Annotated in this window: 108 protein-coding genes, 1 tRNA gene and 1 pseudogene (1 of these 110 running past the window's edge); 71 read left to right on the plus strand and 39 right to left on the minus strand. The window is 64.0% G+C overall.

Features of this window, described 5'->3' with window-relative positions; all coding sequences use genetic code 11:
• On the minus strand, positions 1-232 hold a 232-nt coding region (locus tag BUA05_RS04760), incomplete at its 3' end, for a helix-turn-helix domain-containing protein (RefSeq protein WP_245790100.1).
• Positions 233-348: 116 nt separating this feature from the next.
• Here BUA05_RS04760 and BUA05_RS04765 point away from each other — a divergent pair.
• Positions 349-657, plus strand: a pseudogene (locus tag BUA05_RS04765) (GNAT family acetyltransferase); the annotation flags it as partial.
• Between the two features lie 90 nt (positions 658-747).
• Here BUA05_RS04765 and moaB read toward each other — a convergent pair.
• The 3 genes from moaB to BUA05_RS04780 are packed head-to-tail and all read right to left on the minus strand — an operon-like array spanning position 748 to position 3861.
• Entirely contained in the window at positions 748-1278 is a 531-nt protein-coding gene (gene moaB, locus BUA05_RS04770) for a molybdenum cofactor biosynthesis protein B (protein ID WP_072673535.1), read from the minus strand.
• Positions 1279-1291: 13 nt separating this feature from the next.
• Positions 1292-3046: a lytic transglycosylase domain-containing protein gene (locus BUA05_RS04775; protein ID WP_072673536.1), complete on the minus strand. Its 1755-nt coding sequence runs from the start codon at positions 3044-3046 to the stop codon at positions 1292-1294.
• Positions 3046-3861: a uracil-DNA glycosylase family protein gene (locus BUA05_RS04780; protein ID WP_072673537.1), complete on the minus strand. Its 816-nt coding sequence runs from the start codon at positions 3859-3861 to the stop codon at positions 3046-3048. Before BUA05_RS04780 ends, BUA05_RS04775 begins: the two co-directional genes overlap by 1 nt.
• A gap of 125 nt (positions 3862-3986) precedes the next feature.
• Here BUA05_RS04780 and BUA05_RS04785 point away from each other — a divergent pair, with 125 nt between their 5' ends.
• The 7 genes from BUA05_RS04785 to BUA05_RS04815 all read left to right on the plus strand — a co-directional run bounded on the left by BUA05_RS04785 (position 3987) and on the right by BUA05_RS04815 (position 12227).
• Entirely contained in the window at positions 3987-5636 is a 1650-nt protein-coding gene (locus BUA05_RS04785) for an electron transfer flavoprotein-ubiquinone oxidoreductase (protein WP_072673705.1), read from the plus strand.
• Between the two features lie 335 nt (positions 5637-5971).
• Positions 5972-6838, plus strand: coding sequence for a 4-(cytidine 5'-diphospho)-2-C-methyl-D-erythritol kinase (locus BUA05_RS04790; RefSeq protein ID WP_072673538.1), 867 nt, complete (start codon positions 5972-5974; stop codon positions 6836-6838).
• The gene (locus tag BUA05_RS04795; RefSeq protein ID WP_084662490.1) at positions 6835-7551 is read left to right on the plus strand and encodes an N-formylglutamate amidohydrolase; all 717 of its coding nucleotides are present in this window, start codon (positions 6835-6837) and stop codon (positions 7549-7551) included. Before BUA05_RS04790 ends, BUA05_RS04795 begins: the two co-directional genes overlap by 4 nt.
• 42 nt (positions 7552-7593) lie before the next feature.
• Positions 7594-9315 carry a dihydroxy-acid dehydratase gene (gene ilvD, locus BUA05_RS04800; protein WP_072673540.1) on the plus strand — a complete coding sequence of 574 codons (1722 nt, stop codon included), beginning with the start codon at positions 7594-7596 and terminating at the stop codon, positions 9313-9315.
• Entirely contained in the window at positions 9296-9646 is a 351-nt protein-coding gene (locus tag BUA05_RS04805) for a hypothetical protein (protein WP_072673541.1), read from the plus strand. Before ilvD ends, BUA05_RS04805 begins: the two co-directional genes overlap by 20 nt.
• Positions 9643-11034, plus strand: coding sequence for a bifunctional ADP-dependent NAD(P)H-hydrate dehydratase/NAD(P)H-hydrate epimerase (locus BUA05_RS04810; RefSeq protein ID WP_072673542.1), 1392 nt, complete (start codon positions 9643-9645; stop codon positions 11032-11034). Before BUA05_RS04805 ends, BUA05_RS04810 begins: the two co-directional genes overlap by 4 nt.
• A gap of 2 nt (positions 11035-11036) precedes the next feature.
• Entirely contained in the window at positions 11037-12227 is a 1191-nt protein-coding gene (locus BUA05_RS04815; RefSeq protein ID WP_072673706.1) for a class I SAM-dependent RNA methyltransferase, read from the plus strand.
• Here the strand turns inward: BUA05_RS04815 and BUA05_RS04820 are convergent.
• From BUA05_RS04820 to BUA05_RS04835, 4 genes are all read right to left on the minus strand, one after another.
• Positions 12224-13015 (minus strand): hydrolase 1, exosortase A system-associated, encoded by a 792-nt coding sequence (locus BUA05_RS04820; protein WP_072673543.1) that lies wholly within the window; start codon positions 13013-13015, stop codon positions 12224-12226. The genes BUA05_RS04815 and BUA05_RS04820 overlap by 4 nt on opposite strands.
• Positions 13012-13698: an alpha/beta hydrolase family protein gene (locus BUA05_RS04825; protein WP_342742087.1), complete on the minus strand. Its 687-nt coding sequence runs from the start codon at positions 13696-13698 to the stop codon at positions 13012-13014. Before BUA05_RS04825 ends, BUA05_RS04820 begins: the two co-directional genes overlap by 4 nt.
• Before the next feature lie 12 nt (positions 13699-13710).
• Positions 13711-14007: an acyl carrier protein gene (locus BUA05_RS04830; RefSeq protein WP_072673545.1), complete on the minus strand. Its 297-nt coding sequence runs from the start codon at positions 14005-14007 to the stop codon at positions 13711-13713.
• An 81-nt stretch (positions 14008-14088) separates the two neighbouring features.
• The gene (locus BUA05_RS04835; protein ID WP_072673546.1) at positions 14089-15027 is read right to left on the minus strand and encodes a GNAT family N-acetyltransferase; all 939 of its coding nucleotides are present in this window, start codon (positions 15025-15027) and stop codon (positions 14089-14091) included.
• 55 nt (positions 15028-15082) lie between these two features.
• On the opposite strand from BUA05_RS04835, the gene BUA05_RS04840 reads away from it, so the two are divergent.
• The 12 genes from BUA05_RS04840 (at position 15083) to BUA05_RS04895 (ending at position 30188) form a co-directional block, all read left to right on the plus strand.
• Complete coding sequence (locus BUA05_RS04840; RefSeq protein WP_084662477.1) at positions 15083-16630, plus strand: acyl-CoA ligase (AMP-forming), exosortase A system-associated; 1548 nt, start codon at positions 15083-15085, stop codon at positions 16628-16630.
• Positions 16627-17853, plus strand: a complete 1227-nt coding sequence (locus BUA05_RS04845) for a pyridoxal-dependent decarboxylase, exosortase A system-associated (protein WP_072673547.1) — start codon at positions 16627-16629, stop codon at positions 17851-17853. Before BUA05_RS04840 ends, BUA05_RS04845 begins: the two co-directional genes overlap by 4 nt.
• Positions 17854-18059: 206 nt before the next feature.
• Complete coding sequence (locus BUA05_RS04850) at positions 18060-18701, plus strand: XrtA/PEP-CTERM system exopolysaccharide export protein (RefSeq protein WP_072673548.1); 642 nt, start codon at positions 18060-18062, stop codon at positions 18699-18701.
• Between the two features lie 16 nt (positions 18702-18717).
• Positions 18718-20238, plus strand: a complete 1521-nt coding sequence (locus BUA05_RS04855; RefSeq protein ID WP_072673549.1) for an XrtA system polysaccharide chain length determinant — start codon at positions 18718-18720, stop codon at positions 20236-20238.
• Between the two features lie 31 nt (positions 20239-20269).
• Positions 20270-21232: an AAA family ATPase gene (locus BUA05_RS04860; protein WP_072673550.1), complete on the plus strand. Its 963-nt coding sequence runs from the start codon at positions 20270-20272 to the stop codon at positions 21230-21232.
• A gap of 2 nt (positions 21233-21234) precedes the next feature.
• The gene (locus BUA05_RS04865) at positions 21235-22878 is read left to right on the plus strand and encodes a preprotein translocase subunit YajC (protein WP_245790084.1); all 1644 of its coding nucleotides are present in this window, start codon (positions 21235-21237) and stop codon (positions 22876-22878) included.
• A 16-nt stretch (positions 22879-22894) separates the two neighbouring features.
• Positions 22895-24061 (plus strand): XrtA/PEP-CTERM system-associated ATPase, encoded by a 1167-nt coding sequence (locus tag BUA05_RS04870; RefSeq protein ID WP_072673552.1) that lies wholly within the window; start codon positions 22895-22897, stop codon positions 24059-24061.
• A 2-nt stretch (positions 24062-24063) separates the two neighbouring features.
• The gene (locus tag BUA05_RS04875) at positions 24064-24993 is read left to right on the plus strand and encodes an XrtA system polysaccharide deacetylase (protein WP_072673553.1); all 930 of its coding nucleotides are present in this window, start codon (positions 24064-24066) and stop codon (positions 24991-24993) included.
• On the plus strand, positions 24990-26051 hold the full coding sequence (locus BUA05_RS04880; protein WP_072673554.1) for a FemAB family XrtA/PEP-CTERM system-associated protein: 1062 nt from the start codon (positions 24990-24992) through the stop codon (positions 26049-26051). Before BUA05_RS04875 ends, BUA05_RS04880 begins: the two co-directional genes overlap by 4 nt.
• The gene (locus BUA05_RS04885; RefSeq protein WP_072673555.1) at positions 26051-27277 is read left to right on the plus strand and encodes a TIGR03087 family PEP-CTERM/XrtA system glycosyltransferase; all 1227 of its coding nucleotides are present in this window, start codon (positions 26051-26053) and stop codon (positions 27275-27277) included. The genes BUA05_RS04880 and BUA05_RS04885 overlap by 1 nt, the downstream gene beginning before the upstream one ends.
• A gap of 61 nt (positions 27278-27338) precedes the next feature.
• The gene (gene xrtA / locus BUA05_RS04890; RefSeq protein WP_245790085.1) at positions 27339-28277 is read left to right on the plus strand and encodes an exosortase A; all 939 of its coding nucleotides are present in this window, start codon (positions 27339-27341) and stop codon (positions 28275-28277) included.
• Positions 28278-28289: 12 nt separating this feature from the next.
• The gene (locus BUA05_RS04895; protein WP_072673557.1) at positions 28290-30188 is read left to right on the plus strand and encodes an XrtA/PEP-CTERM system amidotransferase; all 1899 of its coding nucleotides are present in this window, start codon (positions 28290-28292) and stop codon (positions 30186-30188) included.
• Here the strand turns inward: BUA05_RS04895 and zapE are convergent.
• The 3 genes from zapE to BUA05_RS04910 are packed head-to-tail and all read right to left on the minus strand — an operon-like array spanning position 30185 to position 32563.
• A complete protein-coding gene (gene zapE / locus BUA05_RS04900; RefSeq protein ID WP_072673558.1) occupies positions 30185-31306 on the minus strand; it encodes a cell division protein ZapE in 1122 nt (373 codons plus the stop codon). The genes BUA05_RS04895 and zapE overlap by 4 nt on opposite strands.
• A gap of 11 nt (positions 31307-31317) precedes the next feature.
• Positions 31318-31779: a PaaI family thioesterase gene (locus tag BUA05_RS04905; RefSeq protein WP_084662478.1), complete on the minus strand. Its 462-nt coding sequence runs from the start codon at positions 31777-31779 to the stop codon at positions 31318-31320.
• Positions 31780-31783: 4 nt separating this feature from the next.
• Positions 31784-32563 carry a succinate dehydrogenase iron-sulfur subunit gene (locus BUA05_RS04910; protein WP_072673559.1) on the minus strand — a complete coding sequence of 260 codons (780 nt, stop codon included), beginning with the start codon at positions 32561-32563 and terminating at the stop codon, positions 31784-31786.
• A 236-nt stretch (positions 32564-32799) separates the two neighbouring features.
• Between BUA05_RS04910 and BUA05_RS04915 the strand changes: the two genes are divergently transcribed.
• Entirely contained in the window at positions 32800-33546 is a 747-nt protein-coding gene (locus tag BUA05_RS04915) for an SDR family NAD(P)-dependent oxidoreductase (protein ID WP_072673560.1), read from the plus strand.
• A 12-nt stretch (positions 33547-33558) separates the two neighbouring features.
• Here the strand turns inward: BUA05_RS04915 and BUA05_RS04920 are convergent, their stop codons facing one another.
• Positions 33559-34512 (minus strand): D-alanine--D-alanine ligase family protein, encoded by a 954-nt coding sequence (locus BUA05_RS04920; RefSeq protein ID WP_245790086.1) that lies wholly within the window; start codon positions 34510-34512, stop codon positions 33559-33561.
• A 136-nt stretch (positions 34513-34648) separates the two neighbouring features.
• Between BUA05_RS04920 and BUA05_RS04925 the strand changes: the two genes are divergently transcribed.
• Entirely contained in the window at positions 34649-36112 is a 1464-nt protein-coding gene (locus tag BUA05_RS04925) for a PLP-dependent aminotransferase family protein (RefSeq protein ID WP_072673562.1), read from the plus strand.
• Positions 36113-36121: 9 nt separating this feature from the next.
• On the opposite strand, the gene BUA05_RS04930 is transcribed toward BUA05_RS04925, so the two are convergent.
• Positions 36122-37138, minus strand: coding sequence for a D-alanine--D-alanine ligase family protein (locus BUA05_RS04930; RefSeq protein ID WP_072673563.1), 1017 nt, complete (start codon positions 37136-37138; stop codon positions 36122-36124).
• 149 nt (positions 37139-37287) lie between these two features.
• Here BUA05_RS04930 and BUA05_RS04935 point away from each other — a divergent pair, with 149 nt between their 5' ends.
• Complete coding sequence (locus BUA05_RS04935; protein WP_072673564.1) at positions 37288-37923, plus strand: class I SAM-dependent methyltransferase; 636 nt, start codon at positions 37288-37290, stop codon at positions 37921-37923.
• 138 nt (positions 37924-38061) lie between these two features.
• Here BUA05_RS04935 and BUA05_RS04940 read toward each other — a convergent pair whose 3' ends face one another.
• The gene (locus BUA05_RS04940) at positions 38062-40971 is read right to left on the minus strand and encodes an Rne/Rng family ribonuclease (RefSeq protein WP_072673565.1); all 2910 of its coding nucleotides are present in this window, start codon (positions 40969-40971) and stop codon (positions 38062-38064) included.
• Positions 40972-41397: 426 nt separating this feature from the next.
• Between BUA05_RS04940 and BUA05_RS04945 the strand changes: the two genes are divergently transcribed.
• The 6 genes from BUA05_RS04945 (at position 41398) to BUA05_RS04970 (ending at position 48929) form a co-directional block, all read left to right on the plus strand.
• Positions 41398-42297, plus strand: coding sequence for an N-acetylmuramoyl-L-alanine amidase family protein (locus tag BUA05_RS04945; RefSeq protein ID WP_072673566.1), 900 nt, complete (start codon positions 41398-41400; stop codon positions 42295-42297).
• A 55-nt stretch (positions 42298-42352) separates the two neighbouring features.
• On the plus strand, positions 42353-44887 hold the full coding sequence (locus tag BUA05_RS04950) for a penicillin-binding protein 1A (RefSeq protein WP_084662479.1): 2535 nt from the start codon (positions 42353-42355) through the stop codon (positions 44885-44887).
• 53 nt (positions 44888-44940) lie between these two features.
• Complete coding sequence (locus tag BUA05_RS04955; RefSeq protein ID WP_072673568.1) at positions 44941-45474, plus strand: peroxiredoxin; 534 nt, start codon at positions 44941-44943, stop codon at positions 45472-45474.
• A gap of 89 nt (positions 45475-45563) precedes the next feature.
• Positions 45564-46691, plus strand: coding sequence for a peptide chain release factor 2 (gene prfB, locus BUA05_RS04960; protein ID WP_072673569.1), 1128 nt, complete (start codon positions 45564-45566; stop codon positions 46689-46691).
• Between the two features lie 2 nt (positions 46692-46693).
• Positions 46694-47431: a class I SAM-dependent methyltransferase gene (locus tag BUA05_RS04965; protein ID WP_072673570.1), complete on the plus strand. Its 738-nt coding sequence runs from the start codon at positions 46694-46696 to the stop codon at positions 47429-47431.
• A gap of 94 nt (positions 47432-47525) precedes the next feature.
• Positions 47526-48929 (plus strand): NAD(P)H-dependent flavin oxidoreductase, encoded by a 1404-nt coding sequence (locus BUA05_RS04970; protein ID WP_072673571.1) that lies wholly within the window; start codon positions 47526-47528, stop codon positions 48927-48929.
• 29 nt (positions 48930-48958) lie between these two features.
• On the opposite strand, the gene BUA05_RS04975 is transcribed toward BUA05_RS04970, so the two are convergent.
• Positions 48959-49972 carry a 2-hydroxyacid dehydrogenase gene (locus tag BUA05_RS04975; protein ID WP_072673572.1) on the minus strand — a complete coding sequence of 338 codons (1014 nt, stop codon included), beginning with the start codon at positions 49970-49972 and terminating at the stop codon, positions 48959-48961.
• A gap of 99 nt (positions 49973-50071) precedes the next feature.
• On the opposite strand from BUA05_RS04975, the gene BUA05_RS04980 reads away from it, so the two are divergent.
• Positions 50072-50572 (plus strand): SH3 domain-containing protein, encoded by a 501-nt coding sequence (locus BUA05_RS04980; RefSeq protein ID WP_342742088.1) that lies wholly within the window; start codon positions 50072-50074, stop codon positions 50570-50572.
• Positions 50573-50720: 148 nt separating this feature from the next.
• On the opposite strand, the gene BUA05_RS04985 is transcribed toward BUA05_RS04980, so the two are convergent.
• A complete protein-coding gene (locus BUA05_RS04985; RefSeq protein WP_072673573.1) occupies positions 50721-51917 on the minus strand; it encodes a thiolase family protein in 1197 nt (398 codons plus the stop codon).
• Positions 51918-52094: 177 nt separating this feature from the next.
• Here BUA05_RS04985 and BUA05_RS04990 point away from each other — a divergent pair, with 177 nt between their 5' ends.
• The 22 genes from BUA05_RS04990 to BUA05_RS05085 all read left to right on the plus strand — a co-directional run bounded on the left by BUA05_RS04990 (position 52095) and on the right by BUA05_RS05085 (position 72569).
• Positions 52095-53525, plus strand: a complete 1431-nt coding sequence (locus tag BUA05_RS04990) for a coniferyl aldehyde dehydrogenase (protein WP_072673574.1) — start codon at positions 52095-52097, stop codon at positions 53523-53525.
• A gap of 148 nt (positions 53526-53673) precedes the next feature.
• The gene (locus BUA05_RS04995) at positions 53674-54048 is read left to right on the plus strand and encodes an NADH-quinone oxidoreductase subunit A (RefSeq protein ID WP_036802120.1); all 375 of its coding nucleotides are present in this window, start codon (positions 53674-53676) and stop codon (positions 54046-54048) included.
• A gap of 2 nt (positions 54049-54050) precedes the next feature.
• Positions 54051-54608, plus strand: a complete 558-nt coding sequence (locus BUA05_RS05000) for a NuoB/complex I 20 kDa subunit family protein (protein WP_072673710.1) — start codon at positions 54051-54053, stop codon at positions 54606-54608.
• A gap of 11 nt (positions 54609-54619) precedes the next feature.
• Positions 54620-55315 (plus strand): NADH-quinone oxidoreductase subunit C, encoded by a 696-nt coding sequence (locus BUA05_RS05005; protein ID WP_072673575.1) that lies wholly within the window; start codon positions 54620-54622, stop codon positions 55313-55315.
• Positions 55312-56523, plus strand: coding sequence for an NADH-quinone oxidoreductase subunit D (locus BUA05_RS05010; RefSeq protein ID WP_072673576.1), 1212 nt, complete (start codon positions 55312-55314; stop codon positions 56521-56523). The genes BUA05_RS05005 and BUA05_RS05010 overlap by 4 nt, the downstream gene beginning before the upstream one ends.
• Before the next feature lie 204 nt (positions 56524-56727).
• Positions 56728-57396 carry an NADH-quinone oxidoreductase subunit NuoE gene (gene nuoE, locus BUA05_RS05015; protein WP_072673577.1) on the plus strand — a complete coding sequence of 223 codons (669 nt, stop codon included), beginning with the start codon at positions 56728-56730 and terminating at the stop codon, positions 57394-57396.
• The gene (locus BUA05_RS14700; protein WP_169711468.1) at positions 57393-57536 is read left to right on the plus strand and encodes a hypothetical protein; all 144 of its coding nucleotides are present in this window, start codon (positions 57393-57395) and stop codon (positions 57534-57536) included. Before nuoE ends, BUA05_RS14700 begins: the two co-directional genes overlap by 4 nt.
• Positions 57533-57709, plus strand: coding sequence for a hypothetical protein (locus BUA05_RS14705; RefSeq protein ID WP_169711469.1), 177 nt, complete (start codon positions 57533-57535; stop codon positions 57707-57709). The genes BUA05_RS14700 and BUA05_RS14705 overlap by 4 nt, the downstream gene beginning before the upstream one ends.
• On the plus strand, positions 57709-59001 hold the full coding sequence (gene nuoF / locus BUA05_RS05020) for an NADH-quinone oxidoreductase subunit NuoF (protein WP_072673578.1): 1293 nt from the start codon (positions 57709-57711) through the stop codon (positions 58999-59001). The genes BUA05_RS14705 and nuoF overlap by 1 nt, the downstream gene beginning before the upstream one ends.
• Positions 59001-61016 carry an NADH-quinone oxidoreductase subunit NuoG gene (gene nuoG / locus BUA05_RS05025; protein ID WP_072673579.1) on the plus strand — a complete coding sequence of 672 codons (2016 nt, stop codon included), beginning with the start codon at positions 59001-59003 and terminating at the stop codon, positions 61014-61016. Before nuoF ends, nuoG begins: the two co-directional genes overlap by 1 nt.
• The gene (locus tag BUA05_RS05030) at positions 61013-61201 is read left to right on the plus strand and encodes a hypothetical protein (RefSeq protein ID WP_072673580.1); all 189 of its coding nucleotides are present in this window, start codon (positions 61013-61015) and stop codon (positions 61199-61201) included. The genes nuoG and BUA05_RS05030 overlap by 4 nt, the downstream gene beginning before the upstream one ends.
• Positions 61198-62331, plus strand: coding sequence for an NADH-quinone oxidoreductase subunit NuoH (nuoH, locus tag BUA05_RS05035; protein WP_245790087.1), 1134 nt, complete (start codon positions 61198-61200; stop codon positions 62329-62331). Before BUA05_RS05030 ends, nuoH begins: the two co-directional genes overlap by 4 nt.
• A complete protein-coding gene (gene nuoI, locus BUA05_RS05040) occupies positions 62328-62816 on the plus strand; it encodes an NADH-quinone oxidoreductase subunit NuoI (protein WP_072673581.1) in 489 nt (162 codons plus the stop codon). The genes nuoH and nuoI overlap by 4 nt, the downstream gene beginning before the upstream one ends.
• 144 nt (positions 62817-62960) lie before the next feature.
• Entirely contained in the window at positions 62961-63584 is a 624-nt protein-coding gene (locus tag BUA05_RS05045; RefSeq protein ID WP_072673582.1) for an NADH-quinone oxidoreductase subunit J, read from the plus strand.
• Positions 63585-63693: 109 nt separating this feature from the next.
• On the plus strand, positions 63694-63999 hold the full coding sequence (gene nuoK / locus BUA05_RS05050) for an NADH-quinone oxidoreductase subunit NuoK (protein WP_072673583.1): 306 nt from the start codon (positions 63694-63696) through the stop codon (positions 63997-63999).
• A 7-nt stretch (positions 64000-64006) separates the two neighbouring features.
• Positions 64007-65998 (plus strand): NADH-quinone oxidoreductase subunit L, encoded by a 1992-nt coding sequence (gene nuoL, locus BUA05_RS05055; protein ID WP_072673584.1) that lies wholly within the window; start codon positions 64007-64009, stop codon positions 65996-65998.
• A gap of 15 nt (positions 65999-66013) precedes the next feature.
• Positions 66014-67594, plus strand: coding sequence for an NADH-quinone oxidoreductase subunit M (locus BUA05_RS05060; RefSeq protein ID WP_072673585.1), 1581 nt, complete (start codon positions 66014-66016; stop codon positions 67592-67594).
• Complete coding sequence (gene nuoN, locus BUA05_RS05065; RefSeq protein ID WP_072673586.1) at positions 67594-69072, plus strand: NADH-quinone oxidoreductase subunit NuoN; 1479 nt, start codon at positions 67594-67596, stop codon at positions 69070-69072. Before BUA05_RS05060 ends, nuoN begins: the two co-directional genes overlap by 1 nt.
• A complete protein-coding gene (locus BUA05_RS05070; RefSeq protein ID WP_245790088.1) occupies positions 69069-69794 on the plus strand; it encodes a biotin--[acetyl-CoA-carboxylase] ligase in 726 nt (241 codons plus the stop codon). Before nuoN ends, BUA05_RS05070 begins: the two co-directional genes overlap by 4 nt.
• Before the next feature lie 15 nt (positions 69795-69809).
• On the plus strand, positions 69810-70604 hold the full coding sequence (locus BUA05_RS05075; protein WP_072673712.1) for a type III pantothenate kinase: 795 nt from the start codon (positions 69810-69812) through the stop codon (positions 70602-70604).
• A gap of 25 nt (positions 70605-70629) precedes the next feature.
• Positions 70630-72285 (plus strand): ribonuclease J, encoded by a 1656-nt coding sequence (locus BUA05_RS05080; protein WP_178139141.1) that lies wholly within the window; start codon positions 70630-70632, stop codon positions 72283-72285.
• Positions 72285-72569: a DUF1467 family protein gene (locus BUA05_RS05085; RefSeq protein WP_072673587.1), complete on the plus strand. Its 285-nt coding sequence runs from the start codon at positions 72285-72287 to the stop codon at positions 72567-72569. The genes BUA05_RS05080 and BUA05_RS05085 overlap by 1 nt, the downstream gene beginning before the upstream one ends.
• A gap of 46 nt (positions 72570-72615) precedes the next feature.
• Here BUA05_RS05085 and BUA05_RS05090 read toward each other — a convergent pair whose 3' ends face one another.
• Positions 72616-75084: a coiled-coil domain-containing protein gene (locus BUA05_RS05090; protein WP_245790089.1), complete on the minus strand. Its 2469-nt coding sequence runs from the start codon at positions 75082-75084 to the stop codon at positions 72616-72618.
• A 155-nt stretch (positions 75085-75239) separates the two neighbouring features.
• Between BUA05_RS05090 and BUA05_RS05095 the strand changes: the two genes are divergently transcribed.
• From BUA05_RS05095 to BUA05_RS05110, 4 genes are all read left to right on the plus strand, one after another.
• Entirely contained in the window at positions 75240-75551 is a 312-nt protein-coding gene (locus BUA05_RS05095; protein ID WP_072673589.1) for an Hpt domain-containing protein, read from the plus strand.
• A gap of 108 nt (positions 75552-75659) precedes the next feature.
• Positions 75660-76856, plus strand: coding sequence for a hypothetical protein (locus BUA05_RS05100; RefSeq protein WP_143150260.1), 1197 nt, complete (start codon positions 75660-75662; stop codon positions 76854-76856).
• A gap of 37 nt (positions 76857-76893) precedes the next feature.
• A complete protein-coding gene (locus tag BUA05_RS05105) occupies positions 76894-77835 on the plus strand; it encodes a hypothetical protein (RefSeq protein WP_143150261.1) in 942 nt (313 codons plus the stop codon).
• On the plus strand, positions 77832-79238 hold the full coding sequence (locus BUA05_RS05110; RefSeq protein WP_084662482.1) for an ATP-binding protein: 1407 nt from the start codon (positions 77832-77834) through the stop codon (positions 79236-79238). Before BUA05_RS05105 ends, BUA05_RS05110 begins: the two co-directional genes overlap by 4 nt.
• Before the next feature lie 117 nt (positions 79239-79355).
• Here BUA05_RS05110 and BUA05_RS05115 read toward each other — a convergent pair whose 3' ends face one another.
• Genes BUA05_RS05115 through gltX form a run of 4 tightly spaced genes read right to left on the minus strand, consistent with a single transcriptional unit; the run spans position 79356 to position 82691 of the window.
• Positions 79356-79649: a hypothetical protein gene (locus BUA05_RS05115; RefSeq protein WP_072673591.1), complete on the minus strand. Its 294-nt coding sequence runs from the start codon at positions 79647-79649 to the stop codon at positions 79356-79358.
• Positions 79650-79693: 44 nt separating this feature from the next.
• On the minus strand, positions 79694-79891 hold the full coding sequence (locus BUA05_RS05120) for a hypothetical protein (RefSeq protein ID WP_084662491.1): 198 nt from the start codon (positions 79889-79891) through the stop codon (positions 79694-79696).
• Between the two features lie 22 nt (positions 79892-79913).
• The gene (locus BUA05_RS05125; RefSeq protein WP_072673593.1) at positions 79914-81200 is read right to left on the minus strand and encodes a citrate synthase; all 1287 of its coding nucleotides are present in this window, start codon (positions 81198-81200) and stop codon (positions 79914-79916) included.
• Between the two features lie 18 nt (positions 81201-81218).
• Complete coding sequence (gltX, locus tag BUA05_RS05130) at positions 81219-82691, minus strand: glutamate--tRNA ligase (protein ID WP_072673594.1); 1473 nt, start codon at positions 82689-82691, stop codon at positions 81219-81221.
• Between the two features lie 173 nt (positions 82692-82864).
• Here gltX and BUA05_RS05135 point away from each other — a divergent pair, with 173 nt between their 5' ends.
• Positions 82865-85021, plus strand: coding sequence for a ComEC/Rec2 family competence protein (locus tag BUA05_RS05135; RefSeq protein WP_245790090.1), 2157 nt, complete (start codon positions 82865-82867; stop codon positions 85019-85021).
• 30 nt (positions 85022-85051) lie between these two features.
• On the opposite strand, the gene lexA is transcribed toward BUA05_RS05135, so the two are convergent.
• The 9 genes from lexA to BUA05_RS05180 form a co-directional block, all read right to left on the minus strand.
• Positions 85052-85738, minus strand: coding sequence for a transcriptional repressor LexA (gene lexA, locus BUA05_RS05140; protein ID WP_072673596.1), 687 nt, complete (start codon positions 85736-85738; stop codon positions 85052-85054).
• Between the two features lie 203 nt (positions 85739-85941).
• Positions 85942-87123 (minus strand): molybdopterin molybdotransferase MoeA, encoded by a 1182-nt coding sequence (locus BUA05_RS05145; RefSeq protein ID WP_072673597.1) that lies wholly within the window; start codon positions 87121-87123, stop codon positions 85942-85944.
• Positions 87120-87620 carry a cyclic pyranopterin monophosphate synthase MoaC gene (moaC, locus tag BUA05_RS05150; protein WP_072673716.1) on the minus strand — a complete coding sequence of 167 codons (501 nt, stop codon included), beginning with the start codon at positions 87618-87620 and terminating at the stop codon, positions 87120-87122. The genes BUA05_RS05145 and moaC overlap by 4 nt, the downstream gene beginning before the upstream one ends.
• A 177-nt stretch (positions 87621-87797) precedes the next feature.
• A complete protein-coding gene (gene trpC, locus BUA05_RS05155) occupies positions 87798-88592 on the minus strand; it encodes an indole-3-glycerol phosphate synthase TrpC (protein WP_072673598.1) in 795 nt (264 codons plus the stop codon).
• A gap of 36 nt (positions 88593-88628) precedes the next feature.
• Positions 88629-89621 carry an anthranilate phosphoribosyltransferase gene (gene trpD / locus BUA05_RS05160; RefSeq protein WP_072673599.1) on the minus strand — a complete coding sequence of 331 codons (993 nt, stop codon included), beginning with the start codon at positions 89619-89621 and terminating at the stop codon, positions 88629-88631.
• Positions 89618-90244 carry an anthranilate synthase component II gene (locus tag BUA05_RS05165; protein ID WP_072673600.1) on the minus strand — a complete coding sequence of 209 codons (627 nt, stop codon included), beginning with the start codon at positions 90242-90244 and terminating at the stop codon, positions 89618-89620. The genes trpD and BUA05_RS05165 overlap by 4 nt, the downstream gene beginning before the upstream one ends.
• Positions 90241-91107 (minus strand): phosphodiester glycosidase family protein, encoded by an 867-nt coding sequence (locus tag BUA05_RS05170; RefSeq protein ID WP_072673601.1) that lies wholly within the window; start codon positions 91105-91107, stop codon positions 90241-90243. Before BUA05_RS05170 ends, BUA05_RS05165 begins: the two co-directional genes overlap by 4 nt.
• The gene (locus BUA05_RS05175) at positions 91104-92609 is read right to left on the minus strand and encodes an anthranilate synthase component I family protein (protein ID WP_072673717.1); all 1506 of its coding nucleotides are present in this window, start codon (positions 92607-92609) and stop codon (positions 91104-91106) included. Before BUA05_RS05175 ends, BUA05_RS05170 begins: the two co-directional genes overlap by 4 nt.
• Before the next feature lie 52 nt (positions 92610-92661).
• Positions 92662-94596 carry a peptidylprolyl isomerase gene (locus BUA05_RS05180; RefSeq protein ID WP_072673602.1) on the minus strand — a complete coding sequence of 645 codons (1935 nt, stop codon included), beginning with the start codon at positions 94594-94596 and terminating at the stop codon, positions 92662-92664.
• Positions 94597-94889: 293 nt separating this feature from the next.
• On the opposite strand from BUA05_RS05180, the gene tpiA reads away from it, so the two are divergent.
• Both tpiA and secG read left to right on the plus strand, forming a co-directional pair.
• Positions 94890-95663: a triose-phosphate isomerase gene (tpiA, locus tag BUA05_RS05185; protein ID WP_072673603.1), complete on the plus strand. Its 774-nt coding sequence runs from the start codon at positions 94890-94892 to the stop codon at positions 95661-95663.
• Between the two features lie 107 nt (positions 95664-95770).
• Positions 95771-96145 (plus strand): preprotein translocase subunit SecG, encoded by a 375-nt coding sequence (secG, locus tag BUA05_RS05190; protein WP_178139142.1) that lies wholly within the window; start codon positions 95771-95773, stop codon positions 96143-96145.
• A 72-nt stretch (positions 96146-96217) separates the two neighbouring features.
• Here the strand turns inward: secG and BUA05_RS14710 are convergent, their stop codons facing one another.
• Positions 96218-96361 (minus strand): hypothetical protein, encoded by a 144-nt coding sequence (locus BUA05_RS14710; RefSeq protein WP_158093689.1) that lies wholly within the window; start codon positions 96359-96361, stop codon positions 96218-96220.
• Positions 96362-96491: 130 nt separating this feature from the next.
• Between BUA05_RS14710 and BUA05_RS05195 the strand changes: the two genes are divergently transcribed.
• Positions 96492-98129 (plus strand): CTP synthase, encoded by a 1638-nt coding sequence (locus BUA05_RS05195; RefSeq protein WP_072673604.1) that lies wholly within the window; start codon positions 96492-96494, stop codon positions 98127-98129.
• A gap of 425 nt (positions 98130-98554) precedes the next feature.
• Here BUA05_RS05195 and BUA05_RS05200 read toward each other — a convergent pair whose 3' ends face one another.
• A complete protein-coding gene (locus tag BUA05_RS05200) occupies positions 98555-99037 on the minus strand; it encodes an Hsp20 family protein (RefSeq protein ID WP_072673605.1) in 483 nt (160 codons plus the stop codon).
• Between the two features lie 153 nt (positions 99038-99190).
• Between BUA05_RS05200 and grxC the strand changes: the two genes are divergently transcribed.
• The 4 genes from grxC (at position 99191) to BUA05_RS05220 (ending at position 100935) form a co-directional block, all read left to right on the plus strand.
• Complete coding sequence (gene grxC / locus BUA05_RS05205; protein ID WP_072673606.1) at positions 99191-99454, plus strand: glutaredoxin 3; 264 nt, start codon at positions 99191-99193, stop codon at positions 99452-99454.
• Positions 99454-100290, plus strand: a complete 837-nt coding sequence (locus BUA05_RS05210) for a carbon-nitrogen hydrolase family protein (RefSeq protein ID WP_072673607.1) — start codon at positions 99454-99456, stop codon at positions 100288-100290. Before grxC ends, BUA05_RS05210 begins: the two co-directional genes overlap by 1 nt.
• Positions 100290-100763, plus strand: a complete 474-nt coding sequence (locus BUA05_RS05215) for a DUF1178 family protein (protein WP_072673608.1) — start codon at positions 100290-100292, stop codon at positions 100761-100763. Before BUA05_RS05210 ends, BUA05_RS05215 begins: the two co-directional genes overlap by 1 nt.
• A 95-nt stretch (positions 100764-100858) precedes the next feature.
• Positions 100859-100935 (plus strand) — tRNA-Arg (locus BUA05_RS05220).
• A 16-nt stretch (positions 100936-100951) separates the two neighbouring features.
• Here the strand turns inward: BUA05_RS05220 and BUA05_RS05225 are convergent.
• Positions 100952-102169, minus strand: coding sequence for an MFS transporter (locus BUA05_RS05225; protein WP_245790091.1), 1218 nt, complete (start codon positions 102167-102169; stop codon positions 100952-100954).
• On the minus strand, positions 102166-103080 hold the full coding sequence (locus BUA05_RS05230) for a haloalkane dehalogenase (RefSeq protein WP_072673609.1): 915 nt from the start codon (positions 103078-103080) through the stop codon (positions 102166-102168). Before BUA05_RS05230 ends, BUA05_RS05225 begins: the two co-directional genes overlap by 4 nt.
• Before the next feature lie 175 nt (positions 103081-103255).
• On the opposite strand from BUA05_RS05230, the gene BUA05_RS05235 reads away from it, so the two are divergent.
• The 4 genes from BUA05_RS05235 to BUA05_RS05250 all read left to right on the plus strand — a co-directional run bounded on the left by BUA05_RS05235 (position 103256) and on the right by BUA05_RS05250 (position 107537).
• The gene (locus BUA05_RS05235) at positions 103256-104416 is read left to right on the plus strand and encodes an acyl-CoA dehydrogenase family protein (protein ID WP_072673610.1); all 1161 of its coding nucleotides are present in this window, start codon (positions 103256-103258) and stop codon (positions 104414-104416) included.
• Positions 104417-104546: 130 nt separating this feature from the next.
• A complete protein-coding gene (locus tag BUA05_RS05240) occupies positions 104547-104822 on the plus strand; it encodes an FtsB family cell division protein (protein ID WP_342742089.1) in 276 nt (91 codons plus the stop codon).
• Between the two features lie 252 nt (positions 104823-105074).
• Entirely contained in the window at positions 105075-106181 is a 1107-nt protein-coding gene (gene pdhA, locus BUA05_RS05245; RefSeq protein ID WP_072673612.1) for a pyruvate dehydrogenase (acetyl-transferring) E1 component subunit alpha, read from the plus strand.
• Positions 106182-106184: 3 nt separating this feature from the next.
• Positions 106185-107537 carry a pyruvate dehydrogenase complex E1 component subunit beta gene (locus BUA05_RS05250; protein WP_072673613.1) on the plus strand — a complete coding sequence of 451 codons (1353 nt, stop codon included), beginning with the start codon at positions 106185-106187 and terminating at the stop codon, positions 107535-107537.
• Positions 107538-107561: 24 nt separating this feature from the next.
• Here BUA05_RS05250 and BUA05_RS05255 read toward each other — a convergent pair whose 3' ends face one another.
• Genes BUA05_RS05255 through BUA05_RS05265 form a run of 3 tightly spaced genes read right to left on the minus strand, consistent with a single transcriptional unit; the run spans position 107562 to position 110838 of the window.
• Entirely contained in the window at positions 107562-108290 is a 729-nt protein-coding gene (locus tag BUA05_RS05255; protein WP_245790092.1) for a TadE/TadG family type IV pilus assembly protein, read from the minus strand.
• The gene (locus BUA05_RS05260) at positions 108287-108868 is read right to left on the minus strand and encodes a TadE/TadG family type IV pilus assembly protein (RefSeq protein ID WP_245790093.1); all 582 of its coding nucleotides are present in this window, start codon (positions 108866-108868) and stop codon (positions 108287-108289) included. The genes BUA05_RS05255 and BUA05_RS05260 overlap by 4 nt, the downstream gene beginning before the upstream one ends.
• 32 nt (positions 108869-108900) lie before the next feature.
• On the minus strand, positions 108901-110838 hold the full coding sequence (locus tag BUA05_RS05265) for a pilus assembly protein TadG-related protein (protein WP_178139143.1): 1938 nt from the start codon (positions 110836-110838) through the stop codon (positions 108901-108903).
• A 258-nt stretch (positions 110839-111096) separates the two neighbouring features.
• Here BUA05_RS05265 and BUA05_RS05270 point away from each other — a divergent pair, with 258 nt between their 5' ends.
• On the plus strand, positions 111097-111753 hold the full coding sequence (locus BUA05_RS05270) for a squalene/phytoene synthase family protein (protein ID WP_072673616.1): 657 nt from the start codon (positions 111097-111099) through the stop codon (positions 111751-111753).
• Positions 111754-111806: 53 nt separating this feature from the next.
• Positions 111807-112262, plus strand: coding sequence for an EF-hand domain-containing protein (locus BUA05_RS05275; protein WP_086616517.1), 456 nt, complete (start codon positions 111807-111809; stop codon positions 112260-112262).
• Here the strand turns inward: BUA05_RS05275 and trmFO are convergent, their stop codons facing one another.
• Positions 112263-113648: a methylenetetrahydrofolate--tRNA-(uracil(54)-C(5))-methyltransferase (FADH(2)-oxidizing) TrmFO gene (trmFO, locus tag BUA05_RS05280; protein ID WP_072673618.1), complete on the minus strand. Its 1386-nt coding sequence runs from the start codon at positions 113646-113648 to the stop codon at positions 112263-112265.
• A 68-nt stretch (positions 113649-113716) separates the two neighbouring features.
• On the opposite strand from trmFO, the gene BUA05_RS05285 reads away from it, so the two are divergent.
• A complete protein-coding gene (locus BUA05_RS05285) occupies positions 113717-114382 on the plus strand; it encodes a lysoplasmalogenase family protein (protein WP_072673619.1) in 666 nt (221 codons plus the stop codon).
• A gap of 87 nt (positions 114383-114469) precedes the next feature.
• Here the strand turns inward: BUA05_RS05285 and gyrA are convergent, their stop codons facing one another.
• Positions 114470-115343: the final stretch of a DNA gyrase subunit A gene (gyrA, locus tag BUA05_RS05290; protein WP_072673620.1), read on the minus strand. 1928 nt of this gene lie beyond the right edge of the window; 874 of the gene's 2802 nt are visible here — the last part of the coding sequence; the start codon falls outside the window, past its right edge — the gene reads right to left on this strand; it ends in the stop codon at positions 114470-114472.

The following is a 115343-nucleotide window of genomic DNA, read 5'->3' on the forward strand; positions in this document are numbered from 1 at the left end:
CCTTGCCGTCCAGAAGTCCGTCGGGCCCGCGGGCATTGAACCGCAGCACCCAGTCGCGCACGATCTGCAGCCCCACACCGCCGATCCGCGCCGCCGCACTCCGACTGCCGCCGTCATAAATCTCGGCCAGGGCCAACAGCCTCCGCGCCTGGTTCGCGCTCCTCGTCATCCGCGACAATCGTCGCAGCGCAGCGCCGTCAAAATCTTCCCGCAAGCCAATCGCTTTTCCCATGGCGCCGATCTCCAATGTCACAGCGCCATTGAGTCAGATTTCCGCAGCCTTGGGAATCCCCGTGAGTCAGAAATTATGCAGGTTGGTATTAGAACAAGGCGGCGGTTGCGGTTCCAGCGAAGCTCAAGGTGCAGCCCGAACTGTTCATCGTGGCAGAAGAAGCTGGTGACGTCGTCGGGACGGTAATGGCAGGATATGACGGGCACAGAGGCTGGCTCTACACCGTGGCAGTAAAGCCCGAGCATCAACGAAAAGGCGTTGGCTCTGCATTGCTTCAGGAGGCGGAAGCTCGCCTTTCAAAAGCAGGCTGCACCAAGGCCAACTTACAGATCAGGGCTGGCAACGAGGCAGTCGCGGCGTTTTATCGGACGCACGGTTATGAGGTTGAAGATCGCATAAGCATGGGCAAGCGCTTCGACAGCTGACCACCCGATTCAGAACGTGACGGAAAATCTGCGGGCATTTTGCAAGCTGACGGCAAATCCCGACTGCTGCTTACTCATAACGAAGTGCAATCAGTGCTCCCTGAGCCGCGGCATCAGTTCCACAAAATTGCAGGGCCGGTTGCGGCTATCCAGCTGTTCGGCGAGGATACCGTCCCACCCGTCCTTCACCGCGCCGTTCGATCCGGGCAAGGCGAAGATATAGGTGCCGCGTGCCACCACCGCGCAGGCGCGTGATTGTACGGTGCTGGTGCCGATGCTCTGGAAGCTGAGCCAGCGGAACAGTTCGCCGAAACCGGGGATGTCGCGCGCGTCCGCGATCATTGTCAGCGCCTCGGGCGTGACATCGCGGCCCGTCAGGCCGGTTCCGCCGGTGCTGACCACCGCGTCGATCTGCGGGTCATCGATCCATGCTTCGAATTGCGCCGCGAGGAGTCTTGCATCGTCCTTGACGATGGTTCGCGCGGCGAGGTTGTGGCCCGCGCCCGTCACTCGTTGGCTGAGAATATCGCCCGAGGTATCATTCTGCGCTGTGCGCGTGTCCGAAACGGTCAGCACAGCGATATTGATCGGCTTGAATGCGCGGGTTTCGTCGATTGCCATTATGGCTCCAGCCCTAGGGTTCGAGCCGGGCCGAACGCATCGCCGCAGGGCGCGGAAATTCCGGCCAGCGGCCCTGCGCCAGCGCACGTCGGCTGGGTGATTCCGCCCCGGCTGTGCGTTCATACATCCAGTAATTGCGCATCACGATCGCAACATAGCCGCGCGTTTCCCAATAGGGGATCGATTCCATCCACAGCAGCGGATCGTTCTGATCGTTGATCTCGCTGTTCCAGCGCCCGACCGGAGTGATGCCGGCATTATAGGCGGCCATGATTTTGGGCAAGGCACCGCCGGTTGCCGGATGGTCGCGCAGCATCTCAAGATGGCGCTGGCCATAGGCGAGGTTGACCTGCGGATCATTGAGATCAGCATAACTCGCCCCGAGGCTCAGCCGACCGGAATGGTCGCGCGCGGTGTCGGGCATGATCTGCATCAGCCCCCGGGCATTGGCCGGACTGACAGCATTGGCGCGAAAGTTCGATTCCTGCAACGCGTGGGCAAAGGCCAGCGATGGGTCGACCTGCCACCCGCCGACCGGCTGCCAGCGCGCCACCGGAAAGCGCAAGGAAGGATCGCTGCGGGTGCCATAGGGCGCGTTGTGCGCCATCCACAACTGGGTTGCGGGCAGGCCGAGCTCGCGCGCGAGCCGGGCAAGCGCATCATACTGGCTCGCCGCGCCGATCCGCGCCTCGTGCCGCAGCACTTCATCGGCCAGCGCCGGACGGTTGATTTCCGTGAGTGCGACAGCCACGCGGATATTGCCGCGCTGCGAAAGCTGTTCCCAGTCCGCGTTTCCGAAGGCTGGGGGCGGGGCATGGCCGGGAAGTTCGATCCCCAGTTGATCGGCTGCAAGCATGCCATAGAGCGTCTCAGCCATCTTCGCTGCGGCAGAAAGGTGTGCCTGCGCTTGCCCCGGTTCGCGGCAGCGCACCAGCGAACGGTGCGCCCAGTAATGCCCGGCAGCGGCCAGTTCGACATTCGAAGCACGCGCAGCAGTGCGGGCAAAGGCTTCTCCGGCCAGCGAACAATAGCCCTGCCGCCACGCGGCCAACCCTTCGACCCAAGCGCCCTCTGCCACCCATTCGCCGGTGCCCTCGGCAACGGTGCGCGCCAGTTCCAGCGCGGCGTTGTCATTGTTCTCGATATAGTGGCTCCATGCCACCCGCTGGCGCCATTCGGCGCGGGCATCGCTGGAGAGGAACATGTCGGCTTCGGCCAGCAGACGCTGGGCTTCGACCGGATTGTCACCCTTGATCGCCGCGAGGATCGCCGAAGCGGTGGCGGCGGGCATGGTGCCGTCATTGACCGTGCGTGGCAGGATGCGCTTGGGCGCGGAAGGCTGGCGGGCAAAGCCCTGACCGGATGGCAGGGCGGGCAGATATTCGACCCCGCGCTTGGCCCCCATGCGCGCCAGCTGCTCGGTCTGCGGCAGATCGGCCCCGGTATTGAACCAGGCGGCGATCTGCTCGGCGGAAACCTTGGGGCTGTTGGCATGGGTGTAGTATTCCGCGCGCGCCATCTGGGTCAGCACGCCATCGGGCCGCGCGGCGAGCAGGTTTTCGACCACGCTCCACTGTTCGGCGTCGATCGCCGCAAACAATTGGCGGTAATGGTCATGCTCTTCGGCAGACAGCACTGCGGCGATGGTATTCTCGGTGCTGGCCTGCCCGTTCCAACGGGCGACAAGGTCTCCCGATTGCGCGGCGGCGGCAACCGGAAGTGTCAGCGCAACCAGCGCAGCGGTTGCCAGCGCTGTTCGCGCGGACATCAGTGAGAGGCCGACCATTCCATCCATCTCCGCCAGAACCGGGACTTGAGCCGGGGCATGTCCATCATTGCCTCAAGCGTCTCGCTCACCATGACCGGGACTGTACGCCCGTTATTGTTAATCCTGCGTAAACCCTCCTGCGTTGTCTCACCCAGCATTGGGCCAAGCGCGCTTCCCAGCACCAGCACCCTTTGCGGCGCGGCCAGAGTCACATGATGCGCGGTGACAGCATTCATCCCGCTTGCCGCCAGCGCGGCGATGTCGGCCATTGGCGTGTGGCATGGCAGAGCGGCAGCGCAATAGACCGCGTTCTCCTCCAGCCCCGCGGCGGCCAGGATATTGCCGAGCAGTCGCCCCTGCGGCCCGTCGAGCAGGCGTTCCCGGTCGCCTTCCTCGGGCTGGGGCACCAGCACCATCAACGCCGCGCCTGCTGGCCCGCGGGGGGCGATCCGCGGATGGAGCCGTGCCGTGTCCAGTCCCGGTGCGTGCATCCACCACTCACGGAAGGCGGCAAGATCGGTTGGCGGCGATTCGCCCATCAGATCGGGGCGCGGCGTCTGGGCGGGAGCCGGGGCCGGAGGCGGGGCCGGGGCATCGGCGCGCAACCGGGCTGGTTGGCCTGCCTCAGGCGCCTTTCCCGAGGCGGTAGGGCGCATCGGCGCAGGCTTGTCACCGGACAACGGGGCGCATGCCGGCGGCGCGTCGGCCAACCACGACGTAGCGTCATCGTGATAGTCGCAGTCCACCCCGGCCGCCCGCCACCAGGCAAGCGCGGCTTCAAATTCGCGGGCAAGAGAAAGGTCGGGCTGTGTCATCGGGAGGTCATGCTATCTAACGCAGGTCTTGACTGTCCGGGCCTCGCTTAGCAAGTGAGCGCCACAAGCAATTCGCCGGAATGTGCGCCGCACGCGTCCAAAGCAATAATGAACAGGAAAGCCCGATGATCGAACGTGAATCAATGCCCTGCGATGTCGTGGTCGTCGGCGGCGGTCCGGCGGGGCTGGCAGCGGCGATCAAGCTCAAGCAGATCAATGCCGATCTGGAAGTGATCGTATTGGAAAAAGGCTCGGAAATCGGCGCGCATATCCTGTCGGGTGCGGTGGTCGATCCCAAGGCTTTGGACGAGCTGCTGCCCGAGTGGCGCGAACAGGGCTGCCCGATGGCGGAAACCCCGGTGACCGATAACTGGCACTGGGTGCTGTCAAAGACGGGCAAGACCTCGCTGCCCCACGCCATCATGCCGCCGCTGATGGGCAATGACGGCTGCTACACCGGCTCGCTTGGCAACATGACCCGCTGGCTGGCGGAACAGGCCGAAGGGCTGGGCGTGATGGTGTTCCCCGGCTTCCCCGCCGCTGATGTCATCCTCGATGATGAAGGCCGCGTTGCGGGCGTCATCACCCAGGACATGGGCATTGCCGCCGATGGCAGCCACAAGGGCGATTACACCCCCGGCATGGAAATCCACGCCAAGTATACCGTGCTGGCCGAAGGCGCGCGCGGCAACCTGACCAAGCGGATGAAGGCGAAGTTCGACCTTGAGGCGAACTGCCAGCCGCAGGTTTATGGCCTCGGCATCAAGGAATTGTGGGACATTGATCCCAAAAAGCACAAGCCGGGCCGGGTGATCCACACCCAAGGCTGGCCGCTGACCGAAAGCGAAAGCTGGGGCGGGGGTTTCCTCTACCATCAGGCGAACGGTCAGGTGGCCTTGGGCTTTGTGACCGCGCTCGATTACAAGAACCCCTGGGTCTCGCCCTATCAGGAATTCCAGCGCTGGAAAAACCACCCCGCGATCCGCGACTATCTCGAAGGTGGCAAGCGCGTGTCTTATGGTGCGCGGGCGATCAATGAAGGCGGCTGGCAGTCCGTGCCCAAGCTTGCCTTCCCCGGCGGCGCGCTGATCGGCTGCGCGGCGGGCTTTGTGAATGTCCCCCGCATCAAGGGCAGCCACACCGCGATGAAAAGCGGCATGCTGGCGGCGGAAAGCATCGCGGCGGCGATTGCAGCTGGGCATGAAAAGACCGAGCTGATGGATTACGACACGGCGGTGCGTTCCAGCTGGATCGCGGACGAGCTTAAGAAGGTGCAGAACGCCCAGCCTGCGGTGGCCAAGTATGGCGGCGATATCGGCACGGTGCTGGCGGGAATCGACATGTGGATGCGTACATTGAAGATCGGGCTGCCGATTTCGATGAAGCATAAACCGGATTATAGTTACACCGGTCGCGCCGATCTTTACCCGAAGATCGACTATCCCAAGCCCGATGGCGTGATCACCTTCGATAAGCTGACCAACGTCGCCTACAGCTACACCAACCATGCCGAGGATCAGCCCGTGCACCTCCAGGTCGGTGACCGCGAATTGCAGCGGGCAAGCGAGCTTGAGGTCTATGGTGGGCCATCGGCGCGCTATTGCCCGGCGGGGGTCTATGAATGGCTGACCGATGAAAAGACCGGCGAGCCCAAGTTCCAGATCAATTCGCAAAACTGCGTCCACTGCAAGACCTGCGACATCAAGGACCCCAACCAGAACATCAACTGGGTGACGCCGGAAGGTGGCGGCGGGCCGAACTATCCGAATATGTGAGGCGGGGGATGGAGCGCTAAGGCTTGAGAGTTTTCGCCACACTTGTCGCTGCGACATTGATCCTTTCCGGATGCGACACTCCCGACAAGTTCGAAGAGCGCGAAGATCGTGTTCGATCCGCGCTTAAGAATAACGACAGAGGCCTTGGTTCAAAAGCTGTTTGGCTGGTAAAACAGTCTTCGCTTGCTCCTGACGATAGGACGGCAGTGTTTTTCGGGTATGGCGATAATCGCAAAGCTTGCGACGACTTCGTCGTGGCCTACAAACGGGCATACCCAGACGATGAGTATGTCTGTGATACGTTTGATTAGGCAGGGGCAAAGGCGTTAACTCCGTTGGATCTTGAAGAAACCGCCTACGCCAAGATCAACCTCGCGCTGCATGTCCGCAGGCGGCGGGAGGACGGGTATCACGAGCTTGAGACCCTGTTCGCCTTCGTCGATGCGGGCGACCGGCTGTGGGTGGAGCCTGCCGACACGCTGAGCCTCGAACTGACCGGGCCGTTTGGTGGCGATCTTCAGGCTGACGACGATAATCTGGTGCTCCGCGCTGCGCGGGCGCTGCACGATGCCTACGACCGGAGCGGGGCCGAATCCCGTGATTGGCAGGCACGGCTCGGCCTTCCCTATGGCGCCAGGATCACGCTCGAAAAGAACCTGCCGGTTGCCAGCGGGGTCGGTGGCGGATCGGCGGATGCGGCAGCGGCGATCCGGCTGCTGACCGACTTGTGGGACTTGCCTGACGATTACGGACGGCATCTCAGCATTGCGGCGGGTCTGGGAGCGGACGTGCCGGCCTGTATCGCCAGTCAGGTTTTGGTCGGGACCGGCACCGGCATGAATCTTGAGTTCGTCGATAATGACCTCGCCGGAACCCCCGTCCTGCTGGTCAACCCGCAGGTCCCGCTGTCGACCGGTCCGGTGTTCAAGGCATGGGATGGCGTTGATCGCGGCGCTTTGCCAGAAGGGCGTGCCAGCCTGATCGCGCGGGAAGGGCGCAACGACCTCGAAGGCCCTGCGATTTCGCTGTGCCCGGTGATTGCCGAGGTGCTCGCAGCCCTCAGCGGCACCGACCGGTGGCTCGCCCGCATGTCCGGCTCGGGCGCGACCTGCTTTGCGCTCTACGCCACGCCCGAGGCCCGCGACGCGGCGGCAGCGGCCATGCCGCGCGCATGGTGGACAATGGCAGGGCGGCTGCGGTGAACGAAGCTTTCCGCCAGTTTGGAATGCCCGCGCCGGGCGGGATTGTGCTCGTCGCTGACCATGCCTCGAACCACGTGCCGGATGATATCGACTTGAGGATTCGAGGGCGCCTGCTTGGCGTACACATTGCTGTCGATATCGGAACAGCTGAGATCGCTGAAATCCTCGCGCGCGATCATGCCATTCCGGCCCACATCGCCGCGGTCAGCCGGCTCGTGTGCGATTTCAACCGCGAGGAAACCGCCCCCGGCCTCGTCCCCGACATCAGCGACGGCCACCCGATCCCCGGCAATGTCGGCGCGGACCGGGAAGGGCGGCTCGGCCGCTTCCACCGTCCCTATCACGATGCGCTGGCCGAATGGCTGGCAGCCGCCGAACCGGCGTTGATCCTCTCGCTCCACAGCTTCACCGCGCGCCTTGCGACCAGCGATGCCGCGCGCCCGTGGCAGGTTGGGGTCCTCTACAATCAGGACGACCGCGCCGCCCGGATCGCCATTCCCATGCTCGAGGCCGAGGGGCTGAATGTGGGCGATAACCTCCCCTATTCGGGCCGCGATCTCAACTACACCATGAACCGCCATGCCGAAGCCTGCGGGCGCCCCTATTTCGGCATCGAGATCCGGCAGGATCTGGCGCAAACCCCGGAAGATCACACGCACTGGGCGGCATTATTGGCGGATATTGCGCAAAGGGTTGCGTCGGCGCTCGCCTGAAGGCAGGAGACATTTCGCAAAATCCGGTCAGCAGGAAATCTTATGTCGCAGAAGTTTGACAAGTCGAAACTCCCCAGCCGCCACGTCTCGGTCGGGCCGGAGCGCGCGCCGCACCGCTCGTACTACTACGCGATGGGCATGACCGAGGAAGAGATTGCCGCGCCCTTCGTCGGCGTGGTCAGCGCCGGGAACGACTCCGCGCCGTGTAACACGACCTTGAACGCGCAAGCCGATATCTGCCGCGAGGGCGTGATCGCGGGCGGCGGCACCCCGCGCCGGTTCAACACCATCACCGTAACAGATGGCATCGCGATGGGCCATCAGGGCATGAAAAGCTCGCTCATCAGCCGCGAGATCATCGCGGATTCGATCGAGGTTTCGGTCAGAGGCCACTGTTATGATGCGCTGGTCGGCTTTGCCGGCTGCGACAAGAGCCTGCCGGGCATGATGATGGCGATGCTGCGGCTGAACGTGCCGAGCATCTTCGTCTATGGCGGATCGATCCTGCCCGGCACCCACCGCGGCGCGGATGTGACCGTGGTCGATGTGTTCGAAGCGGTCGGGCAATTTGCGGCAGGAAACTGCCCGCTGACCGAGCTGATCGCGCTGGAAAAGGTCGCCTGCCCCGGTCACGGTGCCTGTGGCGGTCAATTCACCGCCAACACCATGGCCTGCGTCGGCGAGGCAATCGGATTGTCCTTGCCCAACAGCAATATGGCGCCCGCTCCTTACAGGTCGCGTGATGATATCGCCGTGGCGGCAGGCAAGCAGGTGATGGAACTGATCGCGCTGAACCTGCGCCCGCGCGATATCTGCACCCGCGAGGCTTTCATGAACGCCGCACGCGTCGTCGCCGCCACCGGCGGCTCGACCAACGCCGCGCTGCACCTGCCCGCCATGGCGAACGAGTGCGGCATCGAATTCGACCTGTTCGATGTTGCCGAGGTCTTCAAGACAACGCCTTATATCGCGGACTTGAAGCCCGGCGGGAAGTATGTCGCCAAGGACATGCACGAAGCAGGCGGGGTCTATATGGCGCTGCGCACGCTGCTGGATGGCGGGTTCATCGATCCCAATCCGATCACCGTCACCGGCAAGACGCTGGGCGAGAATATCGAGCAGATCACCTGGAACCCCGATCAGAAGGTGTTCTACGATGTGAAGACCCCGATCACCCCGACCGGCGGCGTGGTGGGCCTAAAAGGCTCGCTCGCGCCCGACGGAGCGATTGTGAAGGTCGCCGGGATGGCGCGGTTGCAATTTTCAGGCCCGGCGCGGGTGTTCGACTGCGAGGAAGACGCCTTCGCCGCAGTCGAACAGCGCGACATTGCCGAAGGCTGCGTGATCGTGATCCGCTACGAAGGCCCCAAGGGCGGCCCCGGCATGCGCGAGATGCTCTCGACCACCGCCGCGCTCTACGGGCAGGGCATGGGCGAAAAGGTCGCGCTAATCACCGACGGGCGCTTTTCGGGCGCAACCCGCGGCTTCTGCATCGGCCATGTCTGCCCCGAAGCGGCCGAATGCGGCCCGATTGCGCTGGTTGAGGATGGCGATATCATCAGCATCGATGCCGAGACGGGCACGATCGAACTGGACGTGGCCGAAGACGTGCTGGCAACACGGCGCAAGGCGTGGCAGCCGCGCACCAATGATTACCAATCCGGCGCTCTGTGGCGCTATCAACAGGTGGTGGGCCTTGCGCGTTATGGCGCTGTCACCCATCCCGGAGCGAAAGCGGAAACCCATGTCTTTGCGGACATCTAGTGCGTTTGCATCGCTTGCCCTGCTGGTGGCCTGTGGCGAGGAAAGCCCACCGCCGCCCGGAGACGAGGTTGACTGTGGCATCGGCGCCGGGGTGGATCTATCGCCGGTGTGCACGCTTGAACAGGTTGCTGGCTCGGATGAGGTGGTGCTCCATCACCCCGACGGCGGCTTCCGGCGCCTGACCCGCGATCCGGCCACCGGAACGCTTGTGCCGCTCGATGGGGCTGAACCGCTGGTGCCGCAGGCTGGCGAGGGAGAGATGCTGCAATTTGCGATTGGCGACGATCGCTACCGTATCCCGCAAGCTCTGCTGGCGCCGCCGGCGCGGTGAGCGCCGCCCAGGTCCTCACCGCGCAGCAGATGCGCGATGCCGAACAGGCGCTGTTCGATACGGGGGCCAGTGTTTCGGAGCTGATGGAAGTGGCCGCAGGCGGCGCAGCTGAATGGATCCGGCGTGTGACAGCCGGGCGCGACGTCACCGTGCTGTGCGGCCCCGGCAATAATGGCGGGGACGGCTATGTCATCGCCCGACGGTTGCGCGAGGCGGGCAACGCCGTGACGGTGATCGCGCCGGTCGAGCCTGCCACCGGTGCCGCAAAAGAGGCACGCCGCCGGTGGGACGCTCCGGTCGCCAGGGCTGCGGGCGGGGCGCGCGGTGAAGTTTTCGTCGATTGCCTGTTCGGATCGGGCCTCGCGCGTCCGCTGGTGGCCGAACACGCGTTGCTGCTGCGCGATCTGGCGGCGCGGTGCCGTTACAAGGTCGCGGTCGACGTGCCTTCGGGCATTGCCAGCGATAGCGGCGCGGCATTGAACGAACGCCTGCCGGTTTTTGATCTTACGCTGGCCTTGGGCGCATGGAAATTTGCGCATTGGAGCCTGCCGGGCCGTGCGCTGATGGGGCAGATGCGGTTGGTGCCGATCGGGATTGGCGCTGTCGAGGGCGCGGCGCGCTTGGTAACCCGCCCCCGGATTGCGCCGCCCGCTGCCGACAGCCACAAGTATCGCCGCGGGTTGCTGGGCATCATTGCCGGAGCAATGCCGGGAGCAAGTCTGCTCGCCGCCGCCGCCGCCCAGCGTGCAGGGGCGGGCTATGTCAAACTGCTCGCCCGCGAAGCCGATCCGCGCACGCCTGCTGATGTGGTGACCGATACTGCGCCGCTGGGAGAAGCGCTGGCGGATGAGCGCATCGCTGCGGTGCTGGTCGGCCCGGGGCTGGGTCGCGGCGGCGCAGGCAAGGCGATGCTGGGCGAAGCATTGCGGCAGGGACGCGCGCTGGTGCTGGACGCCGATGCGCTGGTGCTGCTCGCGCCCAACATGCTGGGCCGTGATCTGCCGCTGCTAGCGACCCCGCATGATGGCGAGCTTGAGGTCTTGTGCCGCAATTTCGGCGTGATTGCTGAAGGGCGGCGTGCGCGCGCTTTGGCGCTGGCTAAGCTCACGGGGATGGTTGTGCTCGCCAAGGGGCCGGACAGCGTGATCGCCGCGCCCGATGGTCGCCTTGTGCTCGGGCTGCCTGCAACAAGCTGGCTCTCGGTCGCAGGAACGGGCGATGTGCTGGCCGGGATCGCTGCAAGCCGGATGGCCTGCGGCAGCGATCCCTTCAGCGCCGCCTGCGAGGCATTGTGGCTTCATGGCGAGGCGGCACGGCGTGCGGGGCCTGCCTTGACCCCTTCTGCGCTTGCCGAGAAGGTGCCCGAGGCGCTAGCGGCCTGTCTGTGACCATCAGCGAACCCATCATACGCCTCGCCGCCAAGGGTGACGGGGTGAGCGCCTCTGGCCGCCATGTGTCCGGCGCGGTGCCGGGCGATGCGGTGGACGAGAGCGGAACGATCATGCCCGGGCCGCATCATATTGCGCCCGTCTGCCGTCACTTCGCCCGTTGCGGTGGGTGCCAGTTGCAGCATGCCGATGACACGGTGCTGGCCGATTTCGTCCGCGACCGGGTCGTGAACGCCGCGCGCGGGCAAGGGCTGGAGGCGGACGAAGTGCTCCCCGTCCACCTTTCCCCGCCGCATACGCGCCGCCGCGCCGGGCTGCACGGGTTGCGCACCGCCAAGGGCGCGGTGCTGGGTTATCGCGAGGGCGGATCGCACCGGGTGGTCGATCTCGCTGAATGTCCCGTGCTGCATCCGGCGATGGCGGCGTTGCTCGCGCCCTTGCGCCGATTCGTGGCGGCGCATGGCCCCAAGGGCATGGTGGGTGTCGATCTCACACTCGCCGATCAGGGGGTCGAGGCCAATCTCGCCAACTTCCCGCTCGAAGGTCTTGGGCCGACCGAGGCCGCGCTTGATTTCGCGCGCAGCCATGCGCTCGCGCGGCTGACTATCGATCAGGGATATGGCCCGGAAACCCTGTGGGAACCTGAACCGGTGACGGTCACGCTTTCTGGCGTTCCGGTCAGCTTGCCGCCGGGATCATTCCTGCAAGCGACGCGGGATGCCGAGGCGCGCATGGCGGCCGACGCCGCCGCATGGCTCGGCGATGCGCGGATGATGGCCGATCTGTTTGCTGGGCTTGGCACCTTCGCCTTTGCGCTTCGTCAGGGCCGCAAGGTGCTGGCGGTCGAGGCTGAACGGGCCGCGCATCTCGCCTGCAAGGTGGCCGGGGCGCAGTCAGGCGAGAGCGTGCTGTCGCTGCACCGCGACCTGTTCAGAAACCCGCTTCAGCTGGCTGAGCTCAACCGCTTGGATGCCGTCCTGCTCGATCCGCCCCGCGCTGGCGCACGCGCGCAGGTGGCCGAGATTGCGGCGAGCACGCTCACCCGGGTCCTCTATGTCAGCTGCAACCCGTCAAGCTGGGCGCGCGATGCAGCGATGTTGGCGCAAGCGGGGTTTCGCCTGACGAAATTGCGCCCCGTCGGCCAGTTCCGCTGGTCGACCCATGTTGAACTGGTGAGCCTGTTCGAGCGTTAGGCTCTGAGCGCGGAGAGGATCTGCGCTTCGAGCCAGTCACGGTGCTGCGGCTCGACATAGGCATGGCCTGCGCCTTCGCAGCGGCGGATGCGTGGATCGTTCCTGTCCCACGCGGCCTCGAACATCTGGGCGGTGCGATCGGCCGTCGCAAGCAGGATGCGCACCTCGCCGGCAAAGCCTGCGATTCCGTCGCGCATCTCACCTGCAAGGTTGGAGGGTGCAGGCACCGGGCCGACCGAGCGCGCCAGGCCGCGTGCCAGTTTGCGCAGATCGACCCCGCCGCTCAGCAGACGGGCAACATCGCGCGAGTTGGTGAGTTTTTCGAGGTAGCGCGCACGGATCGCGGCCCGGGGCGGGGTTGTATTGGGATCATCGCCGCCCGGTTCGTGTTCGATCGTCCAAGGGTTTGACAACACCAGTCCGGCCATTCCCGCGCCGCCTGCCAGCATCAGCGCCGATGCGGCATCGCAATTGCCGAAGGCAACGACCCGCGAAACTTGCGGGGCGATTGCGCGAAAGGCTTCGAGCGCGGCACCGATATCTCTGGCAGAGTGGCGGAATCCGCGGTTTTCGCCTTCGCTGTCACCCACCCCGCGCCTATCAAAGCGGAACACCGGAAAGCCAGCGCGGGCGATGCGGGCGGCAAGCTGTGCCTGTCCGGCAAAGGGCCCGGCGCGAATTTCGTTGCCGCCGCTGACGATCAGCAGCCCGGTGGTGCCGGGCGCGGTGTCAAGCGTTGCGGCAAGGTGCAAGGTTCCGCAGCCGAAGGAAAGTGGCAGCCGGCTCATGCACTTGTCCCGGAAAGATCATCGCTGATGATAGCGGTGAGCGCATCGACTTGCTTCGCATCCTCGTCCGGCTCGGCGCGCAGCCACATTCCCGGCCCGCCGACCTGGCTTTGTGCGATGTCGCTGTGCCCCTGGGCCCGCACCGGTTCGGCGGTTTCAAGGTCGCGGATCATCGCCGCGCCAAGCTGCCATCCGCCCAGCACCAGTCCTTCGGATCGGCCCAGCGCCATCAGCGTATCGGCCTGTTCTTCCAGCCCTGCCTCGCGCGCGGCGATGGTGCGGGCGCGGATCATGCCGCGCAGCAACTTGGGCCCGGACTGGGCGGCATAGTGCCACCCGGGCAGGTGTGCAGGTACCAGCAGCGCTCCGGCGCGGATCGCCAGCACGTTGGTCGCGCCAAATTTATGCGCGGCGGCCTCCATGCCTGCGCGCCAGCCGGGCAGTGTCTGCAAAGCGGCGGGCGCGAGGCTGTCATTGCAGCCGGGCAGGTCAGGCAGGAAGCTGTCGATCCCGGCATTATCCAGCCGCCGCATCACCTCGACCGTGAAGCGTCGCAGCTTGTTGGCCTCGTCAAACCATGCCGGGCATACCAGCAGGCGTCTTGTCCGCCCGCGATCGAAGGCGACCAGCAGTTCCTCGGTGGTTGTGCCTTCCGGGCCCATGATGTTCCACGTGGAAATCACGCTAAACAGGATCTAGCGGTCGGCAAGCTTGGCCTTGGCGAAGGCAAACAGGCCGCCATAGGTTTCCAGCATCTCGCCCGACACATCGTCATCCTCGATCACGATGCCGAGGCGGTCTTCCATTTCGGTGAGCAGGCCCGCGACTGCCATCGAATCCAGTTCGGGCAGGTGGCCGAACAGGCCCGAATCCGGCCCGAAGGTGGCGGCCTGCGCCGGATCAAGTCCCAGCACATCGGCGATCAAGCCTTTCAGTTCAGAATCGAGCACGGTCGCACCGGCTTCGTTCTGGATGGTCGGAATGGTGTTCATCGGCTCGCCCAAATCCCTGTCATCGGCGCTTGGCCGCGGGGCTTAGCCATGCCCGCCCGCAGGCGCAAGTATTCCGGCCGGTCACGCACTTGACGAAAGCAGCACTCGCTTGGCGAGCGGCGGCCATGCGCGCGGCTGTGCCGGGTCAAGACAATCGATGCAGAAACGCGGGCGCACGTCTTCCATCCAGTCGGCCTTGTAGCTCTGATCGCCAGTGCCGAAGTCGATCAGATCGACCTTGTCGATATCGATCACATGCTGAAACAGCGCCGCGCTCAGCGTGGTCCCCGCGGATAATGCCGTGTGACTTTCGAGATGGGCGAGCTTGTGGATATAGGCGATCGCGTTTTCGACGGTCCAGCACTGCGCTGCGATCGTCGCGCCATCGGCCCGCGCCACGCCGAGCCGCAGCCGCCCCGCTTCGCCTTCGCGACGCGCAAAAGCACGCAGCATGGCGGGCTGGTCTTCCGCCGGTTTCCAGCTGGCGGCGTAGATCGCTTCGTATTCCGCCCAGACCTGCGGGTCGAATCGGGTCAGCACCTGCGTCTCGACCTTTTTCGCCTTGCGTCTGAGGGTGGTGCGCAATTGTCCGGGGCGGTCTTCCCAGTATTCGGCAAAGCTGCGTCCGCGTACGGGCAGGACATGGTTCGTGTCGCACGGCTCGACGAGCACGCGCCAGCCCGCAGCGCGGAACGCCTGAGCGAGGCGCTGGGCCGAGCCATCCTCCCCCGGCACGGGTTCGAGTGTCACGCGATGCCCGCGGGTCTTCAATTGCCGGGCAATTGCCTCAAGCAACCGGTCGCCCGCCGGGCCTTCCGGGGCCAGCTGGCGCCAGGTGAAGCTGTACCAGTTACGCAAGGGCGAAACGTGTCCGCCATCTTCGGTCAGCGCCAGTGCGGCCGCATGATCGGCATCCCTTGCGATCGCGATCAGCGGGGTCAGTCCGGTCTCGGCAAGCAGCGCATACCACTCGGCCCGATCGAACGGCGCGCCTGCCGCATTTGCAGACAGTGCTTGCAAGACGTTAACGCTATCGTGATACCGCGCCTCGATCACTGAAAGACTGCTCCCATTGATGCCGCAACCGTCCGAACCTGCCCCGCGCCCGCTTGATCACCTTGCCGAACTGGCGGGTGCTGCGGGTCATGGGGAAGGGCCTGCATTGGTGCTTCGCGAGGGCACGCTTAACCACAATCAGTTAAGACAGCGTGTTGCTCGCCTTGCCGGATGGCTGGCGCGGATGGTGCCGCAACCCGGCGCGCGGGTGGCAAGCTGGGCGGCCAAGGGCGAAGTGACCTGCCTGCTGCCACTGGCGGCTGCGCGGGCCGGGCTGGTGCACGTGCCGGTCAACCCGCTGCTGAAACGCGCGCAGGTCGCGCATATTCTGGGTGATAGCGGAGCGCGCTTGCTGATCGGCACCGGATCGCGGCTTGCCAGCCTTGAACCGGGCGATCTGCCGCCTGGCTGCGCAGCAATGGGCGAGAACGAGGCGTTGGCTAGCGCGGAGGCCGCAGGCCGCGAGCTTGGCCCGTCGCAAGCCGATCCGGCGGATGTGGCGGCAATCCTCTACACGTCCGGTTCGACCGGGCGGCCCAAGGGGGTGATGCTGAGCCACGCCAACATGTGGCTCGGCGCGGTCAGCGTGGCGCATTATCTGGGGCTGGCACGCGATGATGTGACGCTGGCGGTGTTGCCGCTGTCGTTCGATTACGGACAGAGCCAGCTGTTTTCGACCTGGTATGCGGGGGGCTGCGTGGTGCCGCTCGATTTCCTTTTTCCCAAGGATGTGGCGAAGGCCTGCGCGAAACATCAGGTAACCACGCTCGCCGCGGTGCCGCCCTTGTGGGTGCAGTTGACCGAGATTGACTGGCCAGAGGAGACGCGTGCGCCCTTGCGGCGGCTGACCAACAGCGGCGGTGCGTTGACGCTTGATCTGGTCAAGGCCTTGCGCGGGCTGTTCCCGCAGGCAAACCTGTTCCCGATGTATGGGCTGACTGAAGCGTTCCGTTCCACCTTTCTCGATCCGGCGCTGGTGGATTCGCATCCGACCTCAATGGGTAAGGCGATACCCTTTGCAGAGATTCTGGTTATCAATGATGCTGGTCAGGTGGCCGCTGACAATGAGGAAGGCGAGCTGGTGCATTGCGGGCCGCTGGTGGCGCAGGGGTACTGGCAGGATGCCGCGCGTACCGCGGAACGCTTCAGGCCTGCGCCCGCTGCCTCTGCCTATGGCGGCACGGCGGTGTGGTCGGGCGACCGGGTGCGCCGTGATGCAGACGGCTTGCTTTATTTCGCCGGGCGGCGCGATGCGATGATCAAGAGCGCGGGCAATCGCATCAGCCCGCAGGAGATCGAGGAGGCCGCGCTGGGAACGGGCCTTGTCGCCGAGGCTGTAGCGCTGGGCGTGTCCGACGCCCGGCTCGGGCAGGCGGTGCATCTGGTCGTGCGCGGGAGCGATGATACGACCGCCCAGGCGGAGCTTCCCAAACGGCTCCAGCGCGAATTGCCCAATTTCATGCAGCCGCAGCATATCCATTGGCGCGAGGCCATGCCGCTCAATCCCAATGGCAAGATTGATCGCACCGCCTTACAGAATGAACTTGGACAGGAATTTGCCCCATGAAGCCCGTCGGCCCGATTCCCGCAGGTTATGAGGCGATCGGCGGCGAACTCGCCATCGGCGGAAAGCGTGCAAGCGCGCTGGTGGCCGAGGCCGGGCGCACCCCGCTGTTCGTCTACTCGCGGGCGCACCTTGATGCACGGGTTGCGCAATTGCGCACAGCGCTGCCCAAGCGGGTGGGTATCAATTACGCGGTCAAGGCCAACCCGCATCTGGGCGTGATCGGCCATATGGCGCCGCTGGTGGACGGGTTCGACATCGCCTCATCGGGCGAGCTGGGCCTGTGCGTCGCGGTCGGGATTGATCCGGCGCGCATCAGCTTTGCCGGGCCGGGCAAGCGCGATGATGAACTGGAGGCCGCGATTGCGACCGGGGTGACGCTCAATTGCGAATCCGCAGGCGAGGCGGCCCGCGCGCTTGCCATCGGTCAGCGTATCGGCAAGGCGCCGCGCATCGCCATCCGGGTCAATCCAAGCTTCGAGCTCAAGGGTTCGGGCATGAAGATGGGCGGGGGTGCCAAGCCCTTCGGGGTCGATGCCGACAAGGTGCCCGACCTCGCGCGGCACGTGATCGCCGAAGGGTCCGAATGGCGGGGCCTCCATATCTTCACCGGCAGCCAGGCGTTGAGCGCGGACGCGATCATCGAAGCGCAAGCCAACGTGCTGGAACTGGCCGCGAATATCACCGAGGATATCGGCCATGGCTGCCCCAAGCTCAATATGGGCGGGGGCTTCGGCATTCCCTATTTTCCGGGCGATGCACCGGTCGATCTGGCGCGTGTCGGCGCGGCGCTGGGCAAGCGGGTGGCGAACTTGCCACAGGCGCTGGCGGATAGTGAGCTATGCGTCGAACTCGGACGCTACCTGGTCGGAGAGGCGGGGGTCTATCTCACCCGGGTGATCGACCGCAAGGAAAGCCACGGCACAATCTATCTCGTGACCGACGGGGGCCTGCATCACCAGCTGGCGGCCTCGGGTAATTTCGGCACGGTGGTGCGGCGCAATTATCCATCTGCAATTGCAAGCCATTACGGTGCGGAGCCGACAGAGGAAGTGAACATTGTTGGCTGCCTTTGCACCCCGCTTGACCGGCTCGCCGATGCCGCCGCCATGCCGCGCGCCGAGGTTGGCGATCTGGTCGCGGTGTTCTGCGCCGGAGCTTACGGAGCAAGCGCCAGCCCTTCGGCCTTTCTCGGCCACGGGCCTGCGGCGGAAATCCTCGTCTGACCGGCGCGGCCCAGCGTCGGCGTTAACGCGCGCAAGCCCGCTGTCCCGATCCGGGATGGGGGAGGATTTGCCGCTGTATAACTAACAATATGTTCACCATTTCCGGCGAGAAGAGCCCGACGTTCCAAAGGTAACGGACGGCAGGTCGCTCCTGCTGTGTGTCCTTGCCTTTCTGCAACGCAATATTGGCCAAGGATTCTCGTCAAATGCCTCAATCGCTGTTTCTCGTCCGCATCGCCGCACTGGCTCTCGCGCCGCTGGTGGTCGCCGGTTGTGCAGGTAGTGGCAAGGAGCTCCCCCCGGCGAACTATGGCAACACGCCGATCGCGCCGAGCGAGGAATATACCATCGGCCCGCTTGACGAGATCACGATTCACGTGTGGCGCAATCCTGAACTCAGCGCCGACAAGGTGCGCGTGCGCCCCGATGGGCGGCTGACCATCCCGTTGGTGCAGGACATCCCGGCCGTGGGCAAGAGCGCGACGGAATTGCAGGATTACATCGCTGGCGAACTGGCGAAATATATCGAGCAACCGATCGTCTCGGTCATCGTCAACACGCCCGAGGGCAATTTCACCCAGCAGGTGCGGATCATCGGCGCTACGCCGCAGCCCGCCTCGCTGTCGTTCCGCGCCAACATGACGGTGCTTGACGCGATGATCGCGGTTGGCGGGCTTAACGAATTCGCCGCGGGCAACCGCGCCAAGTTGATCCGGCAGGACCGGGAGAGCGGCAAGCAGATGGAATACCGCGTGCGCCTTTCGGACCTGATCCGGCGCGGCGATGCGAGCGCCAATGTCATGCTGATGCCGGGTGATACGATCATCATCCCGGAAAGCCGGTTCTGACGGGGCGGCTGCGCGGATGAGCGATATTTTTGAAGAACTGCGCGCCGCGCTGTGGTCGGTCTGGCACCGGCGCTGGCTGGCGATTGCGATTGCCTGGGGCGTGTGCCTTGCAGGCTGGCTGGTGATCGCGATGATCCCCAATTCCTATGAATCCAAGGCACGGGTCTATGTCGACGTCGAAGATGTGCTTTCCAAACAGCTCGGCATTGCGGGGGATGGCAAGGAAGAGATCATGCGCGTGCGTCAGACCCTGTCGAGCGCCAAGAATCTCGAAAAGGTGATTACCGCCACCCGCCTCGGTGAAGGGATTACCGGTCGCGGTGCGCTTGACGGGGCGGTTTCCGAACTGGAAAAGAACGTCAAGGTGTCCAGCGAACAGGATAATCTGTTCGAAATCACCGCGGCAATCGGCCGCAGCGAATTGTCCGAGGCCGAAAACGCTGTGCTCGCGCGCGACGTGGTGCAGAAGCTGCTCGATATCCTGCGCGAAGAGCATGTTGCGGGCAACCGCGCCGGGATCAGTCAGGCTATCGCCGATCTCGAACGCCAGCTCGAAGGGCGCAAGCGCGAGCTTGAGCAGGCAGAACAGCGCCGCCTTGCCTTTGAGGCCGAATATCCCGATCTTGCCGTCGGTTCTGCCAGCTTGTCGAGCAAGGTGCAGCAGGCACGCGCCGATTTGCGCGCCGTGGATGCTGATCTTGCCGCGGCCGAAAGCGCGCTGGCGGCGATTTCCGGACAGCTTGCCAACACCCCGCGCACCATTATCGGCGGACGCGAAGCAACCGGCCCGCGTGCCGCGCTGATGCAGGCACAGACCCAGTTGGCCGAGCTGCGCGCCCGCGGGTTGACCGATAGCCACCCCGATGTCGTCTCGACCACGAGGCAGGTGCAGCTTCTTTCCAAGCAGGCGGCCGCCGCAGGAGAGGATGCGGGCGGGACGCCCAATCCGGCTTTTTCTTCATTGCTGGCGATCCGCACCGACCGACAGGCGACGGTCGAGGCGCTGCAGGCCCGCCGCGCCGCGTTGCAGAGCGATTTTGCCGGACTGATGGCGAGCCAGGCTTCCGAACCGCAAGTGGCCGCCGAGGCGAACCGCATCAGCCGCGATTATGACGTGCTGCGGGAAAATTATGAAAAGCTGCTGCAGGATCGCGAAGCGCTGCGCACCCGCGGGCAGGTAGAGGACAAGGCCAGCCAGTTCCGTTTCGACGTGATCCAGGAGCCCACCGTCCCGCAGAATCCTGCCGCACCCAATCGTCCGTTGCTGCTGCTGGGCGTGCTGATCGTCGGCTTTGGCGCAGGCGCCGCGGTGGCCTGGGCGCTGGGCCAGCTCAAATCCAGCTTCGCCACGCCGCAAAAGCTTGAACGCGCTTTTGACCTGCCCGTGATCGGCGCAATCTCGCTCACCATTTCCGATGCCGCGCGGGCGGTTGAGAAGAAGCGGCTCAAGCAGTTTGCCGGAGCCTGCGCCGGATTGGTGGGCATGTTCGTGATCCTTGTCGCCATCGAGATCGTCTCGATCGGGGCGATTGCGTGAGGCCGGGCCAGATGAGGACAGGAAATCCGCGATGACCGATCAAGCCAGGATCAACCGCGAGGGCGCACGGCCCGCATCGCTGTTCGAGCGCGCCGACGCCGCCTTCGGGATCGGCGCGGTGCGTGCGCCCGCGTTGCCGCCGGTTCCCCCTGTGTCCGAGCCGGTGCGCCGCGTGGTTGCGTCTGCGCCGCCGCAATCCGCTGCTCCGAACGGTACGACGCCGCCGCAAGCCGCGCCTCAGCCTGAATTGCCGCGCCCTGTCGCCTTCTGCGGCCCCTTTGCCGCCATTGATCGCGACCATCTGCGTGATAGCGGGTTGACCGTGCCGGAAGACCCGGTCACCGGCCTTCTGGAAGAATTCCGCATCGTCAAGCGCGAACTGCTCGCCGATGCCCGCGCCGAAGATACGCCGCTGGCTCGCCGGATTCTCGTGTGCTCGCCCCACCCGGGCGAGGGCAAGACCTATTGCGCCACCAACCTCGCCATCGCGCTCGCCGCCGAGCGTGGCCTTGAGGTGCTGCTGGTCGATGCCGACGTGGTCAAGCCGACCGTTGCCCGGCGGCTCGGGATTGCAGCCGAACAGGGGTTGATGGATGCGCTCGCGGATCCCGCCCTGAATGTCGAAAGTCTGGTGATCCGGACCGATATCGAGGGCCTGTTCGTGCTTCCTGCCGGCACCGCCAGTACGCTTGATGCCGAATATCTCGCAAGCGCGCGCACCGGCGACGTGCTCGATCGGCTGACCCGCGGGGCACCGAACCGTATTCTCATTTTTGACACCCCGCCCGCGCTTGCCGCTTCGCCTGCCGCCGAACTTGCCGCCCATGTCGGTCAGGCACTGCTGGTGGTTCGCGCCGACGAGACCGCCCGGGCGGCGCTGGAGGACGCACAGCAGCTGCTGTCGGCCTGCCTCGATATCAAGCTGCTTCTCAACGCCTCGCGCTACAGCCCCTCGGGCCGGCGCTTCGGCACTTATGGCGCCAAGGGGATATGACCATGCGCGCATCAATTCTTGCATCGGCGCTGACTTTCACCGGCCTGTTTTGCGCGACCCCGGCGCTTGCCCAGGCGCAGGGCCAGCAGGGCGATCCCGGCGGGCCGGGCGATCAGGGCAGCACCCGCATTATCCAGCCCTATATCGAAGTTTCGCAGATCATCTCGGCCGAGCTTTCGCCGGGCGATGATGTGCTGACCTTCACCCAGGTCGCGGTCGGGGTTGATCTCAACCTCCAAAGCCGCAACAGCGGGGCTGCGGTCTCGCTGCGATATGAACGCAATATCGGCTATGGCGATAACAGCATTGATACCGACACCATCAGCGGGATCGCGCGCGGCACGCTGGCGCTGATCCCCAATGCGCTGAGCTTTGAGGCGGGCGGGCTTGCCGCTCGCACCCGCGTTGATGGCGGAGGTGGGACCACCACCAACCCGCTGGTGCGCGAGGACGCCGAGAGCCGCTTCTACAGCCTTTACGCCGGCCCCACTCTGGCAACCCGTGTCGGCGTGGTCGATCTGACCGGCATCGGGCGCGTGGGCTATAACCGTTTCGAGAACGACGCGGCGCTGGTTGATGCGCAGGGCCAGCCTGTCGACGTGTTCGATGACAGCGTGACCTATCTTGGTCAGGTCAGCGCCGCAACGCGCCCAGGGGATGTGCTGCCCGTTGGACTGGCGGTCACCGCGGGCGGGTTTCAGGAAGATATCGGCAATCTCGACCAGCGCGTGCGCGATCTTTATGTGCGCGGCGATGTGACCGTGCCGCTGAGCCCGACCTTCGCGCTGGTCGGCGGCGTGGGTTACGAGAACGTCGAGGTCTCCAGCCGCGATGCGCTGCGCGATGCCAATGGCGTGCCGATCATCGGCAATGACGGCCGTTTTGTCACCGACCCGACCGCACCGCGCATCCTCGCCTTCGATGTCGATGGGCTGCTGTGGGATGTCGGCGTATTGTGGCGCCCCAGTTCGCGCACCGCGCTTGAGGCGCGGGTGGGCGAGCGTTACGATTCGAGCACCTATTACGGCACCTTTACCTATACCCCCAGTGAACGCAGCGCCTTTGCGCTTGCAGTCTATGACGGGGTGACCGGCTTTGGCGGGCTTCTCAACAATTCGCTCGCCGGCCTGTCGAGCGATTTCGAGGCGATCCGCAATCCGGTGACGGGCGATTTCGGCGGTCTGGTGAACGGCACGGAAGGGCAGTCGCTGATCGGCGGGCTCGGCTCGGTGCGCTCGGCGGCATTCCGCGGACGCGGGGTGTTGGCATCCTACCAGCGGCAGTTGGGCCGCACCACCGCAGTGCTGGGCGCAGGCTATGACCGGCGCACCTTCATCGCCGCGCCGGGCACCGTGCTGGCCGCGCTCGATGGCCTCACGGACGAAAGCTATTATGTCATCGGTGGGCTGACCCGGCAGCTCGGGCAGAACGCCGATCTCACCACCAATGCCTATGTCAACTGGTTCGACAGTGCTTCGCAAGGCGGCGATGTCACCGCTGTCGGCGCGTCGGCTGCCTATAATCACGCTCTGACCCAGCGTCTGGTTGCCCGTGCAGCGCTGGCGGTCGATTACTTCGACAGCGAATTCACCGCCGAGGATTTCGCCTTCGCCACCGCGCTCATTGGCCTGCGTTACAATTTCTGACGGGAAGCGACAGCTCATGTATGATCAATATTACGGCTTCAGCTCACGCCCTTTCCAGCTGACACCCGACCCGCAGTTCTATTTCGAGAGTGTCAGCCACAAGAAGGCGATGAGCTATCTCGGCTACGGCCTGTCGCAGGGTGAGGGCTTCATTGTCATCACGGGCGAAGTGGGGGCGGGCAAATCCACCTTGGTCGCGCACCTGATGGAGCGGATCGACCCTGCGGCGCTGACCGTGGCGCAGGTGGTCACCAGCGCACTTGATGACGATGAACTGGTGCATGTCGTTGCACAGGCCTTCGGGCTGGCGGTTGAAGGGCACGACAAGGCCGGGGCGTTGGGCGCGATCGAACGCTTCCTGCAGGACGAGGCGCGCGCCGGACGGCGCTGCCTGCTGGTGGTGGACGAATGCCAGAACCTTGATCTGACCGCGCTTGAGGAATTGCGGATGTTGTCCAATTTCCAGCTCGGTTCGCACCCCTTGTTGCAGAGCCTTCTGCTGGGCCAGCCCGAGTTCCGCCGTACGCTGGCGCATCATCCGGGGCTGGAGCAGCTGCGCCAGCGGATCATCGCCTCGCACCATCTCGAAGCGCTCGATGAGAACGAGGTCGAGGACTATGTTCGCCACCGGCTCGGCCATGTCGGATGGAGCGGCCATCCGGCGCTTGGCGAAGGACTGCTTGAGGCGCTCTATCGCCAGACCGACGGGATTCCGCGCAGGGTCAATCAGGTGATGAACCGCCTGCTGCTGCTTGGCGCGATCGAGGAGCGCGGCGAACTGACGCAGACCATGCTGGGCGAGGTGGTGACCGAGATGTCTGCTGACCAGACCCGTGGCACGCATCGGCGCGGCGACTTGCGCGAAGCGCCGGCCGCCTCTCCAAATGCGCTGGCCGAAGGCAGCCTGCCCGCTGCTGAAGTCGCTGCCTTGCTGGCTGGCCGGGATGCCCGCACTGCCGGACTCGAAGCGGCGATCAGCGAATTGCAGGCCGCCGGGATCGGCCAGCGCGCGGAGGGGGACGAGGCGCTCTCGCCCGAGGACGCCCGGCTTGCCGAAGCGCGCTTCGCCGCCGAACTCGAACGCATCGAGGCGCGGCTTGAGCAGCAGGAGCAATCCTTCCGCCACGTGCTCGCGATGCTGATCGAGTGGCTCGAGGAAGACCCGTCGCGCGAGGCGGCGTGACCATGAACGCACCCTTCGTTCCTGCACCGGAGACAGGCCGCGCCGCCATCGTCAATGGCCTTTCGGTCGATGTCGAGGACTGGTTCCAGGTCGGCGCGTTCGAGAATGTCATCGCCCGCGGGGAATGGGACAGCATCCGTACGCGGGTGGAGGACAACGTCTATCGGATCATCGACCTGTTCGCCGAAGCCGATGTACGCGCAACCTTCTTTACGCTGGGCTGGGTGGCAAAACGTCATCCGGCGATGATCCGCCGCATCGGCGATGCCGGGCACGAAATTGCCAGTCACGGCTATGACCATGCCCGCGTGTTCACCATGGATCGCAAGACCTTTGCCGACGATATCCGCAAGGCGCGCGCCATCCTTGAAGATTGCTCGGGTGTCGTGGTGACCGGCTACCGCGCACCGAGTTTCTCGATCGACCAGCGCACGCCCTGGGCCTTTGCCGAGCTTGCCGAACAGGGCTTTACCTATTCATCAAGCGTCGCGCCCGTGGCGCATGATCACTATGGTTGGCCCGAAGCCCCGCGCTTTGCCTTTCGTCCCTTGCCGTGGGCGTCGCTGGTCGAATTGCCGGTGACCACCGCGATGCTTGGCGGGCGGCGTGTGGCGGCAGGGGGAGGGGGCTTTTTCCGGGTGCTGCCCTATGGCTTTTCGCGCTGGGCGATCCGGCAGGTGAACCGCCGTGATGGCCGCCCGGCGGTGTTCTATTTCCACCCGTGGGAAATCGATCCTGATCAGCCGCGCGTGGGCCATGCTCCGATGCGCTCGCGCCTGCGGCATTATACCGGGCTTGCCAGGATGGCGGGCAAGCTGGGTGACCTGATCCACGATTTCCGCTGGGGCCGGATGGACATGATTGCGCATCGCGAGGCGGCGCGCGCAGGCGAACTGCCGATGTTGCCGCCGGTAGACGAGGTAGCGGCATGAACGCGCCGGTCCGCACCGGGCATGAGGTGCACAGGCTGGATTGGCGCGATGCGGGCGAGGTGCGCCGGATCGAAGGCTTCGTTGCAGAACAGCGCGCGAGCCTGTTTCATTCGCCGGCATGGCTGCGTGCTGTGGAGGCGGGAACGGGACAACGTGCCGCAGGGCTGCTGAGCGAACGGCGCGGCGTGGTCACAGGCTGGCTGCCGCTGACCGAAGTGCGTTCGGCCTTGTTCGGCAAGGCGTTGGTTTCGAGCGGGTTCGGGGTTGGCGGCGGGATCTGTGCCGAAACTCCTGAGGCCGCGCGGGTGCTGGCACGCGCAGCCGAGACACACGCGGCGCGTGGCGGCTTTGCCGGGATCGAATTGCGCGGCGGGCCGATCCCCCAGGGTTGGGACTGCCGGGACGACAGGCATTGCGGTTTCGAACGTCCGCTTGCCGAATCCGACGAGGCCGAACTCACCGCAATCCCGCGCAAGGCCCGCGCCGAGGTGCGCAAGGGTCTTGGCTTCGGCCACCGTGTGACCATCGGGCGCGGGCCGGGTGATCTTGCGGCGCATTACGCCTGCTACAGCGCGAGCGTGCGCAATCTTGGCACGCCGGTTTTCCCCAGGGGCCTGTTCCGGGCGATGCTGGAAGCCTTCGGGCACAGCAGCGACATTCTTACCGTCTGGGACGGGGAAACCCCGCTGGCGAGCGTGCTGAGCTTCTATCACGATGGCGCAGTGATGCCGTTCTGGGGCGGAGGCGTGCTTGCTGCCCGCGCGGCCCGCGCTAATGAGCGGATGTATTACGAACTGATGCTCTACGCCCGCAGGCAGGGTATGACCCGCTTCGATTTCGGGCGCTCCAAGACGGGGAGTGGGCCTTTCGCTTTCAAGAAGAACTGGGGCTTTGCGCCTGCGCCGCTGACCTATGGCGCATGGACTGCACCGGGCGCCGCGCCGCGCAACATCGATCCGACCGATGCCGGTTACAGCCGCAAGATCGAATTGTGGAAGAAGCTGCCCCTGCCCATCGCCAACACCGTGGGGCCATGGATCGCGCGCGGGCTCGCGTGATGGGAGAGATCCTGTTCCTCACCCACCGCGTGCCGTTTCCGCCGGATCGCGGGGACCGCATCCGCGCGCATCATCTGCTCAAGGCATTGGCGCGGATGGGTCCGGTGCATGTCGGCTGCTTTGCCGAAAGCGCAGGCGAGCGGGCTGGCGAAGCGGATCTGGCTCGGCTCACCGCCTCATACTGCATCGCCCCGCGCACCAAGCCCTTGCCACTGGCTGGGGTTGAGGCGGTGGTAGCCGGCAAGCCGGTGAGCCTCACCGCATTCCACAGCCGCAAGCTTGAAAGCTGGGTGCGCAAGTGCCTGGTTGATTATGACATGAGTGCCATCGTCGTCTTCTCCGGGCAGATGGGGCAATATGTCCCCGATGACTTCGGTGGCCGGGTGGTGATCGACCTGTGCGATGTCGATAGCGCCAAGTTTGCCAGCTATGCCGATGCGGGCGAGCGGGCGTGGCTCAATCGGCGCGAGGCGCGGTTGCTCACGCGTGAGGAGGAACGCCTTGGCCAGCGCGCCGATGCGACGCTGCTGATATCCGAGGCCGAGGCCGCGCTTTATCGCGCCCATCTGACCAATCCGGCGCAGGTCAACGTGCAGGTGATCGGCAACGGCATCAACGCGGCGTTCTTCGATCCTGCCGACGCCGCGCCGCAGCCGCTGATCACCAGCCTGCCGGGGCCGCATTTTGTTTTCACCGGGCAGATGGATTACCGCCCCAACGAACAGGCCGCATTGTGGGTGATCGAGAAACTGGTGCCGAAACTGCGTCAGCGCTATTCCACCGCCTTGTTCCATGTGGTCGGGCGCAATCCGACCGCCCGGCTGATGGCACGGCATGGCCTGCCCGGCGTGCAAGTGTGGGGCGAGGTGCCTGATGTGCGCCCGTTTCTCGCCGCGGCCGATGTCGTGCTTGCGCCGCTGATGATCGCGCGCGGAGTGCAGAACAAGGTGCTGGAGGCGATGGCAATGGCGCGGCCGGTGGTGCTGACTGGCGATGCTGCGACCGGGATCGCGGCTGAAGACGGCGTTCACTGGCGGATAAGCCCGCCTGATGCAGAAGCGATGTGCGCAATGCTCGAACCCCTGCTTGCATCGCCGGATGGTCGCAGGCGCATGGGCATAGCGGCGCGGCGCTTCGTGCTCGATCAGCATGGCTGGGAGGCGATGTTGGCGCCGCTCGGCGATCTGCTCGGGCTTGGCGCCAGGGGTGCACGCGATGCCGCCTGAGCCTGCTGTTCGCTCCGCCCCGCGCACAGCGCCGTTTGCGCGCATTTCCGCCGATTGGCGAATGTCGCTGGTCGCGCTTGCTGGCGCAGCTCTGGCGCTGGTACTCGTGACCGCCAGCGCGTGGGGCCAGATGCTGCACCAGTGGTGGAACATCGATACCTATAATCATCTGCTGCTGGTGCCGTTCATCATAGGGTGGCTGACGGCGTTGAAGCTGCGCGAGTTGGCCCGGTTGGTTCCGCGCCCGTTTCTGCCCGGCCTCGCGCTGGTGGCGCTGGCGCTGGGGTTGTGGTGGGCTGGATGCGCCAGCGACCTCAACCTTGTCGCACAAGCCGGCGCGGTCGCTGCCCTGCAAGCCGCAATCGTAACCGTGCTGGGCCTGCGGGCGTCGCTTCTGCTGGCCTTGCCGCTGGCAATGGGCTGTTTTCTGGTGCCGTTTGGCGATGAGATCATTCCGCCGTTGCAAGTGATCACCGCCGACATGGCCATTGCGCTGACCCGGTGGAGTGGTGTGCCCGCCAGTATTGATGGCATCTATATCGACACCCCGGCAGGATTGTTCATCGTTGCCGAGGCCTGTTCGGGCGTGAAGTTCCTGATCGCGATGGTCACGCTTGGCGTGCTGGTGTGCTTTACCCGGTTCGAACACTGGTCTCGCCGTGCGCTGTTCATGGCTGCCTGCATTATCGTGCCGATCCTCGCCAACGGGGTGCGGGCATGGGCGACCATCTATGTCGCGCAATTCATCGGGGCCGAGGCAGCGGGCGGGTTCGATCACATCGTCTATGGCTGGATCTTCTTCGCGCTTGTCGTAGCCGCGCTGCTGGGCGGCGCATGGCGGTTTTTCGAGCGCGAGCCGGAGGAGTATGGCTGGACCATGGACAGGCTGGCATCCTGGGGCTGGCTTGCCCGCGCAGATGGCCCCAACCTTGCGCCGGTCACTGCTGCACTCGTGATTGCCGCAATGGCCGTGATTGCCGCGCTTGGCACCATGCTCTAGGCCTGCCCGGATATGTGCGGGATTGCCGGGATATTTCATGCCGAAACGCCCAAGCCGGTCGATCCCGCACGGGTCGAGCGGATGTGCGACGCGCTGTTGCATCGCGGCCCGGATGGGGCAGGGGTGTGGACTGCGCCCGGCGTGGGGCTGGGCCATCGCCGCCTGTCGATCATCGACCTTGCCGGTTCGCCCCAGCCGATGCATTCGGCCAATGGTCGTGCGGTGATCGTCTTCAACGGCGAGATCTACAATTTCCGCGAATTGCGGCGCGAACTGGAGCAGGCGGGATTCACCTTCCGCACCTCGGGCGACACCGAGGTAATTCTTGCCGCTTGGCAGCGCTGGGGTCCCGATTGCCTTTCGCGGCTCGACGGGATGTTCGCCTTTGCGCTGTATGATCTGGGCAAGCGCCAGCTCTTCCTTGCGCGCGACCGCTTCGGGGTGAAGCCGCTGTTCATGGCGCATTTGTCGGATGGCAGCATCGCCTTCGCTTCCGAACTGAAGGGCCTGCTCGCGCACCCGCTGCTGCGTCGGCGGGTAAGCCCGGAAGCGGTCGAGGCTTACATGACCTGGGGTTATGTCCCTGACACGCATTCCATTCTGGCCGGGGTGGAAAAGTTGCCGGCCGGGCATTTCTGGCTGCTGGAACATGGCCGTGCGCCCGGACGCCCGCAGCGTTGGTGGGACATCGACTTTTCCGAGCGCGAGCGCGGGAGCGAGGCCGATCTCTCGGCGCAGCTTGTCCACCGCTTACGCGAAGGCGTGCGGTCGCGCATGGTGGCTGATGTCCCGCTGGGCGCGTTCCTTTCGGGCGGGGTCGATAGCTCGGGCGTGGTCGCGTTGATGAGCGAGGCCAGCAGCAACCCGGTGCAGACCTGTTCAATCGGCTTCGATGTCGCGGCCTATAACGAGACCAGTTACGCGCGGCAGGTCGCCGCGAAATTCGGTGCGGATCATCAGGAGCGGATCGTTGCGACCGATGACTTTTCCGCCATCGACCAGCTTGCCGCGATGTTTGACGAGCCTTTCGCCGATGCCTCGGCGCTGCCGACATGGCGGGTGTGCCAGTTGGCGCGCGAACGGGTGACAGTGGCGCTGTCGGGTGACGGCGCGGACGAGGCTTTCGCTGGCTACCGGCGGCAGGTGTTCCACCACCACGAGGAGCGCGCGCGCGGTGTCCTTCCCGCAGGCCTGCGCGGCCCGCTGTTCGGCACTCTGGGCCGCGCATGGCCCAAGGCCGACTGGGCGCCGCGACCTTTCCGCGCCAAGGCAACTTTGCTGGCGCTGGCCGAGAGCGGCGAGGAAGGTTACGCGCGCGGCTTGTCGGTGACGCTGCCCGAAGCGCGGGCCGCGCTCTATTCCGATGCCTTCACCGCCAGCCTCGCCGGGTTTCGCGGTGAGGATGAGCTGATCGCGCTGATGCGCAATGCTCCGGGCCGTTCGGGCCTCGACCGCGCGCAATATGCCGACCTTGCCTTCTGGATGCCGGGCGACATCCTGACCAAGGTTGACCGCACCAGCATGGCGGTGAGCCTTGAAGCGCGCGAACCGCTGCTCGATCACCGTCTGGTGGAGTTCGCCGCGCGCCTGCCCGAGGGGATGCGGGTCAAGGGCGGCACCGGCAAATACCTGCTCAAGAAATCGCTCGAACGCTATCTGCCCCGCGACATTCTCTACCGGCCCAAGCAGGGGTTCGTTACCCCGATTGCAGAGTGGCTGCGCGGGCCATTGGCGGGCGCGGCGCGGGGAATCGCGGTGAGCCCTGTCATCACCCAATCGGGCTTCTTCGATCCCAAGGCGGTTGCGACAATGGCCGAAGCCCATATCACGGGCCGGGCCGATCATTCGCGCAGCCTGTGGCAATTGCTGATGCTGGAAAAGTCGCTCGACCGGCTCGGGGTGTCCTCCTAACCTTCGGTCCCGTGGCCCAGTGCCATGTATTCATCGCTCTGCATTTCGTTGAGGCGGCTGACGGTGCGTTCGAATTCAAACGCACCGTCGCCTGCCTGATAGAGTTCTTCGGGTGCCGCCGCGGCGGTGGCGAACAGCTTCACCCGGTTTTCGTAGAGCGCATCGATCAGCTTGGTGAAGCGGATTGCCTCGTTGCGGTTCTCCGGCCCCATCCTCGGCACGCCGACGATGATGATGGTGTGATAGGCCTGCGCGATGGCGAGGTAATCGGCTGCCCCGCGGTTTGCGCCGCACAGCTTCTTGAAGCTGAAGACGCCGACGCCCTTGAGGCTCTTGGGCACGTGCAGCGTGCGGCCGCCGCCCAGATCGAGCTCGCCGCTTGGCACATTGGCGGCATCTTCGGGCGCGAAGTCGGTGAGGCGGAAGAAGGCTTCGCGCACCTGCGCCGTGGCCGCATCGCCGATCGGGGCGTGCCAGGTCGCCAGCCCACCAATGCGTTCGAGCCGGTAATCGGTCGGGCCGTTCAATGACAGCACGTCCATCTCGCGTGTCACCAGCTCGATGAAGGGCAGGAACAGCGAACGGTTCAATCCGTCCTTGTAGAGGTCTTGCGGCGGTCGGTTGCTGGTGGTGACGATCACCGTGCCGCTTTCCATCAACGCTGTGAAGAAGCGACCCATGATCGCGGCATCGGCGGTGTTGGTGACGACCATCTCGTCGAAGGCGAGGCAGCGGACTTCTTCAGCCATCCGCATCCCTACAGCAACAAGCGGGTCTTTCAGTTCGGCCTTGCGGGCCTCGGCAATCAGGCGGTCGACTTCGAGCATGAAGGCGTGGAAGTGGACTCGCCGCTTGGCCGGGATGGCGAGCGTTTCCACGAACAGGTCCATCAGCATCGACTTGCCGCGCCCGACGCCGCCCCACAGGTAGACCCCGCGCGGGTCCGGCTCTGCGGCGCGGGTGCCGGTGAGGCGGGCGAACAGACCGCGCTTCACGGGCGGCGCTTCAAGCTCGCGCTGCAACCGGTCAAGCCGCTCCGCCGCTGCACGCTGATCGGGATCGGCGCGCAGTTCTCCGCTGGCAATCAGCGCATCATAGCGGGCAAGGAGGCCGGCCACGGCGAAGCGCTTCAGCCGCGCGGCTGCATCTTGCGAACGATGCCCGAGAAGCTGGCGACCACGTCGCCCTCCTGCTCCACCATCCCGCGCACGAACACCAGCTTGCCGGTCTCCCGCACGACTTCGGTCACTGCGTCCAAAGGCCGGGCCGGATCGCCGCCGCCTACGAACTGCGTGGACAACTCCAGCGTTACCGAAGGCCCCGCATTACCGGTGCCGAGATTGTGCATCGTCACGAACAGCGAGATGTCGATCAGCGCCAGCGTCACCGCACCGTGGATGATGCCTTGCAGGTTCTCGTGCCGCCGCTCCGGGAACATCCGCAGCCGGGCTTTTCCATCGTGGTCAACGCGGGTGATGAGCCTGCCCATCACCGCGCCGTTGAACAGCGTCGGGTCCTTCAGATTCCAGTGCCGCCAGCCGGGATTCTCCGGGTCTGGCCCGTGCTCGAAAACGTCGTCTTTCAGAGGCACCGGATCAGATGACCCGCTCAGCCATCATCTTCTTGGTTTCGGCAATGGCCTTGGCCGGGCTGAGGCCCTTGGGGCAGACATTCGCGCAGTTCATGATGGTGTGGCAGCGATACAGCCGGAACGGGTCTTCCAGATCGTCGAGCCGTTCGCCGGTCATTTCGTCGCGGCTGTCAGCCAGCCAGCGATAGGCCTGCAACAGGATAGCCGGGCCAAGGAACTTGTCGGAATTCCACCAGTACGATGGGCACGAAGTCGAACAGCAGGCGCACAAGATGCATTCATACAGCCCATCAAGCTGTTCGCGCTGTTCGGGCGATTGCAGGCGCTCCTTGCCGCTGGGCGTCGGGGTAACAGTCTGCAACCACGGGCGGATCGAGGCATATTGCGCATAGAAATGCGTGAAATCGGGCACCAGATCCTTGATCACGTCCATATGCGGCAGCGGTGTGATGCGGATTTCGCCCTTCAGATCCTCGATCGCGGTGGTGCAGGCCAGGCCGTTCTTGCCGTTCATGTTCATCGAACACGAACCGCAGATGCCTTCGCGGCAGGAACGCCGGAAGGTCAGGGTGGGATCGATCTCGTTCTTGATCTTGAACAATGCGTCCAGCACCATCGGGCCGCATTCGTCGAGATCGAGTTCGAACTTGTCATAGCGCGGGTTCTGGCCGCTGTCGGGATCATAGCGATAGACCTTGAACGACTTCACCCGGCCACCACTGGCCTTGTGCACATTGCCGTCGCTGCGAATCTTGGAATTCTTGGGGAGAGTGAAGGTCGCCATTGAGTGATCCCGTTTTGATTTGCACCCTATCTAGCGTCTCTGCCGGGTGTGGCAAGCGGGCGCGAGTTGCAGGCTTTCGCACACTGGTTGAGCGCGGCTCAGCACCCGTGTTGGAGACACATGAGACACTGTCCAGAAGCAGAAAAGCCATGTCCCCTGCCGCTGGTACCTGGGGTGCCTGGCGCAAAGAGGCAAAAAGCGTGGAACCGTCGGGTCATGCGCGCACTTTAGCTGACATGGATCATGTAGGACAGCAGGCGCATGCCTGGCCGCGCAGCGCAGCGGTTTTCGGGGCTTCGGGCGGGATCGGACGCGCGCTGTGCGATGGGCTGGCCGCGTGCGGCACGCAGGTTATCCACGCCGGATCGCGTGCCGGCACCGATCCGGCGGGCGCAGGGATGCGGCCGTTCGCCTTTGATCTCACCGATGAAGCCACGATCGCCGCCGCTGCCGAGGCGATGCGTGATGATCCGCCCGAATGGGTGATTATCGCCACCGGCGTGCTGACACTGGCGGACGGGGCGGGGCCGGAACGCACCTATAAACGGCTTGATGCAGCGGCAATGGCCGAGGTTTTCGCCCTCAACACGATTGGCCCGGCCTTGATTGCCAAGCACATCCTGCCGCTGATGCCGCGCGGGCGCCGGTTCGTATTCGCGGCGCTGAGCGCGCGGGTCGGTTCGATTTCCGACAACCGGCTTGGCGGATGGCATTCCTACCGCGCCTCCAAGGCCGCTCTCAACATGCTGATAAAGAACCTTGCGCTGGAACTGGCGCGCACGCACCCGGAAGGCGTGATTGCCGGGCTGCACCCCGGCACGGTCGATTCCGCCCTGTCGCAACCGTTCCAGTCGAACCTGCCCGATGGACAGCTGACCGCGCCGGGCGATGCGGCGGGCAACCTGCTGGGCGTGCTGGCGCGGCTTGGCCCGGAACAATCGGGGCAGGTGTTCGATTTTCGCGGGGAGCAGGTCCCGGCCTGAGCGGGCCTTGCGCTACAGCAGCCCGTGGCGAGCGAGGCTTTCGGCCAGCAGCGTCTCGATCAGCTGTTCCTGCGTCCAGCCTGCCAGCACTGCCGCGCGGCCGAACACCTTCTGCGACCACAGGTTGCAGTTGAGGTTCAATTCGAGGAACTGGATGTCGCCCGTCGCCTCGTTCACCCGGAATTCGAAGCGACCATAATCGAACGGGCGGTATTCCTCCCAGGCCTTGCGTGTCAGATCCGCAATGCGCGCGACCAAATCGGGCTGATCGAAATGATCGAGCGAATATTTCTGGCTGCGATCGACCAGATCGCGCTTTTCGTAATAGGTGCGCAGATGCGCCGGATCGGCCTGGCGGAAGATCATCATCGGCATGATCTGCGGTTCGCCATTGATGGTGATCACTGGCACTTCGACATCGCTGCCTTCAAGAAACGGCTCGACGATGGCATCGTGGTTGTCGGAATGGGTGCGCTCGACCGCGGCTTTCACGCCCTCCCAGTCATGGGCATCCTCGACCCCCCAGCTGGCTGAGGAGGCATTGGGTTTGATCACGTAACGTGTTGCAGGCGGGCACGTGTCGGGCGTGATTGGCGCGCCCTTGCGATAGATTGCCCAGGGCGCAGTCGCCACACCGGCATCCTGCGCTGCGCGCTTGGCCAGATGCTTGTCGTCCGACAATCCGCGCAGGATCGGGCTGGCCCCGAGGTAGGGAATGCCCGCGCGCTCACACAAAAGCGGCAGCAGCATTTCCGAATTGAAGAACCCGGCGCGGTTGAGCAGCGGGAACACGAAATCGACCTTGGGCGGATCAAACAGCACCTCATGCGTCTGCGCAACGACAAGATTGAGGCCAAGCGCTTCGAGCGTCTGGCGCATCTCGCGGTGATACAGCGCGTGATTGCCGTCTTCGGGATGGAGATCGCCCTCCCACAGCGCGTTCTTGGCGATGAACAGGATGGTCAACCGCGCTTTCGCAGCGGCCGGGATGGCAAGGGGGCGGCGTTGTGACAAGTTTTGCGGTGTCCGTGGAATGGCAATAGCCCTGTCGCATAAATGTGCTAGGCGTTTCGACCAAGCGTAATCGTTCAAGAAGAGCCATGTGATCGCACAATTTCCCGATCTTCATCCTGATTATTACGGGCAGCCGGGTGTTGCCGGGCTGATCGACCTGCTTTCTTCGGGCGGGGATGCGCGCATCACGCTTGATCCGCAAACCGGGCTTAACCGCTATCTTGCAGCGCCTTATCCGCGCCGCACGCTGGCCTTTGCATCATCGACCGCGAATGACATTTCGGCGCCGGCCTTTGATCATCTGCTCGCGCTGAAGGCGGCGGGCCTGCCGTCCCATGGGGCGCAGCTGGATGAATTGCGGCGCCGGATTCTTGATGCCTATGGCGTCGACCAGCACGCCGGTGTCGTGTTTGCGCCGTCGGGCACCGATCTTGAATTCGTCGCACTGGCGGCGGTTGGCGGGCGCGGGCAGGCAGGGGTGCACAATATCCTGCTGGGCGCGGACGAGGTTGGCAGCGGCTGCGTGTTTTCGGCGCGCGGACGATATTTCGCCGAGGAGACCGCGCTTGGGGTTGCGACCCGACCGGGCGATCCGGTGGCGGGGGTGGACAGTGTGACGCTGGTCGATGTGCCGGTGCGGTGCGATGGCGGCACGGCGCGCACCAGCGCCCAGATCACGGATCAGATACGCACCGAAGTGCGCCGGGCCGGGGCCGAGGGGCGGCACGCGTTGCTGCACGTGGTGCATGGGTCCAAGACCGGCCTCATCCTCCCCAAGCTGGCTGAGATTGATGCGTTGCGCGCCGAATTCGGCGATGCACTCAGCCTTGTGGTCGATGCCTGTCAGGCGCGGATCGCCGGCCCGGCGGTGCGCGAATATCTCGTGCGCGGCGCCGTGGTGCTGCTGACCGGGTCAAAATTCATGGGCGGCCCGCCGTTTTCCGGCTTCGCGCTGGTGCCCGGTGATGTGATTGCGCGCGCTGCACCGCTGCCCCACGGCTTTGCCACTTTGTTCCGCCGGTGCGAATGGGGCGATGGCTGGCGCGGGGCGGACCAATTGCCCGACATCGGCAATCCCGGCCTTGCCTTGCGGCTTGAAGCTTCCGTGTTCGAACTTGAACGGTTCAGCGCGCTTGGGCTTGATAAAATCGAGCGGGTGATCCTCGCATTCCAGCGGGCGGTGCGCGAGCTGCTTGAACGGCGGCTTGGATTTTCGCGGGTTGCGCCATATGCGCCCGGCAGCACTGCGCAGGCGGCCGATCACCCGATCGAGATGCTCACGCTGGCCACGCTGGATATCAGCAGCCATCCCGCGGCGCGGAGTTTCGATGCGGCGCGCGGGTTGTATCACGCGCTCGACCGTGATGGTCTGCGCTTGGGGCAGCCGGTCAAATGCGTGCGACTGGGTGACGGGCAATGGGGGGGAACCTTGCGGGTCGGCCTGTCGATGCCGCAGGTCTGTACCCTCGCGGCGCTCAGCGATCATGCGCTAGAAGTTGCGCTGTTTGCGCAGATCCGCCAGTTTGCCGACGCGCTGACAGTCCCCGCCTGAGGCGCGTCTTCAGCCGCTGATCAGGCCGTTGCGGCGCCAGCTTTCTGCCAGCAGCGTCTCCAGCAGATCGGCATGACTCAGTCCTGCGCGTGCGGCGGCCTTGGCCATGACCTTCTCCGACCACAGGTTGCAGTTGAGGTTGATTTCGATGAAATTGATGTCGCCGCTGTTCAGGTCCAGCCGGAATTCGATCCGGCCATAATCAAACGGCGTGAATTCGCGCGCGACCGCTTTCGCCATGGCGGTGATCTGCGGGGCGAAATCGGAATGCTCGAACGCCTTCAGCGCCGCCTTTTCGGTGTTCTGGACCAGATCGCGTTTTTCGTAATAGGTCCACAGACGCTGGGTGTTTTCGCGCTCGTACCACAGCATCGGCAGGGCAACGGCCGCGTCATCCATGGTGATGAAGGCGCACTGGATGTCGTAGCCATCAAGATAGGGCTCTACGATCGCATCATGGCCTTGCCCGTGGATATTGGCGATGGCGTTGGCGACACCGGCAAAATCGAACGCATCGGAAATGCCCCAGCTGGCCGAAGAGGCATTGGGCTTGATCACCCAGCGGCCTGCCGGGCTGGCGGGCAGATCGGCCTCCAGCACCGGCGCGCCGCGGCGATAGCAGAACCAGTCGGCCGTCGGCACACCGGCATGGCGCGCGACCAGTTTCGACACTGACTTGTCATCGCCCAGCCCGCGCAGGAACGGCATCGCCCCGAGATAGGGGATGCGCAGGCGGTTGCACAGCAGCGGGATCAGCATCTCCGAATTCACAAACCCCCCGCGGTTGAGCAGCGGGAAGACGAAGTCGACCGGCGGAGCGTTGAACAGCATCTCGTATTTGTCGCCAAGCGTGAGGTTGAGCCCAAGCCCTTCGAGCGTCTGACGCACTTCGTGATGGTAGATTGCGTGGTTGCCATCTTCGGGATGCATCCCGCCGCCCCACTTGGCATGTTTGGCCATGTAGAGCAGTCGCACACGGTCCTTGTCTTCGGGGGAAATCCGCAGGGGCTTGAGCGGTTCGGTCATGCGTGTTCAATCCATCCAGGTAGGCGGCGCTGATTACAAGCTCGCCTATGGCTGCGCTACTCAATTCTTGCGCAAGTCGGCATGGAGGGGATTGGCAAGCGGCAGGCTTTGGCCGAGATTGGCGCTGCGGGCCGAGAAGGGGAGAGCATATGGGGCTGGGATCATGGTACGAACGGCACGTCATGCCGCGCCTCATCACCTGCGCGTGCAGCCAGGGACAGGTCATGAAGCGGCGCAGCGCGGTGGTGCCGAGGGCAGCGGGCGACGTGTTCGAACTGGGCTGCGGGGGCGGGATCAATCACGAATTCTACAACGCACAGGCGATCACTTCCTATGCCGGGATCGATCCGCATGAAGGGCTGCTGGACGGTACGCGCGTGGCGGCGCGGGAAATGGGCTGGGCAGCGGACCTGAGGGCAGGGCGGGGTGAGGCGATCCCTTTTGGCGATAGCAGCTTTGATTGCGCGGTGTGCACATTTACCCTGTGTTCGGTGAATGATCCGCAGCAGGTGATGGACGAAATGCGCCGCATCCTGCGGCCCGGCGGGAAGGTGCTGTTCCTTGAACATGGCCGCGCGCCCGATGCCGGGGTGCTGCGCTGGCAGGAACGGATCGAGCCGGTGTGGACACGGCTTGCCGGAGGGTGCCATCTGACCCGCCCGATCGGTGCTGCGCTGCGCGGTGCGGGCTTTGCGGTCGAGCCGCTGGGTCAGGGTTACACGCCCAAGGCGCCGCAGTTTGCCGGATGGATGGAGTGGGGTATCGCCCGCAAGGTCGGCGCCTGATCGATCCGGTCAGAAAAGCCGAAGCCCTTCAGGCGGAAATGGTCTGGCGCAATTGCAAAGGCCGGAAGATGTTGTCCATCTCCCGGCCTTTGCTTTTGTTTGGCGCATAGCCCTGCGTAAAGAGCCCTGCGCGAAGGATTATTCCCCGAAGGTGCGCTGCCACCATCCGCGGCGCGGTTTCGCATCTTCCTTCGGTGCATCTTCCTTCGGTGCATCTTCCTTTTGAGCCACTTCCTCGGGACTGGCCTTGGCCTTGGCCCTTGATCTTCTGGCCGGTTTGGCGGGCTCCTCGGCCGCTGCTGCGGCTGTCTGGGGCGCATCATCTGGCCCGGCAATCACGGCCATGTCCTGTTTGACCTGTTCCGCAATCGCTTCGGCGGCAGGCGCATCGACAGGCATGGTCTTGCGCGGGGCGCGCTTGCGCTTGGGCTTTTCAACCGGGGCTTCTGGTTCGGGCGCTTGCGCGGCGGTGTCCGCTGCCACTTCCGGAGCCAGTTCGGACGAGACCTCTTGTGCAGCCCCGTCTTGTCCAGCGGCCTCCTGCAAAGCGGCTTCGGCAGCAGGCGCGGCTTCCTTTTTCTTGCGCGGGGCGCGCTTGCGCTTGGGCTTTTCGACCGGGGCTTCCTCGCTGGCCTCGGGCGCGGGTGTCTCGGCAGCGTCCGCTTCGGGCGCGCTTACCTCGGTCTCGCTGCCGTTCTGGTCGCCATCTTCGCCGCCATTTCCGTCGCCATTTCCGTCGTTGCCACCCTGCGTGTCTTCGCCGGTGCCATCGCCATTATCCGAACGCCGCTTGCGTCCGCGACCACCGCGACGGCGGCGCTTCCTGGGGCGTTCTTCCTCGCCGTCTTCGCGGGTTTCATCCGCAGCACCATCGGCCGCTTCGCGATCATCCGCGTCATCATCGGCATCCGAGCCATTGTCAGCGCCGCCGTCCTCGCGATCCTGGCGATTGCGGCTGCGTCCGCCGCGCCGCCGGCGACGCTTCTTCGGGCGTTCGCCTTCGTCGCCTTCATCGGAGCGGTTGCGCCGGTTTTCGCGGGTGTCTTCCACTTCCTCGATCTCTTCGTCCTCGGGAAGATCCTCGTCCTCATCCTCGTCGATGATCGGTTCGAACCTGGGCGCCTGTGACGGGCGCGGGCCGCCGCTCGACACGCTCATCTTCGCGCCTTCCTGCTCGCCTTCGGGCAGGACTTCGACAGTGACGCCATAGCGATGTTCGATCTCGACCAGATCGGAGCGCTTTTCGTTGAGCAGGTAGATCGCTGCTTCGGTGCTGGCGGCAAGGCGGATCTGCGTGCCCTTGCCGCGTGCGGCCTCGTCCTCGATCAGGCGCAGCGCCGAAAGGCCCGCTGATGATGCGGTGCGGACAAGCCCGGTGCCGTCGCAATGCGGGCACGGGCGGGTGGTCGCCTCAAGCACGCCGGTGCGCAGGCGCTGGCGGCTCATTTCCATCAGCCCGAAACTGGAAATCCGGCCGACCTGAATGCGCGCGCGATCATTCTTGAGCGCGTCCTTCATCGCCTTTTCGACCTTCCGGACGTTGCCCGAATATTCCATGTCGATGAAGTCGATCACGACCAGACCGGCCATGTCGCGCAGCCGCAACTGCCGGGCGATTTCCTTGGCGGCTTCAAGATTGGTGTGAAGCGCGGTCGCTTCGATCCCGTGTTCCTTGGTCGAACGGCCCGAGTTGATGTCGATCGAGACCAGCGCCTCGGTCGGGTTGATGATCAGGTATCCGCCCGATTTGAGCTGCACCATCGGATCATACATCGCACGCAGCTGGTCCTCCGCGCCATAGCGCTGGAACAGCGGGACCGGATCGGAATAGGCTTTCACCCGGCGCGCATGGCTGGGCATCAGCATCTTCATGAAGGCCTTGGCCGACTTGTAGCCGTCCTCGCCCTCGACCACGACTTCCTCGATTTCCTTGTTGTAGATGTCGCGGATCGCGCGCTTGATCAGGTCGCTGTCCGAATGGATCAGCGCCGGCGCAACCGAGGCCAGCGTCTTTTCGCGGATTTCGTCCCACACGCGGGCGAGGTAATCGAAATCACGCTTGATTTCAGGCTTGGTGCGGCTGAGGCCAGCGGTGCGCACGATCAGCCCCATGCTGCGCGGCAGCTTGAGATCGGAGACCATGTCCTTCAAGCGCTTGCGATCGCTGGAGGAGCTGATCTTGCGGCTGATCCCGCCCCCGCTTGAGCTGTTGGGCATCAGCACGGTGTAACGCCCGGCGAGGCTGAGATAGCTGGTCAGCGCTGCGCCCTTGTTACCGCGTTCTTCCTTGACCACCTGCACCAGCAGCACCTGACGGCGCTGGATGACGTCCTGGATCTTGTAACGGCGGCGCAGCGCCATGCGCTTGGCACGCACTTCATCAACCTGCTTGGCACGGCTGCGGCCACTGCTGCCGCCGCGGCCTGCGCCATTGCCTTTATCGCCTTTGCCCTGACGGCGGCGTCCGCGGCGGCCACGGCCGCGTTCACGTTCACCGTTCTCGCCGGAATCCTCACCGTCGTCGTTGTCGGCATCGTCCGTATCGTCATCGTCGTTGTCGTCATCGCCGTTGTCGTCGTCCGACGCGCCATCTTCGATGGTGGAGACATCGTCCTTGTCCGAGGTGTCGATTTCCTCGACCCCGTTCTCGGCCAGATCTTCGGCCAGTGCCTCGCCGCTTTCATCTTCGGCGTCATATTCGTCGCCGGGGGCAATGCCTTCATCCTCGTCCTCTGCGCGGAGGCGTTCTTCTTCCTCGGCCGCCTCAGCCTCTTCGGCGAGCAGCGCATCGCGGTCAGCCTTGGGGATCTGATAGTAATCGGGATGGATTTCGCTGAAGGCGAGGAAGCCGTGGCGATTGCCGCCAAAGTCGACAAAAGCCGCCTGCAGCGATGGTTCAACCCTGGTTACCTTGGCGAGGTAGATATTGCCCTTGATCTGCTTGTGTTCGGCAGATTCGAAATCGAATTCCTCAATCCGGTTGCCTTGCAGTACCGCCACCCGGGTTTCTTCCGGGTGGCGCGCATCGATAAGCATGCGCGTTGCCATTGAATATTCTCCATGCGTCCGGCCTTGTCCGCGTGGCGGAGGGAAGGGGACGCCGATTGTGGGATGATCCGGACTGCCCTGAAGGACGGCCGGAAGGGATTGCCGCGCTGCGCCCGAACGGGGCGGGAGGCACGAAGCTCGTGTCTGCAGAGGCAAGATCGCGGCGGATCGCCGCGCTTCGGCCCGCAACGGCACAGGCGACAGAAAGGCGCGCTGAGCTGAATTGCGGGGAAAAGCGTCTCGTCACTACATCAACCTGTTCTTGGACCGGGCGCCGCAGAAGAGAGGAAGCCCGGAGCGAGAGGCGGGCTGTGCCGGTGCAAAAGCACCAGGTCGCAACCGCTCTCGAAACATCGCTAGCACTGTGGGGCAAACCCCGCAACTCTATTGCGTTATCTTCAGGCAAGAACGTAAGCCTGCTGCGACATGAGCTTTCGTACTCTTCTGCTGATCCTGCTGATGGTCCCTGCGCTGCTGTTGGGCGGGGCGGCGGCGCTGGGTGTGGCCATCCCCGTGCCGCACTGGGGCAGAGACTATGTGCTGCGCTTTGTTCTTGAGGGCGCGACCACCCCGCCTGAACTGCCAGAGATTGCCGGGCCGCAAGATTCTGACCGGCCGCTGGTGGTGATCGATGCCGGGCATGGCGGGCCGGATCCGGGCGCGATCGGGCTGGATCGCGAAGGGCGTGAGGTGCACGAGAAGGATATCACCCTCGCACTTGTTTTGGCGCTGCGCGAACAATTGCTGGCGCAAGGCGGCATCCGGGTGGCGCTGACCCGCGCGGATGACCGTATCCTGCCGCTGGCGGATCGGTCAGAGATTGCCCGGCTGCTGGACGCCGACCTGTTCGTTTCGATCCATGCCGATTCTGCCGGAGAGCGGGACGATGTCAGCGGCGCGAGCATCTACACCCTGTCCAATGCCGCATCGAGCGAGGCGGCAGCGCGGTTTGCCGCGCGTGAGAACGATGCCGACCGGCTCAATGGAATCGCCATCGAAGGGCAGAGCGAGGCGGTGAGCGCGATTCTGGTCGAACTTTCGCAGCAGCGCACGCAGGAAGACGCGATCGAATTTGCGGGTCTCGTGCTGCGCGAGGGCGGAGAGCGGCTCGCCTTCCACCCGCAGCCGCGCCGATCGGCCGCACTGGCGGTGCTGCGTGCGCCCGATGTGCCTTCGGTGCTGTTCGAAAGCGGCTTTGTCACCAACCGGGCGGACCGCGACCGCCTGACCACCCCCGAAGGTCAGGCGCAATATGCTCGCGTGCTGGCCCGCGCGATCCGGGTCTATTTCGCGCGCCGGGCGGATGTGACGGCGGAAGGGGAATAGGCGCGCAAAAGCGGCTAGCCTTGCCCGCCAGCTGCGTGCTAGTTGCGCCTTTCCCATGACTGAGCAGACCCCCGCCACTTCTATGGATTCCGGCCCGCTGCCGACCTGGGCCTATCTGCGTTACCGAGTGAACCGCGATATTGGCGGCGCGCTCGGGTGGTTCGGCAAAAAATGGCAGGAAAGCCTGCTGTTCAAACTGGTGGCAAGCCTGCTTGCGATCGGGCTGGCGATCTGGATCGCGGTGTTCGTGTGGCTGGCAAACGACCTGCCCGATGCCGAAACCCTGCTGGTCTATGAAACCCCGCTGCCCACGGTGGTGCGCGGGATTGATGGCGAGATCGTGCATTCCTACGCGCGTGAACGGCGGGTGCAGCTGCAATATGTCGATTTTCCCGATCAGCTGATCGAGGCCTATCTTTCGGCCGAGGACAAGACCTTCTTCAGCCATGGCGGAATCGACATTTTCGGCACCGCCAACGCGGTGTTCGATTATGCCCGCAAGATGGGCTCGGGCGAGCGCGCGGTGGGCGGTTCGACCATTACCCAGCAGGTGGCCAAGAACCTGCTTCTGGGCGATGAATACTCGGTGACGCGCAAATTGAAGGAAATGATCCTTGCCGGGCGCATCGAACAGGCGCTGACCAAGCAGGAAATCCTCGAACTCTACCTTAATGAAATCCCGCTCGGGCGGCGTTCTTTCGGCGTGCAGGCGGCAGCACGCGCCTATTTCGACAAGGACGTTGGCGATCTTGATCTGCACGAAATGGCGTTCCTTGCGATCCTGCCCAAGGCGCCGGAACGGTATGGCCGCAAGGGGCAGGAACAGGCCGCGCTTGGCCGCCGCAATTTCGTGCTCGTCCAGATGGAGGCCAATGGTTTCATCAGCGGGTCGGAGCGGCGTGCGGCAGCGGCGCAGCCGCTTGGTCTGGTGACCCAGCGCAGCACGCGCAGCGTTGATGCGGGCTATTTCCTTGAAGAAGTGCGGCGCGAGTTGATCGGACGTTTCGGCGAAGTGGCCGAAGACGGGGCGAACAGCGTCTATGCCGGCGGGCTGTGGGTGCGCACCTCGCTGGATCCCGAAATCCAGCTGGCCGCGCGCGATGCCTTGCGCGATGGCCTGCTGCGCTATCACGGCGGGCGTGGCTGGGGCGGGCCGATTGCCACCATTGATGTGAGCGCGGGCAACTGGGCCAGCCAGCTGCAAAGCTCGCCGCTCGGCATCAATTACCGCAACTGGCGCATCGGTGTCGTCACCAGCCGCAGCGGGGCTTCGGCGCGGATCGGCTTTGCCGACGGTAGCGAAGCACCGCTCACGAACCTGCCCGATCGGCTCAAGGCGGGCGATGTGATCGCGGCGAGCCCGGCGGGCAATGTCTGGCGCGTGCGCACCACGCCCGAAGCGCAGGGCGCGCTGGTGGTGCAGAACGCGCAATATGGCCGGGTGCTGGCGATGCAGGGCGGGTTTGATCACCGGCTGTCGGACTTCAACCGCGCGACACAGGCGATGCGTCAGCCAGGTTCGACCATCAAGCCGTTCGTCTATGCCACCGGGCTTGACAGCGGCATGACCCCTTCGACCCAGATCGATAACTCGCGTTACTGCTATTATCAGGGCGCCAACCTTGGCGAGAAATGCATTCGCGGCGGACGCGCAGGACAGTTTCCAGTGCGTTACGGCCTTGAACAGTCGCAGAACATCATGACCGTGCAGATCGGCATGACCGCAGGCATGGACAATGTCGTGCAGGCAGTGGAAAAACTCGGGATCGGGAAGTTCGATCCCTATCCCTCGACCGCGCTCGGGGCAGGCGAGACCACGCTGTCGCAGATGGTGGCGGCCTATGGCGCGCTGGCCAATCACGGGCGGCTGAATGCGCCGACGGTGATCGATTATGTGCAGGACCGGCGCGGCAAGGTGCTGTGGCGCGCCGATACCCGCGATTGCCGGGGCTGCAACATGCCCGAGTGGGATGGCAAGCCGATGCCGCGTTTCGGGCTCAAGGGCGTGGCTGCGATGGATGCGCGCACCGCGTTTCAGGTGATGCATATGCTGCGCGGCGCAGTCAGCCGGGGAACGGCAACCGTGCTCAACCCGCTCAAACTGCCGCTGTTCGGCAAGACCGGCACCACCTCCGGCCCCAAGGACGTGTGGTTCATCGGCGGGACGCAGCAGATGGTTGCAGGCGCCTATGTGGGCTTTGACAAGCCGCGCAACATGGGCGGCTATGCCTATGGCGGCACGATTGCTGCGCCGATCATCAAGAGCATGATCGAAAAGACCCGCGCGAAGTGGTCGGACCTGCCCCCCGTCGCGCCAGAAGGGGTGCGCATGGTGCGGGTCGACCGGCGCACCGGCAAGCAGGTGTTCGAAGGCTGGCCGACCGACGATCCCCGATCCGAGATCATCTGGGAGGCCTTCAAACCCGATACCGAGCCCGAGCGTTTCACACGGCAGGATGAAATCGCCGCCCGCCGCAACGAGATCCTTCAGCTGATCCGCGCAGGCCGCGAGAATGCCGATGGCGCGGTGGTGGACGATAACCCCGATGCCCCGCGCGACTTCGTGATCGAGCAGGGCGGGATTTATTGACGCACAGCCCGTGCGCCGGGGAACCGGCGTGGGCCTTGGAAGGTTGCATCTGCATGACCGGAAAGCTTGTTCGTTTCGCCGCTTCCGCGCTTGTCGCCGCAGGCCTTGCCACCACCGCTGCGGCTGAACTACCCGTGGGGGAGGATGCGCCCGGCTTCACCACCCGCGCCGCGCTGGCGGGTAAGGAATTCGGCTTTTCGCTGAGCGCTGCGTTGGCGAAAGGCCCGGTGGTGCTGTATTTCTACCCCAAGGCCTTTACCAGTGGCTGCACGCTGGAAGCCAATGCCTTTGCCGAGGCGATGCCGCAATTCCGGGCAGCAGGCGCAAGCGTGATCGGGATGTCGAACGACGATATCGAGACGCTGAAGCGTTTCAGCCGCGAGGAATGCCGCGATGCCTTCCCGGTCGGTGTCGCCAGCACCAAGGTGATCGGCGCCTATGACGTGGCGATGGGTGGATCGGGACTTGCCAGCCGCACGTCCTATGTCATCGCGCCCGACGGGCGGATCATCGCCGTGCATTCGGCCAGCGATTACCGCGGCCACGTGGAAAAGAGCCTTGCTGCGGTGCGCGCGCTGAAGAAGTAGCCCGCACGGCCGGCGGCAGCGCGGCTTTACAATCGCGCCGCCCGCGTTAAGCGCAGGCCGGAATTTTCGCGTCTTGTGAAGGATCAATCATGCGGGCCGAGGCCCAGGCTTACATCAACCGGATCGAAGCGGCGCTGGCGCTGGTGCGCCAGTCGCTCGACTGGGAGCGCGCCTTGCGGCGGCTCGACGAACTGAATGCGCGGGTGCAGGATCCGGGCTTGTGGGACAATCCCAAGCAGGCGCAGGCGATCAGCCGCGAGCAGAAGACGCTGGAAACGGCGGTGAACACCGTCAACGAGATTTCCGCCGAGATGGCCGACGCGGTCGAATTCATCACCATGGGTGAGGCCGAGGGTGAGGATGCGATCATCGATGATGGCCTCGCCACGCTGGCACAGCTGGCCGACCGCGCCGATGCCGACAAGGTGCAGGCGCTGCTTTCGGGCGAGGTGGACGGCAATGACACCTATCTTGAAATCCACGCCGGGGCAGGCGGCACCGAAAGCCAGGACTGGGCCGAAATGCTGCTGCGCATGTATGCCCGCTGGGCCGAGCGGCGCGGTTTCAAGGTCGAAACGGTGGAATATCAGGCAGGCGAACAGGCCGGAATCAAGTCGGCGACGCTGCTGATCAAGGGCGACAACGCCTATGGCTATGCCAAGACCGAAAGCGGCGTCCACCGGCTTGTCCGCATCAGCCCCTATGACAGCTCGGCCCGGCGCCACACCAGCTTTTCCAGCGTGTGGGTCTATCCGGTGATCGACGATACCTTCGAGATCGATATCAACCCGGCAGATCTCAAGATCGACACCTACCGCGCTTCGGGAGCGGGCGGGCAGCACGTCAACACCACCGATTCCGCGGTGCGCATCACCCACCAGCCCAGCGGGATCGTGGTCGCCAGCCAGCAGGACCGCAGCCAGCACAAGAACCGCGATATCGCGATGAACATGCTGAAAGCGCGGCTTTACGAGGCCGAAATGCGTTCCCGCGAGGAAGCCGCCAGCGCCGAGCACAGCGCCAAGAGCGATATTGGCTGGGGCCACCAGATCCGGTCCTACGTCTTGCAGCCCTACCAGATGGTCAAGGACCTGCGCACAGGCGTTGTCTCGACCTCGCCCGATGCCGTGCTTGACGGGGCGATCGATCCGTTCATCTCGGCTGCGCTGGCGCAGCGGGTGACGGGCGAGACGGTCGAGATCGAGGACGTGGAATAGGCATGATCGCTAGGCGCCGATTGGCTGCGGGATTGCTGGCAGCAGGCGGGCTGGCGCTGGCGCTGGCGGCGTGTGACCAGATGCTGCCGATCCCGGACGAACGGTCCGACAGCGCGCTGATTTTCCCCAAGCCCGTCCGGCCAGTAGCCAAGGTCGTCTCCAACCAGTTCGCCAACGAGGACGCGCGCGACGAGCGCAACGAGGCGCAGGTGGTGATGGACCTTGCCGATATGCGCCCGGGCATGACCGTGGCCGATATCGGCGCGGGCGAGGGCTATTATACCGTCCGCCTCGCCGAACGCGTGGGGGATGACGGGCGCGTGCTGGCGCAGGATATCAGCCGCGAAGCGCTCGAACGGCTCGGTCGCCGGGTGGAGCGTGAGCGGCTTGAAAACATCTCGATCAAGCTGGGCGAACCAGACGATCCGCAGCTGCCCGCAGACAGTTTCGACCGCATCTTCCTGGTCCACATGTATCATGAAGTGACCGATCCCTATGCCTTCCTGTGGCGGATGTGGCCGGCGCTGAATGCCGAAGGCCAGATCATCGTCGTCGAAAGCGACAGCCCGGTGGGCCGCCACGGCCTGCCCCATACGCTGCTGTTCTGCGAATTCGAGGCGGTCGGCTATGTGCTGGTCGAATATCTCGAACGGCCCGACATCAAGGGGTATTTTGCCCGATTTCAGCGCGGTGCCAAACGCACCGAACCGGAGGCGATCCGCCCCTGCAATCTCGGCTAGGGGCAAACCATGCTCTAACATTGCGGCCAGCCGCGCCGGGCACTATGTCACAACCAGATCATGCGCGTCAGAAGGGCGCGAAGGGGAGTTTTCATTGTTCAAGGGATTGAGCCCGATCGTTTATGGCGGGCGTGAAGTGTGGCCGCTGGTCGAAGGCGGCAAGGGTGTTTCGGCGACCAATCACGCCAGTTCCGGCGCATGGGCGGCAGCGGGCGGCATCGGTACGGTGAGCGCGGTCAACGCCGACAGCTATGACGCGGACGGCAACCCGGTTCCGCAGATATATCACGGCAAAACCCGCGAGGAACGCCATCAGGAACTGATCCGCTACGCCATTGACGGTGCGACCACGCAGGTGAAGCAGGCCTATGAGCTTTCGGGCGGCAAGGGCGCGATCAACATCAACGTGTTGTGGGAAATGGGCGGGGCGCAGGCCGTGCTCGAAGGCGTGCTGGAAAACACCCGCGGCATGGTGGCAGGCGTCACCTGCGGGGCGGGGATGCCCTACAAGCTGGCGGAGATCGCGGCGCGGTTCAACGTGTATTACCTGCCGATCGTCAGTTCCGGGCGTGCGTTCCGGGCGCTATGGAAACGCAGCTACCACAAGGTGCCCGATCTGATGGCAGCCGTGGTCTATGAAGACCCGTGGCTGGCGGGCGGCCACAATGGCCTGTCCAACGCCGAAGACCCGACCAAGCCCGAAGACCCGTACCCCCGGGTCAAGACCCTGCGCGACATGATGCGCGCCGAGGGCGTTTCGGACGACGTGCCGATCGTGATGGCGGGCGGGGTGTGGTTCCTGCGCGAATGGGAAAACTGGATCGACAATCCCGAACTCGGCAAAATTGCCTTCCAGTTCGGCACGCGCCCGTTGTTGACGCGGGAAAGCCCGATCCCGCAGGTCTGGAAAGACCTGCTTCGCACGGTCGAGCCGGGCGATGTGCTGCTGCACAAGTTTTCGCCCACCGGGTTCTATTCGAGCGCGGTCAAGACCCCGTTCCTGTATGACCTGATGCACCGCAGCGAACGCCAGATCCCGTTCTTCAAGCGCGGCGAGGAAGAAGGCACCGTGCAACTCGGCGAAGAAGGCAAGGCGCGCAGCTTCTGGGTGATGCCCGAAGACAAGGCCCGCGCCGAAATGTGGATGCGCGCCGGGCATACCGAACCGCTCAAGACACCCGATGGCACGATCGTGTTTGTCACCCCGGATTCGCGCGACACCATCCGCAAGGATCAGCAGGATTGCATGGGCTGCCTGTCGCATTGCGGCTTTTCGAGCTGGAAGGACCACGACGACTTCACCACCGGCAGGCTTGCCGATCCGCGCAGCTTCTGCATCCAGAAGACCTTGCAGGACATCGCCCACGGCGATGATCCGGATAACAACTTGGCCTTCGCGGGCCATGCTGCGTACCGGTTCAAGACCGATCCGTTCTACTCCAACGGCTACACCCCGAGCGTGGGGGAGCTGGTCGAGCGGATTTTGACGGGGGATTAAGCGAGGAAGCGCGGCGGTGCGGCGGTGGTTCAGCCCCGCACAAGCGCCGTCAGCACCTGGTCGGGCGGGCGGTGCCCATCGGCCCACATGCGGATATTTGCGATCACCCGGTGGCCCGAATCCTCGCGGCCTTCGGTCGTGGCGCTGCCAATGTGGGGCAGAGTCATGACGTTGGGATGGGCGATGAGGCGCCGATCGACGTGCGGCTCGTCGGGGTACACATCCAGCCCCGCGCCCGCGAGGTGGCCCGATTCAAGCGCCGCGATCAGCGCTTCCTGATCGATCAGCTCACCGCGCGCAGTGTTGATGATGCTGCTGCCCGGCTTCATCAGCGCGATCCGCCGCGCGTCGACCATGTGGCGGGTGTCCTCGGTCAGCGGGCAGTGAAGGGTGAGGATGTCGGACTCGGCCATCAGCGCATCGACATCACCCACGTAACGAGCGCCCAGCATCCGTTCCAACGCCTCGGGCAGGGGCTTGCGGTTGAAATAGGCGATCTCCAGCCCGAAGGCGCGCGCGCGGTGGGCCACCGCCTGCCCGATGCGGCCCATGCCGACAATGCCCAGCACCTTGCCCGCCAGCTTGCGCCCGAGCAGGCCCGATGGCGTCCACCCCGTCCACTCGCCGCGCCGCACCAGCCCTGTGCCTTCGCGAATCCGGCGGGGCACACCGATGATCATCGCCATCGCAAGGTCGGCGGTATCATCGGTGAAGACGCCGGGCGTGTTGGTGACAAGGATTTTCCGCGCGGCGGCGGCGGCCAGATCAATATGTTCCGTTCCCGCGCCGAAATTGGCGATCAGCCCCAGCCGCCCACCAGCCCCTGCGATCAGATCGGCGTCGATCCGGTCGGTCACGGTCGGCACCAGCACGTCGCAATCCTGCATCGCAGCGGCAAGCTGATCGCGGGTCAGCGGCACATCGGCCACGTTCAGCACCACGTCGAACAATTCGCGCATCCGCGCCTCGACCTCCGGCACCAGATGGCGGGTCACGATGACTCGGGGACGTTCGATCGGGGTGCGGCTTTCTGGCATGGTCATCGGCTAATGCCACAGGGCCCGCGCGGTCAAGGCGTGATGCTGCCGGATTTGCATCAAGGCGTGCTTGAAACCCGTAGGCCAGACGGGCTATCGCAACCCATGATGATGGGAATCCGCGTTTTTGCCGTGTTCGGCCTGTGCCTGCTGATGGGTTTCGTGATCATGTGTGATCCGGCTCATGCGCAGGACCGCGAAGTGCCCTACTGGGCGAGCTTGCGTTATGACGAGGTGCGCATGCGCGTTGGCCCGAGCGAGGAATATCCGATCGAATGGGTCTACAAGCGCAAGGGCCTGCCGGTGAAGGTGGTGCGGGTGCGCGAAGGCTGGCGTTTCGTCGAGGATCCCGAAGGGGCCAAGGGCTGGATCGCCCGCAGCCAGCTTGACCCGAACCGCGGCGCGCTGGTGGTGGGCGAAGGGCTGGCCGATATCCGCGCCGAGCCCGCCGCCACATCGGCGCTGCGCTGGCGGGCCGAACCGGGGGTGGTCGGCAAGCTTTCAACCTGCCGCGAAGACTGGTGCGAGATCAATGTTGGCGGGCGCAAGGGCTGGGTCGCGAGCGACCGCCTGTGGGGCGTCGAGAATCTGCCGGGCGACCAATAGCGCCCGACAGGAACACGGATTCAGCGATTAATCGCTCGGAAGTTCGGGCGGTTCGACCGGTTCAGGGGTGGGCGAGGGTTCGCACCCCGCCGTCACCCCTGCGGCCAGCAGCAGCATCAGCGCAAAAAGAGCCCTGCGCGCCATGATGTCACACCAGCTCGACCGCAATCGCGGTGGCTTCGCCCCCGCCGATGCACAGCGAGGCAACGCCGCGGGTCTTGCCGTGGCTTTTCAGCGCGTTCAGCAGCGTCACGATGATGCGCGTGCCGCTCGCCCCGATCGGGTGGCCAAGCGCGGTGCCGCCGCCGTTGACGTTGATCCTGTCATGCGGAATGCCGAGATCGCGCATCGCGAACATGGCGACGCAGGCGAAGGCTTCGTTGACTTCGAACAGATCCACATCATCAATGCTCCAGCCGGCGCGATCGAGCACCTTCTGGATGGCGGGAATCGGCGCAGTGGTGAACTGCGCCGGGGCCTGGGCGTGTGCAGCTGTGGCGACAACGCGGGCGACCGGGGTCAGGCCCTTGGCCTGAGCCACGCTCGCGCGGGTCAGCACCAGCGCAGCGGCGCCATCCGAGATCGAGCTGGAAGTCGCGGCGGTGATGGTGCCGTCCTTGGCGAAGGCCGGGCGCAGTTGCGGGATCTTGTCTGGGCGGCCCTTGCCGGGCGCTTCGTCATGTTCGACCACCACGTCGCCCGCGCGGGTCGCAACGGTTACCGGCACGACCTCGCCCGCAAACGCGCCGCTTTCAATCGCGCGGTTGGCGCGGGCAAGGGATTCGATCGCGTAGGCGTCCATGTCTTCGCGGGTCATCTGGTAGGCATTGGCGGTATCCTGCGCGAAGGTGCCCATCGCGCGGCCCGGTTCATAGGCATCTTCCAGCCCATCAAGGAACATGTGGTCATAGGCCGTATCATGGCCCAGCCGTGCGCCTGAACGGTGCTTTTTCAACAGGTAGGGCGCATTGGTCATGCTTTCCATGCCGCCTGCCACCACCATGTCGATGGTGCCGCTGGCGAGCGCTTCGGCGCCCATGATCACGGTCTGCATGCCGCTGCCGCACACCTTGTTGACCGTGGTCGCCTGCACCGAAAGCGGCAGGCCTGCCTTGATCGCTGCCTGCCGCGCCGGTGCCTGCCCAAGCCCTGCGGGCAGCACGCAGCCGATATAGGCGCGGTCGATATCCTCGCCCGCCACACCCGCGCGCTCAACCGCAGCCTTGACCGCCACCGCGCCCAGATCGGTCGCCGCGACATCCGCCAGCGCGCCCTGCATCGCGCCCATCGGGGTGCGCGCATAGGACAGGATCACGATCGGATCGGCGGATGAGAACTGGGTCATAGCGGTTCGTCCTTGCGTCAGGATGGAATGTCTGGATGTGGCTCTAATGCTGCGTTGCGGCATTGGCAATCGGTTGAGGCAATCGTGCGACCAGCTGCCAAGCACCTTGTCAGCGGCGCAGCTTTGCGCAAGAACGCGTCGCAAATCAAAACGCATCTATGTCTATGGGAGAATGACATGGCCGATGATCGCCGCGACACCCTCGAAGCCCTGCTGACACGCCAACGCGCCGCCTTCACCGCATCGCGACCCGAGCCGATATCGCAGCGCAAGGACCGCATCCGCCGCGCCATCGCGCTGGTCAAGGAGCATGGCGATGAATTCGCCAAGGCAATGAGCGCGGATTTCGGAAGCCGTTCGGTGCAGCAATCAATGCTGACCGATATCGCTGCCACGGTGGGTGCAGGCCATCACGCGCTCAAGAACGTGGACAAGTGGGCCAAAACCGAAAAGCGCAAGGTCCAGTTTCCGCTCGGTCTGCTGGGTGCCAAGGCCGAGGTTCGCTATGAACCCAAGGGCGTGATCGGCATCCTCAGCCCGTGGAATTTTCCGGTGCAGCTTGCTTTCGGCCCGCTGATGCAGGTGCTGGCGGCGGGCAACCGGGCGATGATCAAACCATCCGAATTCACCGAACGCACCAGCGAGCTGATGGCGCAGCTGACGACCGAGTATTTCGCGCCCGAGGAAGTGGCGGTGATCACCGGCGGGCCCGAAGTGGCAGCGGCGTTTTCCGCGTTGCCGTTCGATCACCTTGTCTTTACCGGATCGACCGCGACCGGGCGCCGGGTGATGCAGGCGGCGGCTGAAAACCTTGTGCCGGTGACGCTGGAACTGGGCGGCAAATCGCCCGTTATCATGGGCCGCAGCGCCGATTTCGCCAAGGCGGGCGAACGCATCGCGATCGGCAAGATGATGAATGCGGGCCAGATCTGCCTCGCGCCCGATTACCTGATCGTGCCCGAGGACAAGGAAAGCGAGGCCGTGGCAGGCGTGACCCACGCGGCCAGCGCGATGTATCCGCGGCTGCTTGATAATGATGACTATGCCTCGATCGTGTCGGACCGCCATTTTGAAAGGTTGCAGGGCCTTGTCGCGGATGCACGCGACAAGGGCGCCGAGGTGATCGAGGTCAATCCCGGGCAGGAGGACTTTTCCAACGCCAACCAGCGCAAGATGCCGCTGACCATCCTGCGGAACGTGAACGACAGCATGGCCGCGATGCAGGAGGAAATCTTTGGCCCCGTCCTGCCGGTGATGACCTACCAGTCGGTCGATCAGGCGGTGGATTACATCAACGAACATGACCGACCGCTCGGCCTTTATTACTTCGGCGAGGATTCGGGCGAACAGGAACGCGTTCTCACCCGCACCATATCGGGCGGGGTGACGACCAATGACGTGGTGTTCCACGTGTCGATGGAAGATCTGCCGTTCGGCGGGGTCGGCCCGTCTGGCATGGGGAGCTATCACGCGATCGAGGGTTTCCGCGAGTTCAGCCATGCCCGCGCGGTCTATCACCAGCCCAAGATCGACATTGCTAAGCTGGGCGGGCTGAAGCCTCCCTATGGTGATGCGACCGAGAAGGCGGCGGCGCGCATGATGAAGTAGCGGGCGAGGGTGGTTTGCCGCGTTCCTTCCCGCAACGGCTGTTCGATTTCCTGCATCATCTCTATGGGCTTTTGTCCGAGTCGCGGGCTTGCGCGGTCGGCGCGAGACGCTTAGGGCGACGCTCGGGATTAATAGCTTGGACATCGCCGTGATCGATCTCAGCCAGTATCTGCCGATACTGTTATTCATTCTCATCGCATTCGGATTGTCGATCCTGTTCGTGGTCGCGCCGATGGCGGTGTCACGGCTGACGGGTGCGCATAATCCGGATGCCGAGAAGCTCAGCGAATATGAATGCGGCTTCCCCGCGTTCGAGGATGCGCGCAGCCAGTTCGACGTGCGGTTCTATCTGGTCGCGATCAGCTTCATCGTCTTCGATCTCGAAGCGGCGTTCCTGTTTCCCTGGGCGGTGAGCCTGGGGCAGACGGGCTGGGTCGGTTGGGGCGGGATGATGGTGTTCCTGTTCATCCTTGCGGTCGGCCTGGCCTATGAATGGAAGAAGGGGGCGCTGGATTGGGAATGAACATGATCGCGAATTCTCCCGCCGGACTTCCGGCTGCCGCGCAGGGCGGCGATCTGCGCCAGCCCGATGCGGATTACTTCAACGCGCTTCAGACCGAGGTGAATGACAAGGGCTTCCTCGTCACCTCGACCGAAGATCTGTTCCAGTGGGCGCGCACCGGCAGCCTGTGGTGGATGACCTTTGGCCTTGCGTGCTGTGCGGTCGAGATGATCCACGTCAACATGCCGCGTTATGACATGGAACGCTTCGGCATCGCGCCGCGTGCGTCCCCGCGCCAGTCGGATGTGATGATCGTGGCGGGCACCTTGTGCAACAAGATGGCTCCGGCACTGCGCAAGGTCTATGATCAGATGTCCGATCCCAAATATGTGATCAGCATGGGCAGCTGCGCCAATGGCGGCGGCTATTACCACTATTCCTATTCGGTGGTGCGCGGCTGTGACCGCATCGTGCCGGTGGACATCTATGTTCCGGGCTGCCCGCCGACCGCGGAGGCGCTGCTTTATGGCGTGATGCAATTGCAGCGCAAGATCCGCCGCGTAGGCACGATCGAAAGGTAAGGGCGAAAGTCATGGCCGTTCTGCATTCCGCCCCGAAGTTCGCTTCCAACGAGGGCGTGATTGACGCCATCAGCGAAAGCATCAGCGTGTGGCTGTTGGGCGCTGCCGAGGCGCATGGGGAAGTGATTTTCCGCGTTCAGCGCGGCGATATCGAGCGTGTCTTGCGCACCCTGCGCGATGATCACCAGTATCAGCAGCTCATGGAGATTGCGGGCGCGGACTATCCCTCGCGCTCCGAACGGTTCGAAGTCGTCTACATGCTGCAAAGCCTGACGAAGAACCATCGCATCATCGTGAAATGTTCGACCGATGAAGATACGCCGGTGCCGACGGTGACAACGCTGTGGCCCAATGCGGGCTGGCTCGAACGCGAGGTGTTCGACATGTATGGCGTCACCTTTGCGGGTAACCCGGACCTGCGCCGCATCCTCACCGATTACGGCTTTGAAGGGCATCCCTTTCGCAAGGACTTCCCGATGACGGGCTATACCGAACTGCGCTATTCCGAGGAGGAAAAGCGGGTGGTGTATGAGCCGGTCGAACTGGCGCAGGAAATGCGCAGCTTCGATTTTCTCTCTCCGTGGGAAGGTGCCGATTACGTTCTGCCCGGAGACGAAAAGGCTGACGAAAAGGCTGACGAAAAGGCTGACGAAAAGGCTGACGAAAAGGCTCCGCCTGCGCCGCCGAGCGGGGAGGCGAAGAAATGAGCATGCAACGCGAAGAATCGCTCACCACCACCGGTGAGGTGATCTCCAACTACACGATCAATTTCGGCCCCCAGCATCCGGCCGCGCATGGCGTGCTGCGGATGGTGATGGAGCTGGATGGTGAAGTGATCGAGCGGATCGATCCGCATGTCGGCCTGCTCCACCGCGGCACCGAAAAGCTGATCGAGCACAAGACCTACCTTCAGGCCCTGCCCTATTTCGACCGGCTCGATTACTGCTCGCCGCTGTGCATGGAGCATTCCTATGTGCTCGCCATCGAAAAGCTGCTGAACATCGAAGTGCCCATCCGCGCGCAATATCTGCGCGTGCTGTTTGCCGAGCTGACCCGCATTTGCAACCACATGCTCAACATCGGCGCGCATGTGATGGACGTGGGCGCGATGACGCCCAACCTGTGGGTGTTCGAACTGCGCGAGGATTGCCTCAACTTCTTCGAACGCGCGAGCGGCGCGCGGATGCACTCGGCGTGGTTCCGCCCCGGCGGCGTGCATCAGGATGTGCCGGAAAAGCTGCTGGTGGATATCGGCGACTGGCTCGACAACCGGTTTTTCCAGTTGTTCGAAGACGCGATGAGCCTTGTGATCGACAGCCGCATCTTCAAGCAGCGCAATGTCGATATCGCCGTGGTGGGCCGCGATGATGCGGTCGCGTGGGGTTTCAGCGGCCCGATGATCCGCGCGGCGGGCATTCCGTGGGATCTGCGCAAGAGCCAGCCCTATGATGTCTATGACCGGATGGAATTCGACATTCCGGTCGGCACCAATTCGGATTGCTATGATCGCTTCATGGTGCGCGTGAAGGAAGTTTACGAAAGCGCGAAGATCATCCGCCAGTGCCTGCGCGATATGCCGACCGGGCCGATTGCCAGCACGGACGGCAAGGTTTCCCCGCCCAAGCGCGGCGAGATGAAGCAGTCGATGGAAAGCCTGATCCACCACTTCAAGCTCTACACCGAAGGCTTCCACGTGCCCGCCGGCGAGGTTTACGTCGCGACCGAAAGCCCCAAGGGCGAATTCGGCGTCTATCTCGTCAGCGACGGCACCAACAAGCCCTACCGCTGCAAGATCCGCCCCACCGCCTTCTCGCACCTGCAGGCGATGGACTTCATGTCCAAGGGCCACATGCTGCCCGACGCGACCGCCATTCTGGGCGCGATCGACGTGGTGTTCGGGGAGTGCGACCGGTGAGCCAACCTTCTAACCCTTCGGATTTCCTCATCGGAGTTGGATACGGCGTAGGCCCAACTCTGATGCTTCTCCGGATTTCGGAGATGCTTCCGACAGCATATGGGTACGCTGGAGCAGCAGTCTTCATTCTTACCCTTTCGTTTCAAACCTTCCGTCGCTTGCAGCAGGAGAAAGCTGCCAAGGTCGCTGAATTGAGTTCGTCCAATGGCTGACCGCACCCCCGCACCCGATACCCCCGAACTGCGCGCCCGCTGGAGCGCGTTCGCATGGACGCCGGAGAACAAGAAAACCGCCGATTGGCACATCGCCAAATATCCCGGAGGGCGTCAGCGCTCGGCGGTGATGCCGTTGCTCGATCTCGCCCAGCGGCAGGTCGGTGCCGAGACCGATACGCAGGGCTGGCTGCCGCTGCCGGTGATCGAATATGTCGCGCAATATCTCGGCATGCCGGTGATCCGCGTGCTCGAAGTCGCCAGCTTCTATTTCATGTATAATCTCAAGCCCGTCGGCAAATTCCACGTGCAGGTGTGCGGCACCACGCCCTGCATGCTGCGCGGGAGTGACGACATCATCGCCGCCTGCAAGAAGCGCGGGATGGTGAAGGGCGGGGTCTCGGCGGACGGGCTGTGGACCCTCACCGAAGTCGAATGCATGGGCAATTGCGCCACCGCGCCGATGGTCCAGATCAATGACGACAATTACGAAGACCTGACGCCCGAACGCCTCGACGCGGTGCTCGATGCGCTGGCGGCGGGGCAGAAGCCGAAGACCGGCACGCAGGAGCCGGGTCGCCATACCTCAGAGCCTGCGGGCGGGCCGACGACCTTGACGGACATGGTCAGCGCCAACCACGATTACAGGGGTGAGTGGTGACCGCAGTCGCCTCTCTCCTTGGCGCAGCCGTGCTCGCCTTCATCGCCTACAAGGCGCTGATGGGGTTGATGCGCGTGGGGGTTATCATCCTTATTCTTGGCGCGCTTTACGGGCTTTATGATCAAGGGGTGATCGGATGAGCCCGCTGACGCTCGCCCTGGCCGGTGCCGGGCTGACCGGCTTTGCTCTGGGCGCCTATTTCTCCGCGACGGGCAAGGGTGAAATGGGCGTAATCCTGATGGGATTGGGCCTGATGTTTCAGGTGATTTCATTGGTGCGCTTGAAACGCGCCAAAGCACAAGGGAAGCTGTGATGCTTAGCGATAAGGACCGCATCTTTACCAACGTCTATGGGTTTCAGGATTGGGGCCTCAAGGCAGCGCAGGCGCGCGGCGACTGGGACGATACCAAGGCGCTGCTCGCACGCGGGCCAGACGCGATTGTCGAGGAGATGAAAGCCTCGGGCCTGCGCGGGCGGGGCGGGGCGGGCTTCCCGACAGGGCTCAAGTGGTCCTTCATGCCCAAGGAATCGCGTGACGGTCGCCCGAGCTTCCTCGTCATCAATGCCGACGAATCCGAGCCGGGGTCGTGCAAGGACCGCGAAATCCTGCGCCACGATCCGCACAAGCTGGTCGAAGGCGCGCTGGTGGCAGGCTTCGCGATGCGCGCGCGGGCGGCCTATATCTATGTGCGCGGTGAATATATCCGCGAGGCCGAAGTGCTGCAGGCGGCGATCCATCAGGCTTACGAAGCAGGGCTGATCGGCAAGAACGCCTGCGGTTCGGGCTATGATTTCGACGTCTTCATGCACCGCGGCGCGGGTGCCTATATCTGCGGCGAAGAGACCGCGATGATCGAAAGCCTTGAAGGCAAGAAGGGCCAGCCACGGCTCAAGCCCCCGTTCCCGGCGGGCGCGGGGCTGTATGGCTGCCCGACCACGGTCAACAACGTCGAAAGCATCGCGGTCGCGCCGACGATCCTGCGGCGCGGGGCGGCGTGGTTCAGCTCCTTCGGGCGCGAGAACAACAAGGGCACCAAGCTGTTCCAGATTTCTGGCCACGTGGAAAAGCCCTGCGTGGTCGAGGAATCGATGAGCATCAGCTTTGAAGAGCTGATCGAAAAGCACTGTGGCGGCATTCGCGGCGGGTGGGGCAATCTGCTGGCGGTGATCCCCGGCGGTTCGTCGGTGCCGCTGGTGCCCGCCGCACAAATCCGCAACGCGCCGATGGATTTCGACGGGTTGAAGGAGCTTGGCTCGGGCCTCGGCACGGCGGCGGTGATCGTCATGGACAAGTCGACCGACATCGTCCGCGCGATCAGCCGCCTGTCCTATTTCTACAAGCACGAAAGCTGCGGCCAGTGCACCCCCTGCCGCGAGGGCACGGGCTGGATGTGGCGCATGATGGAGCGCCTGCGCACCGGTGATGCGGCGATCGAGGAAATTGATATGCTGCACGAGGTCACCAAGCAGGTCGAAGGCCACACCATCTGCGCGCTGGGCGATGCGGCGGCATGGCCGATTCAGGGCCTGATCCGGCATTTCCGCCCCGAGCTGGAACGGCGGATCAACGAGCACAACGCGCAGTTCGCGGAGGCAGCCGAGTAATGCCTAAAGTCACCGTAGACGGTCAGGAAATCGAAGTCCCCGCGGGCGCCACCGTGCTGCAGGCGTGCGAGCTGGCGGGCAAGGAAATCCCGCGCTTCTGTTATCACGAGCGCCTCAGCATCGCGGGCAATTGCCGCATGTGTCTGGTCGAAGTGAAGCCCGGGCCGCCCAAGCCGCAGGCCTCCTGCGCGCTGCCCGCTGCCGATGGTCAGGAAATCCGCACCGACTCGCCCATGGTCAAGAAGGCCAGAGAGGGCGTGATGGAGTTCCTGCTCATCAATCACCCGCTCGATTGCCCGATCTGTGATCAGGGCGGCGAGTGCGATTTGCAGGATCAGGCGGTCGCCTATGGCCGCGGCGGCTCGCGCTTTGATGAGAACAAGCGCGCCGTCACCGAGAAGTACATGGGCCCGCTGATCAAGACGATCATGACCCGCTGCATCCACTGCACCCGCTGCGTCCGCTTTTCCGAAGAGATCGCGGGCGTGGACGAGATCGGCGCGCTCTACCGCGGTGAGGATATGCAGATCACCACCTATCTCGAACAGGCGGCGGCGCATGAGCTTTCGGCCAACGTCATCGACTTGTGCCCGGTCGGCGCGCTGACCTCGCGGCCCTATGCCTTCGAGGCGCGGCCGTGGGAATTGAAGAAGACGCTGAGCATCGACGTCTCGGACGCGGTGGGGGCGAACATCACGCTCCATTCCAAGGGCCGCGAAGTGATGCGCGCGCTGCCGCGCATCAATGACGACGTCAACGAGGAGTGGCTGTCGGACAAGGGCCGCTATCAGGTCGATGGATTGACCAAGCGCCGCCTGGACCGCGTGTGGGTGCGTCGTGACGGCAAGCTGCAACCGGCTGAGTGGACCGAAGCCTTCGGCATGATTGCGGGAGCTCTGGAAGGCGACAAGGGCAGCATCGCGGCGGTTGCGGGCGATCTGCTCGATGCCGAGACGATGTTTGCCGCCAAGGCGCTGGTCAATGCCTGCGGATCGAACCTCACCGAAGCGCGCCAGACAGGCATGACCTATGACGTGTCGAAACTTGCGGCGGTGAATTTCAATTCGACCTTTGCGGGTATCGAAACCGCCGATGCGATCCTGATAATCGGTAGCAATGTCCGCTGGGACGCCGCGCTGCTCAATGTCCGCCTGCGCAAGGCGGTGAAGGCGGGGGCCAAGGTCTATATCATCGGCCCCGAATGGGACCCGACCTATCCGGCGACCTTCCTTGGTTCCGATCTGAAGATCCTGAACCGCATTCCCAAGGAATTGGGTGACGTCATGAAGTCGGCCCAGCGCCCGGCGGTGATCCTCGGCGCGGCGGGCCTCGCCAAGGGCGTGCTTGCCGCCACGCTCAAGCTGGTCGACAAGTTCGGCCTTGTTCGCGACGGTTGGAACGGCTTCAACGTGCTGCACATCTCAGCGGCGCGCATGGCGTCGCTGATGCTTGATTTCACTGCTCCGGGCGGGATGGGCGAGATCGCTGCTGCTTCGCCCAAGGTGCTGCTGAGCCTCGGCGCTGATGAAATGGATTACGGCGCGTTCGGCAGCAGCCTCAAGGTCTATATCGGCCACCACGGCGACAAGGGCGCACATCACGCCGACATCATCCTGCCGGGCGCGTCCTATGCCGAAAAGGACGGGACTTATGTCAACACCGAAGGCCGGGTGCAGTTTGCCGAGAAAGCGGTCTTCGCCCCCGGTGATGCGCGCGAGGATTGGACGATCCTGCGTGCGCTCGCTGACGCTTTGGGCGTCACGGTCGGCTTCGACAGCTTCGCCGCGCTGCAGGCAAAGATGATCGCCGCCGTTCCCGCTCTAGGCGAAGAGGGCCTCGCCGATTACGGCGCGCTGCCCAAACCCGACAGCGGTGCCAAGTTCGAAGGCGAGATTGCGGGCTACCCGATCAAGGACTTCTACCTCACCAACCCCATCGCCCGCGCGAGCGAGGTGATGCAGCGCTGCTCGGACGAGCTGCTGCATGGGGCGGATGTGAAGGAGGCTGCGGAATGAACCGCCTAGTCGACAGGGTGGTCGATCTGACCCCGGCGATCCTCATCGGATTGTTCGTGCTTGTTCTGCTGAATGCCCTCGCCAATGGGCAGAACTTCACGACGCAGGCGTACCACGGCAGCTTCTTGCTAATGGCTGCCTCAGCCTTGACCTATTTCCGCAGGTACCTGGAGACCCGGCAGTGACCGCCTTCTTCCAATCGCTCGGCCTCAGCTACGAATGGGCCTGGACTGTCGCCACCGTGGCGGCGATCGTCATCGTTTCGCTGCTCGTCATGTTCAGCGTGGCGATGGTGATCTATGTCGACCGCAAGGTGCTCGGCGCGATCATGTTGCGGCGCGGGCCGAATGTGGTCGGGCCGTTCGGGCTGCTGCAATCATTCGCGGATGGCCTCAAGGTGTTCCTGCAGGAAACCATCATCCCCACCGCCGCGAACAAGGGCATTTTCCTGCTCGCGCCGATCATCACCTTTACCGTCGCGCTGGCCGCCTGGGCGGTGATTCCGTTCTGGGATGGCGGGGTGATTGCCGACATCAACGTGGGCCTGCTCTACATCCTCGCGATCTCCTCGATGGGGGTTTACGGCGTGGTGATGAGCGGGTGGGCGTCGAACTCCAAATACCCGTTCTTCTCGGCCATGCGCGCCTCGGCGCAGATGATTTCCTACGAAGTTTCGATCGGCTTCGTGCTGGTGTGCGTGGTGCTGTTTGCAGGGACGTTCAACCTGTCCGGCATCGTCAACGCGCAGCAGGGCTTCGGGTTTGGGCTGATCAACGCCTATGCGGTGCATCCGCTGCTGTTCCCGATGTGGGTGGTGTTCTTTATCTCGGCCCTGGCCGAGACAGCACGCGCCCCGTTTGACCTGACTGAGGCGGAGAGCGAACTGGTCGCGGGCTATCAGACCGAATATTCCTCGATGAGCTTCGCGCTGTTCTGGCTCGGCGAGTATGCCAACATCCTGCTGATGTGCTCCCTGAACACGCTATTGTTCTGGGGCGGGTGGCTGCCGCCGATTGACTGGGCGCCGCTGTACCTGGTGCCCGGGATCATCTGGTTCCTGCTCAAGACCTTCGCCTTCTTCCTGATGTTTAGCTGGATCTGGGCGACCGTGCCGCGCTACCGCTACGACCAGCTGATGCGCCTCGGATGGAAGGTGTTTCTGCCGATGAGCCTTCTGTTTGTCGCGGTGACGAGCGGCTACCTGATGGCGACGGGGCATTTCGACAAGGTCAGCACCGCCGACATGCCCGCACCTGCCACCGAAATCGTTGAAGCCAATCCCGCGCAGCCCACCGCTGTGAGAGGCCAGTCATGACCACCGTCTCCCACCTCATCAAGAGCTTCACCCTCTGGGAATTCCTCAAGGCGCACGCCTTGACGCTGAAGTATTTCTTCAAGCCCAAGGTGACGATCAACTATCCGTTCGAGAAGTCGCCGCTTAGCCCGCGCTTCCGCGGGGAGCATGCTTTGCGGCGCTATCCCAATGGCGAGGAACGCTGCATCGCCTGCAAGCTGTGCGAGGCCGTCTGCCCCGCGCAGGCGATCACCATCGAGAGCGAACCGCGCGAGGATGGCAGCCGTCGCACCACCCGCTACGACATCGACATGACCAAGTGCATCTATTGCGGCTTCTGTCAGGAAGCCTGCCCGGTCGATGCCATCGTCGAAGGGCCGAATTTCGAATACGCCACCGAAACCCGCGAGGAGCTGCTGTATGACAAGGCCAAGCTGCTCAGCAATGGTGACAAGTGGGAACGGGCCATCGCGGCCAACCTTGAAGCCGACGCACCCTACCGCTAGGGCGCGCTGCGACGAGGGACACGGGGTCTTGGAATTTACTTCGTCATCCCGGCGCAGGCCGGGATCCAGTTTGGACTAAGGGATCGCATTGCCGCTTTCTGGACCCCGGCCTTCGCCGGGGTGACGGACCGGCGGAGACACAACATGATACAGGCCATCGCCTTCTATTTCTTCGCGACCATCGTGGTCGGTGCCGCCGTGATGACGATCATGGCGAAGAACCCTGTGCACTCGGTGCTGTGGCTGATCATGGCGTTCTTCAACGCCGCCGGCCTGATGGTGCTGGTGGGGGCAGAGTTCATCGCGATGCTGCTGGTGATCGTCTATGTCGGCGCGGTCGCGGTGCTGTTCCTGTTCGTGGTGATGATGCTCGATATTGATTTTGCCGCGATGCGCGCAGGCTTCAGCCGCAATGCGCCGCTGGGGCTGGCGGTGGCGGCGGTGCTGCTGGCGGAACTGCTGCTGGCAGTTGGCGCGTATAATGCGGGCGGCATCACGCTGGGATCGCCCGATGGCAGCGCGATGCAGGCGGCTGAGGTCAGCAATATCGAGGCCTTGGGCGCGCTGCTTTACGGGCGTTACATCCTGCTATTTGAAATTGCGGGCATCATCCTGCTGGTGGCGATGATCGGCGCGATCGTGCTGACTTTCCAGCCGCCCAAGCCCGGCGCACGTGCGCGGCAGGACGTGGGCAAGCAGACCCGCCGCCGTCCGGAGGATGCAACCGTCATGAAAAACCCGGAGATCGGGCAGGGGGTCGAGCTGTGATCGGCATTTCGCAAACGCCGTTCGTGTCGAGCGAAGTCGAGACACTTTCGGCTCTGGTATCTCGACTGCGCGCTGCGCGCTCCGCTCGATACGAACGGAAGGATGCACAATGATCGGCATCGAACATTACCTTACCGTGGGCGCGATCTTGTTCGTGCTCGGGGTGCTGGGGATCTTCCTCAACCGCAAGAACGTGATCGTCATCCTGATGGCGGTCGAACTGATCCTGCTGGCGGTGAACATCAACCTCGTTGCCTTCAGCGCCTTCATGCAGGATCTGGTGGGTCAGGTGTTTGCCATGCTGGTGCTGACGGTCGCGGCGGCGGAGGCGGCCATCGGGCTCGCCATTCTGGTGATCTATTTCCGCGGCCACGGATCAATTGCGGTTGATGATATCAACCGGATGAAGGGGTAAGGTTTTCGTGAATACCATCCTCATCATCGTGTTTGCGCCGTTGCTGGCTGCCCTGATCGCAGGGCTGGGCAACCGGATGCTTGGTAATGTCGCGGCCAAATCCATTACCACTGGCGCGCTGCTGCTGTCGGCGGGCCTCAGCTGGCCGATCTTCCTTGGCTTCATCGGCGGAACCGAAACCGCCGAAGTGGTGCAGGTCCTGAAGTGGGTCGAAAGCGGCACGCTCTCGTTCGACTGGTCACTGCGGGTCGATACGCTGACCGCGATCATGCTGGTGGTGATCAATTCGGTCTCGGCGCTCGTGCACCTCTATTCATGGGGTTACATGGAGGAGGACCCGGATCAGCCGCGCTTCTTTGCCTACCTGTCGCTGTTCACCTTTGCGATGCTGATGCTGGTGACGGCAGATAACCTTGTCCAGATGTTCTTCGGGTGGGAAGGGGTTGGCCTTGCCTCCTATCTGCTGATCGGTTTCTGGTTCAAGAAGCCGAGCGCTGGGGCCGCCGCGATCAAGGCCTTTGTGGTCAACCGCGTGGGCGATCTGGGCTTCATGCTCGGCATTTTCGGCACGTTTCTGGTGTTCCAGACCACCTCGATCCCCGAAATCCTTGCCGCCGCCCCGGCGATGAGCGGATCGACGATCACCTTTGTCGGCATGCGCCTGTACACCATGGATATTCTGTGCATCCTGCTGTTCATCGGCGCGATGGGCAAGTCGGCGCAACTGGGCCTGCACACCTGGCTGCCGGATGCGATGGAAGGCCCGACTCCGGTCTCCGCGCTGATCCACGCCGCGACCATGGTGACGGCGGGCGTGTTCATGCTGTGCCGCCTTTCGCCGATGTTCGAGACCGCACCGACCGCGCTGATGATCGTGACGGTGATCGGGGCTGCCACCTGCTTCTTTGCTGCCACCATCGGCACCACCCAGTGGGACATCAAGCGGGTGATCGCCTATTCGACCTGTTCGCAGCTGGGCTACATGTTCTTTGCTGCTGGCGTTGGCGCATACGGGGTGGCGATGTTCCACCTGTTCACCCACGCCTTCTTCAAGGCGCTGCTGTTCCTTGGCGCAGGCAGCGTGATCCACGCGATGCACCATGAACAGGACATGCGCTATTACGGCGGCCTCAGGAAGGCGATCCCGTTCACCTTTTACGCCATGCTGGCAGGCACGCTCGCGATCACGGGGCTGGGGGTCTATCACCTTGGCGTCGGCTTTGCCGGGTTCTGGTCGAAGGACGCGGTGCTCGAAGTCGCCTTTGCGCGCGGCACCCAGATTTCGGTCACTGCCTTCTGGCTCGGCGTTGTCGCGGCGCTGCTGACCAGTTTTTACAGCTGGCGGCTGATGTTCCTCACCTTCTGGGGCAAGCCGCGCTGGATCGAGAGCGAACATATCCAGCATTTCGTCCACAAGACGCCCGCCGAAGCCGGTGATGACACCACTGGCGGATATCACCCGCATGAAAGCCCGGTATCGATGCTGATCCCGCTTGGCGTGCTGACGATTGGTGCGGTTGCTGCCGGGCAGGTGTTTGCTCCCGCATTCCTTGATAGCGCCGCGTTCTGGGCTGGGTCGATATTCTATAACGAGCCGCTGATCCACGCGATGCACGCGGTGCCATACTGGGTGAAGTATTCAGCGCTGGTCGTGATGCTCATCGGCTTTGCGGGGGCTTGCTTAGCCTATATTGCCAAGCCCGATATCCCGGCGAAGTTCGTCGCCACCTTCGGCGCTCTGCACAATTTCGTCTTCCGCAAGTGGTACTTCGATGAGCTGTATGATGCGGTCTTCGTGAAGCCCGCCTTCTGGCTCGGCGCGAAGTTCTGGAAGCTTGGCGATATCGGGACGATCGACCGCTTCGGCCCCAATGGCATCGCCTGGGTGGTCGATCGCAGCGCTACCGCTGCCAAGTCGATCCAGTCGGGATACGTCTACACCTATGCGTTGATCATGCTGCTCGGGCTGGTCGCCGCCATCACCTACGTTCTGCTTTAGGAGCGCATTTCGCCAATGGACGGCCTTCCCATCCTGTCGCTGATGATGCTCGTGCCGCTGGCGGGCGCGTGCGCGTGCCTGTTTGCGGGTGCGAGCCTTGCGCGCTGGATTGCGCTCGGGGCGACGCTCGTCACCTTTTTGCTCGGCGTTGTGCTGTGGTCGAATTACCAGATTGGCGGCCCGCAGTGGCAGTTCACCGAACGCGCCGATCTGTTCGCGGGCTTCAGCTATGCGCTGGGGATTGATGGGATCGCGCTGCTGCTGATCATGCTGAGCGTGTTCCTGATGCCGATCTGCATCCTTGCCAGCTGGGACGGGATCCGGAAACGCGTCGGCGAATACATGGCCGCCTTCCTGTTCATGGAAGTGCTGATGATCGGCACATTCTCGGCGCAGGATCTGTTCCTGTTCTACGTCTTCTTCGAAGCGGGCCTGATCCCGATGTATCTGATCATCGGGGTATGGGGCGGGGATAACCGCATCTACGCCAGCTACAAGTTCTTTCTCTACACGCTGCTTGGATCGGTGCTGATGCTGATCGCGATGTTCTGGATGGTGGCCGAGGCCGGCACGTCCGACATCCCGACGCTGATGCAGTACGATTTCCCGGCAGAGGCGCAGACCTGGCTGTGGCTGGCCTTCTTTGCGAGTTTCGCGGTCAAAGTGCCGATGTGGCCGCTGCACACCTGGCTGCCCGATGCCCACGTGCAGGCGCCGACCGCCGGGTCGGTGATCCTTGCAGGCGTGCTACTGAAGCTGGGCGGATACGGCTTCATCCGCTTCAGCCTGCCGATGTTCCCTGAGGCTTCCGCCGATTTCGCGTGGCTGGTCTTCATCCTGTCAATGATCGCGGTGGTCTATACCTCGCTGGTCGCGCTGGTGCAGGCCGACATGAAAAAGCTGATCGCCTATTCCAGCGTAGCGCACATGGCGATTGTCACGGTGGGCCTGTTCGCCTTCAACGTGCAGGGCCTAGAAGGTGCGATGATCATCATGCTCAGCCACGGCCTCGTCTCGGGCGCGCTGTTCCTGTGCGTGGGCGTGATCTATGATCGCCTGCACACCCGCGAAATCGCGCGCTATGGGGGCCTTGCGATCAACATGCCCTATTACGCGCTGTTCTTTCTGCTGTTCACCATGGCGAGCATCGGCTTGCCGGGAACGAGTGGATTTGTCGGCGAATTTCTGGCGCTGGCGGGGATCTACCAGACCTCCAGCCTCGTCGCGCTGGTGGCGACCACCGGGATCATCCTTGGCGCGGCCTATATGCTCTACCTCTATCGCCGCGTGGCGTTTGGGGGGCAGACCAATGAAGACGCGGCGGCGATGGGGGATATCTCGCCGCGGGAATGGGTGATGATGGCCCCTATTGCCGCAGCGGTGCTGTGGATGGGGGTTTACCCGGAAAGCTTCCTTGCGCCGATGCGCGCTGATATCGCGGTGCTTGATGCGCGGCTTGCGGCGGCGGCTCCGGCTTCCGATGCGCAGCTTGCCCCCGGCACCCCGCGGGCAGACGCTGCCAATGCGCTGCCGCACCATGAAAACGCCGATCATGCCAACGACCAACCCGCAAGCGCCGGGGAGGGCGCGCACTGATGGATTTCGTTCCTTCCTTCGCGCTCATCGCGCCTGAATTGCTGCTGATTGCCGCGGGTCTCGTGCTGCTGCTGGTTGCCGCATGGGGCGGGGACAAGGCCGCACGCGGTATTGCGATTGCCGCTGCCGCTGCTCTGTTCGGTGCCGGTTTCATGCTGGTACCGGGCCTGCATTTCGGCACCGATGGCCCGGCGACGCTCGCCTTTGGCGGACTGCTCAAGGTCGATAGCTTCGCGCTGTTTGCCAAGGCGCTGATTTATCTGGCGGCAATTGGCGCATTGATGGTCGCCCCGGCATTTTTCAGCAGCGCTGCTGCTGGAACCGAGCGCATGATGCGCGCCGAATATCCGGTGCTGGTGATCTTCGCTTGTGTCGGTATGAGCATCATGGTCTCGGCCAATGATTTCATGAGCCTTTATCTCGGGCTCGAACTCAACAGCCTGTCGGCCTATGTGCTGGCCGCGATCCTGCGGCGCGATGTGCGCTCGGGCGAGGCGGGGTTGAAGTATTTCGTGCTGGGCGCGCTCGCCTCGGGCATCCTGCTTTACGGAATGAGCCTGCTTTACGGCTTTACCGGCGGCACCGCGTTCACCGCCGTGCGCGCGGGCCTGACGGGCGAGATGGGAACCGGCGCACTGTTCGGGGTGATCTTTGTCCTGTCCGGCCTTGCCTTCAAGATTTCCGCGGTGCCGTTCCACATGTGGACGCCCGATGTTTACGAGGGCGCGCCCACGCCTGTCACCGCGTTCTTTGCCACCGCACCCAAGGTCGCTGCCGTGGCGCTGACCGCGCGCGTCGTGTTCGAGGTGTTCGGCGGGCAGGTGGACGCATGGCAGCAGATCGTCATGTTCACTGCGCTTGCATCGATTGTCTTCGGCGCATTGGGTGCGATCGGGCAGGAAAGTCTGAAGCGTCTGCTGGCCTATTCCTCGATCAATAATATCGGGTTCATCCTGCTCGGCCTTGCGGTGGCCAATCAGGCGGGGGCCAGCGCCATGCTGGTCTACCTGTTCATTTATGTCGCCATGAGCCTTGGCAGTTTTGTCGCGCTGCTGATGCTGCGCGGCGAGGACGGCAACCTCTACGAGACCTTTGCCGATATTCGCGGGCTTTCAGTGACGCAGCCGGCGATTGCATGGGCGCTGCTGCTGTTCATGTTCAGCCTTGCGGGCATCCCGCCGCTGCTTGGCTTCTACAGCAAGTTCGTGGTGTTTCAGGCCACGGTCGAGGCCGGATTGATCGCCTTTGGTGCGATCGCCATCGCTGCCAGCGTGATCGGTGCGTTCTATTACATCAAGTTCGTCAAGGCGATGTTCTTCGACGAACCGGCAGGCGTGGTCACCGGCAAGAGCGGCGCGGGCCATTGGGCGCTGCTGGGGCTGACCGCCGTGATCATCTCGCCGCTCGGCTATCTGCTCACCCCGTCGCTGACCGATCTGGCTGACAAGGCCGCGGCTTCGCTGTTCCTCGCGGTTTGAACGCTGCGCCTGCCATCAGACTGGTCGAGGAAACCGGATCGACCAATGCCGATCTTGCTGGCGCAATCCGCGGCGGTCAGACCCTGGCGGAAGGCACATGGCTGGTGGCGCGGCGCCAGACTGCCGGCCGCGGGCGGCAGGGGCGCGCATGGTTTGATGGCGCTGGCAATTTCATGGGTTCGACCGTGGTGACGCTGGAAACGGACGGACCGCCGCCGGCCTCGCTCAGCTTCGTTGCCGCGCTGGCGGTGCGCGATGCCGCTCGAAAGGCGCTGGGCAAGGGGGCCGACCTCGCGCTCAAATGGCCCAATGATGTGCTGCTGAACGGCGGCAAGCTGTCAGGCATCCTGCTTGAGATGGTGCGCGGTCAGATCGTGGTCGGGATCGGGGCCAACCTTGGACGGGCGCCCGATCTGCCTGACCGCAAGACCGCGGCGCTGGCTGACGTGATCGCCCCGCCTCGGCCCGAGGATTTTGCGGCCAGCCTTGCCGCCAGTTTCGCCCGCAGGCTGGAAAGCTGGCGCATCCACGGCCTTGGCGCGACGTTGCAGGCGTTTCTGGATGGTTCGATCCATGCCCAGGGCTCACCCGTCACTGTGCATGATGCCGACGGATCGGTGCTTTCCGGCTCCTTTGCCGGGTTGGAAGAAAGCGACGGCGCGTTGCGGCTGCGCTTGGCGGACGGCAGCGAACGTGTCATTCGCGCCGGGGACATATCCTAGAAAGGAATGCATCAGATGCTGCTCGCCGCCGATGTCGGGAACACCAATGTCGTCTTCGCCTTGTTCAATTACGACGAGGACGGGACGCACCATATCCGCGCGCGCTGGCGGATCGCCACTGACCCGCGCCGCACGGGCGATGAATATGCGGTATGGCTGCTGCAATTGCTCAAGATCGAAGGCGTCGATCGCACCGACATCACCCAGATCATCGTCGCCTCGGTGGTGCCGCGCGCGGATCATAACCTTACCGTGCTGTGCCAGAAATATTTCGGCCTCACGCCGCTGTTCGCAGGGCAGGGCAAGGCGGCGTGGCGGTTTGATATTGATGTCGACCAGCCATCCTCGCTCGGGGCCGACCGTGCGCTCAATATCCTTGCCGCGCATCACAAGTTTGGCGGCGATCTGATCGTCGTCGATTTCGGCACCGCCACCAAGTTCGAAGCGGTTGATTTCACCGGCGCTTACAAGGGCGGATCGATTGCGCCGGGGATCAACCTGTCATTGGATGCGCTGGTGGGCAAGACCGCGAAGCTGCCGCGCATCGCCATCCGCACCCCTTCCAGCCGCAGCGTGATCGGGCGCAACACCGAAGATCAGATGCTGATCGGTGTGTTCTGGGGCTATGTCGCGATGATGGAAGGCATGGTTGCGCGGATGCAGGCCGAAATTGGTCGCCCCGCGAAGGTTGTAGCGACCGGCGGGCTCGCCATATTGTTCGATGACGCCACAGACATTTTCGATCACGTCGATGCCGACCTGACACTGGACGGCCTCGCGATCCTTGCCCGTCAGGCCGAAACCGCCTGACGCTTCAAACAGAACCGGAAACCCATTGAAGAAAGATTTTACCCCCGAAGACGAATTGCTGTTCCTTGCGCTCGGAGGCTCGGGCGAGATTGGCATGAACGTCAATCTCTATGGCTGCCAGGGCAAGTGGATCATGGTTGATCTCGGCATGACCTTTTCCGGCACCGAATATCCCGGCGTCGATCTGGTCTTTGCCGATCTCGATTTCATCGAGGAACGCGCGAAGGATCTTATCGGCATCGTCCTCACCCACGCGCATGAGGATCATATCGGCGCAGTTCCCTATTTTGCAGGAGAACTGGGCGTGCCGCTTTACGCAACGCCCTTCACCGCCGATCTGGTGGCGCGCAAGCTGGAAGAGGCCGGGTTGCTCGGCAAGGTCGAGTTGAACATCATCGAGGAGGATCATGGCGAGATCGCGCTCGGCCCGTTCACCATCACCTACCTGCCGCTGGCGCATTCAATTGCAGAGGGCAACGCGCTGCTGATCGACACGCCGCACGGGCGCATCTTCCACACCGGCGACTGGAAGCTGGACGAAGAACCGATCATCGGCGAACCCACGACCGAGGAAGAACTGCGCGAAATCGGCGATGAAGGCGTGCTGGCGCTGGTGTGCGATTCGACCAATGTCTTCAATCCGGAGCCGTCCGGTTCCGAAGGCGCGGTGCATCGCGCACTGATGGAGGAGGTCGCGCGCCACAAGGGTAAGCGGGTGGTTGTCACAACCTTTGCCAGCAATGTCGCGCGGCTTCAGACGCTGGGCGAAGTCGCGCGTGAGACCGGGCGGCAGATCTGCGTCGCGGGCCGCTCGCTCGACCGCATCATCGAGGTCGCGCAGGATAATGGCTATCTTGAAGATTTCCCGACGCCTGTCAGTTTCGACACCGCGATGGGCCTGCCACGCGGCGAAGTGCTGATCATTGCCACCGGCGGGCAGGGCGAGCCACGCGCCGCACTGGGCCGGATGGCAGACAATAGTCACCCCATCGAACTGGCCGCAGGCGATGTCGTGCTGTTCTCCTCGCGCCAGATTCCCGGCAATGAAATTTCGATTGGCAAGATCCAGAACCAGCTGGCCGCGCGCGGTATTCAGATGGTGACCGACCGGCAGGCTTTGATCCATGTCTCGGGCCATCCCGGGCGACCCGAGCTTGAAGCGCTGTATGGATGGCTGCGCCCCGAAGTGCTGGTGCCGGTGCACGGCGAGATCCGCCACATGGCGGAACAGGCACGGGTCGGCAAGGAAAGCGGCATTCCGGCGCAGGTGGTCCAAAAAAATGGCGACATCATCCGTCTCGCTCCGGGATCGCCGGGCAAGCTGGCCGAGGTGCGCGCGGGCCGTCTGGTGCTTGATGGCGACATCATAACACCGGCCAATGGCGATTCGGTCACCATGCGCCGCCGCATCGCCGCCGAAGGCGTGCTGGTGGTGGTGCTGGCCCGCGGCACCCGTCCGCAGATCGAGGCGATCGGCCTGCCGCTGGAGGAAGATCTGCCCGATTTCCTGGAGGAAGCAGCAGGTGATGTGCTGACCGCGCTGGGCCGCCTCAAGGGCAAGGACGCGCGCGATGAAGCGGTGATCCGCGAAGCCGCTCGCCTTGCCGCGCGGCGTGCGGCGCAGCGATGGTCAGGCAAGAAGCCGCAGGTGCGAGTGGTCATGCCCGGAAGCCCTGCCTGATGCAGTTCACCTCGATTGCGGCGATCTATTTCCTGTTCTGGGTCATGAGCGCCTTCATTATGCTGCCCTTTGGCGTGCGCACCGCCGACGAGGTGGGCGCGCCCAAGGTGCCGGGGCAGGCGGACAGCGCGCCGGTCAACTTTCGCCCTGGCAAGCTGGCGTTGCGTGCGACCATCATTGCAGCAGTGTTTACCGGATTGTTCGTGGCCAATTACGAATATGGCTGGATCACCGTCGCGGATATTGACGTCCTGCCAAAACCGCCGGGCGCTCGCCCGGCATAGAGGGCTTTCATGCCGGTTGAAATCACCCGGCGACCCGGAAACCGCTCTAGGTGCGCAGGCGCTGGATCGCCTGCGCCAGCGCGACATAAAGCTTGCCCATGTCCGAACCCAGCATCGTCACGCTCAGCACGTGGCCGTCGCGGGTCGACAAGGTCGAACGCAGCATTGCCTCGAAATCGTGAATGTAGCGGGTGACATTGGACTTGAAGTCATGGTCGCTCTGATAAAGCTCGGCAATGTCGCGCGCCGTGCCATTGTCGATCAGCCGCACGGCGCGGCGGGTGAAGATCCCGCGGTCGCCCTTGAGATAGGTGTCCCACGCGGTGTCGGCGACTTCGGCCGATAGCGCACCGGTGATGTCGATCGCCGCCGAATTGAGGCTGTCGGCGATCAGCGCCATGCGCCGCGCGAAGTCGTTATTGACCTGCTCCTCCGCCAGCTCGCGCGCCCGCGAGACGCGCTGTTCGAGATTGCCGGTAAGCTCGTTGACCCGCACCATCTGGTCGCGCAACTGGATCACCACCTCGCGGCCGACCCCCGAAGCATGGGCGGCGGCTTGCTCGATCTTGCCCATGGTGGCGGCGGTTTCGTTGCGCAGCGTGCGTTCGAGCACCTGCACCGTCTCGCCGCCAAGCGCCTTGGCCAGCACGGCGGCTTTTTCGCGCACACCATTATCGAGCGTGACAAACGCCTGCGCGATGGCATTTTCCAGCGCGGCCAAAGCCGCACGCAACCGTTCCTGCGTGTCGTCTGCCAGCGTTCCGCTTTCTTCGGCCAGCTGGGCAAATCCGCCGCGCAGCCCCTGCAATCGGGCCAATGTGTCGTCGGATTGTTCGGCAAGGCGGGTGCGGAAGCCGGCAATGGCTTCGTCGGCGGCGTCGATCTCTGCGCGGGTCTTGAGAAGATAGTCGGACAGATCCCCGGCCTGTTCGCTGGTGCGTAGCATCAACTGGTTGACCTCGCCCGCCCGATTTTTGACCGATTCGAGGCTGCCGTCAGCGGCGGCGATGGCCTGTTGCAGATCATCGCGGCTCGTGCGCGCGCCTGACTGGATGATTTCAAGCAGCCGCACGCCGCTTTCGGTCAGCTGGGCAAGGCGGGCCTCGGTTTCGGCGAGACCGATGCGCTGGGCCGACAGCTTTTCGTCCAGATCATCGAAGCCGCTCGAAAGGCTGGTGCGTGCGGTATCACCGTTTTGGCTGATCTTGCCGAGCAGCGCGCCGAATGTCTCAAGCTGTGCCGCAATAGCCTCGCCATGCGCGACCAGCTTTTCAGTATCGGCAAGCTGGGCTTCGCGCCGCTGGGCAAGGGCATCGTCAAGCGCGGCGAGCCGCTGAGCCAGAACCTCGCTGGCCTGCGCCTCGCGGGTGTCGAATTCCGCCTGCCGTTGCTCGATCGCCTCGGCAAACCTGACATCGCGCTCGGCGATACGCGCATCGATCTGCCCCGCTTCCTCGGTGATGGCGGCAATCCGCTGGCGCGCGGCGGCCAGGGCGCTGGCTTCTGTCTGTTCGACCAGCCTGAGCCGGGCGGCGACTTCCTGTTCGAGCGCTTCAAGTTCGGCGCGCATCTGCTGGCGGGCGTTCTCGTCGGCTTCGCGCAGGCGTTCAGCCGCGGCGGCGATATCTGTTTCAAGCTGGCTTGTCTGTGCGCGCATGGTGCCCAGCGCGGTGGTTTCCATCGCCTCGATCCGCTCACGATATGCAGCGGTTTCACCTTGCAGACCGGCGAAGCGTTCGGCCACGAGGGTTTCGATCCGCGCAACCTGCGCCTCGAAGCTGTCCAGTGTTTCGCCAATCGTGGTGCTGAGGCCCTGCACCCGGGTTTCGCTCGTGCTGCCGAGCTGGCCCAGCCGTTGAAAGCCCTCGGTCAGGCGTTCAAGCTGGCTTTGCGCATTATGGCCCGCACCGCCGATCTGGTTGGCGACATCGCGCGCGGCATTGGCAATCACCGGCAGATCGTCGCGCAGCTGGTTCATGTTGCCCAGAGCGGTGTCGCTGGCGGTACCGATCGCCTCGACCTGCGCGCCGTTGCTGGTGATAAGCTGCTGCAATTCGGCGGCATTGGTGGAAATCCGCTCGGCCGCGATCCGGCCCAGCGCTTCAAGATCGCGCGATTGCGCGGCGAGAAACTCCCGCGCAAGGCTGAGCTCGCGGTTCACCACCTTGAGCCGCACCTCAAGCTCGGCGCTTTCCCGGCTGAGCAGGGCTGCGCTGGCAGCAAACCGGTTCGCTTCGGCGCGCGAGGACCGCATTGCCAGCAGCCACATGATTGCGATCAGCGCGACCGGCACCGACCATTGCACAATCCACCCGGCCCAGGCGGCAGGAGGCGGCCCGGCGATGAGTTCAGCACTGATTGTCCAGCCGAAAAAGCCCGTCCAGCCGGCGATTGCCAGCAGGGCGAGGGCAGGGGCAAGCCAGCCGAAACGGGACGCGGGCGGGGCGGCAGGTTCACTGTCATCCCACGCATCCTCCAGCAGCATGTCACCGCTGTCCTGGGGCGCATCGGGCATGCCCGCAGCCTCCGTCGAACCGGGTTGCGATGCGTCATCCGCGCCGCTCTTGCGCCCCAAGGCGCGTATCTGGTGCCGTTCTGCCATAGCCCCCTCATACCACAGCCGGAATCGGGATAAACCCCGCTTTAACCTTGCCGGTGTAAGTCCATCCCATGGCTTATGACAATGGAGCACTCGACGCGACACTGGCGGCAGCAGCCGGCAATGATGCCGTGCTGATGCGCGAGCTGCGCGGTGCGTTCCTGGAAAGCGCCCGCCGTCAGCTTGATCTGCTCAAGCGGGCGCGCTGCGATGGCAACTGGACCGTCGCGGCAATGCGCATCAAAGGGCTGGCAGCAAGTTTCCACGCCGACGAATTGCTGGCCGCTGCCGACCACGCGCTGAATTCTGCGCCGGGTGAACCGATGGCGATCCGTGAGATCGAGTCGGTTCTGACCCGGTTTGGCGGCACCGCGCGGATTTGATCAGGCAAACTGGCCGCTAATTCGGGCAAAGTCCGGGCACGTGGCTTGAACCGCTGCGTCGAAACCGCCAATCCCGGTGCATCAGACCCCTTGTGAAAGGCGGCCACGATGCGCACGGCCCTGGTTGCAGCCCTCAGAAGAACCGCTAGCGGTGCCTTGCGCGCCGAGCTCCCGCTTGCCGGGCGTTCGGTGCTGGCGCGGCAGGTTGAAGTGTTGCGTGCACAAGGCTGCGAGCGGATCTTGTGCCTGTGCGAGCGGGTTGATGGCGAGGTGTTGCGGGTGCAGCAGGCGGTCGAGGCCTCGGGCGGCACGTTTCAGGCCTTGCGCGGGTTCCTGCACTTGCCCGCGCTGGTGCGCGCGGAAGATGATCTGGTGATCCTTGCCGACGGCCTGCTGCCGGATCCGGGGCTTGTCCGCGCCCTGTTTGCAGATGGCGCGCAGCCGCCGCGCTTCGTTGCGTCGCTGCCGGCCGATAGTCCGCTGGTTGCGCTGCATCCGGATGATTTTGAACGTATTGATGCCGGGCATCATTGGGCCGGGTTGCTGGCGATGCGCGGCGCCCCGGTGCAGCAACTGGCCGATTTTCCGTCCGATGCCGATGCTGTCTCGCTGCTCTTGCGGCTTGCCCTGCAGGCCGGGACCCCATGCCGTGCGCTTCCAGATGAGGAGCCTTCGTCCAAGGTGTGGTTGCTGGCTGACGACCCGGCCGCGCTGGCGGTGAAGGAACAGGCATTGATCGCACGCGCGGCCGGTCCGGTGGATTGGCGCGCACCGATGATTGCGCTGGCCAACCGACTGGTCGAAAGCCTCATGCCGCGCGCTTTGCCGCAAGGAGCGCAGGCGGGGGCGGCTGCATCGATCCTGTTTCTGGCGCTGGGGGTGCTCACCGCTGCATCGGGCGCTGCGGCCGCCGGGCTGGGACTGGCCGCGTGCGGTGCCTTTGCCCTGAATATCGCCGGTGCCTTTGCCCGGCTGCGGTTGCTGCTGCTGGGTGAAGGGCCATCGCCGGTTGTTCTGGCGCGACTGGGCTGGGTGGCAGACGGGCTGGCCGCGATCGTTCTGCTATTCGCGCTTGCGCCATGGCCTGTGGTCTTGCCGCTGGCCGTGCTGGGGCCGCTCGCGATCGGGCTGGCGAGGCTGGCGGCGCAGGGCCGGCGCGGGGCGGTGGCGATCATCCTGTCCGACCGCATAGCGCTGTTGGCTGGCTTTGCGATTGCCCATCTTGCAGCTCTCCTGCCCGAGGCGCTGGCGCTGTTCTGCCTTGTTGTTCTTGCTGCTTTGCTGCTGCGCAGCGCGCCGGATTGAACTAACACGGATTTAACTATGCGCAGGCTATATGCGCATGATGGGCGAAGAAGCGATGGACTTTGCTGGCGGCGGAATGGTCGAGGCGATCCTGCGGGATGAACTCGCGCGTGAGGAGCGCGCGCTGGGTTCTGTCGTCCCTGTTTTGCGTCATTTGCTGGCAAGCGAAGGGCAGACGCTGGTGAGTGACGCCATTCTGGCGCGGGTGCGCGGGATGCTGGCGGATCTTGCGGCGCAAATGCTGGCGGTGGCCGAAGGGCGCGATGCTGCCCTGCGGATGTCGGGCGCAGGCGATACGGCCGCGCGCGATATGCTGGCCAATGCACTGGCGGGTGATCCTGCCCTGCTGTCGTTCTGCCATGCGCTTGCCACTGAAAGCCAGCTTGCCCTGCGGCTTCAACAGCGCAGCGGGATCGACCCGGTGCTGAGCCCGCTGCTGCAGGAACTGATCGCTTCGGATATGCCGGCAATCGCGGAACTGGCGATGAACACGCTCGCCGCACAATCGCGCTTCATCCAGAGCCAGCGCCGCATGGAATTGCCGCTTGGCGAACTTCCGGCAGAGCTGTTTCATGCACTCGTTGCAGGGGTTGAGCGGCAGATTGATGACGCCGCCGGGATCGCGCGTCTCCAGCAGACCTATGATGAGGGTGCGAGCCGGCTTGGCCTGCTGGCCCGGCTTGTTTCGACCATGCGGCGCGGGGCGGTGGCGGCGCTCGCGCTTGATCATGCCGGACTGGCGCTGTTCTCCAGCGCGCTCGCAGCCCTTGCCCGCCAGCCGCGCGCGGCAGCCGTGATTGCCTGCCATGAAGGCCAGGGCGCACGGCTTGCACTTGGCTTGCGCGCCGCTGGTCTGGGGCCGGAGGCGATCGAGCGCCAGTTCTTGGCTGTCCAGCCTTCCGCGCGCATCACACCGGGCATTGCCGATGTCTCGCCCGATCAGGCACGCCTGCTGCTGGCCGCGGGGCAGGCTGGATGAACAGCATGGACCGCCGCGACAGCCTGCTTGGCGCCCGCGGGTTTACCGATGCGGCCGACCGCCTGATCAGCGCGGACGAGGCGCTGGCCGAGCTGCACCAGCGCTGCGGTGGGCAGATGTCCGGCACGCTGGCGATTCCGGAATTGCTGGCACTGGTGCGGCAGGGCCGCCGCATGGGCCTCAGGATCGCGCGGGAATTCTTCGCCTTTGACGGCGAGGCCCGGATCAGCGGCTTTGCGCGGATTCACCCGCTTGCCGAGGCTGAGGGCGGCGGCTGCGAGGTGCTGGTTGAAAACTGGCAGCGCAGCGCGGCCTCGCCATCGCAGGGCCGCGAATTGGCCGAGCGGCTTGATGCGATTGACCGTGCCACCGCCGAAATCAGCGCCCGGCTAGACGCGCGCCAGCGCGTGCAGGTGCTGAGCGCGCTCGCGCCCGATGCGGCCGAACTGCAAACGGCGGCAATGATGGCGCCGGGCAAGGTATGGAGCGATCTGGTCGCGCTTTCCGGCATCTCCCATCAGCAACCGCTGCACTGGCGGCTGCTGGATGGCACGGCGTGCCAGTTTGCCGGATCGCAGCGCCACTGGCGCGTGCGGCTGATTCCGCTCGGTTCCGATCCGCAGGCCCCCACAGGGTTTGAACTGCTGTTGATCGCCGAAGAGCCGCTGGTGGCAGAGGCGGCGGGAGACGAATATGGGCAGGGTGAAGAGGCAACGCCCACGCGCCTGATCGGCACTGCGCTTGCCCCGGTCTTGCGCCAGCCGGTGGCGCGGATCATCGCCAATGCCGAAACCATCCGCGCGCGCCTTGCTGGCCCGTTGCGCGATGAATACAGCGATTACGCCGGCACCATCGCCAGCGCCGGACAACACCTTGCAGCAATGCTGGATGATCTTGCCGATCTTGAAGTGGTCGAAACGCCGGGCTTTGCAACGGTGCGCGAACAGGTCGATCTTGTAGATGCGGCGGGGCGGGCAGCGGGGATCCTTGGTGTTCGGGCGCAGAACCGCGAGATCAAGCTGATTGTCGCGGGTGAGAGCAGCGGTGCGGCGGCGATGGCCGAGTTTCGCCGGGTGCTGCAGATCCTGATCAACCTGATCGGCAATGCGATTGCCTATTCGCCGGTCGGCAGCACCGTCACAATCACCGCCGCTGCGGCGGACGAGGGCCGCGTGGCGGTCAGCGTCGCCGACGAAGGGCCGGGGGTGACGCCCGAGCAGGCACAGCGCATCTTCGAGAAATTCGAACGCTTGGGGCGCGACAATGACGGCGGGAAGGATGGAGGTTCGGGCCTGGGCCTCTATATCTCGCACCGCCTTGCCGAGGCGATGGACGGCAGCCTGACGGTGGAGAGCGCCAAGGGCGGAGGTGCGCTGTTCACGCTGGAACTGCCGGCGGCTTGAGACGCACTAGTTGCGCACGGCTTCGAACTCGGCGGGCGTGAATTCGCAGATGCATTTGGCGGCAAGCGAGGCTTTGCGAGTGTACTCAAGACGAGCACCGCTTGCGGGTCTGGCCGCTTATGGCCGGTAGCAGGTTTCCAACTCGCGCGGCTGAAGTATTTGAAGGGTCAGGCTTTGGGGGGGCAGGCCGAAAACGCTCTTGCCGGTGCTGAACGCGATCAGATCACCGCCACCATGCAGACCGGGGAAAGGCTTGACCGGGGTCTGGCTCAATACCTCGAGCGATGCCATCGCCATTATCGCGTCGCGAAAGGGCAAATCGCAGTCGAACGCGTTTCTCGCGTCCTGTCCCTGAGCCGTGCCTGCAAAAGCAAGCGAATCGAATGCAGAGACGTAGGTCGGCGTGTTCATTCCATCCTTTTGCAAAAAGGATCGCGACCGCCAGCACCATCGGCCTAGTCGCGCGGACGGCCAAGCCTGCTGGCGCCCCAAATCACAAACGCTCCCCCGACTGCGGTAAGCGCGCCGTAGAGTGCCCATTCGGAGCTTGCCAGCATGAAGGTACCGGCGGGCCAGTTGAGCAGGCCCAGCCCTTGGAGTGCCCACATGGTGCCGAACGCAATCAGCAAGCCGCCAAACGCTTTCAGCACCATCCGGAACATCGCAGCAAAGGCCTTAACGCTTGTCCAGCGGCACGTAATCGCGCTGGGTCGGGCCGGTGTAGAGCTGGCGCGGACGCCCGATCTTCTGGCCGGGATCGGAGATCATCTCGTTCCACTGCGCTACCCAGCCGACCGTGCGGGCCAGCGCGAACAGCGCGGTGAACATGGTGGTCGGGAAACCGATCGCCGACAGGATGATGCCCGAATAGAAATCGACGTTCGGGAACAGCTTCTTCTCGATGAAATAGGGATCATTGAGCGCCAGTTCTTCCAGCCGCAGCGCGGTTTCGAACAGCGGATCATCGACCTTGAGCGCATCGAACACCTCGCGCACGGTCTTCTGCATCACCGCAGCGCGCGGATCGTAGTTCTTGTAGACGCGGTGACCAAAGCCCATCAGTCGGAACGGATCATTCTTGTCCTTGGCGCGCTCGATGTAATGCGGGATCTTGTCGGGGGTGCCGATTTCACGCAGCATGTTGAGCGCGGCTTCGTTGGCTCCGCCATGCGCCGGGCCCCACAGACAGGCAATGCCCGCCGCGATGCAGGCGAACGGGTTTGCGCCCGATGAACCGGCGAGGCGCACGGTCGAGGTCGAGGCGTTCTGTTCATGGTCGGCATGGAGGATGAATATCCGGTCCATCGCCCGCTCCACCGCCGGGACCACTTCATATTCCTCGGCCGGAACGCCAAAGGTCATGCGCAGGAAATTGCCGGTGTAGGACAGACGGTTGTCCGGATACATGAAGGGCTGACCGACCGCATATTTGAACGCCATTGCCGCAATTGTCGGCATCTTGGCGATCAGCCGGTGCGAGCTGATCTTGCGGTGTTCGGGATCGGAAATGTCCGTGCTGTCGTGATAGAATGCCGACAGCGCGCCAACCACGCCGCACATGATCGCCATCGGGTGCGCATCGCGGCGGAAGCCGCGATAAAAGGTCATCAGCTGTTCGTGCAGCATGGTGTGGCGGGTGATGGTGTAGGTGAAATCGTCAAGCTCGTGGCTGCTCGGCAGTTCGCCATTGAGCAGCAGGTAGGAGACCTCCATGAAGCTCGAATGTTCGGCCAGCTGGCCGATCGGGTAACCGCGGTGCAGCAGCACGCCTTCGTCGCCATCGATATAGGTCAGCGCGCTTTCGCAAGATGCGGTCGATGTGAAACCGGGGTCGAAGGTGAAGGCACCCGTCTGCGCATAGAGCTTGCGGATGTCGACCACATCCGGGCCGGTGCTGCCTTCGAGCACGGGATACTGATACGAATTTCCGCCCAGATCGAGTTTCGCCGACTTGTCTGCCAAGGTCTGTCTCCTGTCCAATTACCCTGCCTGATCCTGCTCTTGGGCAGCTTGTGCCTCGAGCCGGGCCAGAGCTTCATCCCGTCCCAGAAGGACCAGAACATCGAAAATACCGGGTGAGGTGGTCGTCCCGGTCAGCGCCGCGCGCATCGGCTGCGCCAGCTTGCCGAGGCCCAATCCCAGATCCTCTGCCAGCGACTTCGTAGTGGCTTCGAGCGCTTCGCTTGTCCAGTCGTTTTCGGCACCCAGCCGGTCGCAAATTTTGCGCAAGGTGGTGCGTGCATCGCCATCGAGCAGCTGGGCGGCCTTCTCGGTCATTTCCAGCGGACGTTTTGCGAAAAGGAAGGTAGCGCCTTCAGTCACTTCGTTAAGGTTCTTTGCACGCACTTTAAGTACCGGCATGGCCCGCGCCAGCAAGCCTTCGTCGGCCGCATCGCCGATCCGCGCAGCCACCAGCGCCGCAAGCCGCGTATCGTCGGCCTCGCGCAGGTAATGGCCGTTGAGGTTCTCGAGCTTTTTCATGTCGAAGCGCGACGGGCTTTTGCCCACGCCATCAAGATCGAACAGCTCGACCGCCTCGGCGCGGGTGATTTCCTCACGGTCGCCGTGGCCCCAGCCCAGTCGCAGCAGGTAGTTGAACAGCGCTTCGGGCAGGATGCCGAATTCGTCGCGATAGGCCTCGACCCCCAACGCGCCGTGGCGCTTGGAAAGCTTCGCCCCGTCCGAGCCGTGGATCAGCGGAGTATGGGCATAGACCGGATCGGGCCACCCGGCCTCTCCGGTGTCCTTGGCGATTGCGTTCATAGCGCGGATGATCGGCAGTTGGCGAAAGGCGTTATTGAGGTGATCATCGCCGCGGATCACATGGGTCACGCCCATATCGTGATCGTCCACCACCACCGCGAGCATATAAGTCGGCGTGCCATCGGCGCGCAGGATGATGTAATCGTCGATTTCCTCATTCCTGACCGTAACGGTGCCCTGCACCCGGTCATGGATGGTGATTTCGCCTTCGTTCGGTGTCTTGAGGCGGATGGTGAAGGGCGCGCCTTCGGGTGCTTCGGAAGGATCGCGGTCGCGCCAGCGCCCGTCGTAACGCAAGGGCTTCTTGAGTGCGCGCTGTTCCGCACGCATGGATTCCAGTTCCTCGGTGGTGGCAAAGCACTTGTAGGCATGGCCCGCATCGAGCAGCTGCCAAGCCACCTCGGCATGGCGTTCCGCCCGGTCGGACTGGAACAGCGGCGGCGCATCGTAATCCAGCCCGAGCCAGTCCAGCCCTTCGATGATCGCGTCAATCGCCTCCTGGGTGGAACGCTTGCGGTCAGTATCCTCGATCCTGAGCAACGTGCGACCGCCATGGTGACGGGCATAAAGCCAGTTGAACAACGCGGTCCGCGCCCCGCCGATATGCAGAAAGCCGGTGGGCGACGGGGCGAAACGGGTGACCACCTGTCTGGTGTCCTGATCACCGGTCACGCTGCTTTCGCTTGCCATGGCGTATCATTTCCTGTTCACTTTGAGCGGCTTGGGCGCTGACTTGATTTGGGCCTGGCCGGTCGGGGGACGAGCCGATGCGCGATGTGCCGATCATTCCAATGGGAGACGATCCCGGCAGCATGCCTGCCGCAAGCGTCGTATCGGCGCGGCCTTGGCAAAGCGGGGGCGGAATGTCCAGCGCTGGCAAGGGCGTATCGGGCAGGTTTGCCGACACGGCGGAGCGCTTTCTCGCCGACGCCGGGTTCGATCGCGGGCCGTGGCTGGCTGTGCTGTTCATGGCCGGTATCATGGTCTGGTTCATGCTGCCGGGGATGTGGCACTGGCTGGCGGCAATGGCCGCAGGGGGTGTTCTGGCGGCGGCGGGGCTGGCATTATGGCCGCCGGGGGGGGCCGGTGATGAGACGCGTGTCCGGCTCCGCCTTGCGATGATTGCCGCAGGGCTGGTGTTCGCCGCCGGGGTTGCGGTGATCTGGCTACGATCGGAGGTCGTCGGTGCCGAACCGATCGCTCACCCTCAGGTCGCGCTGCTGGTCGGCCATGTGCTCGAACGCGAGGACCAGCCCGCCGAGGGCCGAACCCGGCTGACGCTGGCCGTGCGCGGTGTCGACAATCCTGAAGCCATAAAGGTGCGGATCAATGTGCCGTTGGAAGCGCTTGCCGGGGCTGAAGGGGTGCTGGCCGAGGGCAAGGTGGCCGAGGGCGCAGTGGTGCGGCTGCGTGCGCGGCTGATGCCGCCTGCCAGCCCGATGTTGCCGGGTGCCTACAACTTCGCGCGCGCAGCATGGTTCAAGGGGCTGGCTGCAACAGGTAGCGTCGTCGGCCCGGTTGAACTTGTCCGCGCGGCACCGACAAGCGGCGGGATCGCGACAATCCAGCGGGCCTTGTCGGCCCATGTCCGCGCGCGGGTCGATGGCTCGGCGGGTACCATCGCCGCCGCCTTTGCCAGCGGTGATCGCGGCGGCATTGCCCGCGCCGATGAAGAGGCGATGCGCGATGCGGGGCTTACCCATCTTCTGTCGATCAGCGGGCTGCATGTCAGCGCGGTGATTGCGGCGGCCTATCTTGCGGTTCTGAAGTCGCTCGCCCTGTGGCCAGCACTGGCGCTGCGGGTGCGATTGCCGGTCATGGCGGCGGCAGGCGGGGCTTTGGCGGGGGTTGGGTACACTCTGCTGACCGGGGCCGAGGTGCCGACCGTGCGAAGCTGCGTTGCCGCCATGCTGGTGCTGATCGCGCTGGCGCTGGGACGTGACGCCCTGTCTCTGCGGATGGTGGCTGTAGCGGCGGGGTTCGTGCTGCTGCTATGGCCGGAGAGCGCGATTGGCCCGAGTTTCCAGATGAGTTTCAGCGCGGTGCTGGCGATCATTGCGCTTTCCACCAGCGCACCGGTGCGGGCATTTCTGGCGGCCCGCGAGGAAGCGTGGTGGACGCGGTTCGGGCGGCGGGTGGTGATGTTGTTTGTCACCGGTATGGTGATCGAACTGGCATTGATGCCGGTGGTGCTGTTCCATTTCCATCGTGCCGGGCTTTACGGTGCATTTGCCAATGTGATCGCGATCCCGCTGGTTACCTTTGTCTCGATGCCGCTGATTGCCCTGGGCTTGCTGTTCGACCTTGTCGGAGCGGGCGCGCCGGTCTGGTGGCTGGTGGAGCGATCGCTCGATCTGCTGCTGGGGATCGCGCATTTCACCGCGAGCCAGCCAGGCGCGGTGAAGCTGATGCCGCAAATCGGCGATGTGGCGATCGCGCTGTTCGCGTCGGGCGGCTTGTGGCTGGCGCTGTGGAGTGGGCGGGCGCGCTTGTTGGGACTGGTGCCGGTGATTGTCGCAAGCCTGATTACGGTTCTGACTCCGGTACCCGATCTGCTGGTGTCGGGCGACGGGCGACAAGTGGGCGTCACCATAACCGCAGCCGACGGCACGCGGCGGTTGCTGTCTTTGCGGGACAGCCGATCATCCTATGCGCGCGACAATCTCATTGAGCTGGCGGGGGTAAAGGGCGATCCGGTGCCGCTTGCAAAGTGGCCCGGCGCCCGCTGTTCCAGCGTTTTTTGCACGCTGGTGATCAATCGGGGCGGACGCGACTGGGCGATCCTGATGGCGCGCAGCCGTGATCGGGTGGAAGAACGCGCACTTGCGAGCGCCTGCGCCGAGGCCGATATCGTGATTGCCGACCGTTACCTGCCACGTTCGTGCCGCCCGCGCTGGCTGAAGGCCGACCGGCGGTTACTGACCGCCACCGGAGGGCTATCGATCGACCTTGATCGTCGGACTGTCACCACCGTGGCCCAGCGTGAAGGCGGGCATGGCTGGTGGCGCGGGGACGGTTAGCGCCGTCCGCCCCGCGCGCCGCCTGCGCGATCAATGATAGCGCCGCAGCAATCCGGCGAGCTTTCCCTGCACCTTGACTTCATCGGGCCGGTAGACCTGCGGTTCGTAGGCGCCGTTGGCCGGATCGAGCCGGACCATCCCGCTTTCCTTGCGCAGATATTTGAGTGTCGCTTCCTCTCCCCGCACCAGCGCCACCACAATCTCGCCGTCGCGGGCGGTTTCGGTGCGCCGGACGAGCGCGAAATCGCCATCGAAAATGCCGGCTTCGATCATCGAATCCCCGGACACTTCAAGTGCGTAATGCTCGCCGGGGCCAAGCAGGGCCGCCGGAACGGGCAGGGTGCTCTGGCCTTCAAGCGCCTCGATCGGGGCGCCGGCGGCGATCCGGCCGTGGAGCGGCAGTTCGATCACGTCATTGGCCGGTTCGGGCGCGGTGCGCGCCTGCGCGAGCGGCACGACATTACCCGCACCTGCACTGGATGAGCGGGCAGCCGGGGTGGTATCGCCGGGCTGGCGGATCACTTCGAGCGCGCGCGCGCGGTTGGGCAGGCGGCGCAGGAACCCGCGTTCCTCCAGCGCAGAGATCAAGCGGTGCACGCCCGATTTGCTCTTCAGGTCGAGCGCTTCCTTCATTTCTTCGAAACTGGGCGAGATGCCGGTTTCTTCCAGCCGCTGCTGGATGAAACGGATCAGTTCGTGCTGCTTTGCCGTCAGCATTGATCAAGTCTCCTTTGGTCGCATCAACACCCGCCCGCGCGGGCAAAGCGTGCCAATTTCCTGTGTGCGCCAACAGCCACCTGCCCGGAGGGCAACAGGAGCGTCAGGCGCAGGCCCCGCCCACCGATAAGGTGAACGAACAAGGAACAATTAGGCAACCATTAAGCACAAGTCAAGCGCCACGCGCCGCAAACCCGCGCAATTCAGCCGTTCTGGAGCGGGAACACCCGCAAGGCCTCGCCAAGCGATGCTGCCGGGGCTCCCGCGGGGCGGTCGATCAGACAATTGGCGAGGGCGAGCGCGGTCAGGGCGCTCGAATCCTGCGAACCGGCGAGGCGCACGCCTTGCCCGTCGCTCACCGCACGCAGGAACTCGCGGCGCTTGCCCACGGCGGGCAAGGGTTGCGCCGCTGGCAGGGTGATGCTGCGCGGAAGCGGATCGGGACTGCCCATCGCCGCGCGCACCAGCGGCAGGGCGAACAGGAAGGCGGTGACAAAACTCGATACCGGATTGCCCGGCAGGCCCAGCACAACCTGCGCGCCGCGCGTTGCCACCAGCAACGGCTTGCCCGGCTTGATTGCGACCTTCCAGAAGGCCGTCTGCGCGCCCCACTGGCCGAGCGCGGGCTTGATGAGGTCGTGATCGCCCACCGATGCTCCGCCCGATGTGATCAGGATATCCGCGTTTTCGGCCTGGGCCAGCGCGGCGGCAAGTGCAGCCATATCGTCACCAATGGGGCCGAGCCGGAGCACCTCGCAGCCCACTGGCGCCAGCATTGCAGCGATCATCGCGCCGTTGCTGGCGGGGATCTGGTGAGGGGCGCAATTGGCCGGATCGGGGGCGAGTTCGTCGCCGCTGTCCATCACCGCAACCCGCACCGGGCGCGCAGCGGCAAGTTGCCGATGCCCTGCGGCAAGCGCGAGGGCAATATGCCCTGCGGTCATCCGTGTGCCACGTGCTAGCACCACATCACTGGCCCGAAAATCGAACCCGCGCCGCCGGATATGCCGCCCGTGATCCGGGATGGCACTGGCTGTGACACGTCCATCAGCCATTGCGGCGTCTTCCTGCAACAGCACGCAGGTCGCGCCGTCGGGCACCACCGCGCCGGTCGATATCCGCACGCATTGTCCCGCTGTCAGCGCGTTGCCAAACGGTGATCCGGCGCGGCTCTCGCCGACCAGCGCCCATGGCCCGTTTCCGGGAGCAAGCGCATAGCCATCCATGGCAGAAAGATCGGCCGGAGGCTGGGTCCGGGCGGCGCGCACATCCTCGGCGGGGTAGCGGCCCAGCATGGCCTCAACCGGGACATTTTCGAGCGGCAGCACCGGGGCCAGCGCCAGCAGCCGGGCTTGCGCTTCCTCCAGGCCAAGCAGCGCGCTCAAACCGCGCTTGCCTTCCAGTCGCCCGACTTGCCGCCGGTCTTTTCGATCAGGCGCACTTCGGAAATGACCATGCCCTTGTCGATCACCTTGGCCATGTCGTAAATCGTCAGGAGTGCGATCGAAGCGGCTGTCATCGCTTCCATTTCCACGCCTGTCCGCCCTGTCAAAGAGGCGGTGGCCGTGGCCCGGATCGCTCCGGCCCCGTCGGCATCTTCATAGGTGAAATCCACGTTCACCGCCTCAAGGCCGAGCGGATGGCATAGCGGGATCAATTCGCCAGTGCGTTTGGCCGCCATGATCCCGGCGATACGCGCAGTGCCCAGCACATCACCCTTGGGCGCATTGCCAGCCCGGATCGCGGCGAGTGCCTCTGCCGACATGGAGATGATCCCCGATGCGACCGCGCGGCGCCGGGTCGCTGGCTTGCCGCCGACATCGACCATGCGCGCTGCACCATCATCATCGAGATGGGTCAATCGGGGATCGGTTTCGTTCATGTTGAAGCCCGCGATGCTTTCCGAAGCGGCGTGTAGGAGACACATGAGACACTGTTCAGGGCAAGAAATCCCGCCCGGTCGCCATCGGGTACGAGGCGAGCAGGCGGCAAGGGAATGAACATGGTCATGCGCCCGGTCTTGCCCGATTTTGCCGCTGTAGGACAGCCAGCGATTTGATCAGGATTGGCCTTCGAGCAGGGCGCGGGTGGCTGCCGCGATATCGGGCTGGCGCATCAGGCTTTCCCCGACAAGGAAAGTGTGCACGCCCGAGGCGGCAAGACGGGTGATGTCGGCATGGCTGTTGATGCCGCTTTCGCCCACCAGCAGCGTGCCTTCGGGTGCGAGCGGCGCGAGCCGTTCGGTGACGCAAAGCGACGTGGTGAAGGTTTTGAGATCGCGGTTGTTGACCCCGATCAGGCGGGATTTGAGCAACCGTGCAGCGCGCTCCATTTCAGCCTCGTCATGCACTTCGACCAGCACGTCCATGCCGCATTCGGTCGCCGCCACCTCGATCTCGGCCATCAGCGTGTCATCCAGCGCGGCGACAATGATCAGGATCGCATCGGCCCCGATGGCCCGCGCTTCGAGGCATTGCCACGGATCGACCATGAAATCCTTGCGCAGCACCGGGAGGGCGCAGGCGGCGCGGGCCTGTATCAGGCAATCCTCGTGTCCCTGAAAATAGGGCGCATCGGTCAGCACCGAAAGGCACGTCGCGCCGCCCTGTTCATAGGCTGCGGCGTGTTCGGCGGGGCGGAAATCGTTGCGGATCAGACCTTTGGAAGGGCTCGCCTTCTTGATCTCGGCAATCAGCGCATAGCCTGAAGCGGCGCGGGCGCGCAGGGCGGCCTCGAACCTGCGCGGCGGTGTCTGGACGCGCGCGGCGGCGGCCAGTTGCTGTTCGCTGATCGCCAGCTTGCGGGCGGCGACAATTTCGCGCTTGGCGGCGCAGATTTCTTCAAGCTTGTTCATCGTCTCACTTCGTTGGCGATTTAACGGGCCAGCGCATTAACGGGCCAGCTCAATCCATTGTTCGAGCAGCGCCAATGCACGCCCGGAATCGAGCGCCTCTGCCGCCATGCCAGCGCGATTCTGCCAATCGCTCCCGCGGTCCGCGACCAGCAGCGCGCCCGCCGCGTTGAACAGAACTGCATCGCGATAGGGACCGGGCGCGCCCATCAGCAGCGCCTTGAGCGCGGCAGCATTGTGCTGCGCGTCATCGCCGCGGATCGCCTCGATCGGCGCGTGCGGCAGGCCCGCTGCGCTGGCATCGACCCGCTCCATCGCAAAGCTCGTGCCGGTCACCACCGCGACTTCGTTGCCGCCCGCAAGGCTCAACTCGTCCAGCCCTTCATCGCCCGATACAATCAGCGACCGGCCAGTGCCAAGCCGCGCCAGCGCGCCAGCATAGATCGGAACATAGGCGGGCCGGGCAATGCCGATCAGCTGGCTTTTGACCTTGGCCGGATTGGACAGCGGCCCCATCAGGTTAAAGATCGTGCGCTTGCCGATCTTCTGGCGGATGGGCTGGATGCGCGCCATCGCCGGGTGGTGGTTCCTGGCGAACAGGAAACAGATGCCGATTTCGGCGAGGGTTCTTTCCGCAGTGCGCCCGGCGGCGTCCATATCAAGGCCCAAGGCTTCGAGCGTGTCCGCCGCTCCTGCCTTTGATGATGCCGCACGGTTGCCATGCTTGGCGACCGGCACGCCGCAGGCCGCGACCACAAGGCTGACGGCGGTGGAGACATTGAGCGTATGGTGTCCGTCGCCCCCTGTGCCGCAAACGTCGATCGCGTTTTCGGGTGCGGTAATCGGAATCAGCCGCGCCCTGAGGGCCCGCGCAGCACCGGCGATTTCATCAGCCGTCTCGCCGCGTTCGGACAGTGCGATAAGGAAGGTTTCGATGTCGGATTCTGAGGGCGCCCCATCAAGCAGCAGGCCAAACGCGGTTTCGGCCTCAGCCTCGCTCAGCGGCGTGGAAAGGTCAGGGAGCGTGCTCATGCGCCGAGCCTTGCGGGCAGCTTTGGTTCGATCCCGCAAACGCGCAGGAAATTGGCCAGCAGCGCGTGGCCATGTTCGGTGGCGATGCTTTCGGGATGGAACTGCACGCTGTGGATCGGCCGGCTTTCATGCCGGAAGCCCATCACGCTGGCCTGGCCCGCGCCCGGCGTTTGCGCATGGGCATTGGCGATCAGCACGTCCGGCATGTCGACCACTTCAAGGCTGTGATAGCGCGTGGCGATGAAGGGCGAGGGCAGCCCGGCAAACACTCCGGTCCCGTCATGCGTGACTGGAGAGGTCTTGCCATGCATCAACCCGCCGCGCACCACGCGCCCGCCGAAATGCTGGCCGATCGCCTGATGGCCCAGACACACGCCCATCAAGGGCTTGCCCGCATCCGCGCAGGCGGCGACCAGATCAAGGCTGATCCCGGCCTCGTTGGGGGTGCAGGGGCCGGGCGAGATCAGGAAGCCCGCGGCATTCGTCCGCAGCGCCTCGGCAGCGGTAAGCGCGTCGTTGCGCTCCACGCGCACCTCCGCCCCCAGTTCCATCAGGTAATGGACGAGGTTGAAGGTGAAGCTGTCGTAATTGTCGATGACAAGGATCGTGCCGGAAGGTGTCATTGGGCGGCTCCTTCGCGTTTTGTCACCACGATGATCGGGCCCACGCGGCCGCCATCCATGCGGCCGCCTTGCTGTTCGTTGGCAGGATCCCACAACGCGGACACCTGCCCATCGAGATAGAGCGCATTGCTCACCTTCAATTCGTCACGGAAATAGCGCGCCAGCTGTCCGAAGCTGAGCGGTGCATCGGCGATGACGAAGTGGGCGCGGCCTGTCTGGTCCACGCCCACGCCATTGCGGATGGCGCGCGAAGGGCCATTCTCCTGAATGGCAGGGTGCAACTTGCCATCCACCACCAGCATCGGGCCGGACTGGGTGCCGAACTGCGGGCGGTCGCTGACTGTGGCAAAGAAGGCATCGCTCGCCAGCACCCGCCACGTGCCGCCGGTGCCGAAGAACACCCCGTTGGGCTTCATGTAGAAATTGCCGTCACCGTCGCTGCGGTTCAGCTCGGACAGACGCTCGCCATTTTCGACGTAATATCCGATCGCCTTCAGGTCATCGCCATAGATCCCGCCGTTGATGGCAAAGGCGATGGTGGCGGCATCGGCGCTGGCGGCAAAGGCGGCAAGCGAACCAAAAGGCTGCCCGCCAGCAGGCGCGTTTGCCATGGCGATGCGGTGCGTGGCCGGATCGGCGATGCAATGGGTGATCGGCACTTCCTCGAACACAGCACTGCGGCAGGCGGAATCCACCGCCGCGACGCTGGGCGTGGGCGTGGGCGTGGGCGCAGGAGGAACGATTTCCTCCGGCGGCGTCGATCCATCAAGATGCGCCCGCACCACTGGTTCGCCCGCGGGCGGATCGGAACAGGCGGCAAGAGCGAGCAGCAAGCTTGCGGCAAGGGCAGCGGCGCGGATCATTGCCCATACCCCGGTTCTCCCGCCACGCGGACTGCCTCGCGGGCGGCGGCGATCAGGGCGCCGGCCTTGGCGCGGCATTCGGCAAGTTCGTAATCGGGTTCTGAATCGGCAACGATCCCTGCGCCTGCCTGCACGTGCATCACCCCGTCCTTGACCACGGCAGTGCGCAGCACGATGCACGAATCAAGGCTGCCGTCGGGCGCGAAATAGCCGACCCCGCCAGCATAGGCCCCGCGCGTTTCCGGCTCCAGTTCGGCGATGATCTCGCACGCCCGGATTTTCGGGGCGCCTGACACAGTGCCCGCTGGAAAACCTGCAAACAACGCGTCCAATGCGTCCTTATCGGACGCAAGCTTGCCCACCACATTGCTGACGATATGCATGACATGGCTATAGCGTTCGACCGTGAAGCTGTCGGTGACAGTAACGCTGCCTGTCGCCGCCACCCGGCCCACATCATTGCGCCCCAGATCCAGCAGCATCAGATGTTCGGAGCGTTCCTTGGGATCGGCCAGCAGGCTGGCTTCGTTGGCGATGTCTTCCTCGCGCGTGGCCCCGCGAGGCCGGGTGCCGGCAATCGGACGGATGGTGACCTCATCGTCGCGCACCCGCACCAGAATTTCGGGACTGGACCCCACCAGCGCAAAGCCGGGCAGGTCGAGGAAATAGAGAAACGGCGAAGGATTTACCCGGCGCAGGGCGCGGTACAGCGCCAGCGGCGGCAGCGGGAAGGGGCAGGTAAAGCGCTGGGCGAGCACGACCTGAAAAATGTCGCCTGCGAGGATGTAGTCCTTCGCCCGCAACGCCATGGCCTTGTAATCATCGGGTGCGATTACCGGTGCAAGGTCGGGCAGCGCATCGGGCAGGGCAGGCTGCTCCGCCTGCGGAGCTGCCTGGGCAAGCTGGCTCAGCACGGCATCGATCCGTTCGCCGGCATGTTCAACCGCAGCTTGCGGATTGTCCGCCTGCCAGATCGGTGCAACGGCATAAAGCGCGTCGGTCAGCCCATCGAAAACAAGGATCACCCCTGGCCGCACGAACAGCAGATCAGGCAGGGCAAGCGGGCTGTCGGCGGCGCGTGGCAGGCGCTCGACCAGGCCAATCGTCTCATAGCCGAGATAGCCGACCAGACAGGCGAGGGCAGGGGGCAGGCCTTCGGGCAGGGGATCGACCCGGCAGGTCGCGGCCAGCGCACGCAATTCAGCCAGCGCATCGCCGCTGCACGGCTCAAAGGCCTCGCGGTCGCGGCGCCAGTCTCGGTTGATTTCGGCGGTGGTGCCGCTGGCCCGGAACACCAGATCGGGATCGAGGCCCAGCAGGCTGTAACGTCCGCGCACCTCGCCGCCCTCGACCGATTCGAGCAGGAAATCGCCGCGCCCGGGCACAATCAACCGCCGCGCCGCGCCGACCGGCGTGTCGCTGTCGGCGATGATCCGCCGCCACACCAGCGCCGGGCCGCCCAGCGCCAGCGCTGCGGCGGCAGCAGCTGCGTTTTCGGGCAGACCGGTCGAATTGGGATCGGATCGGGTGGTCACGAAGCGGCTGTGCCTGCGCTCATTGTTCGCCGGTCAGCTGCTTGCGCACCGCCGCGATGGCCGCCTCGTTGCGCGTCGTGCCCAGCTCTGCACGCATCGCTGCCTGCGCCTGACTGCGATATTCCTCTGTCAGGGTGGGCGCGAGCTGGCGGCGGGTCTGTTCCAGCAGACCCGGTTCGCCGTCGACCGGATCGGTGGTGATTTCATCAAGGCTGATAATATACCAGCCCAGATCGCGCGGAGCCTCCAGCACCTTGATCGATCCTTCGGCCATGGAGAACATCAGCACCAGCGGCGGCGGGAGATTGCCCTGCCGCTGGGCTAGCAATTCACGGCGTTTCAGATCGATCGGCTCACGCTCGAAACCGGACTTTTCCTCGGCGGCGATGGCCGCGGAAAGGGCCATGTCGCCTCGTGCCTTTTCGATGATCCGGTCGGCTGCCGCGCGGGCGGCTTTTGCGCCTTGCGCCCGGCTCCACGCTGCCTCGGCCTGCTGTTTGATCTCGTCCAGCGGCGGGGCGGCGGCTTCCTCGATTCGTGCGACTTCGAAAACCACGAATTGCTGCCCGGGCACGACCTCGGCCAGTTGCGGTTCGCTTTCATCCATCTGGAATGCGGTTGAAAGCACCGGCACCAGTTGCGGTACGATCTGCACATCAGCCCGCCCGAAGGCCTGCCCGCTGGCAAGCAGGGCGGGCGTGGTCTCGATGGTGAGGTCATAGGCCTTGGCCACTTCGGCCAGCGCCGTGCCGCCGTCGATCTCGGCCTCGATCTCCGCCGTCAGGTCGGCCACGGCAGCGCCGCGCTTTTCAGTGGCAAGCTGCTCGGTGATTTCGGGGCTGGCCTGGGCAAGGGTGCGCGCCGGGATGCGCTCGATTTCATCGACCCGCGCGACATACCACCCAAGCGTGCCCTGCGCCGGTTCGACCGCCGTGCCGCGCTCGGCCTTGAAGACATTTTCCGCAAAGGCGAAGCTGGTCGCATTGGCGAGCGTTTCGCGATCGCGCAGCTCGGCGCTCGATGAATTGAAGCCCGCCTCGAGCGCCGCCGCCTCAAGCGAGGTTCCCGCGCGGATCCGCGCTGCCAAAGCCTTGGCGGCATCCTCGGTCGGAACGACAAAGGACGTCACCGCGCGGCGCTCGATTGCCTTGTATTGGTCGGCATCACGCTTGTACCGCGCCGCGATTTCCGCTTCGCTTGGCGTGGCGGACACTTCGAGCGTGTCGGCACCAAATACGGCAAAGCGCAAGGTGCGGCGTTCGGGGCGGATGAACTGGGTGCGGTTTTCGCCATACCATTGGGTCAGCTGGGCCTCGCTCGGCCCGCTTTCCGGCGCAAAGATGCTGCTTGGCACCAGCGCGATTTCCCCGCGCCGCCGTTCCAGCACCAGCGCGGCATATTGCCGGGCGATCCTCTCGGGCATCTGCGGTGCGACCACGGCGGGCTTCAGCAATTGCTGTTCGAGCAGGCCGTCCTTCAGATCGCGGCGGAACACCGCATCGCTCAGCCCGGCCTGGCGCAGCGCGGCAAGGTAGCTGTCCTCGTCAAATTCGCCGGTCAGCCCGCGGAACGCTTCGATCTTGAGGATTTCGCTGTTGACCAGATTCTGGCCCGCCCTGAGGTCGTATTTCTCGGCATAATTGCCCACCGCATAGCGATTGATCAGCTGGCGCAGCACTTCGTCCAGCCCGCCTTCGGTGACGAATTCGGGCATGGTCAGGGTCGGGTTCTGGCGCCGCATCTGATCAAGCCCGGTGGTGGCTGCGGTGACCAGTTCGGAATTGGCGACAGGTTCGCCGCCGACCACAGCCACCCGGTCGCCGCCCGACACCCCGCCGAACGTCGACCCGGTGATATCCGCCGCTGCAAAAGCGAGCGCGATCAGCACCAGAAAACCGATGAAGATCGGCAGACCGATCTTCGACTGGAAAAAGCGACGGAAAAAGGACAGCATTGCGGTTAAGACCCTACCGGTAAGTATTGGCTGCCGGCGGGCAAGGCGGGGTCCCCCGTCTGCCGCAAGCGAAATGGCGCAAGCGAAATAGCGCGAGCGCGCTTTATCCACCCTGAGACCGCGCGGCAACAGGTCTCCCGGCCTTTTGTTCAACCGGCGCCTTTTGTGCAACCGGCGTGTTTTGTTGATCGGGCCTTTTGACTGCGGGGTCTACCTCGGCTAGCGGACGCTCCCCCAAGGGCGTAATGTCTATGGGAATCGCTATTCCCTCTCCAAAGGTCCAGGACAAACCCATGACACGCCGACCTTACATCGTCGGAAACTGGAAGATGCACGGCACCCGCGCGATGCTGTCCGAAGCGCGCGCCATTGATCGCGCAGCCCAGCGGCACATGAAGGTGGAGGTTGCGCTGGCGCCGCCCTTCACGCTGATCCACCCGATCCACCGCGAGGCCGAGCAGATCTCGGTCGGCGCGCAGGATTGCCACCATGCCGATGGCGGTGCGCATACCGGCGACATATCGGCAGCGATGGTCGCCGATGCCGGGGCCAAGTTCGTGATCCTCGGCCACTCCGAACGGCGGCAGGATCATGCCGAGGACGACGCGCTGGTGCGCGCCAAGGCCGGGGCGGCGCTGGCGGCGGGCCTGAGAATCATCATGTGTTGCGGCGAAAGCGCCAAGACCCGCGAATCGGGCCGTGCGGTCGCCTTTGTCAAAACACAGCTCAAGGCCTCGCTCCCGTCGCCGGACGATGTGCCGGCCGACCTCGCCGAGCGCATCACGGTGGCCTATGAACCGATCTGGGCGATCGGCACGGGCAATGCCGCCACCACCGATGACATCGCCGAGATGCATGATGCGATCCGGCACCTGCTAGTCGAGCTTTACGGCGAGGAACAGGGCGGCGCGGTGCGCATCCTGTATGGCGGCTCGGTCAAGGCCGAGAACGCTGCCGAAATCTTCGCCGTGCCCGAAGTGGGCGGGGCGCTGGTGGGCGGGGCAAGCCTGACGGCCGACAGCTTCATGGGCATTGCGCTGGCGGCGGGCGAGCCGACGGATCATTGATCGCAGCAACGGGCCTGTGCCGGCCACCCTTGCCGAGACCGCGCGCGTTGCCTACATGGCGCGCAGATTGCCACACCGGGCGCAACGCCCTTTGACGAGTTTTGTCCATGTCCCTGTTTATCTTCCTCACCGTGATTCAGGCTGTGGTGGCCGCAGCGCTGGTCGGCGTGGTGCTGATGCAGCGCTCCGAAGGCGGGGGACTGGGCATTGGCGGAAACCCGTCCGGCGGGATCGGTGCGCGTGGGGCTGCAGATTTCCTGACCCGGTCGACCAAGTGGCTGGCCGTGGCGTTCGTGGTGCTGTCGATCGTGCTGGCCGCGCTCGCCGTGCGTGAGAGCAGCCTTGGCACCGTAAGCTCGACGCTTGATCGCGCTGCACCGGCCGCTGCACCCGATCTGCTGGCCGATTCGGCGGATACCCCGGCAAATGCTCCCGCTGAAACGGCACCGGCCGCTCCGGCCAAAGACCCGCTCGCTGAATAAGCGCGGCGCGTGCGCCGTCTGGCGTTTTTTGCCAGACCTCAGGCGGGATGCATCATCATGTTGATGGGGTGTTCAATCCGCGATCTTTCCAAGCCAGCGGCGGCGACCATGATCCGTGCTGCGGATCTTGCGCGCTTTTCCCATGCATGACCTGGATTCTTCCTGGCTGATCTCGTTTTTTTCCAAAAGCACGATCTTGGCTGCTGGAAGCGACATGGTGTCCGCCGTGTCCACCCTGATTACCGTTCAGAATGCGGCCTTCGGACGACACGCCTGTGGATGGCCGCGCACAAGTGCCGCAATTCGCTTGCCCCGAATCCCTCTCGCTGCTTAAGGCCCGTCTCCCATGGCGCGGTACATTTTCATCACCGGCGGCGTGGTCTCCTCGCTCGGCAAAGGTCTCATGGCTGCCTCACTGGCGGCCCTCCTGCAGGCGCGTGGCTACAAGGTCCGCATCCGCAAGTTCGATCCCTATCTCAACGTCGATCCGGGCACGATGAGCCCCTATCAGCACGGCGAGGTCTATGTCACCGATGACGGGGCAGAGACCGATCTCGATCTCGGGCATTACGAACGTTTCACCGGCGTTTCCGCGCGGCAGAGCGACAATATCACCAGCGGGCGGGTTTACCGCGACATCATCGCCAAGGAACGCCGCGGCGATTATCTGGGCGCGACAGTGCAGGTGATCCCGCACGTGACCGACGCGATCAAGGCGTTTGCGCTCGCCGATCAGGGCGATCACGATTTCATCCTGTGCGAGATCGGCGGGACGGTGGGCGACATCGAATCGCTGCCCTTCATGGAAGCAATCCGCCAGCTCCGGAACGAACTCGAACCGCTCCAGACCCTTTCGGTTCATGTGACGCTGGTGCCCTATATCAAGGCGGCGGGCGAGCTGAAGACCAAGCCGACCCAGCATTCGGTGCGCGAACTCGCCAGCCTCGGGATCAAGCCCGACTTGCTGCTGTGCCGTGCGGAACATCCGATCCCCGACAGCGAGCGTCAGAAAATCGCGAATTTCTGCAACGTGCGCAAAGAGGCGGTGATCCCGGCGCTGGATGCGCCGTCGATCTATTCGGTGCCGCTGCAATATCATGCCGAAGGGCTGGATGCCGAAGTCCTGCGCGGTTTCGGCATTACCGATGCGCCTGCCCCTGACCTGACGGCGTGGAATGATGTAACCGACCGCTATTTCAACCCCGAAGGCGAGGTCACCATAGCTGTCGTCGGCAAATATGTTGGGCTGCCTGATGCCTACAAGAGCCTGAACGAAGCGCTGGTGCATGGCGGCCTTGCCAACCGGGTCAGGGTCAACATCAAGTGGATCGATGCCGAGATTTTTGAGGGTGACGACACCTCGCAGATCATCGCCGCGCTGGAACCGATGCACGGCATTCTGGTGCCCGGCGGTTTCGGGACCCGTGGGAGCGAGGGCAAGATCGCCGCGGTAGGCTTTGCCCGGACGCGCAATGTGCCGTTCTTCGGCATTTGTCTGGGCATGCAGATGGCCTGCGTCGAAGGCGCGCGCACGGCGGGGCTCGCCAAGGCTTCGTCAACCGAGTTCGGGCCGACCGATACCCCGGTGGTAGGCATCATCACCGAGTGGATGAGCAAGGAAGGCTTGCAGCAGCGCGAGGCAGGGGGCGATCTTGGCGGAACGATGCGGCTTGGCGCCTATCCGGCAAAGCTCAGCGCCAACAGCCACACCTCGCGTATCTATGGCGGGGTGGAGATGATTTCCGAGCGCCACCGGCACCGCTACGAGGTCAACAGCGCCTTTATCGAGCCGCTGGAAAAGGACGGGCTGCTATTTGCGGGCATGTCGCCCGACGGGTTGCTGCCCGAAATTGTCGAGCGTCCCGATCACCCGTGGTTTGTCGGTGTGCAGTTCCACCCTGAGCTGAAATCCCGCCCGTTCGATCCGCATCCCTTGTTCGCCGGGTTCATCGCAGCGGCACTGGAGCAATCGCGACTCGTGTAGAGTGCAGAGCAATCTCAGGCCCCGATCTCAGGCCCCGATCTCAACTGGATCAGATTAGGCTGCACGGCTGCGCACAAGCCGCCGATTGTCAGTTTGTTGGGCCAGCTTGTTACAACCCGCGGCCAACATGTGTCGTATCTTTACAAAGATGTAAGTTTGGCCTTGCGTGAGGTTACGGTTAAGCATTAAACGCGCATTATCAGATGGCGTCTCGTACCCACTGCGCGGCCAGGCAGGCAGCGCTTGCAAGCGGGGCAGTAGCGGTATTCCCGCAAGGTGCCCGGATCCTCTGGCGAATTTGGCTTGCTGGATTTTGTCCGTCTTCTGCGACCCGGACGGACAGGATCAGGCAAGGCGGCGAAAGCCGCGGGGGCGGATCGAAAGATCCGCCCCCTTTGATTTTCAAACGAAAAAGCTGTTCCCTGTCAGGCCGCGCTGGCCTGATCTTTATTGTCGCCGTCCACCGGAACGGCGGTTAGCTGGGCGGCGCCGTTGATCGCGATTTTCTTGGGCTTCATCGCCTCGGGCACTTCACGCACCAGATCGATGGTCAGCAGACCGTCGGCGAGGTCGGCGTTTTCGACGCGGACGAAATCGGCCAGTTCAAATCTCCGGTCGAACCCGCGATTGGCGATGCCGACGTGGATCAGTTCCGAGCCGTCCGCTGTCTCCTCGCGCTTTTTGCCTTGCACAACCAGCAGGTTCTGCTGCGCGGTGATGTCGATATCAGCCGCGCGGAAACCGGCCACCGCAAGTGTGATGCGGTAATTGTCCTCGCCCTGGCGCGAGATGTTGAAGGGCGGGTAATTGTCCCCCGCATTCAGACGCGCCTGATTTTCGAGCAGGTCAAACAGGCGATCAAAGCCCACGGTGCTGCGGCGGTAGGGGGTGAAATCGAAACGTGACATAATCGCAAATCCTCTTGTCTGAGCAATTTGGCACCTGATTGCGGGCCTGCCGGATGCAGCACCCGCTTTGCCGCTTGCGCGTTCCCCAAGACTGGCGGAATACAGCGACAGCCCCTATCTGGTTTGCAAATCTTACCTTTCAAGAGGATCGCAATGGCTGGCCCACAGATCGACATCTATACCAAATTCGGTTGCCCTTATTGTGTGCGTGCCAAGCACCTGCTCGACCAGAAGGGCGCGGCCTATTCCGAGCATGACATCACCATGGGCGGGCCCAAGCGCGACGAAATGCGCGCGCGCGCACCGCAGGCGATGACAGTGCCGCAGATCTTCATCGGCGATACGCATGTGGGCGGGTCTGATGATCTCGCCGCGCTGGAACGAGCAGGCCGGCTCGACGCGCTGCTGGCTGGCTGATGGCGCGAATCGCCGTCCTGCAGATGTGTTCCGGGATCGATCCGGAGGCGAACCTCTTCGCCATCGAGGACGCGGCGCGCGATGCGGCGGCGGCGGGCGCGCAGGTGCTGTTCACGCCGGAAATGTCGATCCTGCTCGACCGCAATCGCGAACGCGCGCGCGACTGGATCGAAGGGAGCGGGCCCGGCGAAGCGACCGGGCGGCTGTTCAATCATGCAGGCGAATTCGGCATCGACATCGCGCTCGGCTCGCAAGCCGTGCGGGGCGCGAACGGCAAGTGGGCCAACCGCTCGATGTATTTCAGCCGCCACGGCGAAAGCGCGGTTGATCCGGTCACATATGACAAGATCCACATGTTCGATGTCCAGCTCGGCACAGGCGAAAAGTGGCGCGAAAGTGCCGCATACGAGCCGGGAACCCAGGTCGTCACCGTCGAGGATACGCCAATCGGCAGGCTGGGCCTGACAGTCTGCTATGACCTCCGCTTCCCCGCGCTTTTCGGTGAACTGGGCGACCGGTGCTGCGATGTGATCGCCGTGCCTGCCGCCTTCACCCGCCCCACCGGCGCTGCGCATTGGCACGTGATGCTGCGCGCCCGAGCTATTGAGGCCAGCGCCTTTGTCATTGCCGCCGCGCAGGTCGGCCAGCATGCAGACGGGCGCGAAACCTATGGCCACAGCCTTGTGGTCGATCCCTGGGGCGAGGTGCTGCTCGACATGGGGGGCGATGAACCGGGGCTGGCGTTCTACGACATCGATCATGCCCGGATTGCCGAGGTACGCGCCCAGGTGCCGGCTCTTGCCAACCGCCGCAACATTCCCGGATCGGACGCATAATGATCGTATTCGACCTCTCCTGCGCTGACGGCCACCGGTTCGAGGGCTGGTTCGGTTCCTCGGCAGATTACGCGGACCAGCAGGCGCGCGGGCTGGTGGCCTGCCCGCATTGCGGCACGGCCGAGGTCAGCAAGGCGCCCATGGCCCCGGCGGTTCCGGCCAAGGGCAACGCAAGGCCTGAGCGTTCCATCCCCGCGCCCGAAGCATCCCGGCAGCTCGCCAATGCGCCGATGTCGCCGCAGGTGCAGCAGGCGCTCACCGCGCTCGCCAAGGCGCAGGCCGACGCACTCAAGACCAGCACATGGGTCGGCGACAGATTCGCTGACGAAACGCGCGCGATGCATTATGGCGAGCGCGATGAGGCACCGATCCACGGGCAGGCCACTCTTGCCGAGGCAAAAGCGCTGATCGATGAGGGTGTGCCGGTTGCTCCGCTGCCGTTCCCGGTCGCTCCCCCAGACAAACTGAATTGATCGGCATTATCGTGCGCACGCCGTCTGGCGTGCGATTCCCTCGCTCCTGCGGGCCGATATTGCGCCGTCCACTGACGCTGCTATGTGGGTTCCGGGACCCCGTAGCTCAGCCGGATAGAGCACCAGATTCCTAATCTGGGGGCCGCGCGTTCGAATCGCGCCGGGGTCACCATCCAGCCGGTTCGCCGTTAAAGCGCGGCTTTCCGCCAGCGCCGCTCGGCATGAAAGGCGAGAGAAACCACCCCCAGCGACATGATCAACATCAGCGCGCAGGTTCCGGCCCAGCCACCCCAATCATAGACAGCTGTTCCAAGCGCACTGCCGATCGCACCGCCGATGAACATGACCACGATGTAGGATGTTATCAGCCGGGTGCGAATCTCGGGAGCGAGCGCGAACAGGATCATGCGTCCGGTCACATCAATGGTCGGGCCGACGAGGTTAACGAGCAGCAGCGGCACAACCAGCGGCAGGATCCCGAAACCGAGGGGGTAGAACAGGGCGATCCCTGCCAGTTGCACGACTGCCGCCGTCAGCCGTGCCCGGCGCGCGCCCACCTTATCCGCCCAGCGCCCAAGCCGCGGCGTGGAAAAAATGCTGATCGCGGCAATCCCTGCAAGGTAGCCGACGCTGTCTGTGCCATAGCCCATTTCGGGGCTGGTAAGGTGGAGCGCCAGCGCCAGCCAGCTGGCTGTGAAGATCGCGAAATTGAGGCCCTGGATCGTTGCTGAAATCCGCATCTCGGGGTGCTGCGCGGCAAGGGCGAAAACCGAGCGGATCAAGGCGCCATAGCTCGCCTGCGGCTGCTTGCGCGGCAGGTTCTCGCTGCGCATGGCGAAGGGCAGGAATACCGCGACCCCTCCCATCAGTGCAAAGGCGAACCAGTAAACCGCTCGCCAATCGGCATGTTCGGCGATCACCCCGGCGCTGAGCCGGGCGACGAGAATGCCGAAAATCACCCCCGCCGTCAGCAGTGCGGTGACCTGCCCAAGCCGCTCTGGCGCGACCCGTTTCGATGCGAAGGCAGGGATCAGATAGGGCGCGATGGTGACGAAGCCGAGCAGGGTCGAGGCGAGGGTGAAAAGGGCGAAGTCTTTGGCCATCGCCATGCCCAGCATGCACAATGTCTGGCCCACAACGAACAACAGGCACAATCGCCGGTTGGAATAGAAATCGCCCAGCGGCAGCAGCAGCAGGATGCCCAGCGCCAGCGCAAGCTGGTTGAGCGCGGGAACAATACCGATCTGCGCCTCGCCAACCCCGAAGCCGCGCGCAACCTCGCCGATGATCGGGTGGATGTAATAGGCATTGGCAGTCACCACCGCGACAGTCACGGCGAGGGCATATTCCTGCCCCCGGCTCAGATAGGCTGCGGCCCCGCCGGGTTGGTCTGTTGGCAGGTTCAAGCGGGAAAGCCTGCCTTGTGCGCCATGTCGATCATCGCCTGCGCAAGTTCGGCAGGGCGGTCTTCCTGGCTGAAATGGCCACAGGTCGAAAGCATGGCATGGGGCTGACCTTGTGCGCCCATGATCCGCTCTGCAAGCAGCGGCCCCGCCATGCCCAGCACCGGATCATCTTCGCCAAACAGGGTCAGGAACGGCCTGTCATACCCTTCCAGCCCCTGCCACGCGGCGATGTTGTCGGCGACACCGGGCCTGTCATCCTCGACCGGCACCAGTTGCGGGAAAGCGCGCGCGCCGGCCTTGCTGGGTTCGTCGGGGAAGGGGGCATCATAGGCGGCAATCTCGGCTGCACTCAAAGCACACTGACAGCCGCGGTCCATGATCCCGCCGATCCTGAAATCGGGCGAGGTGCGGGCAAATTCGCGCCACGCCAGAAAACCCGGCGAAGCCCTGCCGCCGGTGGGCAGAAAGGTGTTGCTGGCGACGACGAAAGCAAAGCGTTCCGGTTCCTGCCCGACCATCCTGAGGCCCAGAAGCCCGCCCCAGTCCTGACAGAACAGGCCCGCCACATCAGGCACCACCGCATTGCGCCACTGTTTCAACCACGCGACATGGCGGGCGTAGGTGTAGAAGCTCTGGTCGCCGGGTTTGTCGCTTTTGCCGAAACCGATCAGGTCGGGCGCAAGGCAGCGAAATCCTGCCGCAACCAGCAAGGGAATCATCTTGCGATAAAGATAGCTCCAGCTCGGCTCGCCGTGGAACAGTAGCAGCGCTGGGGCGCCGCGAGGGCCCTCGTCGAGATAATGCATCCGGCCCGAATATCCCTCGCCAAGGTCTATGGTCAGCCAGTTTTCAGCAAAGGGGTAATCCGGGATCCCGGCAAACCGGGCCGGATCGTGGGCGATGATCTGCATGGCCGTAGCCTCTCCTGCTTTGCCGTTTCAGTATCAGATCGAAACGGGATTGCCAGTGCGCCTGTCTTGCGAGAAGGGGATGGGCGTCTTGCCGGATTGACCATCATTTTTGTGCGCTGGACGTAGCATTGAAGGCGGGGCAATCCGCCGGACGTTATCAGGAGAATGATCAGGCATGCCGCATGATACCGAAGAGCTTGCTGAAATCCGCCGCGCGGTGCGCAGCCTGTGCGAAGGATTTCCCGGGGAATACTGGCGTGCGAAGGATGCTGCCCGTGAATATCCCGGCGAGTTCGTTGATGCCCTGACCCGTGCGGGTTTCCTCGCAGCGCTGATCCCGGTTGACCATGGCGGCAGCGGTCTCAGCCTTGAGGCGGCCTGCGTGATCATGGAAGAAATTCAGGCGAGCGGGTGCAACGGATCATCCGCCCATGCGCAAATGTACATCATGAACACGCTGCTGCGCTATGGCAGCGAGGCGCAGAAAGCGCATTACCTGCCGCGCATCGCCAGCGGGGAACTGCGGCTGCAAGCCTTTGGCGTCAGCGAACCCGCCAGCGGCACGGACACGCTCAGCCTCAAGACCCGCGCAGTCCGCGATGGCGAGGAATATGTCATCACCGGACAGAAGATCTGGACCAGCCGCGCCGAACATTCCGACCTGATGCTGCTGCTCGCCCGCACCACGCCGCGCGAGGAGGTGGAAAAGAAGACCGATGGCCTCTCGATCTTTCTGGTCGACATGCAGGCGGCGCTGGACAACGGGATGACGGTGAAGCCGATCCGCACGATGATGAACCATTCATCCTGCGAGGTGTTCTTCGATGATCTGCGCATTCCCGCCTCCGCGCTGGTGGGGGAGGAAGGCAGGGGCTTCCGCTACATCCTGTCAGGCATGAATGCCGAGCGTATCCTGATTGCCGCAGAATGCATCGGCGATGCCAAGTGGTTCATCGGGAAAGCCACCGACTATGCCAAGGATCGCAATGTGTTTGCGCGCCCGATCGGCCAGAATCAGGGCGTGCAGTTCCCGATCGCGCGCGCCTATGCCCAGATGCGCGCGGCCGAGCTGATGGTGCTCCATACCGCCAAGGTCTATGATGAAGGCGGCAATCCGGGCGAGGAAGCCAACATGGCCAAACTGCTCGCATCCGAAGCCAGCTGGGCGGCGGCCGACATGTGCGTGCAGACCTTCGGCGGGTTCGGATTCGCCGAGGAATACGATGTCGAACGCAAGTTCCGCGAAGCACGGCTCTACACCGTCGCGCCGATCTCGACCAACCTCATCCTTTCTTATCTCGCCGAACACGTGCTGGGCCTGCCGCGCAGCTATTGAGCCGCAATCCGCAAGGATAATCGCACGGGCCAGCACTTGGGTCTTGCAGACGGGTGGCAAGTGTGATTCTGTGGCAATATCGACAAAAGGGGTTAAGGCAGGGATGCGCAAGACAGGATCAGGCGAAAGGTTGAAGCAGGTCGTGGCACTGGCTGCGCTGCTGGCGCTGGCCGGTTTTGCTGTCGCCGGCCCGACTGGATTGCTTGCCTGGAGCGAGAACCTCGCTGCGCTTGGACAGCGCGAGGCCGAGGTTGATCGCCTGACCGCTGAACGCAATGCCTTGCGCAACCGTGTGATGCTGCTCGATCCCGAAGCCGCCGATCCCGACCTCGCCAGCGAGTTGGTGCGCGAGCAGCTCGGCGTCATTCATGAGGATGAGCTCGTCATCACGCTTGAGGACGAGTAATACCAATGCCCGATGCGGTTGACTCATCAAGCATTGGTTAAGCCCGTGCGGGTCTTGAGCATTTCCAGCGCGTGATGCGTTGGCATCATAACGCGCTGGTATAAGCCTGCGGGTTTTTTGCATAATCGGCTGATTTCGTATGCGAGCGTGTGATCACGGTTCGCTTGACGTTGCGCGGTGGGTAAATCCCTGCCTATAGCGAAATCACGCGCACCTCCTCCCCCGAAGCGCGCCTGAGAGAGGAACCCGATCTTGGCAAAACAACCTTCCAAGTCCGCACCGCCGGCAAAGAAGCCCGCCTCGCGCAACCCCAAACCTGCCGCTCCGGCGGAAGATCCCGATTTTATCCTGCACTCGCTGCAAGAGGCATTCGAAGCCAGCAAGCGTTATGATGCAAGCGAAGCAGAGATGCTCGAATTCTACCGGCAGATGCTGCTGATCCGGCGGTTCGAGGAAAAGGCCGGGCAGCTTTACGGGCTTGGGCTGATCGGCGGATTCTGCCATCTTTACATCGGGCAGGAAGCGGTCGCCATCGGCCTCCAGAGCGCGCTCGACAATGATCGCGACAGCGTGATCACCGGCTATCGCGATCACGGCCACATGCTCGCCTACGGGATCGATCCCAAGGTGATCATGGCGGAACTGACCGGTCGCGAGGCCGGGATTTCCAAGGGCAAGGGCGGGTCGATGCACATGTTCTCGACCGAGCATAAGTTTTACGGCGGCCACGGCATCGTCGGCGCACAGGTGGCGCTGGGCGGCGGCCTCGCTCTGGCGCACCAGTACAACGAGGATGGCGGCATCTGCCTCGCCTATTTCGGTGATGGGGCGGCCAATCAGGGCCAGGTCTACGAAACCTTCAACATGGCCGCCCTGTGGAAGCTGCCGATTGTCTTCGTGGTCGAGGACAACCAATACGCGATGGGCACTGCGACCAAGCGTTCGTCTGCCGAAACCCGCTTTTACCGCCGCGGCACCGCGTTCCGCATTCCCGGCATGGAAGTGAACGGCATGGACGTGCTCGAAGTGCGCGCGGCGGCCGAAGTCGCCTTTGCCCATGTGCGCGCCGGGAAAGGCCCGGTGCTGATGGAGTGCAACACCTATCGCTATCGCGGCCATTCCATGTCCGACCCGGCCAAGTACCGCACCCGCGAGGAAGTGCAGGACCAGCGCGATCACCACGATCCGATCGAACGGCTGAAAAAGACGCTGGTCGAAGCCGGCAAGACCGAAGACGAATTGAAGGCCATCGACAAGGCGATCCGTTCCGAAGTGGCTCAGGCCGCCGATTTTGCCGAAACTTCGCCAGAACCAGAGACGAGCGAACTCTACACCGATGTGCTGGTGGGGGAGTACTGAGCCATGGCGATCGAACTGAAGATGCCGGCCCTGTCGCCGACCATGGAGCAGGGCACGCTGGCCAAGTGGCTGAAGGCAGAAGGCGACCGGATCGAACCGGGCGATATCATCGCCGAGATCGAGACCGACAAGGCAACGATGGAATTCGAAGCCATCGACGAAGGCGTTTTGTCGAAGATCCTGATTGCGGCGGGCACAGAGGATGTCGCGGTGGGCGCAGTGATTGCGCTGATCGAAGGGGAAGGGGAGGAAGCGGCGCCTGCGCCTGCGCCAGCGGAAACACAAGCTCCAGCACCAACTCCGTCACCAACACCGAAAGCCGAAAAGCCCGTTTCTGCACCCGCTTCTGACCCCGCAATCCCGGCGGGCACCAACATGCGCTCGATCACCGTGCGCGAAGCCTTGCGCGATGCGATGGCCGAAGAAATGCGCCGTGATGGCCGGGTGTTCGTAATGGGTGAGGAAGTCGCCGAATATCAGGGCGCCTACAAGGTCACGCAGGGCCTGCTGGCCGAATTCGGGCCGAAGCGGGTGATCGACACCCCGATCACCGAATATGGGTTTGCCGGGATCGGCACCGGGGCGGCGATGGGCGGATTGCGTCCGATTGTCGAATTCATGACCTTCAACTTCGCCATGCAGGCGATTGATCACATCATCAATTCGGCGGCCAAGACCAATTACATGTCCGGCGGTCAGATGCGCTGTCCGATCGTGTTCCGCGGCCCCAATGGTGCGGCCTCACGCGTCGGCGCGCAGCACTCGCAGAACTACGGCCCGTGGTATGCCAGCGTCCCCGGCCTGATCGTGATCGCGCCCTATGATGCGTCGGATGCCAAAGGGCTGATGAAGGCCGCGATCCGCTGCGAAGACCCGGTTGTCTTCCTTGAAAACGAGCTGATTTACGGCCGGACCTTTGAACTGCCGGAACTGGATGATCACGTCCTGCCCATCGGCAAGGCACGGATCATGCGCGAAGGCACCGATGTCACCATCGTCAGCTACTCGATCGGCGTGGGCATGGCATTGGAAGCCGCCGAAACGCTGGCGGACGAAGGAATTGATGCCGAAGTGATCGACCTGCGCACGCTGCGCCCGCTCGATACCGCGACGATCCTCAGCAGTCTGGCCAGGACCAACCGCCTGATCATTGCCGAGGAAGGCTGGCCCACCTGCTCCATCGCCAGCGAAGTGATTGCGGTGTGCATGGAGCAGGGCTTTGACCACCTCGATGCGCCGGTGCTGCGGGTGTGCAACGAGGATGTGCCGTTGCCCTATGCGGCCAACCTTGAAAAGCTTGCGCTGATCGATGCGGCACGCATTGCCGATGCCGCGCGCAAGGTGTGCTACAAATAGCGGCGCGGGGCCGCCCGGTCATGATCAGGCCGGGCGGTCTGCCGAATAGATGTTGCAGTTGGCGACGGGTGCGGGCGGGTTGCGCTGGAACAGGCCCGTAAGATTGCGATTGTCGCGGATGTTGAACGCAGCGGTGTAGGTAATGGCGTTCCCGTCGAAAATATCGAACGGGGTAAGCGCCTCATAATCATAGGATATTTCGACAAAGATCACCGCGGTCCCGGGGCTTGCGGTAATCTCGCGGCCGGCCTCGCCCATTCCGGGAAAGGTCGTGCCGGTGGCTCCGTTGCCCTGAACGCCGAATGTCGAATCATGAACCTTCGCGCCGCGGCAGCGCTGCCATGCGATCCATTGGCCGCCATCGGCGTTCTGCTGGAGGCTCGAGACGATGATCCGTCCCTGCTCGAAGATGTCGATCTGCTCGCCCAGGCGCTCTGCACCGATGAAGGATTCGTTAATATCGGACTCGAACACCTGGCGGGCGATCAGCACATCCTGTTCGCCCACGCGTGAGACGTTGTCGGCAATCTGCATGGCCACCTGACTGACCTGCATATGCGTGATTACGTAAAAGGCGGTTTCGGTGCCGAGCATCCCCATGCCGAGCACGAGCGGCGCGGCAAAGGCGAATTCGACAAAGGCGACACCCGAATTGTTCCGGGCCAGCGTCCGGGGCAGGCGGCACGCACGGCGGCAAAGTCTTGCCGCTGACTTGCCCAGCGTCGCGGGTGTGAAAGCGCTAACAGGCATCATGGGCAGTTCCCCGTTTCGCTCGAACGGACCTGTTCATCAAAGGGCTGGTTGCGCAGCACGGTCGAGGCGCGCAGCGTTACACTATCGGGCATTCCGACAAGGCCGAACATCGGGAACAGTCGGGGATAGGAGACGATCGCGGTATAAAGCACCGCATCGCGCGCGCCGCCGATGCCTTCGCGCCCGCGATTGGCATCCCACTGGCCATTCTCGTTTGCATCGACAAAGACCTCGCCGTTGTTGCATTCGCCGTCGCCATTATCATCGGTATATTCTTCAGCCTCGCCGATATCGCTGAAGTCGAAATGCGACAGCTTTTCGAACTCAACGGTCGCCTCGGGCGGGACAACGGACATCACCTGGGTCCGCACGGCATCATCAATCGAAACCTGCCGACTGCCCGCATTTTCCAGCGTCAGATCGCGGCCGGCCTTTTGCAAGGCACCATTGACCAGCGAGGTGGTGTATTGCGTGTGGGCCATGTCGAAGATACCCATCACCATCACGATCAACACCGGCCCGACAAAGGCGAATTCGGTCAGAGTGGCTGCGCGCTCGTCACCAGCAAGGCGGGCCACGAGCGCGCGACAGCGGGATGCAACAGCGCGGATCATGACGTAAGCCTCAGGGCGGCGATCCTCTGCGCGATTTCCTGGAACCGGGCGTTGAGTGTGGCCGAATCGTTGGCCTGGAACGCACGGCCGGGCGAAGCGCAGTCAATCAGGTTCTGCGTCAGCGTGGTCCCGAAAGCGACCACCCAGACGGTGATGTTTTCCTGCCGGGCAGCCCTGCACACAGCTTGCAGACGGGCCGCGCGGCGGGTGATTTCGGTCGACCCGTTACCATCGCCGGTGATGCGGCGGTCCCAGAATTCGATACCGTGGGTGGAATAGTTCCCGTTGGAGTTCACCTGCTCACCATCGGTCATGAACACGATGTGGCGCGCAATCGCATCGCCATTGGGCGCGGACGCGTTTTCTGCGGCAAAGATACCGCGCGGCGAAATGAAGCGTGCGCCCCAGGTCATGCCGATATCGTGATAGGTCTGGCCGTCGGCATCGAGACCGTTGACATAGGTGGTGAGATCCGCCCTGCTGATTTCGCTCAGCTTGCGCGCCGCTGCGGGGCAGATGTAGCCGGGACGGGTCTGTTCACCAGTCCGTACAAGCGGGTTTTGCTGCCACCACACCGCATTGCGCAGCGCGGGCTTCCACATTTGCGCCTCGTTTGCGGGCACAAGGTTGATGTTGATGTCAAACGCATTGGCTGGCAGCGGATTATAGGTGCCGGTATCGACGGTCGCTGCTTCTTCAACGCAGCCATCCCACGTGTGATTGACCATCGCGCCCTCGTTGCCGGTCGGCAGCAGGATCTGGTTGTCATCATAAAGCGTGGCGAGGTCGACTGTTTCCCAACCGGCCGGGCTGCCGGCCGGGTTGGTGACCCCGCATGGCGTAGCGGCAGCCGTATCGACCGGGCAATAGAGATAATCCTGCCACACGATGTTGCGGATCTCCTGTTCCGGCTGGAACGGGATCACGTCGTCCTGAGTCGCAATCCGGGTCTTGCGCACCCGTCCGGCGCAAGCGCCGCGGTTGTTGGAGTTGCCTCCGCTCCAGACGTCAGTGTAATACTGCGTGCCGGAAAAGATTTCCCAGGTGTCCCCGCCGACGTTGTAGGTGCCGGGCAGTGTGTTCCAGCAGAAATTCTGCGCGCTGTTGCGCGCACTGCTTCCGCTGGTGCGGAAACGATAATGATTCATGTTGTTTGAATTGAAGTTCGACAGCGACCGCGGTAACCATTCAAACTGGTCGGAGATCACAATCTCATCGCCAACATTGATTCCATTGCCGGGGACTTCCGGAATAATGGTGATGTCTTCACGGAAACGGGCGACGCGTGATTGGTAGGTGTGGCGGTCCGCCATGAATTCGCGCGGGATCGAGAAGCCGACATTGACCTGCTGCGAATAGGGTACGAAGCCGTACCGCACCTGTGCGCTATTGGATGTGGCGCTTTCCACTGTGTCATAGAAATTGATCACGGCCGAACGCAGCGACGCAATCTTCGAATCCGGGCCGGAGGAGCAGCTGGAGTTATTTGGCAAACACGCCATCGACCCGGTCACGTCGAGGACGAACATGATGTCGGTGTTCGAAATGTTGATTTCCGACGTACAGCTCACGTCGATCGTGAAATTGTCGTAGCCGAACATCCCCATGATGCTGGTCGGCAGGGTGCCGCTGGCCGTGCCGGTGACCAGGCCTTGGCCATCGCTGGTGTAATCGCGCTGACCACTCTCGATACCGAACATGCCATCGGAAAAGTTCTGATCGAAGAAATCGAGCCCGAGCTGCTTGTGTTCGTTGGTGAAGGTGTCATCCAGCATGGCGCGCCGCGCGGCGAGGGCGCCTGCGTCACAGGCTGCCTGCATGCGCGATGCGGTCATGAAATACCGGCTTGCGTCAACGCCGCCGCCAACCATCGCCACCAGCGGGATCATCGCCGCTGCCGCGATGGCGAGCGTATTCGCGGTCCGGTCGCGCACGAGCGAACGGAGAAACGCTCGTCGCTGGTGTTTGTCTTGCCCCATCGAATTCTCGTCCTTCCCTGATCATTCCCCTTGAAATAAGGGAAATTCCAGTCGCACCGGACCGCCATAAGACGGTCTGGTAAGCGGATTGCGAAAAGGCTTGGTTAACCGGGTCCTAACGCTGCAATGAGGGTTGCCGATGATGGCCTTTGTGCCGTTAGGGGACACCTCGCTTGCCAATCCTTCGCCGCCGCGGCTAGGCGCATTGCCGTGATGAGCGAGGAAACCGAAATCCTGCCGCCCGAGGCTGCGCTCGCGCTGGCATGGAGCCCGCAAGAGGTTCGCGCGCGGTTAACCATGTTGCTCCAGCTTGATCGGCGCCTCGCCCGGATTGTTGCGCGCACCAGCGAACCGATGCTGGGGCAGATGCGGCTTGCCTGGTGGCGCGATGCACTGCGTCAGCCCAAGGCCGCGCGGCCGCGCGGTGACGCGGTGCTCGACGGGATCGGAATGGTCTGGGGCGGGCATGAGGCCGGTCTGATCGCCATGATCGATGGCTGGGAAGTGCTGATCGGCGAAACGGCTCTGGATTTGGTTGCCATTGCCGATTTTGCGGCGGGCCGGGCCGCGCCGTTCATGGCGCTGAGTGATGATCTTAAGGATGGGCAGCGCCCGGTTGTCGCGCAAGGGGCGCGATGCTGGGCGCTGACCGATGCGGCGATCGCGATGTCCGACCCGGCCGAGCGGGCGCTGTTTCTTGAAGCGGCGCGCGAATGCTGTGATCGAATCGGCAAAATGCCCCGTGATCTGCGCGGCCTGGCCGTGCTTGCGGCACTGGCGCGGCGGTCAGTCAGGCTGGGAGGTGTACCGCTCATGGCAGGAAGGGGCGCATCGCTTGCAGTCTTGCAGGCGGCTATCTTCCGGGTCTGAAAGGCGTATATTGCGGGAATCGTTCAGCAACAGGGGGCAGACCGTTGCGTCAGATGATTATCGGGGTGGTTGGCGGACTGGGCATGGCCGGAATCGGGATGTTCTGGTGGCAAGGCCGCGCGGCGGTTGAATCCAATGCGCCGCCGCCGCCCGTCGCCGAGGCACCAGCGCCCGATCCCGAAGACCTGCCGGTGACCGACCCAGGCGACATGCAGGGCCCCACGCCGCCCGAAGTCAGCGACCTTACGCGGGAGCAGCAACGCTTCTACCGCTATGATCGCAATCGTGACGGGATCATTACCCGCAATGAAATGCTCTCGACCCGTACCGACGCGTTTCGCGCGCTCGATGTCGACGGGAACAATTTGCTGACGTTCGAGGAATGGGCGGTAACGACGGTCAGGCGTTTCGAAAACGCCGATGCGGATGGCGACGAGCGGCTCACCCCGCGTGAATTCGCCACCACTGCGCCCAAGCCGGCAGCGAAAAAGCCCGCCTGCAAATGCTGATCAGGCCGGCAAGGCCTCGCGCGTTGCGGCGATCCAGCGCGCCAGATCGGCCTTCGCGCGGCTGGTATAGGCTTCCTTGCGCACCTTCTTGCCGACTTCGTGGAGCGGCGGGAACAGACCGAAATTGACGTTCATGGGCTGAAAGGTCTCGGCCTCGGCATCGCCGGTGATATGGCTGAGCAGCGCGCCCAGCGCAGTGGTGGAGGGCAGGGGCTGCCAATCCCGACCGCCCAGTTCGGCTGCGGTCATCATCCCGGCCACAAGGCCGATGGCCGCGCTTTCGACATAGCCTTCGCAGCCCGTCACCTGGCCGGCAAAGCGGATATGCGGCGCGGCGCGCAGGCGCAGCTGGCGGTCGAGCACCTGCGGCGAATTGAGGAAGGTGTTGCGATGCAAGCCGCCAAGCCGCGCAAACTCCGCATTCTCCAGTCCCGGAATCGTGCGGAACAGTTCCACCTGCGCGGCATATTTGAGCTTGGTCTGAAAGCCCACCATGTTCCACAGCGTGCCCAGCTTGTTGTCCTGCCGCAATTGCACCACGGCATAGGGCCAGCGTCCTTGCGGAAACTCCGGGCTGGTGTCGAAGGGGTTATCCAGCCCCACGCCCTTCATCGGGCCATAGCGTAGCGTTTCCACCCCGCGTTCCGCCATCACCTCGATCGGCATGCAGCCGTTGAAATAGGGCGTGTCCTTTTCCCACTGCTTGAATTCGGACTTTTCACCTTCGATCAGGCCCTTGTGGAAGGCCAGATACTGTTCCTGCGTCATCGGGCAGTTGATATAGTCCCCGCCTTCGTTCGAAGCCTCGGTCCGCTTGTTCCAGCGCGACTGGATCCAGCATTTGCTCATGTCGATGCTGTCGCGGTGGATGATCGGAGCAATGGCGTCGAAAAAGGCGAGCCGCTCGTTACCGGTGGCCCTGACGATGCTGGCGGCAAGTGCCTCTGCCGTGAGCGGCCCGGTGGCGACAATGGTGAGCCCTGCGGCGGGCAGGCTGTCCACCCGTTCCCGAACGATGGTGATGTTCGGATGGTTGCCGAGCGCCTTTTCGACCTCGGCGGAGAACACATCGCGATCAACCGCCATTGCGCTGCCCGCAGGCACCTGCGCGATATGCCCCGCGCGCATGACAAGGCTGTCGAGTTCGCGCATCTCGTGGTGCAGCAGTCCGACCGCGTTCTTCGTGTCGTCGTCCGAGCGGAACGAATTTGAGCAAACCAGTTCGGCAAGCCCATCGGTCTGGTGCGCCGGAGTCATTTCGCCGGTCCCGCGCATCTCGGACAGCCGCACCTTCACGCCGCGCCGGGCAAGCTGCCACGCCGCCTCGCTCCCGGCGAGCCCGCCGCCGATGATGTGAACATCGTGAATAGTCGCTGACGCTGTCATGGCGGGGCAGGTAATTGCGTGATAGCCCGGCTGCAAGCCCCAAGGGCTCTGCAAGGGAATTCACAGGGATGGCAAAACAGGCGCTGATCCAGCAACGGCCATGGCTGCTGGCCAGTATCGCGGCAGCGGGCGCATTCTATTTCTTGCGCGATAACCCGCTGGGCGAGGGGACGTGGGGGCTGCTTGCCAAAGGCGCTGCGGTCGGGCTGCTCACAATTTATGCATGGCTGCGGGTGCCGCCCGAACGGCGCGGACTGGATGGCGCCCTGCTGGTGACAGCGCTGGTGCTGGCGGCGGCCGGGGATGTGGCAATCGAGCTTTACTTCACGGTCGGCGGGGCATTCTTCACAGCCGCGCATTGCGTTGCGGTGGTGCTTTATTTGCGCAATCCGCGCCCGCGCAAATCGCCCAGCCAGCGGATGCTCGGTCTGGCACTGTTCATCGCGACCCCGCTGGTGAGCTACCTGCTGAGCGGTAAGGCCGAGATCGCGCTTTACGGGGCGTTCCTTGGCGCAATGGCCGCGGCGGCGTGGGTCAGCCGCTTCCCGCGCTATCGGGTGGGAACGGGCGCAGTCCTGTTTGTGATCAGCGACTGGCTGATCTTTTCGCGCGCCGGCAGTTTCGATCTGGGCGTGTTGCCCGACCTGTTGATCTGGCCGCTCTACTATGCCGGACAGGTGATGATCGCCACCGGCGTGGTGCAATGCCTGCGCGGCGAACAGCCGGTCAGGTAGGGGCTGCCTGTTTTGTAATCATATAAAAAAGGGCAGCCGGTGCACGCGCCGACTGCCCATTTTTTCATCACGTCGCGCAATAGCGGATCAGGCGACGGGCGTTCCGTTATCGCCTGAAAGTTCCGCGGCAATGGCTTCCTCGGCGGCGTTTTCCGGCTCCTCGGTCTCGTCGATCAGCGCTGCGCCGACGATATGTTCACCCTTGGCGACATCGAAAATGCGCACGCCCGACGAACTGCGACCGGAAATCGAGAACCCCTTGAGATTGTCGAATCCGCCTTCGATCAAGTGGCGCAGATCAATCCCCAGCCGGATCAGCTTGGCCTGATCGGTAACCAGCATCAACTGCGATCCGTGGCGCACCGGGAAGCTGGCGACGACCGGGCCGTTGCGTTCAGGGTTGCTTTCAGGTGTTCCGATATTCGTAATCCCCTGGCCCCCGCGTCCGATGGTGCGGTATTCATAGGCAGAGGAAATCTTGCCATAGCCATTGGCGGTCATGGTGAGGATGAATTCTTCGCTTTCCGCCATCATCGCCATCTTTTCCGGCGGCAAGGTCGGGACGGCATCATTGTTCTTCCACGCGGCAGCCCGCAGGTAAGCTTCGCGGGTTTCCATGTCGGCGGTGAGCTGATCAAGCACCGCCATGCTGACAACCTTGCCGCCTTTCTTGAGGCTCATCCCGCGCACACCAATGCCGGTGCGGCTTTTGGTTTCGCGCGCATCAGTGGCCGAAAACCGGATCGATTTGCCGCTATCGCTGGCAAGGAAGATTTCCTGCTCCTCGGTCAGCAATTGCACCCCGATCAGGCGATCGCCCGATCCTTCGACAAAGCCCATGGCGTATTTCCCGGCTGTCGGGATATTGGCGAAGGCATCCATCGAATTGCGCCGCACCATGCCTTGTTCGGTGGCAAACACGATATTGAGGCCTCCCCAGGTCGTCTCGTCCTCGGGAAGG

This window comes from Erythrobacter sanguineus (assembly GCF_900143235.1).
GTDB lineage: Bacteria > Pseudomonadota > Alphaproteobacteria > Sphingomonadales > Sphingomonadaceae > Erythrobacter > Erythrobacter sanguineus.

Coding starts and splice junctions, on each gene's coding strand:
- secG (WP_178139142.1), top strand. CDS start 95,771: ATGTCCCTGTTTATCTTCCTCACCGTGATTCAGGCTGTGGTGGCCGCA.
- BUA05_RS04895 (WP_072673557.1), top strand. CDS start 28,290: ATGTGCGGGATTGCCGGGATATTTCATGCCGAAACGCCCAAGCCGGTC.
- BUA05_RS05090 (WP_245790089.1), bottom strand. CDS start 75,084: ATGCCCGATGCGCCCCAGGACAGCGGTGACATGCTGCTGGAGGATGCG.
- BUA05_RS05135 (WP_245790090.1), top strand. CDS start 82,865: ATGTCCAGCGCTGGCAAGGGCGTATCGGGCAGGTTTGCCGACACGGCG.
- BUA05_RS05215 (WP_072673608.1), top strand. CDS start 100,290: ATGATCGTATTCGACCTCTCCTGCGCTGACGGCCACCGGTTCGAGGGC.
- BUA05_RS05030 (WP_072673580.1), top strand. CDS start 61,013: ATGAACCGCCTAGTCGACAGGGTGGTCGATCTGACCCCGGCGATCCTC.
- xrtA (WP_245790085.1), top strand. CDS start 27,339: ATGTCGCTGGTCGCGCTTGCTGGCGCAGCTCTGGCGCTGGTACTCGTG.
- BUA05_RS04930 (WP_072673563.1), bottom strand. CDS start 37,138: ATGACCGAACCGCTCAAGCCCCTGCGGATTTCCCCCGAAGACAAGGAC.
- BUA05_RS04775 (WP_072673536.1), bottom strand. CDS start 3,046: ATGTCCGCGCGAACAGCGCTGGCAACCGCTGCGCTGGTTGCGCTGACA.
- trpD (WP_072673599.1), bottom strand. CDS start 89,621: ATGAGCACGCTCCCTGACCTTTCCACGCCGCTGAGCGAGGCTGAGGCC.
- BUA05_RS05275 (WP_086616517.1), top strand. CDS start 111,807: ATGATTATCGGGGTGGTTGGCGGACTGGGCATGGCCGGAATCGGGATG.
- BUA05_RS05180 (WP_072673602.1), bottom strand. CDS start 94,596: ATGCTGTCCTTTTTCCGTCGCTTTTTCCAGTCGAAGATCGGTCTGCCG.
- BUA05_RS05000 (WP_072673710.1), top strand. CDS start 54,051: ATGATCGCGAATTCTCCCGCCGGACTTCCGGCTGCCGCGCAGGGCGGC.
- prfB (WP_072673569.1), top strand. CDS start 45,564: ATGCGGGCCGAGGCCCAGGCTTACATCAACCGGATCGAAGCGGCGCTG.
- BUA05_RS04915 (WP_072673560.1), top strand. CDS start 32,800: ATGGATCATGTAGGACAGCAGGCGCATGCCTGGCCGCGCAGCGCAGCG.
- BUA05_RS04860 (WP_072673550.1), top strand. CDS start 20,270: ATGACCGATCAAGCCAGGATCAACCGCGAGGGCGCACGGCCCGCATCG.
- BUA05_RS04910 (WP_072673559.1), bottom strand. CDS start 32,563: ATGGCGACCTTCACTCTCCCCAAGAATTCCAAGATTCGCAGCGACGGC.
- ilvD (WP_072673540.1), top strand. CDS start 7,594: ATGTCGCAGAAGTTTGACAAGTCGAAACTCCCCAGCCGCCACGTCTCG.
- trmFO (WP_072673618.1), bottom strand. CDS start 113,648: ATGACAGCGTCAGCGACTATTCACGATGTTCACATCATCGGCGGCGGG.
- BUA05_RS04870 (WP_072673552.1), top strand. CDS start 22,895: ATGTATGATCAATATTACGGCTTCAGCTCACGCCCTTTCCAGCTGACA.
- BUA05_RS05075 (WP_072673712.1), top strand. CDS start 69,810: ATGCTGCTCGCCGCCGATGTCGGGAACACCAATGTCGTCTTCGCCTTG.
- BUA05_RS05115 (WP_072673591.1), bottom strand. CDS start 79,649: ATGAACACGCCGACCTACGTCTCTGCATTCGATTCGCTTGCTTTTGCA.
- BUA05_RS04940 (WP_072673565.1), bottom strand. CDS start 40,971: ATGGCAACGCGCATGCTTATCGATGCGCGCCACCCGGAAGAAACCCGG.
- BUA05_RS05200 (WP_072673605.1), bottom strand. CDS start 99,037: ATGTCACGTTTCGATTTCACCCCCTACCGCCGCAGCACCGTGGGCTTT.
- BUA05_RS05230 (WP_072673609.1), bottom strand. CDS start 103,080: ATGCAGATCATCGCCCACGATCCGGCCCGGTTTGCCGGGATCCCGGAT.
- BUA05_RS05100 (WP_143150260.1), top strand. CDS start 75,660: ATGCGCACGGCCCTGGTTGCAGCCCTCAGAAGAACCGCTAGCGGTGCC.
- BUA05_RS05165 (WP_072673600.1), bottom strand. CDS start 90,244: ATGACACCTTCCGGCACGATCCTTGTCATCGACAATTACGACAGCTTC.
- BUA05_RS04840 (WP_084662477.1), top strand. CDS start 15,083: ATGCCGCAACCGTCCGAACCTGCCCCGCGCCCGCTTGATCACCTTGCC.
- BUA05_RS04965 (WP_072673570.1), top strand. CDS start 46,694: ATGATCGCTAGGCGCCGATTGGCTGCGGGATTGCTGGCAGCAGGCGGG.
- trpC (WP_072673598.1), bottom strand. CDS start 88,592: ATGAACAAGCTTGAAGAAATCTGCGCCGCCAAGCGCGAAATTGTCGCC.
- BUA05_RS04945 (WP_072673566.1), top strand. CDS start 41,398: ATGAGCTTTCGTACTCTTCTGCTGATCCTGCTGATGGTCCCTGCGCTG.
- BUA05_RS04975 (WP_072673572.1), bottom strand. CDS start 49,972: ATGACCATGCCAGAAAGCCGCACCCCGATCGAACGTCCCCGAGTCATC.
- nuoN (WP_072673586.1), top strand. CDS start 67,594: ATGGATTTCGTTCCTTCCTTCGCGCTCATCGCGCCTGAATTGCTGCTG.
- nuoG (WP_072673579.1), top strand. CDS start 59,001: ATGCCTAAAGTCACCGTAGACGGTCAGGAAATCGAAGTCCCCGCGGGC.
- BUA05_RS04880 (WP_072673554.1), top strand. CDS start 24,990: ATGAACGCGCCGGTCCGCACCGGGCATGAGGTGCACAGGCTGGATTGG.
- lexA (WP_072673596.1), bottom strand. CDS start 85,738: ATGCTGACGGCAAAGCAGCACGAACTGATCCGTTTCATCCAGCAGCGG.
- BUA05_RS04780 (WP_072673537.1), bottom strand. CDS start 3,861: ATGACACAGCCCGACCTTTCTCTTGCCCGCGAATTTGAAGCCGCGCTT.
- BUA05_RS04855 (WP_072673549.1), top strand. CDS start 18,718: ATGAGCGATATTTTTGAAGAACTGCGCGCCGCGCTGTGGTCGGTCTGG.
- BUA05_RS04885 (WP_072673555.1), top strand. CDS start 26,051: ATGGGAGAGATCCTGTTCCTCACCCACCGCGTGCCGTTTCCGCCGGAT.
- BUA05_RS05060 (WP_072673585.1), top strand. CDS start 66,014: ATGGACGGCCTTCCCATCCTGTCGCTGATGATGCTCGTGCCGCTGGCG.
- BUA05_RS04955 (WP_072673568.1), top strand. CDS start 44,941: ATGACCGGAAAGCTTGTTCGTTTCGCCGCTTCCGCGCTTGTCGCCGCA.
- BUA05_RS05010 (WP_072673576.1), top strand. CDS start 55,312: ATGAGCATGCAACGCGAAGAATCGCTCACCACCACCGGTGAGGTGATC.
- BUA05_RS05095 (WP_072673589.1), top strand. CDS start 75,240: ATGGCTTATGACAATGGAGCACTCGACGCGACACTGGCGGCAGCAGCC.
- grxC (WP_072673606.1), top strand. CDS start 99,191: ATGGCTGGCCCACAGATCGACATCTATACCAAATTCGGTTGCCCTTAT.
- BUA05_RS04845 (WP_072673547.1), top strand. CDS start 16,627: ATGAAGCCCGTCGGCCCGATTCCCGCAGGTTATGAGGCGATCGGCGGC.
- BUA05_RS05005 (WP_072673575.1), top strand. CDS start 54,620: ATGGCCGTTCTGCATTCCGCCCCGAAGTTCGCTTCCAACGAGGGCGTG.
- BUA05_RS04935 (WP_072673564.1), top strand. CDS start 37,288: ATGGGGCTGGGATCATGGTACGAACGGCACGTCATGCCGCGCCTCATC.
- BUA05_RS05250 (WP_072673613.1), top strand. CDS start 106,185: ATGGCGATCGAACTGAAGATGCCGGCCCTGTCGCCGACCATGGAGCAG.
- BUA05_RS05235 (WP_072673610.1), top strand. CDS start 103,256: ATGCCGCATGATACCGAAGAGCTTGCTGAAATCCGCCGCGCGGTGCGC.
- BUA05_RS05255 (WP_245790092.1), bottom strand. CDS start 108,290: ATGATGCCTGTTAGCGCTTTCACACCCGCGACGCTGGGCAAGTCAGCG.
- BUA05_RS04865 (WP_245790084.1), top strand. CDS start 21,235: ATGCGCGCATCAATTCTTGCATCGGCGCTGACTTTCACCGGCCTGTTT.
- BUA05_RS05285 (WP_072673619.1), top strand. CDS start 113,717: ATGGCAAAACAGGCGCTGATCCAGCAACGGCCATGGCTGCTGGCCAGT.
- BUA05_RS04980 (WP_342742088.1), top strand. CDS start 50,072: ATGATGATGGGAATCCGCGTTTTTGCCGTGTTCGGCCTGTGCCTGCTG.
- BUA05_RS05170 (WP_072673601.1), bottom strand. CDS start 91,107: ATGATCCGCGCCGCTGCCCTTGCCGCAAGCTTGCTGCTCGCTCTTGCC.
- BUA05_RS04990 (WP_072673574.1), top strand. CDS start 52,095: ATGGCCGATGATCGCCGCGACACCCTCGAAGCCCTGCTGACACGCCAA.
- BUA05_RS05270 (WP_072673616.1), top strand. CDS start 111,097: ATGAGCGAGGAAACCGAAATCCTGCCGCCCGAGGCTGCGCTCGCGCTG.
- BUA05_RS05195 (WP_072673604.1), top strand. CDS start 96,492: ATGGCGCGGTACATTTTCATCACCGGCGGCGTGGTCTCCTCGCTCGGC.
- moaC (WP_072673716.1), bottom strand. CDS start 87,620: ATGAACGAAACCGATCCCCGATTGACCCATCTCGATGATGATGGTGCA.
- BUA05_RS05110 (WP_084662482.1), top strand. CDS start 77,832: ATGAACAGCATGGACCGCCGCGACAGCCTGCTTGGCGCCCGCGGGTTT.
- BUA05_RS14705 (WP_169711469.1), top strand. CDS start 57,533: ATGAGCCCGCTGACGCTCGCCCTGGCCGGTGCCGGGCTGACCGGCTTT.
- nuoE (WP_072673577.1), top strand. CDS start 56,728: ATGGCTGACCGCACCCCCGCACCCGATACCCCCGAACTGCGCGCCCGC.
- moaB (WP_072673535.1), bottom strand. CDS start 1,278: ATGGCAATCGACGAAACCCGCGCATTCAAGCCGATCAATATCGCTGTG.
- BUA05_RS05210 (WP_072673607.1), top strand. CDS start 99,454: ATGGCGCGAATCGCCGTCCTGCAGATGTGTTCCGGGATCGATCCGGAG.
- BUA05_RS04875 (WP_072673553.1), top strand. CDS start 24,064: ATGAACGCACCCTTCGTTCCTGCACCGGAGACAGGCCGCGCCGCCATC.
- nuoF (WP_072673578.1), top strand. CDS start 57,709: ATGCTTAGCGATAAGGACCGCATCTTTACCAACGTCTATGGGTTTCAG.
- BUA05_RS05105 (WP_143150261.1), top strand. CDS start 76,894: ATGATGGGCGAAGAAGCGATGGACTTTGCTGGCGGCGGAATGGTCGAG.
- nuoI (WP_072673581.1), top strand. CDS start 62,328: ATGACCACCGTCTCCCACCTCATCAAGAGCTTCACCCTCTGGGAATTC.
- BUA05_RS04850 (WP_072673548.1), top strand. CDS start 18,060: ATGCCTCAATCGCTGTTTCTCGTCCGCATCGCCGCACTGGCTCTCGCG.
- BUA05_RS04830 (WP_072673545.1), bottom strand. CDS start 14,007: ATGAACACCATTCCGACCATCCAGAACGAAGCCGGTGCGACCGTGCTC.
- BUA05_RS04805 (WP_072673541.1), top strand. CDS start 9,296: ATGTCTTTGCGGACATCTAGTGCGTTTGCATCGCTTGCCCTGCTGGTG.
- BUA05_RS05085 (WP_072673587.1), top strand. CDS start 72,285: ATGCAGTTCACCTCGATTGCGGCGATCTATTTCCTGTTCTGGGTCATG.
- BUA05_RS04785 (WP_072673705.1), top strand. CDS start 3,987: ATGATCGAACGTGAATCAATGCCCTGCGATGTCGTGGTCGTCGGCGGC.
- BUA05_RS04985 (WP_072673573.1), bottom strand. CDS start 51,917: ATGACCCAGTTCTCATCCGCCGATCCGATCGTGATCCTGTCCTATGCG.
- gltX (WP_072673594.1), bottom strand. CDS start 82,691: ATGGCAAGCGAAAGCAGCGTGACCGGTGATCAGGACACCAGACAGGTG.
- BUA05_RS14710 (WP_158093689.1), bottom strand. CDS start 96,361: ATGTCGCTTCCAGCAGCCAAGATCGTGCTTTTGGAAAAAAACGAGATC.
- BUA05_RS05120 (WP_084662491.1), bottom strand. CDS start 79,891: ATGGTGCTGAAAGCGTTTGGCGGCTTGCTGATTGCGTTCGGCACCATG.
- BUA05_RS04820 (WP_072673543.1), bottom strand. CDS start 13,015: ATGAGCCGGCTGCCACTTTCCTTCGGCTGCGGAACCTTGCACCTTGCC.
- BUA05_RS04950 (WP_084662479.1), top strand. CDS start 42,353: ATGACTGAGCAGACCCCCGCCACTTCTATGGATTCCGGCCCGCTGCCG.
- BUA05_RS05045 (WP_072673582.1), top strand. CDS start 62,961: ATGATACAGGCCATCGCCTTCTATTTCTTCGCGACCATCGTGGTCGGT.
- tpiA (WP_072673603.1), top strand. CDS start 94,890: ATGACACGCCGACCTTACATCGTCGGAAACTGGAAGATGCACGGCACC.
- nuoK (WP_072673583.1), top strand. CDS start 63,694: ATGATCGGCATCGAACATTACCTTACCGTGGGCGCGATCTTGTTCGTG.